Here is a 109,698-nt window from a genome sequence, read left to right as displayed (position 1 = left end):
AACGAAAAGACCTTGAAAGGGATGGCCGTAAGGGCGGAACCCTAAGTAGCCGTTACCGCAGCAATGGATATACACACCCCTCAGACAGCCAGGAATCAGCTTGGCAATGCAGGCTGCTTGCGACTGGCCGCCGCTGTCACCGCGTAACCCAACAAAGCCGCCAATATCGAACCCGTGAGAATCCCCATCCGGTCCATGCCGGCGTAGTCACTCACACCCGGCTCGAACGCCAGGGAGCCGACGAACAGGCTCATGGTGAACCCAATACCGCACAAGATTGCCACGCCCAATACCTGGCCCCAGTTGGCACCAAGGGGCAGGCTGGCGATGCCGATTTTCACCGCCAGCCAGGTCAGGCCGAAGACGCCAACGGTCTTGCCCAGCAACAGGCCGATGGCGATGCCCATTGGCACGTGATGGGTGAAGCTCTCGACGGTGACGCCGCTCAGGGACAGGCCGGCGTTGGCGAAGGCGAACAGCGGCAGGATGCCGTAGGCCACCCAGGGATGCAGGGCATGTTCCAGGGTCAGCAGTGGCGAAGTCTCGGCGTTTTTCGTGCGCAGCGGAATGCAGAATGCCAGGGTCACCCCGGCCAGGGTGGCATGGACACCGCTCTTGAGTACGCACACCCAAAGAATCAGGCCGACCACCATATAGGGCCCGAGCTTGACCACGCCCATTCGATTCAACGCCACCAGCGCGGCGATGCAGGCGGCTGCCAGTATGAGCGACAGGCTGGACAGGGCGCCGGAGTAAAAGATCGCGATGATGATAATGGCGCCCAGGTCATCGATGATCGCCAGGGTCATCAGGAACAGCTTGAGCGACACCGGCACCCGCTTGCCCAGCAAGGCCAGCACGCCAAGGGCAAATGCAATGTCGGTGGCCGTCGGAATCGCCCAGCCGGCGAGGGCGGCCGGATTGTCACGGTTGAGGAACCAGTAGATCAGTGCCGGCACCACCATGCCGCCAATCGCCGCCGCACCCGGCAAGACGATTTGCGACGGTTTCGACAACTGTCCGCCGAGGACCTCGCGCTTGACCTCTAGGCCGATGAGCAGGAAGAACATCGCCATCAGGCCGTCGTTGATCCACAGCAACAATGGTTTGGCGATTTTCAACGCCCCGACCTGGGCCACCACCGGCGTGTCCAGCAAGCCGTTGTAGAGCCAGGAAAGAGGTGAATTATTGATGGCCAAGGCCAGTACGGCGGCGGCGATCAGCAGCAGGCCGCTGGCTGCTTCCAGCTGGAAAAAGCGTGTCAGAGAATTACGTAGAGCCACGATCGCTCTCCATTCATCGAATCAAAAAGATGGCACACCCTAACCCGTACTGTTAGTTGTTAAAACAAAAGTTATATTCTTTTTTGTTATATGACGTTACAACGCCTGTACGGCGCGGTCTGGCAGTTACGGCGCATATTGGACCTTAGCTGTACCTGTGCGCGATGTCGGTTTTTTCCTAAGCTTGTGACTGGTTTTTCCGAGACCAAAGTCGCGCCTGTATGAGCATCAGGTTTCCCCGCGTCGAACCGATCCAGTGAGAACACACCATGAATGACCACCGTCAGTGGGCGCGCGAAGCGATTCGCATCATTGAGGCTGACTTCCAGCGCAGTGCCGATACCCACCTGATCCCGCTGCCGCTGCCTGGGTTGCCGGGCATCGAGCTGTACTTCAAGGATGAATCCAGCCATCCCACCGGCAGCCTCAAGCATCGACTGGCCCGCTCGCTGTTCCTCTACGCCTTGTGTAACGGCTGGCTCAAGCCTGGTGCGCCGGTGATCGAAGCCTCCAGCGGCTCGACCGCGATTTCGGAGGCTTACTTTGCCAGGCTGCTGGGCCTGCCGTTCATTGCGGTGATGCCGGCGACCACCTCCAGGGAAAAAATCGCACAGATCGCCTTCTATGGCGGCCAGAGCCATCTGGTGGATGACCCTACGCAGATCTACGCCGAGTCCGAGCGCCTGGCCCGTGAACATGATGGGCATTTCATCGACCAGTTCACCTATGCCGAGCGCGCCACGGACTGGCGGGCCAATAACAACATTGCCGAATCGATCTTCCAGCAGATGCGCTTCGAGCAGCATCCGGAGCCAAGCTGGTTGATTTCCAGCCCCGGCACCGGCGGCACCACGGCCACCCTGGGGCGCTACGTGCGTTATCGCCAGCACGGCACCCGTGTGCTGTGTGCCGACGCCGAGCGTTCGGTGTTCTTTGACTACTACCGCAGCGGCGATGCCAGCCTGCGCCTGGATTGCGGCTCGCGGATCGAAGGCATTGGCCGGCCACGGGTCGAAGCGTCGTTTTTGCCCAAAGTCATCGATGCGATGGTCAAGGTCCCGGACGCCCTGTCACTGGCGGCCATGCACTACCTGGCCCAGCGTTTGGGACGACGGGTCGGTGGCTCCAGCGGCACCAACCTGATCGGTGCGTTGATCGCCGCGAGGCAGATGGTGGAAGCAGGGGAGTCGGGGTCGATCGTGGCGATTTTGTGTGACGGCGGCGAGCGCTATGCCACGACCTATTACGATCCTGCGTGGCTCAAGGCCCAGGGGTATGAGTTGATTGGGTTGATGGAGGCCGTGGCGGCGAGTGTGGAGCGGGGTGAGGCGCTGCCAGAGAATGTGTTGCGAGCCAATATCTGAAAACACTGAGACCTTCCTGTGGGAGCGGGCTTGCTCGTGAAGACGGTGGATCAGTCAAATAAGGGCTGACTGACCCTCCGCCTTCGAACAAGCCCGCTCCCACGGGAAGTTAGTGTCAGGCTTCGAGGCCGAGGATATCCCGCGCCACTGCCTCGGCAATCCGGATCCCGTCCACGCCCGCCGACAGGATTCCGCCCGCGTAACCGGCGCCTTCACCGGCCGGGAACAGACCCTTGACGTTCAGGCTCTGCAGCGTTTCGTTGCGGGTAATGCGCAGTGGCGACGAGGTGCGGGTTTCGATCCCGGTCAGCACGGCGTCATGCAGCGAATAGCCGCGAATCTGTTTCTCGAATGCGGGCAGGGCTTCGCGGATGGCTTCGATGGCAAAGTCCGGCAGGGCCTGGGCCAGGTCGCCCAGGGAAACGCCTGGCTTGTAGGACGGTTCGACGCTGCCCAGTGCCGTAGACGGCTTGCCGGCGATGAAATCGCCCACCAGTTGCGCCGGGGCTTCGTAGTTGCTGCCGCCAAGCACGAACGCATGGGACTCCAGGCGCTCCTGCAACTCGATCCCCGCCAGCGGGCCGCCCGGATAATCGACTTCCGGGGTGATGCCGACGACGATGCCGGAGTTGGCGTTGCGCTCGTTGCGCGAATACTGGCTCATGCCGTTGGTCACGACGCGGTTCGGCTCGGAAGTCGCGGCCACCACGGTGCCGCCCGGGCACATGCAGAAGCTGTACACCGAGCGTCCGTTTTTGGCGTGGTGCACCAGTTTGTAGTCGGCGGCGCCGAGTTTCGGGTGGCCGGCGTACTTGCCCAGGCGCGCACTGTCGATCAGCGATTGCGGGTGTTCGATACGGAAACCCACCGAGAACGGCTTGGCTTCCATGTATACGCCGCGGCTGTGGAGCATGCGGAAGGTGTCTCGGGCGCTGTGGCCCAGGGCCAGGATCACATGCCTGGAATGAATCTGTTCACCGCCGGCCAACTCGACGCCGACCAGTTGGCCATCCTCGATCAGCACGTCGGTGACTCGCTGCTGGAAGCGCACTTCACCGCCCAGGGCGCGAATCTGCTCACGCATGTTTTCCACTACGCCTGTCAGACGGAACGTACCGATATGCGGCTTGCTGACGTAGAGAATTTCTTCTGGCGCACCGGCCTTGACGAATTCGTGCAGGACCTTGCGGCCAAGGAATTTGGGATCCTTGATCTGGCTGTAGAGCTTGCCATCGGAGAACGTCCCCGCGCCGCCCTCGCCGAATTGCACGTTGGATTCGGGGTTGAGCACGCTTTTGCGCCACAGGCCCCAGGTGTCCTTGGTGCGCTGGCGGACTTCCGGACCGCGCTCAAGGACGATCGGCTTGAAACCCATCTGCGCCAGCAACATGGCGGCGAAGATCCCGCACGGGCCGAAGCCGACCACGATCGGCCGCTCGCTCAGGTCTGCCGGCGCCTGGCCGACCACTTTGTAGCTGACATCCGGTGCTTCGTTGACGTTACGGTCATCGGCGAACTTGCGCAGCAGGCTGGCTTCATCGCGCACCGTCAGGTCGATGGTGTAGATAAAGCACAGTTCGGAGGACTTTTTGCGAGCGTCGTAGCTGCGCTTGAACAAGGTGAAGTCGAGCAGGTCATCGCTGGCGATGCCCAGGCGCTGTACGATGGCAGGGCGCAAGTCTTCTTCGGGATGGTCGATCGGCAGCTTGAGTTCGGTGATTCGTAACATGACGGGGTCCGGTTCGCGGGGCGCACAACTGCGCCAGGGCGTGAACCGGCGATTATAAGCCAAAAGCGGCGAATCAGTCGTTGCGCGCACCACCGAAGTAGGCGCAGCCGCGCTGGACCTGACCGTTGACCCGCAGCTCGGCGCTCATGTGTTGCACGCTGCCAGTGACGCTGTCGACGCAGCGCTGGGGGGCGACCCAGAGCTCGACCTTCTGGCCGTTGGCCTCGGTGCTGAGGTTGACGCGGCCATCACCCAGTTGCTCCTCCATGTAAGGCACCGCCAGCGGTGGTTGACCCTCACGTTCGAGCACCAGGCCCTTGCCGCTGGCCTTGAGGCTCCACTCGGGGCCATGGCCGGCGGCGCGCAGGATCAACAATCTGAAATCTCCGTCATCGCAGGCAGTGCCCGAGCGCTCCAGGCGATACAGCTGCTCCAGGTCCAATTGGCTGTCGGTACCGGCCGCCGTGCTGGAGACGATACGGCCGCGCACATCGGCAAACAGCTTGCCCCGCTCGTCGGCCAGGCTGGCGGCCTGTTGCAGCACACTGGTGCCACCGCTGTCGTTGACGATGTAGCGGCGCTGTTCCTGGCACGGCTGGAACACCAGCTTGCCATCGGCCGCTGTGAGTTCGCCCTGCATGCGCGTCTGGTCGGCGTGGGAGGCACTCTGACGCGGGGCGTCGAGCAATTGGCAGCCGGCAAAGAGCGGCAGGAGGGCGACAAACAGCAGGGAGCGGGCGGCACGCATCATTGGGTCTCCAGACAAGTGCCGCCACGTTACTCAGACTGATCCTGCATCACAAGGGGTGTCAGCCCACGTGAAAGGTCTGACCGGTTTGTAGGCCTTCGACGCTCTTGGCGTAGGCCAATGCCACATCCGCTGCGGGAACGGGTTTGAAGCCGCGGAAATAAGGCGCGTACTTGTCCATGGCTTCCAGCAGCACGTTCGGGCTCACCGAGTTGACACGCAGGCCCCGGGGCAACTCGATTGCCGCCGCACGCACGAAACTGTCCAGGGCACCGTTGACCAGGGCCGCCGACGCGCCGCTCTTGATCGGGTCGTGGCTGAGCACGCCGGTGGTGAAGGTGAACGACGCGCCGTCGTTGGCGAATTCACGGCCGATCAGCAGCAGGTTGACCTGGCCCATCAACTTGTCTTGCAAGCCCAGGGCGAAGCTGTCTTCGGTCATCTCGCCCAGGGGCGCAAAGGTGACATTGCCCGCTGCGCAGACCAGGGCATCGAAACGCCCGGTCTTTTCGAACAGGGCGCGGATCGAGGCGCTGTCACTGATATCCACCTGCAATTCACCGCTGTGGCGGCCAATCCGCACGATTTCGTGGCGGGGCGACAGTTCGTTGGCAATGGCCGAACCGATGGTGCCGTTGGCGCCGATCAACAGGATTTTCATGGGCTGTTCCTCAATGGGTTGAATGAGTTTTCAGTCTAGAGAGGTTCTTTTCATTGATAATCGTGCTAATAGGCAACCTTTGGTTTTCATTTGGAAACAATCCGATGAGCGAGATGGATGATCTGGCGGCGTTTGCCGTGTTGATGGAGGCTGGCAGCTTCACCCTGGCGGCCCAGCAGTTGGGTTGCAGCAAGGGCCAGTTGTCCAAACGCATCAGCTTGTTGGAGAGTCGGTTTTGCGTGGTATTGCTGCAGCGCACCACACGACGCTTGAGCCTCACGGCGGCCGGCGCGGCGTTGTTGCCTCAGGCCCAGGCGCTGTTGGTACAGGTGGAAAGGGCGCGTCAGGCATTGGCTCGGTTGAAGGACGATATTTCCGGGCCGGTGCGGATGACGGTTCCGGTTTCGTTGGGCGAAACCTTCTTTGAAGGGCTGCTGACGGAGTTCGCGCGCACTTACCCCAACGTGCAGATCGAGCTGGAGCTTTACAACGGCTACCGCGACCTGACCCGCGATGGCTTCGACCTGGCGATTCGTTCCGATGCCGCCATCGATGAGCGATTGGTGGCTCGCCCTCTGCTGGCCTGGCACGAAATGACCTGCGCCAGCCCGGCCTACCTCGATCAATACGGTGAACCCCAGACCCCCCAGGCCCTGGCCGAACATCGCTGTCTGCTCAACAGCCACTACAGCGGGCGGGAAGAATGGCTTTATCACCAGCAACACGAACTGCTGCGGGTCCGTGTGTCGGGGCCGTTCGCCAGCAACCACTACAGCCTGTTGAAAAAGGCGGCCCTGGCCGACGCCGGAATCGCCCGGCTGCCGTCGTACCTGCTGCAGGAAGAATTGGCTGACGGCCGCCTGCGCTGGGTGCTGCGCGAGTACCAGACCCGGCGCATGCCGATGTACCTGGTGCATCCGTATCAGGGCGGGTTGCCCAAGCGCACCCAGGTGCTGGCCGACTATTTGATTGATTGGTTCAAGCGCAGTGGTGAGGCGTTGGATCGGCTTCAACGATAACCCGTCCACCGGATGCTCCCACAGGAATTTTTAGTCTCAATGGGCGTAGCGTTTGGCGATCAGATGATCGATGGACAACACCCCCGGCCCGCGCGCCATCAGGTAGAGCAATACCGCCGCCCAGGTGCCGTGGGTCGGATAGGCGTCCGGGTAGACAAACAACTGAATGGTCAAGGTCATGCCCAACAGGGCCAACGCCGAGAAACGTGTCGCCAGTCCCAGCAGAATCAGCACCGGGAACACATGTTCGGCAGCGGCCGCCAGATGCGCTGCCAGCTCGGGCGACAGCAGCGGCAGGGCGTATTCGCTTTTGAACAGGGGAATGGTTGAGTCCGCCAGATGTGGCAGGCCGATCTGGAAGGTGCCGTCGAACAGGTCGATGGCCAGGCCCTCGATTTTGGTCTGGCCGGATTTCCAGAACACCGCGGCGATGGAAAAACGCCCAACGAAGGCGATCAGGCTGTGGGGAATTTTCTCCAGCCATTGAATGAAAGCGGTAATCAGAGCGTTCATTGGGTGACCTGCTCAGGTAAGAGATAAGTGATGGCTTGGTAGCGGATGAGCCTCGCCAGGGTCTGTTCCACGTCGAGGTCGGTGTGGCGCTCCACCGCGGTCTCGATGGCAGCGGTCAGCGACAGGCCCTGTTGCAGGGCCGTGATGAAACCATGGGCAGCGTGACTGATCGCCTGCACTTCCACGTCGAGGCCATGGCGCAGTACCAGGGCGTTTTGCGCAGAGTACGGCTCGAACGGCACGGGAGGCTCTTGCTGATGGGCGGCCCAGACCGCGACCACGGCGAAGGGCGATTGCAGCAGGCGCAGGGACGGATGAAGGCCGATCTTCAGATGCGTGGCGAGTGTGGGGGATGACAGCACCTCCACGATTCGTTCCCCACTCATGGGCTGGGCGTCGGCGGCGTGGCAGGCCTCGACTTGCAGCCGCTCCAGGCGCGCAACGTCCGCCAGATAGGGGACGCTGGCGGCGGGTTCGAACTGTTCGATGAACCGGGCAAAATCGGCACCGTAGTCGCTCATGATCGGGCTGCACGGCGCCGCCGACTGCACGTAGACCCCGGCCATGGCCCGGAAAAACTCCTCGCCCACCAGTTGCGCCACCACTGGGTAGTTGTCGGCCAGGGCATTGATCAATGAGCTGAGCACGTTGTTGCGGTACACCGCGAAGCGGTTCCCGGGATCGGCGCCATTGGCGCTGATCAAACCCGGTGGACAGGCTTTGCCTGGGTCGAGCAGGGCGGCGGCGAACTCGCTGAAGCGGCTCATGACCGGGCTCCGGCGGCGCTTAACAGTCGGTCGGCCTGACGCGCTTCGGCCAGCAGCACTTGCAATGCAGGAACATGGTTGTCTCGTTCGATCAAAGTGGCCACGGGTCCGGTTCGCTCCAGGGCTTGGCGATACAGTTGCCAGACGTCGTTGTCGATCGGCGCGCCGTGGTCGTCGATCAGCAAGCGCTCACCGAGGCTGTCGGTGTCTTCGGCAAAGCCGGCCAGATGAATTTCGCCGGTGGCCTGCAGGGGCAAGGCGTCGAGGTAGGCCAGTGGATCGCGGCGATGGTTGACGCAGGAAACGTAAACGTTGTTCACATCCAGCAGCAGGCCACAGCCGGTGCGACGAATAACTTCACTGATGAAGCAGGCCTCGTCGAGGGTCGATTCCTCGAACGCCAGATAGGTGGCCGGGTTTTCCAGCAACATCGTGCGCTTGAGGCAAGACTGCACCTGATCGACGTGTTCGCAGACGCGGTTGAGCGTCGCGTCGTCGTAGGCCAGGGGCAGCAGGTCATTGAGGAACACCGGGCCATGGCTGGACCAGGCCAGGTGTTCGGAAAAGGACTGGGGTTGATAGCGCTCGATCAGTGCGGCCAGGCGCTGCAAATGTGCGACATCCAGCGGCCCCTCGCCACCAATCGACAGGCCGACGCCGTGCAGCGACAGCGGATACTGCTCGCGTATCCGCCCCAGGAAGTGATGAAACGGCCCGCCGGCCACCATGTAGTTTTCCGCGTGCACTTCGAAGAAGCCCAGCTCCGGTTGGGTCTGGAGTACTTCACGAAAATGCTCGGCCTTGAGCCCCAGCCCCGCCCTTGGCGGCAGCCGGGTATCGGTGGCGAGGAAAGGGGTATTCGACATGGTGGCAGGCCTCAGGCAGATGCGATCAGGACTTGGCTTTGAACGCTTCGAGCTGGCCGAAACCGGTGGGGGAGGTCTTGCTTTCGAGGGTGGTGCAAGTGCCTTTGGGGACCGATTTCCAAGCGTTGGCCTGATAGTCCATTTTCGCGGTACCGGCACAGGTGGTACCGGCACCGGCGGCGCAGTCGTTCTTGCCTTTGAGGGCGACGCCGAAGCATTTTTCCATGCTGTCGTCGGCTGCGTGGACGGTCGAGACGGCTGTCATGCTCAGGGCAGAACCGAGGGCCAGGACCAGGGCGGTGGCGGACAGGGTACGGGTCGAAGCAGTCATGATGATTCTCCAGTTTTTCAGGGAATTGAACCGGCGTTTAGTGCCGGTCTGCTGAACTAGAGAGGGGGTGTGGGGAAGTGTTACAGCGGGTCCTCGATTTTTTTATTTTGCCTCCAGATTCATTGTGGCGAGGGGATAAATCCCCTCGCCACAAATGTGTTCTCTTGTCACCGTTGTGCTTGCTTGAAATCCAGGCAAAAAAAAACGGCCCGAAGGCCGTTTTTTTACTGCCACAGACTCAACCGCCCAGGTACGCCTCGCGCACTTTCGGATCGGTCAGCAGAGCTTCACCGGTGCCTTGCATCACCACGCGACCGTTCTCCAGCACGTACGCCCGGTCGGCGATTTTCAGCGCCTGGTTGGCGTTCTGCTCCACCAGGAACACCGTCACGCCATCCTTGCGCAGTTGTTCGATGATGTCGAAGATCTGTTGGATGATGATCGGCGCCAGGCCCAGGGAAGGTTCGTCAAGCAACAGCAGCTTGGGCTTGCTCATCAGCGCACGGCCGATGGCGAGCATTTGCTGTTCGCCGCCGGACATGGTGCCGCCGCGTTGGGTAAAGCGTTCTTTCAGGCGTGGGAAAAGGTGCAGCACCTTGTCCATTTGTTCCTGAAAGTCGCCCTTGTCGGTGAAAAAACCGCCCATGGCGAGGTTTTCTTCCACGGTCAGTCGGGCAAATACCCGACGACCTTCCGGCACCACCGCGATGCTCTTGCGCATGATGTGCGACGAGTCCTGGCCCACCAGTTCCTCACCCATGTAGCGGATGCTGCCGCTGTGGGCCTGGGGCGAACCGCAGAGCGTCATCAGCAGGGTGGATTTGCCGGCACCGTTGGCACCGATCAGCGTGACGATTTCGCCCTGGCGGACTTCGACGTTGACGCTGTGCAGGGCCTGGATCTTGCCGTAGAAGGTGGAAACGTTTTCGAACTGCAGCATTTACGCTTCCCCCAGGTAGGCTTTGATCACTTCAGGATTGTCGCGGATCTGTTCCGGCGAACCATCGGCCAGGGGCGTGCCCTGGTTGATCACGACGATGTGGTCGGAAATGCTCATGACCAGTTTCATGTCGTGCTCGATCAGCAGCACGGTGACGTTGTGCTCCTCACGCAGCACGCCGATCAGGGCCTTCAGGTCTTCGGTTTCCTTCGGGTTCAGGCCGGCGGCCGGTTCGTCGAGCATGAGGATCCGCGGACGGGTCATCATGCAGCGGGCGATTTCCAGGCGTCGTTGCTGACCGTAGGCCAGGGTTCCGGCGGTACGGTTGGCGAACTCCTTGAGGTTGACCTTCTCCAGCCAATACTCGGCGTACTCCATGGCCTCGCGTTCGCTCTTGCGGAACGAAGGGGTCTTGAACAGGCCGGCAAAGAAGTTGGTGTTCAGGTGACGATGCTGGGCGATCAACAGGTTCTCGACCGCCGTCATGTCCTTGAACAGCCGCACGTTCTGGAAGGTGCGCACCACGCCCTTGCGGGCGATCTGGTGGCCGGGCAGGCCCTGGATCGGCTCGCCGTCCAGCAGGATCGTGCCGCCGGTGGGTTGGTAGAAGCCGGTCAGGCAGTTGAACACGGTGGTCTTGCCAGCGCCGTTCGGCCCGATCAGTGCAACCACCTGTTTCTCTTTCACGGTCAGGGCCACGCCGTTGACCGCCAGCAAGCCGCCGAAGCGCATGCTCAAGTTTTCGACTTTCAGAATCTCGCGGCTCATTTGCGCAGCTCCATGTGCGGGCGTTGCATAGGCAGCAGACCTTGAGGACGCCAGATCATCATCAGCACCATCAAGGCGCCGAACATCAACATGCGGTATTCGCTGAATTCACGCATCATTTCCGGCAACAGGATCATCACGATCGCCGCCAGGATCACGCCCAACTGCGAGCCCATCCCGCCCAGCACCACGATGGCGAGGATGATCGCCGACTCGATGAAGGTGAAGGATTCCGGCGTCACCAGGCCCTGGCGCGCGGCGAAGAAACTACCGGCAAACCCGGCGAACGCGGCGCCGAGGGTGAAGGCCGACAGCTTGATCACGGTTGGGTTGAGACCCAGGGCACGGCAGGCGATTTCGTCTTCACGCAACGCTTCCCACGCACGGCCGATGGGCATGCGCAGCAGGCGATTGATGACGAACAGCGCAGCCAGGGCCAGCAACAGTGCAACCAGGTAGAGGAAAATCACCTTGTTGATCGAGTTGTACTCCAGGCCGAAGTACTCGTGGAAAGTCTGCAGGCCTTCGGCGGCTTTACGTTCGAAGGTCAGGCCGAAGAACGTCGGCTTCTCGATGTTGCTGATGCCGTTCGGGCCACCGGTGATGTCGGTCAGGTTACGCAGGAACAGACGGATGATCTCGCCAAACCCCAGGGTCACGATTGCCAGGTAGTCACCGCGCAAGCGCAGCACCGGGAAGCCCAGCAGGAAACCGAAGGTGGCGGCCATCATCCCGGCGATCGGCAGGCAGATCCAGAAGCTCAGGCCGAAGTAGTGGGACAGCAGCGCATAGCTGTAGGCGCCGACGGCGTAGAAACCGACGTAACCCAGGTCCAGCAGGCCGGCCAAGCCTACGACGATGTTCAGGCCAAGGCCGAGCATGACGTAGATCAGGATCAGCGTGGCGATATCCACCGCACCGCGTGAGCCGAAGAATGGCCACACCAGTGCCACGACGATCAGGGCCAGTATGATCCAGCGCTGGGTGGTCGGCAGGGTCAGGAAGTTGCTGGCCTTGGCCGGGATCACCGGCAGGCCGGGCGAAGACTTCCACATGGCGCTGACCTGCGTGCTGAACAGCACGCGCAGGAACATCAGCAGCGAACACACGGCGATGGTCGCCAGGATGGTCGGGCTGGTGCCATGCACTTCCAGGTTGATGCCGACGATGGTCAATTTCAGGCCGAGTACCGGATACGCGACCGCCCAGACCAACAGCGCGCTGAAGAGCGCCGATTTAAGATGTTTAGTCATACCTTCTCAACCTCCGGACGGCCCAGGATGCCGGTCGGCCGGAATAGCAGAACCAGGACCAGTAAGCCGAACGCGACGACGTCCTTGTACTGGTCGCCAAAAATGTCGGCGCCAAAGGCTTCCGCCACGCCCAGCACCAGCCCGCCGAGCATCGCGCCGGGGATGCTGCCGATGCCGCCCAGTACCGCGGCGGTGAAGGCTTTCAGGCCCACGAGGAAACCGGCATTGGGGTTGATCACGCCGTATTGCATGCTCAACAGCACCGCGGCGATGGCCGCCAGGGCCGCACCGATGACGAAGGTCAGGGCGATGATGTTGTTGGTGTTGATGCCCAGCAGGTTGGCCATCTTGATGTCCTCGGCACAGGCGCGGCAGGCGCGACCCAGGCGGGAACGGGAGATGAACAGCGTCAGGCCGAGCATGGCGACCAGGGTCACCACGAACACCACGATTTGCATGTAGGAAATCAGCACTTCATGTGCCCCACCTGGCCCGATGGCAATGTTGCCCGGAATCAGGTTGGGAATGGATTTGTCCTTGGAGTCTTGCGAAAGCAGTACCGTGTTCTGCAGGAAGATCGACATGCCGATGGCGGAAATCAGCGGGATCAGACGGTTGCTGCCGCGCAGGGGGCGGTAAGCGATCCGTTCGATGCTGTAGCCATACGAACTGGTGACCACGATGCTCGCGATGAACGCCGCGGTCATCAACAGCGGGACACTGTCGAGTCCCATCATGGCCAGCCCGGCGATGGCGATGAACGCCACGTAGGAGCCGATCATGTACACCTCGCCGTGGGCGAAGTTGATCATTCCAATGATGCCGTAAACCATCGTATAGCCGATGGCGATCAGGGCATACGTGCTGCCAACGGTCAGGCCGTTAACCAGCTGTTGGAAAAAGTGATAGATGTCAGGCATTACAGCGCTCCTAAAAACCTGATACGCATTTCACTGGTGGAGTCATTTTCCCGCCCGGGCCCCATGGATCTGCATCCACTTCGAGCACGAGGTTTGCCAGCGAACCGCTGATGACGGTTTTGAGATTTTCAGGTGGGGAGACTGGCGGATCACGCCAGCGCGGCCCAATACATTTAAAACAAAGCCCACGGCACGCCGTGGGCTTTATTGGCAGTCAGTCAGGCCAGGCCTTACTGCGGCGAAGCTTCGGTTTTAGGTTTGCCGAAATGCCACTCGTAAACCACGAACTTGAAGTCCTTCAGGTCGCCCTTCGCGTCAAAGCTCAGGTCACCGGTAGGGGTCTTGAAGGTGCCGGCGTGGATGGCTTCAGCCACTTTGCCTGCGTCTTCGCTCTTGGCAGCCTTGATGGCGTCGGCGATCACGGTCACTGCGGAGTAGGACGGGAACACGAACGGACCGCTCGGGTCTTCTTTCTTGGCCTTGAAGGCGTCAGCCAGGGCGATGTTGGCAGGGTCCTGGTCGAAAGATTTCGGCAGGGTTACCAGCAAGCCTTCGGAAGATTCCTTGGCGATCTGCGAGATGGAGTCGTTACCCACGCCTTCCGGACCCATGAACTTGGCTTTCAAGCCTTTTTCCTGGGATTGACGCAGGATCAGGCCCAGTTCCGGGTGGTAGCCGCCGTAGTAGACGAAGTCGACGTTGGCTTGCTTGAGCTTGGCGATCATCGAGGAGAAGTCTTTGTCGCCGGCGTTCACGCCTTCGAAGACGGCCACTTTCACGCCTTTGTCTTCGAGGGTTTTCTTCACGGCGCTGGCGATGCCTTCACCGTATTGCTGCTTGTCGTGCAGGACCGCAACGATTTTCGGCTTGACGTGGTCGGCGATGTAGTTGCCGGCCGCAGGGCCCTGGGCACTGTCCAGGCCGATGGTGCGGAAGATCATCTTGTAGCCGCGAGCGGTGATGTCCGGGCTGGTGGCGGCCGGGGTGATCATGATCACGCCTTCGTCTTCATAGATGTCCGAAGCCGGCTGGGTGGAGCTGGAGCACAGGTGGCCGACCACGAACTTGATGCCGTCGTTGACGACTTTGTTCGCGACCGCGACCGCTTGTTTTGGATCACAGGCGTCATCGTATTCAACGGCTTCAAGTTTCTTGCCGTCGACGCCGCCCTTGGCGTTGATCTGTTCGATGGCCATTTTGGCGCCACTGAACTGCATGTCGCCGTATTGGGCTACAGGGCCGGTTTTTGGGCCGGCGATGCCGATCTTGATGGTGTCGGCGGCGAACGAATGGCTGGCAACCCCGGCCAGAACCATAGCGGCAAACAGTTTGGAAATCTGCTTAGTAGCCTTAGTCATAGTGCTCCACTCATGCTGTTGTAGTTTTTATAGTCCTGGCGCCGTAGCAGCAGAACCGGGTCAGATATCTTGGATACCCTCGCGGAAAATGCCCCCGGCAACTGTACCGGTACAGTGTAGAGCGCCGATTGTTGGCAAGGGAAGCTGGCGCTTGGGGGCAAAACCTGAGGCTGTCGCTTTATTGAAAGAAAAAGACAGAATAGCGGCGGGGGTTGTCCGGTCAAATCGGCAATCCTTGGCGTTCCTGCGCTTTTCAATCGGTGCTGCAATTGCTACCGGGTTTTTCTGCCAGACCACCGACGTTATTATTCGCGCCGATTTCTTTTCCGGACAGGTCCCATGAATCAAGAACCTAGCACCCTCTATGCCAAACTGCTTGGTGAAACCGCATCCATCACTTGGAAAGAGCTGGAGCCGTTCTTCGCCAAGGGTGCCCTATTGTGGGTCGATCCGGCACTGGATTTGATCGCCGCCGCCGAAGCCGTGGCCCAGGACGAAGGTACCAAAGTCGCCGCCTGGCTGGCCGCTGACCAGGTCGCCAAGCTGTCTGAAACGCGGGCGCTGGATCTTCTTGAGCGTGATCCGCAGCTTTGGGCGGTGGTGATTTCGCCGTGGATTATGATCCAGGAAAGGGCGTCGAACTGATCGATGCACCAACTTGGTTCGAGTTTTTTCTCGGGTGAAAGTGTGTAGGTGAGTAGCGTGATGGCGTCCTGCCGTGGCGAAACGCCACAGGGCAGGGTGACGTATACGTAACGGGAACAGTTCATGGGGCGGCCTTGGGGCTGCTCAATTGTTTCTGGATGTTATCTCGGTGGTGTATTCAAGGCCGCCTTCGCGAGCAAGCCCGCTCCCACAGTGGACCTCGGTTCCATGTGGGAGCGGGCTTGCTCGCGAAAGGGGCGATGCGGTGCTGCGGCTACCTCAATACGTCCTGCCAGTATGGTTATTCAAGGAAATAACCTTGGTCTTGCCAATGCGATGACGGTAGATCTCGCGCAGGTACTTGATCGCCTTTTTCACGCAGTCCCGGGACAGGCGGATGTCGTTGATCGAGACAAACTTATCCTTATCGTTGATCAGCTCGCGGTATTTTTTCTCGTACATCGGCTTGATCGCGTACCAGTTGGTGTCGAGGATTTTCGCCGGGTTTTCGAACTCGTTGAGCAGGTCGTCGATGCGCTCCTCGTCGAAGTCTTCATTGATGATGAAGTCCAGGATCGAGTTGTCCAGGGTGTCGTCGAAGCGGTATGGCGTGCGAGCGAAGCAACGTTTGATGAAGGCCACGATCAGGGTCAGGAAGTCATCCGACAGGCACGGGCTCTTGGCGATCAGGGTGGTCAGCGACAGGTTGGCCGAGGCGCCGATCACCAGCGCGTAACGCTTGAGGGTGGTGTTGGGGAACAGGCTGTTGAGGTGGGTCTTGAGCCGGTTCAGGTCCATGTAGGACAGCTTGTAGTCCTTGGGCAGCGAGACGATCGACACCACCGACGAGCAATTCTTGAAGAAGTGCAGGTCATGCAAGGCCGCCGCGTCGTAGCCGGAGTTCTTGTATTGCTCCAGCGAGGCCCGGTAGCGCTTGGATTCGATCGGCAACAGGCTGATGCCTTCGATGGCCTGGGTGACTTTGTTGAAGTGCGGCAGGTCGATGGAACGGAAGAACAGGTCGTCGATGTTCAGGCGCGGCGGTTCTTTCTCGAACACCTTGAACTTGTCGCCGCTGGGCGCCGGGGTTTCCGGGACAACGGACTCTGCATAGGCAATCGCCACCGGGCCGGCCAGGCTCATGAACAAGTCGTTGGCGTCCAGGCGAATGGTCTCGCCGATGTCGATGCCGGCACGGCGGAAATAGTTCTGGTCGTAGTCGGTGGTGACGGCCTGGGCTGTCAGGATGTTGAAGATCTGCTGGGAGATGTACTGGTTGGCGTGCTTCTCCATGGCATTGACATCAATGTTCTGGATGTTGCCGTCGTCGCTCTCTTCGGCGTAGCGCATGATGTCGTTGGAGATCAGCATCATCGCGTTCCACGGACGGATACGCCCCATGACGCTGGCTTCGCTGCTGTCTTCGTTGGCGAAGTTGTACGAGAAATCCCATTCTTCCGACAGATATTTGCACAGCAGGCGTCCGGCGTTGATGTGCAACGCTTCGGACATTTCGCTGCGATGATCGGAAATGTTCGGCAGCACGCAGATGCCGCTGGTGAAGATCGGCTCGAAGACGAAGGAATGACCGCTCTTGCTGTCATGTTCGTCCATCGGTTTGGTGTCGAACGTCTTGTTCATGTACGAGTACTGCTGGGCCAGGCCGAACTCCGAGGCCATGCCCGAACCGGTACCGCCGCCGGCACTGAAGATCGAGAAGTACAGGCGCGACTGGTTGGCCTTGATGCCGCAGCTGTCGATCAGGTACGAGTGGATCATTTTCCAGTCGGGGCTGGAGAAGCGCTGGGTGTCCTTGTTCAGGATGATCTTGGCCAGGTACTGGCCCAGGATCGGCGCGTTACCGGCACCACCGGCGTGGACTTCCGACAGGTCCATGATTTTCATTTTGCTGTAGTCGCGCAGGAAACCGCTTTTTTCGCCCTTGCGCGAGAAACGGATACGCCCGGCGATGTCCTTGTCCAGGTCGCCGAGCATCACCAGCGGTTCCACCAGGAACACCGGTTTGCTGGCCTTGCTGGTGCCCAGGCGCAAATTGTTGCGGATCCACTGTGCGGGGCTGTAGCCCTTGTCGCTGTAGGCCTTGTCTTCAGCATTGAATTCGTTGAGGTAGAACTTGCGGGCGTTGTACACCAGCTCCGCCACGTCGAGGGCGATGTTGGAGCCGCAGCGACCCAGGCCGATCAGGCAGACCGAGGGGAATTCCTGCTGAGTGCGGTCGCTCTCGTCCTCTACCAGATGGGGCGGTCGTGGAAACACCGCGTCGCGCAGGCCGTCGAGGTTGTCGAGGATGCGGTCGGTGTTGGTTTCGGTGAAATACAGATACTGCTGAGTCGACAGGGAACGTGAGCGCCTCGGCGGCTTCGGGGTTTCAGGACCGTTGGCGGCCGGGCTCAGGGTCAGATCGGATACTGCAGTGGCTGTTTTTTTGGAAGTCATTATGCGCCATATGCCTGAACTGGTTGGTTCGACGAGCGCTGTCATCGAACCATCGCGGATGGGAGCTCGCGTCCTTGGTTGGCGCGAAGGTCGGCCCCAAGCGTTCAGGGCTGTAGCCTGAGCGCCGCTCGGGAGATTCTTTCCTGATAAGTTGAATCGGCCACCCAAAGACGATCTTTAATCAAGAATGGGCGAAATGATGGCAATTGTTACAGAAAATTGACCGCTATCAATAAACACGCCGCTCGCCATGGTCGGGTATCAGCCTTGCGAATGATTGGAGACAGTCCACGTGCCGCTGTCTAGATTGCAGATTCCGGGCGCGGTCACGAATGCCCCATAACAATAAAGAGACGGACCCATGCAGAACTCGACCCAAGCGGCGAATGCCTGGCGCATTCTGTTCCTGCTGTTCCTGGCCAACCTGTTCAACTTCTTCGACCGCACCATCCCGGCGATCATCATCGAACCGATCCGTATGGAATGGAGCCTCAGCGACTTCCAGATCGGCATCATCGGCACCGCCTTCACCATCGTCTACGCCATCGCCGGCTTGCCCCTGGGCCGCTTGGCCGATACCGGTTCGCGCAGCAAGTTGATGGGCTGGGGGCTGGCGAGCTGGAGCGCGCTGACGGCGGTCAACGGCCTGGTGGGCAGTTTCTGGGCGTTCCTGCTGGTGCGCATGGGCGTGGGGATCGGCGAAGCCAGTTACGCGCCGGCCGCCAATTCACTGATCGGCGATTTGTTCCCGGCCCATCGGCGGGCGCGGGCCATGGGTATCTTCATGCTGGGCCTGCCGATTGGGTTGCTGCTGGCATTCTTCACCATCGGGGCGATGGTCAAGGCGTTCGACAGTTGGCGTGCGCCGTTCTTTATCGCGGCGGTGCCCGGTTTGGTGCTGGCGTTGTTCATGTTCTTCATCAAGGAACCCAAGCGCGGCGCGGCGGAAACCGTGCAGGTGTCCCAGGAAAAGGTCGACCGGCCGATCCGTCGGGTGCTGGTGATTCCCACCTTCCTGTGGCTGGTGCTGGCCGGGTTGTGTTTCAACTTTGCCACCTATGCCTGCAACTCATTCCTGGTGCCCATGCTGCAGCGTTACTTCCTGATGCCGTTGCATGAGGCGGCCGTGGCCACCGGGATCATGGTGGGTGTAACGGGGTTGTTCGGGCTCACCCTTGGCGGCTGGGTTGCGGACAAAATCCACCAGCGGGTGCCTAACGGCCGCCTGCTGTTCGCAGCGTTCAGCCTGGCGATTTCGACGGTCACCACGGCGTGGGCCCTGCATGCCGGGCGCATTGAAATCGGCGTGTTCGTGGCGGTGTTCAGCGTCGGTTGGCTGTTTGCCTATAACTTTTACACCTGCGTCTACACCGCGATCCAGGACGTGGTGGAGCCGCGCCTGCGCGCCACGGCGATGGCGTTGTACTTTGCCGGGCTGTATTTGCTCGGTGGCGGCCTGGGGCCGGTGGTGGTGGGCGGCTTGTCCGACTACTTCGCCCGCACGGCCATGGCAGCCGCAGGTGTCGACCAGATGAGCGAAGCGTTCAAGGCCATCGGCCTGCACGACGCGATGTATCTGATCCCGGTGGCGCTGTTCCTGACCATGGTGTTCCTGTTCCTGGCCTCGCGCTGTTTCGTGCGTGATGCCAAGCGGATGAAGGAGGGGATGAGCGCGGTGGTGACGCCGGTGGGTGCGGCGGCGACGGCTTGATCGCGTAGGAGCTGTCGAGCGAAGCGAGGCTGCGATCTTTCCACAACCCATTAAGTTGAGGGCGAAAGATCAAGATCAAAAGATCGCAGGCTTCGCCAGCTCCTACGGAGCCCAACGGGGCGGTGCGACGTTTCGCTAAATTCCCTCGTCACAGGGTTTGTGTTTCAACCGTGTTTTGTGTGATCGCGGCTACCCAGCGTTTTCATCCCGCCCACGCAGCAGGCGATTGGGCATCGCCACCGCCGCCGCCAATCCCAGCAGCGACACCGCCGCGCTGATCAGCAGCAAATCCCGGAACGTCGTCTGCAACGCCTGGCGCAAGGCATCCTGTGCTTCCCCCGGGGCAGCGTTCAGGCCGTCCAGCAGAATGTTGCCGGAATGTCCTTCGCCGATCAGTGCCGAGCCGGTGAACTGGACGAAGCTTGAGTCCTTAAGCAGGGTCAGCAGCAACGCCGACATCAGTGCCACGCCCACCGCGCCGCCGAGGGAGCGGAACAGGTTGGTGGTGCTGGTGGCGACGCCGATGTCTCGTTGCTGCACCGAGTTCTGCGCACCCACCAGTGAAGTGGGGAACTGCATGCCGGAGGCGATGCCGCAGAGCAGCATGAACAGGCTGCTGAGCCAGAACGCGCCGGGCGGGGTGAGGGCCATGCCGAGGATGGCGAGCGGAAAGAGCAGGGCGCCGCTGAGGATCATCGGTTTGTAGCGACCTGTGACCGAGGTGCGGCGTCCGGCGAAATACGCCCCCATGGGCAACCCCATCGCCAGCGGCAGCAAGTGCAACGCCGCGCTGTCGGCGCCAGCGCCGGTCACGCTCTGAAAGCGCAACGGCACCAGCACCGTCAGGGAGATCGCCTGGAAACTGGTGAAGAACACCGTGCACCAACACAACACCGCGCTGCGGTTGACGAACAGGTGCATCGGCAGCAACGGCTCCGGGGCCCGGCGCTCCTGCCAGACGAACAGCCCCAACGCCACCCCCGCGCCACCCAGCAACCCCAGCACTTCGCGGCTGTGCCAGGCGTGGCCCTGGCCGATTTGGGTAATGCCTAACAGCAATGCAGTCAAGCCTATGATCAGCAACACGGTGCCCAGGTAATCGATGATCGGCGTGCGTTGCGGCACCGGCAGCCCGACCAGGGCGCGGCGGGCCACCCACCAGGCCGTCAGGCCCAGCGGCAGGTTGATCAGAAACACCCAGCGCCACGACAGGTATTCGGTCATGTAGCCGCCCAGCACCGGCCCGGCCACGCTGGCCAACGCGTACATACCGCTGAAATACCCCTGATAGCGGCCGCGCTCGCGGGGCGCGATGATGTCACCAATGATCGCCTGGCTCACGGAAATCATCCCACCGGCGCCGATGCCCTGGAGAATCCGTGCCAGGACCAACTGCTCCATGTTTTGTGCCAGGCCACAAAACAGCGAGGCCAGGGTGAACAGGCCCATGCCCAGCAGCATCAGCGGGCGTCGGCCGTACAGGTCGCCGAGCTTGCCGTAGATCGGCACCGCCACGGTCATGGCGACCATGTAGCCGGAAATCACCCAGGCCAGCAGGCTGACGTCCTTGAACTGTGCGGAAATGGCCGGCATTGAGACGGCAACGATGGTTTGGTCCAGGGCGCCGAGAAAAATCGCCAGCATCAGGGCCACCAGCACGCTGCGGATGGCTGGCGTCGGCGCTTGAGGGGTATTGAGCTGAGTCACGGCAGATCCTGCGGGCGCCGAAAAGGCAAATGGGACAAGCCCGCAGTTTAAGTCGATAGGCGGCTATTCGATAGCCTCATAAGGAAGTCCGACGTAGTTTTCCGCAATGGTTTTGCGTCCGGCCTCGGAGTCGACGAAATACTCCAGCTCCGCTTCGCTGATGCGCTGGTTGAAGGCGTCGTCGTCGAAGCGGTGCAGCATTGAGGTCATCCACCAGGAGAACCGCTCGGCTTTCCACACGCGCCGCAGACAGATGGCCGAATACTTCTCCAGCAAATCCACGCGGCCGTCGCGATAGACCTTGAGCAGAATGTTGAACAGCGTGCTGACGTCGCTGGCCGCCAGGTTCAGGCCCTTGGCGCCGGTCGGGGGGACGATGTGGGCCGCGTCGCCCACCAGGAACATCCGGCCGTATTGCATGGGCTCGACCACGAAGCTGCGCAGCGGCGCGATGCTTTTCTCGATGGATGGGCCGGTCACCAGCGCTTCGGCCAGATCGGCGGGCAGGCGGTTTTTCAGTTCGCTCCAGAAGCGCTCATCCGGCCATTCGGCCACTTGCTCCTCGGCGGGTACTTGCAGGTAATAACGGGTGCGGGTCTTGGAGCGCATGCTGCACAGGGCAAAACCGCGTTCGTGACGGGCGTAGACCAGTTCGTCGTGAACCGGCGGGGTATCGGCCAGGACGCCGAGCCAGCCAAACGGATAGACCCGCTCGAAGATTTTCAGTTTTTCCGCCGGAATCGACTGCCGCGCAACGCCATGGAAGCCGTCACACCCGGCGATGTAATCGCAGTCCAGGCGCCAGGAGTCCCCTTGGTGTTCGAAGGTCACGAAAGGCCGGTCGGTTTGCATGTCGTGGGGCTGGGCGTTGTTGACCTGATACAGCGTGCGTGCGCCGGCGGCTTCACGGGCGGCCATCAAGTCTCGGGTGACCTCGGTCTGGCCATAGACCATGACGTTTTTGCCGCCGGTCAGCCCCTTGAGGTCGATGTGCACTCGACGATCGTTGAGTGCCAGCTCAAAACCGTCATGGGGCAAACCTTCGGCGTCCATGCGCTGGCCGACGCCGGCCTGGCGTAGCAGTTCGACCATGCCTTGCTCCAGCACACCGGCGCGGATGCGGCTCAGTACATAGTCCGGGGCTTGGCGCTCGAGGATGACGGTGTCGATGCCAGCGTTGTGCAGCAACTGGCCAAGCAGCAGGCCAGAAGGGCCGGCGCCGATGATAGCGACTTGGGTCTTGAGGATTTTCATTGTTGTTATGACTCGCACGAAGCACGCGACCAGGGTCGGTGTTGATTGGGGTGCTTGCATTTTTCGCTTGCGGGCCTGTCAATTGAAGGGGAAAACTGAGCCGATACCTGTACTTTTTGCCAATCGGTGCGATTATCGCCCGCAACCCCAGGCCGATCCTCGTGATGAAAAAAACTGACCTGCCTTCGATTCCGGTGTTCAAGCTCTACGGCGAAAGCCAGGACTGGCCGACGCCGGATCTGCTGCACTGCGAAACCATTTCCAAGCGCAGCCGCGAGCACCAGTGGGAAATCAAACCCCATCGGCATGCCGACCTCTGCCAGTTGTTGTTTGTGTTCAAGGGCCAGGCAGAACTGGAGATCGAAGGCCAGCGCACGCAACTTGCCGAGCCAGCGGTGCAGATCCTGCCGCCGCTGTCGGTCCATGGCTTTCGTTTTTCCGAAGATGTGGAAGGTTACGTGGTGACCCTGGCGGCACCGCTGGTGACGCACTTGCAAGCGCAGTTGGGCCATTCGGTCAACGTCCTGGCCCAGGCCGAAAGCTATCCGGCCGGGGAGAACGCCACCTACCTCAACAGCCTGTTCAGTGCCTTGCAGGCCGAATACGTCGGTCATCAGCCGGCCCGGGAAATGCTGATGCATGCCTTGGTTAGCGTGATCATGGTCTGGGTCAGCCGCCAGGTGATGCAGCGACGCACCTCCACCCAGCGCCCGCAACGGGCCCGGGAATACCTCAACGGGTTCATTCAGTTGGTGGAAGAAACCTACCGCCAGCACGTCAAGGTCGAAGACTTGGCCCATCGCCTGGGCATCTCGGTGTCGCACCTCAACGGCACCTGCCGCGAGCTGGCGGGGCAACCGGCGTTGCAGATCATGCATGAGCGCCAGTTGTTGGAAGCCAAGCGGCTGCTGACCTACACCGGCCTGACCATTTACGAGATTTCCGAAATGCTCGGGTTTTCCGACCCGACCAACTTCACCCGGCTGTTTCGCCGGCGCGTCGGCATCTCGCCCAAAGCCTTCCGCGACCGGCTCAAGACCGATCAGCCGGACGACTGAACACGCTTCAGCGCAGAGCGTTCAGGCTCGCGCTGTGGGGGATGCAACGTTCGAAGTTGCAGCTGGCGTATTCACGGGGCAATTGTCTGGCCTGCTCGACCCGATAGGCCGCGGTGCCATACAGCGCAAGGGTGGCGGCGCAGGTGAGGAAAATGGCGAGGCGTCTTTTTATTTTAATGTTCATGGCGGTGACCTCTGAACGAATACCCTGGGGTACTACATTGAGCATAGGTCAGCGCAGATGAGTTGCCAGTCAAACAGGTACGGGATGTACCCGATATTCAGGACGCTGATAACCCCTGTGGGAGCGAGCTTGCTCGCGATGGGGGCGGGTCAGTCACCGTGCGTGTCGACTGATCTACCGCTATCGCGAGCAAGCTCGCTCCCACAGGGGATTGGGTTGTTCTTTTAAGCGGGTTACGCCAGGTGCTCAGGCTTCATCGGATCCCCAGGCTTGACGTCCAGTTGATGACGCACGTCTTCGAACATTTCGTCGTAGTACTTGTGCATCGAGCCGATGCTGGCGTTTTTGGGCAGGCCGTATTTCTGGGCGATGCGTGTGGCGTGGCGGGCGAAGTCGAAGGCCAGGTCCTTGGCCAGGAAAAAGCTCTCGTCCAAGGTGTTGTCCTCGACCGTACCATGCACCCGGAATGACATGCCGGTGCCTTCCTTGGGGTCCTGCGCAACTTCGTAGTCGATGCACAGGTTGTAGCTGAAATCTTCCTTGTTCAGCGCGTGGCGCTCCATGTGCAGGTGACCGGGTTCGAACATGGCCATAATCGACTCTCCTTCGAAGGCATGGGAGTAGGGCAGACCCTGAGTCCGCCCGGTAAGTTTCCTGTTACCGATAAGTGATGCCGGGTGTTGCCGTGCTGATGCGAGTGCCGGCGGTGCCTTGGACGATAGCATTGATGTCTGAAAGCGACCCGATCACCGCGACCTTGCCAGTGTTGCGCGCGAATTCGCAGGCGGCCTGCACCTTTGGGCCCATGGAACCGGCGGCAAAACCGAGTTTTTCCATGGCGTCGGGGTGGGCCTGGGCGATGGCTTTCTGGGTCGGCTTGCCGAAATCGATGAAGGCCGCGTTGACGTCGGTGGCGATCACCAGCAGATCGCTCTCCAGTTGTTCGGCCAGCAGCGCCGAGCACAGGTCCTTGTCGATCACCGCTTCCACGCCTTGCAGTTTGCCGTTGGTGTCGTACATCGTCGGGATGCCGCCGCCACCGGCGCAGATCACGATGCTGCCCTTTTCCAGCAGCCACTTGATCGGGCGGATTTCAAAGATGCGCTTGGGCCGTGGGCTGGCGACCACGCGCCGGAACTTGTCACCGTCCGGAGCGATGGTCCAGCCTTTCTCGGTGGCGAGTTTCTGCGCCTCCGCTTTGCTGTAGACCGGGCCGATGGGTTTGCTGGGATGTTGGAAGGCCGGGTCGTTGCCGTCCACTTCGACCTGGGTCAGCAGCGTGGCAAACGGCACGTCGACGTCCAGCAGGTTGCCCAGTTCCTGTTCGATGATGTAGCCGATCATGCCTTCGGTTTCGGCGCCGAGCACGTCCAGCGGATACGGCGTGACCGAGGTATAGGCCGCCGCCTGCAGCGACAACAGGCCAACCTGCGGGCCGTTGCCGTGGGCGATGACCAGTTGGTTGCCTGGGTGGATTTTCGCGATCTGTTCGGTCGCGGTACGGATGTTGCTGCGTTGGTTGTCTGCGGTCATGGGTTCACCCCGACGCAGGAGGGCGTTACCGCCCAGGGCAACGACGATGCGCATGGTGTTGTCCTCTGACAGAGAAATAATGGACGACTCGGTCTCCTTGTGGGAGCGGGGTTGCTCGCGAAAGCGGTGTGTCAGTCGAAATGACTGTGCCTGTTACTCCGCCTTCGCGAGCAAGCCCGCTCCCACACTGGATCGCATTCCAGCATGGGAGCGGGCGGTGTTCAGATATCCGCCAGCGCCGACACCAGGATCGCCTTGATGGTGTGCATGCGATTTTCCGCTTGCTCGAAGGCGATGTTGGCCGGGGATTCGAAGACCTCTTCGGTCACTTCCACGCCGTTGGCCAGGTTCGGATAGCGCGCGGCGATGTCCTGGCCGACCTTGGTTTCGCTGTTGTGGAACGCCGGCAGGCAGTGCATGAATTTCACCCGGGGGTTGCCCGAGGCTTTCATCATTTGCGCGTTGACCTGGTACGGCAGCAGTTGCTCGATGCGCTCGTCCCAGGCTTCCACCGGCTCGCCCATGGACACCCAGATGTCGGTGTGGATGAAGTCCACACCCTTGACCGCTTCCTTGGGGTCTTCGGTGATGGTGATGCGCGCACCACTTTCGGCGGCGAAGGCCTGGCACTGGTCGATGAAATCCTGGTGCGGCCACAGGGCTTTCGGCGCGCCGATGCGCACGTCCATGCCGAGCTTGGCGCCGATCATCAGCAGTGAATTGCCCATGTTGTAGCGGGCATCGCCCAGGTAGGCGTAGCTGATGTCATGCAGCGGCTTGTCGCTGTGTTCGCGCATGGTCAGGGTGTCGGCGATCATCTGGGTAGGGTGGAATTCGGCGGTCAGGCCGTTGAACACGGGCACCCCGGCGAACTTGGCCAGCTCCTCGACGATCTCCTGTTCGAAGCCACGGTATTCGATGGCATCGAACATCCGTCCCAGCACGCGGGCGGTGTCTTTCATGCTCTCCTTGTGGCCGATCTGCGACGACACCGGGTCGATGTAGGTGACGTGGGCGCCCTGGTCATGGGCCGCGACTTCGAAGGCGCAGCGGGTGCGGGTCGAGGTTTTCTCGAAGATCAGCGCGATGTTCTTGCCCTTGAGGTGTGGCTGTTCGGTGCCGGTGTACTTGGCACGCTTGAGGTCACGGGACAGGTCCAGCAGATAGTGCAGCTCGCGGTTGGTGTGGTGCATCAAGCTCAGCAGGCTGCGGTTGCGCATGTTGAAAGCCATGATATGGATCTCCTTGGGTGTCGGTTATCCCCAGGGCCGGAATCGGGTAAACGCCGGCCCTGGCTCAAAGATCAGTAATCGATAGGGTCGCGAACAATCGGGCAGGTCATGCAATGGCCGCCGCCACGGCCTCGGCCCAGTTCGGCGGCGCTGATGGTGATGACTTCCACCCCGGCCTTGCGCAGCAGGGTATTGGTGTAGGTGTTGCGGTCGTAGCCGATTACCACGCCCGGTTCCAGGGCCACCACGTTGTTGCCGTCGTCCCACTGTTCGCGTTCGGCAGCGAAGCTGTTGCCGCCGGTTTCCACCACCCGCAGTGCCGGCAGCTTGAGGGCGGCGGCCACGGTATCGAGGAAGCTGCCTTCCTCGCGGCGCACGTCGATGCCGCCGGGCTTGCTCTCGTCGGGGCGCAGGGAGAACGCGACGATCTGGCTCACCACTTCCGGGAAAATCGTCACCAGGTCGCGATCGCAGAAGCTGAACACGGTGTCCAAATGCATGGCTGCCCGGGATTTCGGCAGGCCAGCGACGATCACCCGCTCCACGGCGTTGTGCTTGAACAGGTTCAGCGCCAGTTGGCCAATGGCCTGGCGGGACGAGCGCTCACCCATGCCGATCAGTACCACGCCGTTGCCGATGGGCATCACGTCGCCGCCTTCGAGGGTGGCGTTGCCGTGGTCCTGGTCCGGGTCGCCGTACCAGATCTGGAAGTCGGCCTGGGTGAACTCGGGATGGAACTTGTAGATAGCGCTGGCCAGCAGGGTTTCCTGGCGGCGCGCCGGCCAATACATCGGGTTCAGCGTCACGCCGCCGTAGATCCAGCAGGTGGTATCGCGGGTGAACTGGGTGTTGGGCAGCGGCGGCAGGATGAAACTGGAGTGCCCGAGAAAGTCGCGGAACATCTGGATGGTCTTGCCGCCGAAACTGTCCGGCAGGTCATCGGCCGAGACGCCGCCGATCAGGAACTCGGCGATGTGGCGTGGCTCCAGGCTGCGTAGCCAAGAGTCGACTTCATGCACCAGGCCCAGGCCGACCGAGTTGGGGGTGATCTTGCGTTGCAGGATCCAGTCCAAGGCCTCGGGGATGGCAACGATGTCGGTCAACAGGTTGTGCATTTCCAGCACGTCGACGCCACGCTCGCGCATCTTGGTGACGAAATCAAAATGGTCGCGCTTGGCCTGGTTGACCCACAGCACGTCGTCGAACAGCAGTTCATCGCAGTTGTTCGGCGTTAACCGCTGATGGGCCAGGCCTGGGGAACACACCAGGACTTTACGTAATTTACCGGCTTCGGAATGAACGCCGTATTTCACTTTTTCCGTGGTCATTACAAATCCTCCAGTTAAAACAATCAGCCATTTACAAGGTCAGGAAGCCGTCGTAGAGCCCGTAGGCAGCCACCAGGGCGCCTGCGACTACTGCGGCGAAAATCAGCTTCTCGACAGCGGTGAAAATCGGTTTGCCCAACTCGTGCTTGGCTTTGGCGAACAGGATCGCGCCGGGGGCGTAGAGCAGGGCGGACAGCAGCAGGTATTTGATCCCGCCGGCATACAACAACCACATCGCGTAGATCAGGGCGATGGCGCCGATGATCAGGTCCTTGCGGCGGTCGGCCAGGGCGTTCTCATAGGTTTCACCGCGCACCGCCAGCAGCAGCGCGTAGGCCGCCGACCACAGGTACGGCACCAGGATCATTGAGGTGGCTAGGTAGATCAGTGACAGGTACGTGCTGGCCGAGAACAGGGTGATGACCAGGAACAGCTGAACCATCGCATTGGTCAGCCACAGGGCATTGGTCGGTACGTGGTTGACGTTTTCGCGGCGCAGGAACGCCGGCATGGTGTGGTCCTTGGCGGCGGCGAACATGATCTCGGCGCACAACAGCACCCAGGACAGCAGGGCGCCGAGCAGCGAGATGATCAAGCCGACGCTGATCAGCACCGCGCCCCAGTGGCCCACCACATGCTCCAGCACAGCGGCCATGGACGGGTTCTGCAGTTTCGCCAGTTCCGGCTGGGTCATGATCCCCAGGGACAGCACATTCACCAGCACCAGGAACAACAGCACGGTGATGAAACCGATCACGGTGGCCTTGCCCACGTCCGAGCGTTTTTCGGCGCGGGCCGAGAAAATACTCGCGCCCTCGATGCCAATGAATACCCACACGGTGACCAGCATCATGTGGCGCACCTGGTTCATCACGCTGCCCAGGTCCGGGTTTTTCAGGCCCCAGATGTCGGCGGTGAAAATATCCAGCTTGAAGGCGAACACCGCGATCAGCACAAACAGCGCCAGTGGTACGACTTTGGCGACCGTGGTGACCAGGTTGATGAACGCTGCCTCCTTGATGCCGCGCAGTACCAGGAAATGCACGGCCCACAGCAGCACCGACGCACCGATCACCGCCGCGACGGTGTTACCCTCACCAAAAACCGGGAAGAAGTAGCCCAGGGTGCTGAAGAGCAGGACAAAGTAACCGAGTAACCGACGTTGCCCAGCCAGGCGCTGATCCAGTAGCCCCAGGCCGATGAGAAGCCCATGTAGTCGCCGAACCCGGCCTTGGCGTAGGCATACACACCGCCGTCCAGATCGGGCTTACGGTTGGCCAGGGTCTGGAAGACAAAAGCGAGGGTCAGCATGCCGACGGCGGTAATCGCCCAACCGATCAGCACCGCGCCGACATCGGCACTGGCGGCCATGTTTTGCGGCAAGGAAAAGATTCCCCCGCCGATCATCGACCCGACCACCAACGCGACCAGCGCACCCAATCGCAGTTTTCCGGGGGTATCAGACATTGTGTGACTCCAATGCAGGAGAAGAGAGTTGCCAGACTAAGTCCATTTGAAACTTAGGCATCTGATCTGGATCAGTGGCGAGCAACAATTCGTTGTTGATAAATGAGTTGTCGATCAACCTTCAAGTATTGAACGTTGTCGAACAGGACCGTCCCATAGACGGTTGTCCCCAGGAAGTGGCCGTTTTTCGGGGGGGAGAAGTTGACCCTAGTTGGTTTCCACCAATAGGCAAGTATTCAGAGAGGATTGGCCATCTGAAAAATAGCGGCCCTAACATAACGATATTTCATATAAATGTCGGACAATAATCCGGGCATTGATTAATGGCGTTATTCAATAAAATTATGACGCTTCCTCTACTTAATTCTTAGCGAGCACACATGGCGCAGCCGCTGCTTAAACTACGACTCGGCGCATTGATTGCGTTGGTGGTGGGTTCGATGATTGGCGGCGGGATCTTTTCCCTGCCGCAAAACATGGCGGCCCGGGCCGATGTCGGTGCCGTGTTGATCGGTTGGACAATCACGGCGGTGGGCATGCTGGCCCTGGCCTTCGTGTTCCAGACCCTGGCCAACCGCAAACCGGAACTGGACTCGGGCGTATACGCCTACGCCAAGGCCGGGTTCGGCGACTACATGGGGTTTTCATCGGCCTGGGGCTACTGGATCAGCGCCTGGATGGGCAACGTGGGTTACTTTGTCCTGTTGTTCAGCACCTTGGGTTACTTCTTTCCGGTGTTCGGCCAGGGCAACACGCCAGTGGCCATCGCGTGTGCGTCGTTGCTGTTGTGGGCCGTGCATTTTCTGGTGCTGCGGGGGATCAAGGAGGCGGCGTTCATCAATCTGGTGACCACCATCGCCAAGGTCGTGCCGCTGGTGATGTTCATCGTCATCGCCGCCGTGGCGTTCAAGGCCGAGGTATTTACCCGGGATATCTGGGGGGCGATGAACCCGGACTTGGGCAGTGTGATGAACCAGGTGCGGCACATGATGCTGGTGACGGTGTTTGTGTTCATCGGTATCGAAGGCGCCAGCGTGTATTCGGCGCGGGCGGAAAAACGTGCGGATGTAGGGCGGGCGACGGTTATCGGGTTCCTCGGGGTGCTGGCGCTGTTGGTGCTGGTGAGCGTGCTGTCACTGGGTATCATGGGCCAACCGGAATTGGCGCAGTTGCAGAACCCATCCCTGGCCGGAGTACTGGAACACATTGTCGGGCCGTGGGGCGCATTGCTGATCAGCTTGGGGTTGGCGGTGTCGCTGCTGGGGGCACTGCTGTCCTGGGCGCTGCTGTGCGCGGAAATCCTCTACGCCACCGCCCGGGACAAGACCATGCCGGCATTTCTCTCCAAGGAAAATGCCAACCATGCGCCGGTCAATGCGCTGTGGCTGACCAATGGAATGATCCAGCTGTTTTTGCTGATCACTTTGTTTTCCGCGGGCACCTATACCAGCCTGATTTATCTCGCTTCGTCGATGATCCTGGTGCCTTATCTGTGGTCAGCGGCTTTTGCGGTATTACTTTGCGCGCGGGGTGAAACCTACGAACGGGCCTCGGCCCGGCGCTTGAAAGACCTGTGCATTGGCGCCATCGCGCTGGTTTATGCGGTGTGGCTGTTGTACGCCGGTGGGATGAAATACCTGCTGTTGTCAGCGTTGTTGTATGCGCCGGGGGTGATCCTGTTTGCCCAGGCCAAGCGGGAGCAGGGGCTGCCGTTGTTCACCCATGTGGAAAAGGGAATTTTTGCTTGTGTGATGGCGGGGGCGGGGTTGGCGGCTTATGGGTTGTACAGTGGGGTTTTGGCGTTGTGAGGGCGTTGAGCGCTCATGCTGTGGCGAGGGAGCTTGCTCCCGCTGGGCTGCGCAGCAGACCCAAAAACAGGGCCGCTGCGCGCCCCAGCGGGAACAAGCTCCCTCGCCACAGGGGCCGGCTTGTCCGGTGTTTGAGCCTGGCTTGTGAAAACGATTGAACAGTCACCACTGTGGGCGATGAGCACCCAGTTCAGCCGCCGGCAAGGTCCATTGCAGCGGCGTCCCGGTGATTTTCAAGGGCACCTGAAGTCGATGGGCTGGTCCCCATGGGGTCTGCTCGACCACCAGTCCCTGATCCTCGTGGGCCTCGGCCCGCAATGGGGTTGAGTCTCCCGCGCCACGCTCGATCAACAGCTTCGCCGTGCGCGCCAGTGACAAACGCGCCGAGCCGCCTCGACCACTTTCCAGGCGCCGGGACAACAACACAATGGCGCTGGCCGCCATCAAATAGCCGGTGCCATGGTCCAGCGCCTGCACCGGCAGCGGGGTCGGTTTGGCGGCCTGTTGCCATGCCATGCCGGCCTCGGCGATGCCGCTGCTCATTTGCACCAGGCTGTCGAATCCGCGGCGGTTCTGCCATGGGCCGCTCCAGCCGTAGGCATTGAGGCTGACATCAATCAGGCCCGGGGCCATTTGCCGACGCTGCTCAACTCCGTAGCCCAGGCGCTCCAAGGCATCGGCGCGATAGCCGTGCAAGAGGATGTCGGCATTGTTGAGCAAGGCCTCGAACGCGGCACGGTCGTTGGATTGATGCAAGTCGAGGCGGGCGCAGCGTTTGCCCAGGGTGACTTCCGGCACCACACCGGGTTCGTTCCAAGTCGGTGGGTCAATGCGCAAGACATCGGCCCCCAGGCCCGCCAGGAAGCGACTGGCAATGGGCCCGGCCAGTACGCGGGTCAAGTCCAGCACCTTGAGGCCGGCCAGCGGCTGGGCCACGGACCCGAGCCAGGGCTTGTGCTGTTCATCGGCGCTTTCACTGAACTGCACCAGCGGCTCGGCATTCACCGCCAGGCCTTGGGGATGTGCCTGCCAAGCCTGCCACGAACGCATCTGGGCGGCGCAACCGCCAGCGTCGACCACCGCTTGTTCCAGCTCGGCCTTGTTCCAGAGCACCACTTTGCTCGCCATGTCGGCGCGGTCGATGCATGTGCCGAGGACTTTCTCTGCGGCAATGCGATGATGAGGCGCGTTGGTGTGCAGGCGAATCCAGCCATCGGCGGTGGCGTAGTCGCCGGCCACCGGGTCCCACATGGGTGGCACGCTCCAGCCGATGGGGCGCAGGGACGTGGAGAACCAGAACGAGGCCAGGCGCCGGTCGACTTCGAGGGGGGGCCGGCGGCCGGTTTGTTGGTGGATGAGCTCGGTGCTCGCCTGGCCGGCCGCGGCGATGCTGGCGCAGGCCAGCTCGGTAACGGCGAACGCCGAGGGCAGGGCGCCGTCGCCGATGAAGGGGATCGGGGTTGTAGGCAAGCCGAGCGCGGCTTGCATGGACGTGAGCAGATCGGTCATCGCAGGCCCTCCAAAGCGAGAGAGCGAGCATAGATCAAAAATCCGTTGGAGACCGCTTGGCAGTCCATCGATAGCAAGTGTCAGGCACCTGTTCCGGTCGGGACCAGATCCACAGGTTGCCCAGAGCCATGCCGACCAGCGCCAGGTAAACCGGCCAGCGAGGGTCGAGCATCGCCAGCATCAGCCCGGCACAGAGCAGCATGCTGGCGGTGGCGCTGACCTTGGCCCGACGTGGGATGACCTTGCCGTTGCGCCAGTTGTGCAACATCGGCCCGAACAGCCGATGGTTTTCCAACCAGGCGCTCAGGCGCGGCGAACTACGGGTCGCGGCCCAGGCGGCCAGCAGGATGAACTCGGTTGTCGGCAGGCCGGGCACGACAATGGCGATCAGGCCGACGGCCAGGCTGGTGTAGGCGAGCAGGGCGAAGAGCAGTCGGGCGGTTTTTGAAGAGCGGTTCATAGTATTGGTTCAGGCATACACATTTCCCTGTGGGAGTGGTGGTGAATTTTCAGGCCAATTCAGTTGCATAGGCGTGCTCTAGCAACACCGTAAACCGGTTGAATGCATCCAGCGCGCCTTTATCTGCTTCGGCTTCCTGCTGTTCGCTGAAGGCCAGGCCGTCGAGGGTGCGGGTGAAGGTTTTCCAGCCTTCGGCGCGACCGCCCGCCGGTTCTGCCAGGTGGCGGGCGCCAAAGGTCTCGCTCAGCCCGAGGCCCACGGCGCGCTTGATCAGGAATGCGGCGCCGAGCTTGGAACCTTCGGAGACGAACAGCCAGCCCAGGGCTTCGGCCTGGGTCGGGTTCTTCACCGCGCCGGGCACCGGGGCCGGTACTTCGGTGCCCAGGTCCGCGAGGTCGGCCTTGGCCGCTTCGGCACGGCAGCGGGTGGGCAGGTCGGGGATCAGGGTGGTCAGTTGCGCGTCGTTGTACAGCGCCACCAGTTCCGATTGGAACAGGTACTGGGCGACGACGAAGCGAGCGAAGCTGGCCGGGGTTTCAAACGGGGCGTGGGCCTTGACCAGTGCGTCGAGCTTGCTGTGGGGCTCGTGGGTGATCTGGTTCAGGCGTTGGGCGCGTGAAACGGGACGTTGGGTGTTCATGAAAAATTCCTTCTTATGAAAACATTGTGCTGCGAAGAGATCTGCGCTGGGCTGTGGGAGCCAAGCTTGCTCGCGAAACAGGCGCCTCGAGTTCTGAAAGACCGCATCGCCTTCATCGCGGGCAAGCCTTGCTCCCACATGACTCCCTCGCCACAGGACATTTTTTGGCTTGCCAACAAAAACCTTTGTCAGATATCCCAAATCAGGTTGACCGCGAAGTTGCGGCCCGGCGCCGTCAGGCGGTCGAGGTTGGCGGGGCTCAGCACTGCTGCTTCGCCGACGCTGTCGTAGCCGCGCACGTCATCCCACAGCCAGTACTTCTTGTCAGTGAGGTTGTAGAGGCCGCCGCTGACGGTGACGTCGGCGGTCACCTTGTAGAACCCGGTCAGGTCGAGAATGCCGAAGCCCGGGGTCTTGAACTGGCTGCTGACGCCGTCTGGCGAGTTGAAGTTGCTGTCGTCGACACGATCTTTTCTCTTCACCAGCGTCCAGCTGAGCAAAGTGCCGTAGTGGTCCTGGTCGTATCCCAGGCCGAACACGCCGGTCAGCGGGTTGACGCTGTTGAGCGGCTCGCCGGTGTCGGCGTTGCGGCCGTAGGCGTAGGCCACCGAACCTTGGGTATACAAGCCCTGAGGCGCGCCAAACAGGTCCAGGTTCAGGCGGCCCCGGACCTCGGCACCCTTGATGGTCGCGTGCTTGATGTTATTGCTCTGGAAGGTCAACTGGTCGGCGCCGGGCGTGATCGCGTCCTCGTTGATGAAATCGCGGTACTTGTTGTAGAACACCGCCACATCGAACGAACCAGAATCGAAACGGCCCTTCAGGCCGGTCTCGTAGCTTTTGCTTTTTTCCGGTTCCAGATCCGGGTTGGGCTCCACGCTATAGCCGGCGCTGGGGTTGTCGAAACGACCGTATAAAGCTTTGGCGGTTGGCGTGCGGAAACCTTCGGCGTACTGGCCGTACCAGGTGTATTCATCGCTCAGGGCATAGGTCAGGCCGAACTTGGGCGAGACGCGATGCCAGGTCTTGTTCTTGCCGCTGACTTCACCGCCGCCGGTAGGGTCCACGGCGTTGAGGAACTCCTCGGTCAGGTGCGGCTTGAGCCGGGTGTAGTCGTAGCGCAGGCCCGGCGTGAAGGTCCAGCGGTCCCAACTGATCTGGTCCTGGGCGAACAGGCTGTAGGTGTTGATGGTCGGGTCCGGGAAATCACTGACTTTTGCCAGGACGTCCCGGGTACTGATGGCGCCAACCGCGGAGCAACCCACGCCCACCGCCAGGCACACGCCGTTGCCGCTGCGCGAACCGGTGACTTTCTGCTGCTTGATCGTGGTGCCATAAGTCAGCGTGTGATCGGTGTCGGCGAGGCTGAAGGCCTTGTCCAACTGCGCGTCGAAGACCCACTGTTTTTCTTCGTAGAGGGTGTCCCGGGTACGCAGCACCTGGCGGGTGATCGGGAAATAGAACTCAGCGGTGCTCTCGGTTGTCTTGGCGATCTGGTGGTTCAGGCTCCACTTCATGTGATCGGCCAGCAGGCTGTCGAGGGCGAAGCTGTGCTCCAGGCCGAAACGCTCGCGGCTGATGGTGTCGTTGCCGGTGCGCCACTGGTACATGCCGCCGGGCAGCACCGAGGTGGGAATGGCCGGCTGGCCGTTGGAGTAGGGGCCGCCATAGGCGCTTTTCAGGTCGGTGTCGCGATCATCCTTGTATTTCTCGTAGACCAGGCCCAGGCGCGCGTCATCGTTGTAGTTCCAGCCGAGCTTGGCCAGCACGTTGTTGGCACGCACGTCTTCCGGGTTGGCGGCGGTGCGGTCCAGGCCGGTGCCGTTGTGGCTGCCGTAGGATTCGGTTTCATGGCCGTCGCGCTGGCTGTAGTGCAACAGGCCGTCGAACGACCCGCTGCGACCGGCGACCGTGGCGGACTTGAGCCAGCTCTCGTCGGCGGAGCTGTAACCGGTCTTCAGGCGCGCGCCGACGTCTTGGCCCGGCTTGATGATGTCGTCCGGATCCAGGGTGAAATAGCTGACGGCGCCACCGATGGCGTTGCTGCCATAGAGCACCGAGGCCGGGCCGCGCAGGACTTCCACGCGCTTGATGATTTCCGGGTCGACGTAGTTGCGCTGGGTCTTGGCGTAGGGGCCGTTGAAGAAACTGCCGGGGATTTCCACGCCGTCGACCTGGGTCAGGATCCGGTTACCGTCGATGCCGCGGATGTTATAGCCGCTGATGCCGCCGCGCTGGCCCGCACCGCCCACCGAAACGCCGGGCTCGTAGCGCACCAGGTCCTTGATGGTGTTGACGTTATTGCGGTCCAGTTCCTGGCGGTCATGGACGGTGACGGTGCTCGGCACGCTGGTGATGTCCTGTTCCAGGCGGGTGGCGCTGATGGTCACCTGCTGCAGGTTCAACACGCCGGCGGTGTTGCGCTTCTCCAGGACGATGCTGTTGTCGCCGAGCTTGCGAAAACTCAGCTGGGTCCCCAGCAACAGGCGCTCCAGGGCTTTCTCCGCGGGCAGTGAGCCGTTCACGCCTGGCGAAGTGGCGCCTTCACCCAGTTCTGCTGGCAGGCCGACCTGCCAACCCGTGACCGCAGTGAATGCATTCAGGGCTGAAACCAGCGACTGCTGGGGAATAGCAAAGGTGTAGTCGCCGATGTTGCGTGCAGGTGATTGCTCGGCGGCGGCGAGGACAGTGGGCACGGTGCCCGCCATCAGGATGGCGGCGGTCAGCAATGACAGGGTGCAAGAAGGGGCAAGGAACCGGCAAGTAAGGCGAGAGGACATCGTTAGCGCTCCGTGTCGCATCTGTTATAGGTGCAGATTCACATCCATGGATGAGAATCAATTGCATTGGCTATAACGAGACGAACCAGCGGAGGCTATCGAGTAAAAATAATTCTCATTTAGTTCAAAATCACCAGCGCCGGAAATTCCTGCAGGCGCGCGGAGGTGATGTGGGCCAGGGAGCGGACCACATCCAACGGCTGATCGAGGCGATAATTACCGGTCACTGCGACATTGGCCAGTTGTTCATTGTTGTTGATGATCCAGCCGGGGTAGTAGCGCCGCAGCTCGGCCAGTACCTGGCTCAGTGGCCGATTCTCGAACACCAGCCGACCCTGGACCCAGGCCAGGTCTGTATTGACATCGAGCCGGGCCGGACGGTCGAAGCCGTTGGGGCCGATGCGGATGCTTTCCCCGGCCGACAGCCGCACATGGGTGTCGTTGCGGTTGGCGCGCAGGTCGACGTCGCCGCGCTGCACCTGGACCTGGGCCACGCCGTCGAGGTAGCGCACCGCAAATGTGGTGTCGCTGACGCTGGCGGTGACCGGGCCGGCGTCAATTTCCAGCGGCAAGTTGCTATTGCCTGGCACGTCAAAGAGCGCCTCGCCCTTGTACAGCCGAGCCACGTGCCGCTGTTCGTTGAACGTACTGGAAAACGCCGAATCGGTGTTGAGCAGGACCTTGGAGCCGTCCTCCAATTGCAGGCGCTGGCGTTCACCGACCACGGTCAAGTGGTCGGCCTGGAAATGCAGGGGCAGGTCGCTGAAGTTGAGCAGGCTCAGCAACAGCACGGCGGCGGTGGCCAGGGGTTTCCAGTGGGCGCGCAGGCGTGAGAGTGCCGTGATTTTCGGTTGAGCCTGGAGCTGCCGGGCGCTTTCAATCACTTGCGGGCCGTTCCAGATCGCCTGGGCCCGAGCGAACGCTTCGCCATGACGCGGATCGGCCGCCAGCCAGGCCTGGAACTGTCGGGTCTGCTCCTCGCTGGGGCTGTCGAGCAGAATCAGCCAGTCCAGCGCCTGCTCCATGGCATGGGCGGTATCCTGCGCCGAAGCGAGCTCAGGGGAGCGGCGGTTGTCCGTCACAGTGGATCCTCGGATTGAGCAAAATGGTAAACGTGTGCGCGGCTTGAAGTTTATAGCTTACCGCGGCCATTGCGTTCAGCCACTTCCACACAGATCGTCATGATCAACCTCAGTTCCTTTTGCACGGTGCTCAGTGACACGCCCAAGCGTTCGGCGATGTCCTGGTAACTGTGACCGTGCAGGCGATTGAGAATGAAGATCTGTTGCTGACGCGGGCTCAGCGCTTGCAGGCTGACGTTGAGGCGCTCGAGCATCTGCTCGGCATGGGCGGCGTCCTCGGCACTGCTCTGGGGAGCGGCCACATTCTCGACGACCTCCAGCGGCACGTTGTCCAGCAGGGTCCGGGATTGGATACGCCGCGCACGCAAATGATCCAGCGCCAGGTTGCGGGCGGTCTGGAAGACGAAAGGTTCGAGATGCTCGACGGTGCGCTCACCCAGTGCGCGGGTGACACGCAGGTAGGTTTCCTGAAGCAGGTCTTCGGCGGTGCTGGGGTTTTTGACCATTCGCTCGAGGGTGCGCAGCAGTGGCGTGCGCTGTGCGAGGAAGAGGTGATGAAAGTGCGATTGACTCACGGTAGGGCTCGATCCGGTTCGAGTAGATGATAATGCTTATCATCTATTCTGATGGTCAAGCCCTGATTTCCTGTCGGCCCCCTGTGGGAGCGAGCTTGCTCGCGATAGCGGTGAGCCAGCCAACACTGTGCTGACTGATCCGACGCCATCGCGAGCAAGCTCGCTCCCACATTAGAGTCCGGCCAACCCCACGAGGATTATTCGGCGTTACACAGCGCCAGACAGTTATCGAGCATGCGGTTGGAGAAGCCCCATTCGTTGTCATACCAGGCCAGTACCTTGAGCAGCTTGCCGCTGGCCTTGGTGTGGTTGGCGTCGAAGATCGACGACAGCGGGTTGTGGTTGAAATCACTGGAGACCAGCGGCAGGGTGTTGTAGCCGAGGATCTTCGAATGCTGGCTGGCATGGCGCAGCAGTTCGTTGACTTCTTCGGCTGACGCTTCGCGCTTGAGCTGCACGGTGAGGTCCACCAGGGAGACGTTGATCACCGGTACACGCACGGCCATGCCGGTCAGTTTGCCCGCCAGTTCCGGCAGCACCAGGCCCACCGCTTCAGCGGCGCCGGTCTTGCTCGGGATCATGTTCTGGGTGGCCGAACGGGCGCGATACGGGTCGCTGTGGTAGACGTCGGTCAGGTTCTGGTCATTGGTGTAGGCGTGGATGGTGGTCATCAGGCCACTTTCGATCCCCAACTCGCGGTGCAGCACCTGGGCCACTGGGGCCAGGCAGTTGGTGGTGCACGAGGCGTTGGAAATGATCTGGTGGGACTGGCGCAGAATGTCGTGGTTCACGCCATACACCACGGTGGCATCGGCACCCTTGGCCGGGGCCGAAATAATCACCTTGCGCGCGCCGGCGCTGATATGGGCCGCGGCCTTGGAGCGGTCGGTGAACAGGCCGGTGCATTCGAACACAACGTCGATTTTTTCAGCGGCCCAAGGCAGTTCGGCCGGGTTGCGGATGGCACTGACCGAGATGCGGTCGCCATTGACCGTCAGGCTTTCGTGGTCATGCTGTACCTCGGCATCGAAGGTGCCGTGGACGGTGTCGAACTTGAGCAGATGAGCATTGATCGCACTGTCGCCCAGGTCGTTGATGGCGACGATCTGCAAGTCGCGACGATAGCCTTGGGTATACAGTGCTCGGAGGACGTTGCGGCCGATGCGGCCAAAACCATTGATTGCGATTCGAAGAGTCATTAACTGCGCCGCCGTCGATTTGTTGTTGGAATTACAAGATTATTCGCATAAAAATAGAAAACAAGCCTTTTTAGTGGCAATATTTTGTTTTATCTACAACGAGTGACCTGAATCAACTGGTCCGAGTGGTCAAAAAACCGTCTGTCGCCCAACGCACATCGGGCTTTTGACCAGCATAGACAATCAGGTCGCCACACCCGTTAGCCTGGAGTTCTACACATGCATCCCCGCGTTCTTGAGGTCACCGAACGGCTTATCGCCCGCAGCCGCGCCACGCGTCAGGCTTACCTTGCATTGATCCGCGGTGCAGCCAGCGACGGTCCGACGCGCGGCAAGCTGCAATGCGCCAACTTCGCCCACGGCGTAGCCGGTTGCGGCACCGAAGACAAGCATCACCTGCGGATGATGAACGCCGCCAACATCGCCATCGTGTCGTCCTATAACGACATGCTCTCGGCCCACCAGCCCTACGAAACCTTCCCGGAACAGATCAAGAAAGCCTTGCGCGAGATCGGCTCGGTCGGCCAGTTTGCCGGCGGTACGCCAGCGATGTGCGACGGCGTGACCCAGGGCGAGGCGGGGATGGAACTGAGCCTGCCGAGCCGCGAAGTGATCGCGTTGTCCACGGCAGTGGCGTTGTCCCACAACATGTTCGACGGCGCGCTGATGCTCGGTATCTGCGACAAGATCGTGCCGGGCCTGATGATGGGCGCGCTGCGCTTCGGTCACTTGCCCACGATCTTCGTGCCCGGCGGGCCGATGGTCTCGGGCATTTCCAACAAGGAAAAGGCCGACGTGCGCCAGCGCTACGCCGAAGGCAAGGCGACCCGCGAGGAGCTGCTGGAATCGGAGATGAAGTCCTACCACAGCCCTGGCACCTGCACGTTCTACGGCACCGCCAACACCAACCAGTTGCTGATGGAAGTGATGGGCCTGCACTTGCCGGGCGCCTCGTTCGTCAACCCGAACACGCCACTGCGCGATGCGCTGACCCGTGAGGCGGCGTTCCAGGTCACGCGCCTGACCAAGCAGAGCGGCAACTTCATGCCGATCGGTGAGATCGTCGATGAGCGCTCGCTGGTCAACTCCATCGTCGCACTGCACGCCACCGGTGGCTCGACCAACCACACCCTGCACATGCCGGCCATCGCCATGGCGGCAGGCATCCAACTGACCTGGCAGGACATGGCCGACCTCTCCGAGGTGGTGCCAACCCTGAGCCACGTCTACCCGAACGGCAAGGCTGACATCAACCACTTCCAGGCGGCGGGCGGCATGTCGTTCCTGATCCGTGAACTGCTGGAAGCCGGTTTGCTTCACGAAAACGTCAACACCGTGCTCGGTCACGGCTTGAGCCGCTACACCCAGGAACCGTTCCTGGAGGATGGCGAGTTGGTATGGCGCGACGGCCCGATCGAAAGCCTCGACGAAAACATCCTGCGTCCGGTGGCCCGCGCGTTCTCGCCTGAAGGCGGCTTGCGGGTGATGGAAGGCAACCTGGGCCGCGGGGTGATGAAGGTCTCCGCCGTGGCCCTGGAAAACCAGGTCGTCGAAGCGCCTGCGATGGTGTTCCAGGATCAGCAGGATCTGGCCGATGCATTCAAGGCCGGCCTGCTGGAGAAGGATTTCGTCGCGGTGATGCGCTTCCAGGGGCCACGCTCCAACGGCATGCCGGAGCTGCACAAGATGACGCCGTTCCTCGGTGTATTGCAGGACCGTGGCTTCAAAGTGGCGTTGGTGACCGACGGACGCATGTCCGGCGCATCGGGGAAAATCCCGGCGGCGATTCACGTCAGCCCCGAAGCTTATGTCGGCGGCGCGTTGGCCCGAGTGCAGGAGGGCGATATCATCCGCGTCGATGGCGTCAAAGGCACCTTGGAGTTGAAGGTGGACGCCGAGGAATTCGCCGCGCGCACACCGGCCAAAGGCCTGTTGGGCAACAACATCGGCACCGGTCGCGAGCTGTTCGGTTTCATGCGCATGGCCTTCAGCTCGGCAGAGCAGGGCGCCAGCGCCTTCACTTCTGCCCTGGAGACGCTTAATTGAAACTGGCTTTGGTCGGTGACATCGGTGGGACCAACGCGCGTTTCGCGTTGTGGAAGAACCACAACCTGGAAAACATCCAGGTGCTGGCGACCGCGGATTACGCCTGCCCGGAAGATGCCATCAAGGTTTACCTCAGTGGCATGGGCATGGCGCCGGGCGCGATCGGTTCGGTGTGCCTGTCGGTGGCAGGGCCGGTGAGCGGCGATGAATTTCGTTTCACCAACAATCACTGGCGTCTGAGCAATCTGGCGTTTTGCAAGACCCTGGAGGTGGAGAAGCTGCTGCTGGTCAATGACTTCTCGGCCATGGCCCTGGGCATGACCCGTTTGCGCCCTGATGAATACCGGGTTGTCTGCGAAGGCACCCCGGAGCCAAGGCGCCCGGCGGTGGTGATCGGCCCGGGCACCGGGTTGGGCGTCGGTACGCTGCTGGATTTGGGAGACGGGCGTTTCGCGGCGTTGCCGGGGGAGGGCGGTCATGTCGACCTGCCGATGAGCAGCCCACGGGAAACCCAGCTCTGGCAACACATTTACAACGAGATCGGTCACGTCAGCGCCGAAACGGCCCTGAGTGGCAGCGGCTTGCCGCGGGTGTACCGGGCCATCTGCGCGGTGGACGGCCATACGCCGGTGCTCGACACCCCTGAGTCCATCACCGCTGCGGGCCTGGCCGGCGACCCCATTGCCCTGGAAGTGCTTGAGCAGTTCTGCTGTTGGCTGGGGCGTGTGGCCGGTAACAATGTGCTGACGCTCGGTGGCCGCGGCGGTGTCTACATCGTCGGCGGAGTGGTCCCGCGTTTCGCCGACTTCTTCCTGGAAAGCGGTTTCGCCCGTTGTTTCGCCGACAAGGGCTGCATGAGCGATTACTTCAAGGGCATCCCGGTCTGGCTGGTGACCGCGCCTTACTCCGGCCTGATGGGCGCGGGTGTGGCGTTGGAGCAATCGACTCCAGTTTGAAATGTGATCCCCTGTGGGAGCGAGCTTGCTCGCGATGAAGGAGTGTCAGTCGCCATTGATGTTGACTGATACACCGCTATCGCGAGCAAGCTCGCTCCCACAGGTGTTTGTAGTGTGTTTGCAGTCCTCATCCATCAGGCATAATCCGCCCCAATCCAAACAACAAGGACGAGGCTCGTGAGTTCAGTGAACAAATCGATTTTGTTGGTCGACGACGACCAGGAGATTCGCGAACTGCTGGACACTTACCTCAGTCGCGCGGGTTTTCAGGTGCGCACCACGCCCGATGGCGCCGGCTTTCGCCAGGCGTTGAACGAGGCACCGAGCGACCTGGTGATCCTCGACGTGATGCTGCCGGATGAAGATGGCTTCAGCCTTTGTCGCTGGGTTCGCCAGCACCCGCGCCAGGCCCATGTCCCGATCATCATGCTCACCGCCAGTTCCGACGAGGCCGACCGGGTTATCGGCCTTGAGCTGGGCGCCGATGATTACCTGGGCAAACCCTTCAGTCCCCGCGAGTTGCAGGCGCGTATCAAGGCCCTGCTGCGGCGGGCGCAGTTCGGCCAGGAACGCTCCGGCGGCGAGGTGTTGGCCTTCGACGAGTGGCGGCTGGACATGGTCAGCCATCGGCTGTTCCATACCGACGGTGAGGAGGTGATTCTCTCCGGTGCCGATTTCGCCTTGCTCAAGCTGTTTCTCGACCATCCCCAGGAAATCCTCGACCGCGACACCATCGGCAATGCGACCCGTGGTCGTGATCTGATGCCCCTGGACCGGATCGTCGACATGGCGGTCAGTCGCCTGCGCCAGCGCTTGCGTGACACCGATAAACCGCCACGGCTGATCCGCACAGTGCGCGGCAGCGGTTATCAACTGGCGGCCAGTGTGGTTGCCAGCAATGGTCATTGATTGGGTCAAGAAAGTCGCCCGACGGGTGCCGGTGCCGCGCTCGTTACTGGGACGGATGTTGTTACTGACCTTGCTGGTGGTGTTGTTCGCCCAGACCCTGTCCAGCGTCATCTGGGTCTCGCAATTGCGCGCCACCCAGCTCGAGGGGTTGGTCACCAGTGCCCGTAGCCTGGCCCATTCGATGACTGCCAGCGTCAGCTATTTGCGTTCGTTGCCGGTGGCTTACCGGCCGTTGGTGCTGGATCAACTGCGCAGCATGGGCGGTACGCGGTTTGTCGTGACCCTCAACGATAAGCCCCTGGACATGGACGTGCTGCCGGTCACACCGCGCAAACTGGCGGTGCTCAAGGCGGTGGACGATGTACTGCGCCGGTCCCTGGGCAATAGCGCCGACATCGCGGTCAATTTTGTCAGCCCCGACGACCTGCGGATATTCAACGCCGGGCTCAAGCTCGACGAGCTGCCCCGCTCATGGGCCCACTACGCGCTGACCCTTGAACCGGTGAACCCGCCGGTGCTGGTCACGCAAATCCAGATGGCACCGGGCGAATGGCTGTACATCGCCTCACTGCTTCCCGAGCCCTATACCAGCCTCGAAGAACAGGACCTGCCCAAGCAACAGGTCGGCTTCATCTTGCTCACCAGTAGCTTGTTGTTGCTGTTCATCGGCTTGCTGGTGCACTGGCAGAGCCGGCCCCTCAAGCGTTTGGCCCGGGCGGCGCGGGACATGTCCCTGGGCGCCGAAGTGGAACCGGTGGCCGAGGGCGGCGGCAGCGAAGTGGTGGAGGTGGGCCGTGCATTCAACGCCATGCGCGAACGCATCAGCCGTTACCTGACCGAACGTAGCCAATTGTTCAGCGCGATTTCCCACGACTTGCGCACACCGATCACTCGGCTGCGCTTGCGCGTCGAGCTGTTGGAAGACGAAAACCTGCAAGCCAAGTTCGGCCGCGACCTGGACGAGCTGGAGTTGCTGGTCAAAGGCGCGTTGCAATGCGTCAAGGACACCGATATCCACGAAAACATCGAGCCGGTGGACCTCAATCATGTACTCGATTGTCTCGTCGAACCCTACCTGGCGCCCAACGGCAACGGCCGGGTGACCCAGGATGGCCGGGCGCTGGCGCCGTATTCCGGCAAGCCGCTGGCCCTCAAGCGCTGCATCGGCAACCTGATCGACAACGCCTTGAAGTACGGGCAGAACGCCCACCTGCACATCGACGACGATGAAACCGCGTTCATCCTGCACGTCGACGATGAAGGCCCGGGCGTGCCGGAACAACGCCTGGAGCAAGTTTTCGAGCCGCACTTTCGCCTGGCCGGGCAACAGCAGGGCTATGGCCTGGGCCTGGGCATCGCCCGCAACATCGCCCATAGCCATGGGGGCGAAGTGAGCCTGCAGAACCTGCGCGAGGGTGGGTTGCGGGTGACGTTGCAGTTGCCTCGCAGTGTGGATTGATTAGACCGCGTTATCGTTCTTCGCGAGCAAGTTCGCTCCCACATTGGCCCTCATTGGAGACGGATATTGTGTTCGACACAGATCCTCCTGTGGGAGCGGGCTTGCTCGCGAAGACGTCAGTAGCCTCGACACATCCCAGAGGGGAATGTCACAACTCGGTGACATAACTCGCCCCTTTCGTTACCTGCCCTCTGTCATCCCTTGTTTAGACTCCCTGCGTCAAAACAACAAAAAAGGTACCGCCGATGGACACCTTTCAACCGGCCTTCAGCAGTTGGCTGAATGCCCCTGCCCACCAGCAATGGCTCGCCGCCGAAGGCTTGCGACTGCTGGCGTTCGCCAAGGCCTCGAAGCTGCCGGACGGCTTTGGCAACCTGGACGACCAAGGCCGCCTGCCGCTCGATGCCCGGGCCGAAACCATGAACACCGCGCGCATGACCCACAGCTTCGCCATGGCCCACATCCAGGGCCTGCCGGGTTTCGCCGAACTGGTGGACCACGGTGTCCAGGCCCTCAGCGGCCCTTTGCGCGACGCCGAACACGGTGGCTGGTTTGCCTCGGCGCAACCCGAGGAAGACGCCACTGGCAAAGCCGCCTACCTGCATGCATTCGTAGCCCTGGCCGCGAGTTCCGCAGTGGTGGCCCAGCGTCCCGGCGCCCAGGCGTTGCTGGACGAAGCGGTGCGGATCATCGACACACATTTCTGGAGCGAAGAGGAGGGCGCCCTGCGCGAGTCCTTCAACCGTGACTGGAGCGTCGAGGAGGCCTATCGCGGCGCCAACAGCAATATGCACGCCACCGAAGCCTTCCTGGCCCTGGCCGATGTCACCGACGATCCTCGCTGGCTGGCCCGTGCCCTGCACATCGTCGAACGGGTCATCCATGGCCATGCCGCCGCCAACGACTACCTGGTGGTGGAGCATTTCGATCGCCAGTGGCAGCCGTTGCGTGAGTACAACCAGGACAATCCCGCCGATGGTTTCCGCCCCTACGGCACCACCCCCGGGCATGGTTTCGAGTGGGCGCGCCTGCTGCTGCATCTCGAAGCGGCACGGGTGCAGATCGGCATGCTGACCCCCGGCTGGCTGGCCCAGGATGCGCAAAAGCTCTTCGACCAGAACTGCCGCCATGGCTGGGACGTCGATGGCGCGCCGGGCATCGTCTACACCCTGGACTGGGACAACCGCGCCGTGGTTCGCCATCGCCTGCATTGGGTTCACGCTGAAGCGGCGGCGGCTGCCAGTGCCTTGCTCAAGCGCACCGACGAGGCAAAATACGAAGCCTGGTATCGGCGCTTCTGGGAGTTCTGTGACAAACATTTCATCGACCGTTGCAACGGCAGCTGGCATCACGAACTCGACCCGCAAAACCGCCCCAGCGCCGACATCTGGCCGGGCAAGCCGGACCTCTATCACGCCTGGCAAGCGGTGTTGATTCCGCGCCTGCCCCTGGCACCCAGCATGGCTACGGCCCTGGCGAAATTGTCCAGTCCTGCGCCTGTGTAACCATGTCGTGACATTTACGCGTCCCTTCGTTACCTGCGAAGGGATTTCCCCTGTTTAGAATCCATGCAGCGCAAGCACCAGACTTGCATGCATAACAACAAGAAAGGTACTTCTAGATGAATGCGATTTCTCGCCTCGCTACTGTCATTTCTCTTGCTTCCCTGCTTCCCGTCGCAGCATTCCCTGTCAGCGCTCTTGCCGCCGAATCCAAAGGTTCCGTGGAAGTCGTCCACTGGTGGACGTCGGGTGGCGAAAAAGCCGCAGTCGATGTGCTCAAGGCCCAGGTAGAGAAAGACGGCTTTACCTGGAAGGACGGCGCTGTCGCCGGTGGTGGTGGTTCCACCGCCATGACCGTGCTCAAGAGCCGTGCCGTGGCCGGCAACCCACCGGGTGTGGCCCAGATCAAGGGGCCGGACATCCAGGAATGGGCGTCCACCGGGCTGCTCGACACCGACGTCTTGAAAGATGTTGCCAAAGCTGAGAAGTGGGACAGCCTGCTCGATAAGAAAGTCTCCGATACCGTGAAGTACGAAGGTGACTACGTTGCCGTGCCGGTGAACATTCACCGCGTCAACTGGCTGTGGATCAACCCGGAAGTCTTCAAGAAAGCCGGCATCGAAAAAGCCCCGACCACCCTCGAAGAATTCTACGCCGCCGGCGACAAACTCAAGGCTGCGGGCTTCATTGCGCTCGCCCACGGTGGCCAGCCTTGGCAGGACAGCACGGTGTTCGAAGCCGTGGTGCTCTCGGTCATGGGCGCTGATGGCTACAAAAAGGCTCTGGTCGATCTCGACAACAAGGCCCTGACCGGTCCGGACATGGTCAAGGCGCTGACCGAGCTGAAGAAAGTGGCGACCTACATGGACGCCGACGGCAAGGGCCAGGACTGGAACCTGGAAGCGGCCAAGGTCATCAACGGCAAGGCCGGCATGCAGATCATGGGTGACTGGGCCAAGAGCGAGTGGACCGCCGCGAAGAAAGTCGCCGGCAAGGACTACCAGTGCGTAGCTTTCCCGGGCACCGAAAAGGCCTTCACCTACAACATCGACTCCCTGGCGGTGTTCAAGCAGAAAGACAAAGGCACTGCGGCCGGTCAGCAGGATATCGCCAAGGTCGTGCTGGGTGAGAACTTCCAGAAAGTCTTCAGCATCAACAAGGGTTCGATCCCGGTGCGCAACGACATGCTGGCCGACATGGCCAAGTACGGCTTCGACTCCTGCGCCCAGACCGCCGCCAAGGATTTCCTGACGGACGCCAAGACCGGCGGCCTGCAGCCGAGCATGGCGCACAACATGGCGACCACGCTGGCGGTACAGGGTGCCTTCTTTGACGTGGTGACCAACTACATCAACGACCCGAAAGCCGACCCTGCCGATGCCGCCAAGAAGCTTGGCGCAGCGGTGCAGTCTGCCAAGTAACCGTTAGCAGCGCAGGTCCTCCTGTGGGAGCGAGCCTGTGGGAGTAAAGCTTGCTTGCGATGAATGATAACGCGGTCATTTGAAAGACCGAGGCGCCTTCATCGCGAGCAAGCTCAGCTCCCACACAAGCCTGCTCCCACAGGGAATGCCTTTGTAATCATTACCCTTTGTGCGGGATCTTCCCATGAGTTCTGTTGCTGTGTTCAGCAAGGCCTCGCCGTTCGATGCATTGCAACGCTGGCTACCAAAACTGGTGCTGGCGCCGAGCATGTTCATCGTTCTGGTGGGCTTCTATGGCTATATCTTGTGGACGTTCGTTCTGTCGTTCACCACCTCGACCTTCTTGCCGAACTACAAATGGGCCGGGCTGGCGCAATACGCGCGGTTGATGGACAACGACCGCTGGTGGGTGGCGAGCAAGAACCTGGCGCTCTTTGGCGGCATGTTCATCGGCATCACCCTGGTGATCGGGGTGCTGCTGGCAGTGTTTCTTGACCAGCGCATTCGTCGTGAAGGTTTCATCCGTACCATTTACCTGTACCCGATGGCGCTTTCGATGATCGTCACCGGTACGGCCTGGAAATGGTTGCTCAACCCGGGTATGGGCCTGGACAAATTGTTGCGTGACTGGGGCTGGGAAGGTTTCCGCCTGGACTGGCTGATCGACCCGGACCGTGTGGTGTATTGCCTGGTGATCGCGGCGGTATGGCAGGCCTCGGGCTTCATCATGGCGATGTTCCTGGCCGGCCTGCGCGGGGTTGATCAATCGATCATCCGCGCCGCGCAGATCGATGGTGCGAGCATGCCGCGCATCTACTGGAAAGTGGTGCTGCCAAGCCTGCGTCCAGTGTTCTTCAGCGCAGTGATGATCCTGGCGCACATCGCGATCAAGAGTTTCGACCTGGTGGCGGCGATGACGGCTGGCGGGCCGGGTTATTCCTCCGACCTGCCTGCGATGTTCATGTATTCCTTCACCTTCAGTCGTGGCCAGATGGGCATGGGCTCGGCCAGTGCGATTCTGATGCTCGGTGCGATTCTCGCAATCATCGTGCCTTACCTGTACTCCGAGCTGAGGACCAAGCGTCATGACTAGTCTTGCTGCCAAACCTTCCATCAGCTTGAGTCGCATCGCGATCTACGCGGTGTTGATCCTCGCTGTATTGCTGTACCTGGTGCCGCTGGTGGTCATGCTGTTGACCAGCTTCAAGACCCCGGAAGACATCAACACCGGTAACCTGCTGAGCTGGCCGACCGTGGTCACCGGCATCGGTTGGGTCAAGGCCTGGGCCACGGTCGACGGCTACTTCTGGAACTCGATCAAGATCACCGTCCCGGCGGTGCTGATCTCTACCGCTATCGGTGCGTTGAACGGCTACGTGTTGTCGATGTGGCGCTTTCGCGGTTCGCAGTTGTTCTTCGGCCTGTTGCTGTTCGGTTGCTTCCTGCCGTTCCAGACCGTCCTGCTGCCGGCCTCGTTTACCCTCGGCAAGATGGGCCTGGCCAGTACCACCACCGGCCTGGTGTTTGTGCACGTGGTCTACGGCCTGGCGTTCACCACGCTGTTCTTCCGTAACTACTACGTCAGCATTCCCGATGCGCTGGTGAAGGCTGCGCGGCTGGACGGTGCGGGTTTCTTCACCATCTTCCGGCGGATCATCCTGCCGATGTCCACCCCGATCATCATGGTTTGCCTGATCTGGCAGTTCACGCAGATCTGGAACGACTTCCTGTTCGGCGTGGTGTTCTCCAGCGGCGATTCACAGCCCATCACGGTGGCGCTGAACAACTTGGTCAACACCAGTACCGGGGCCAAGGAATACAACGTTGATATGGCGGCGGCGATGATCGCCGGGCTGCCGACCCTGCTGGTCTATGTGGTAGCAGGCAAGTATTTCGTGCGCGGTCTCACGGCCGGCGCAGTCAAGGGGTAATCATGGCAACGCTCGAACTTCGCAATGTAAACAAGACCTATGGTGCCGGCCTGCCGGACACCCTGAAGAACATCGAGTTGTCGATCAAGGACGGTGAGTTCCTGATCCTCGTCGGCCCTTCGGGCTGCGGCAAGTCGACGCTGATGAACTGCATCGCCGGCCTTGAGACCATCACCGGCGGCGCGATCATGATCGGTGACCAGGATGTCAGCGGCATGAGCCCGAAGGATCGCGACATCGCCATGGTGTTCCAGTCCTACGCGCTGTACCCGACCATGAGCGTGCGGGAGAACATCGAGTTCGGTCTGAAAATTCGCAAGATGAGCCAGTCCGCCATCGACGAAGAAGTCAACCGCGTGGCCAAGCTGTTGCAGATCGAGCACCTGCTCAATCGCAAGCCGGGCCAACTCTCCGGTGGTCAGCAACAGCGCGTGGCCATGGGCCGGGCACTGGCGCGGCGGCCGAAGATCTATCTGTTCGACGAACCGCTGTCCAACCTCGACGCCAAGCTGCGGGTCGAGATGCGCACCGAAATGAAACTGATGCACCAGCGCCTCAAGACCACCACGGTCTACGTGACCCACGACCAGATCGAAGCCATGACCCTGGGCGACAAAGTGGCGGTGATGAAGGACGGGATCATCCAGCAGTTCGGTACGCCGAAGGACATCTACACCAACCCGGCCAACCTGTTCGTGGCGAGCTTCATCGGTTCGCCACCGATGAACTTCATTCCGCTGCGCCTGCAACGCAAGGACGGTCGCCTGCTGGCCTTGCTCGACAGCGGCCAGGCCCGTTGTGAGCTGCCAATGGGCATGCAGGACGCGGGCCTGGAAGACCGCGAAGTGATCCTCGGCCTGCGTCCGGAACAGATCGTGCTGGGGGGGAACGAACCCAACGGCTTGCCAACCATTCGCGCTGAAGTGCAGGTCACCGAGCCCACCGGCCCGGACACCCTGGTGTTCGTCAATCTCAATGACACCAAGGTCTGCTGCCGCCTGGCGCCGGACGTGGCACCGCAGCCGGGTGAAACCCTGACGCTGCAATTCGATCCGTCGAAAGTGCTGCTGTTCGACGCCAAGTCCGGTGAGCGCCTGGGTGTGGCAGGCCAGCCGCAAGCCGACGCCCGGAGCGCCAACGTGGCGCAGTTCAAGGGCCGGTGAAGAACAAAATGTGGGAGTGAGCTTGCTCCCACAAAAAAGGAGTATGCGGTGGATGGGGACATCCGCCGCAATCGCTGTAAACCACGTTAGATAAAAACAGTTAATAACAATAAAGACGAGGATGTAGGGATGAAGAAGAAAAACAACGCCCAGCTTATCTGCCAGTTGTCAGCCGTTGCGGCGATGATGCTGGCTGGTAGCGCACACGCGGCCGACGCATTCAGCGCCGACTCGAAGTGGATGACGGGTGACTGGGGCGGCGAACGGACCAAACTGATCGAGCAAGGTATCGATATCAAGGCTGACTTCGTCGGTGAGATGGGGGCCAACCTCCACGGCGGCTACAACGATGACAAGACAGCGCGTTGGTCCCAGCAGTTTGGCTTGGGCGTAGCCCTCGATCTGGAGAAGCTGGCGGGTTGGGGAGATACAGAGGCCAAGATCCAGTTCACCCGGCGTGATGGTCGCAACATTTCCAACGACCGTATCGGTGATCCACGTGCCGGTACCCTCAGTTCTTCCCAGGAAGTGTGGGGTCGTGGGCAAACCACCCGTCTGACCCAGTTGTGGATCAAGCAGAAGTATTTCGACAGTAAGTTGGATGTCAAAGCCGGTTATTTCGGTGAAGGCGAAGACTTCAACACCTTCCCGTGCGAGTTCCAGAACCTGGCGTTCTGCGGTTCGCAGGCGGGTAACTGGGCGACCGGCATCTGGTACAACTGGCCGATCATGCAGGCGGCGATTCGCGTTAAATACAACCTCACCCCTGAGCTCTATGCGCAAATCGGCGCGTACAACCAGAACCCTTCGCAGTTGGAAAACAAAAACCGCTACAAGCTCAGCGGCAGTGGCACCAAGGGCACCCTCATTCCGGTCGAGTTGGTCTGGTCGCCCAAGCTCAATAATCTGCCGGGCGAATACCGTGTGGGTTACTACAAAAGTACGGCCAAGGCCGATGACGTCCGTGAGGACGACGATGGCAACGACGCCGCGACCACCCGCAACGCCTATCGCAGCCACAGCAGCAAGGACGGCTACTGGTTTGTCGCGCAACAACAGCTCACCACCCACAACGGTGATGCTTCGCGCGGTCTGAATATCGCGGCCAACGCCACCTTCCACGACAAGGAAACCAACATCGTCGACAACTACCAGTCGCTGATGTTCGTGTACAAGGGGCCGTTCGATGCGCGTCCTAAAGATGATGTCGGGATCGGTTTCTCCCGCATCCATGTCAACGAAGATGTGAAGAAAAACGCCGAGCTGGTCAACGTCGCCAATGGTGTCTCCGACTACGATGATCCGCTGTTCACGCCGTTGCGCAGCACCGAATACAACTACGAGATCAACTACGGTTTCCACGTGACCAACTGGCTGACCGTACGTCCCAACCTGCAATACATCACTCACCCGGGCGGTGTGGATGAAGTCGACAACGCGCTGGTGGCCGGCCTGAAAATTCAGTCGGTGTTCTAACGCTGTTGCGATAAGCTCCTCTCTATGTGCGCATTTTTGCGGACGGCCAAGGCTGTCCGCTTTTTTTTGGGGTGTGGGAGCAAGGCTTGCTCGCGATGAAGATGACGCGGTCTTCCAGGGCACCGAGTCGCCTGCATCGCGAGCAAGCTTTGCTCCCACAGGCCTGTGGGGATAAATCCCCTCGCCACAAAAACTGTCGCATCAATTGAGCGTTCAATGATTTCCAGGATCGCGGCCCATGCATGAGCATCCGCTACAACGTTTTTTCAGATCCTTGCGCGAGCGCCCGGTGTTTGCGTGGGAGCGCTATCGGCAGCGTGATGTGCTGGTGATCGATCATCCACTGTGCCAGGCGGTGTTCAGTCGCCAGGGGGCTCAGTTGTTGCACTTTCAGCCGCGCGGCCAGAAACCCTGGTTGTGGTGCGCGGCCAAGTGGCCACAAGTCGGCGCGATACGCGGCGGGGTGCCGGTGTGCTGGCCGTGGTATGGCCGTCATCCGAGCGAAAATGCCTGGCCGTCCCATGGTTGGGCGCGGCTGATCGATTGGAAATTGCTCGACAGCCGCAGTGATGACGACGGTGTGCATTTGCACTGGCAACTGCAGCTGTGCGACTGGCAAGTGGACTTGCATGCAGATCTGGGTGAACGCATGGAACTGCGTTTGAGCACCGAGCACCAGGACAGTCTGCCATGCCAGTTGAGCCAGGCTTTACACGCTTATTGGCGTATCGGTGATGTTGGCGAGGTAGCGCTGTCTGGGCTCGAAGGCGCGCAGGGTTACGACCAGTTGAGCCGCGCTGTTTGCCAGCAGGAAGGCGAGTTGCGGGTCGAGGGCGGTTGCCAGCGGGTGTTCCAGCACGAGGGTGAATTGCAGCTCAAGGACCACGCCTGGCAGCGCGAGTTGTGCATCGACACCGGCGACAGTGCTGACACCGTGGTGTGGCATCCCGGCGCCCGGCCATTGCTGGGGGTGAGTTGGGATGAGGTGTCGGAGTTCGTCTGCGTCGAAGCGGCCAGCGGTGGCACTGACAGCCTGTGCCTGGCGCCGGGGGAGCGGGCGCATCTGAGTTTGCAGGCGTGGGTGGGGGCTTAGCTCAGGATCTCTGGTATGGCGGCTGGCCCCTTCGCGAGCAAGCCCGCTCCCACATGGGTTCGGGTTGTTCACAGAACTTGTGATCAACATAGACCTTGTGGGAGCGGGCTTGCTCGCGAAGACGGACTATCAGGCACTGAAGGTTCTGGATCGAGTCAGTTGAACTCATCCCCTACCGGATACCGACTGGCATTCAAGCTTTCCTTGATCTTGCGCAGATGCGGTTGGAAGTCCACGCCCCGGCGCAGGGTCATGCCGGTGGCGAGCACATCCAGCACCGTGAGCTGGATGATTCGCGAGGTCATCGGCATATAGATGTCGGTGTCTTCGGGCAGCGGAATGTTCAGGCTCAGGGTGCTGGCCTTGGCGAGCGGCGAGCCTTCGGCGGTCAAGCCCAGCACCGAAGCGCCGTTTTCCCGGGCGATGCGCGCCACTTCCACCAGCTCGCGGGTACGCCCGGTATAGGAAATGATCACGAACAGCTCGCCGGTATGGGCCACCGACGCGATCATGCGTTGCATCAGCACGTCGGCGTGGGCGGTCACCGCCAGGTTGAAGCGGAAAAACTTGTGCTGGGCATCCAGCGCCACCGGGGCCGAGGCGCCAAGGCCGAAGAAGTGGATCTGTCGGGCCTGGATCAGCAAATCGACGGCTCGACTGATCAAATTGGGATCAAGGGCCTGGCAGGCACTGTCCAATGACGCAATGGCGCTGCCAAAGATTTTCCGGGTGTAAGCTTCTGGATTGTCATCGGCCTCTACCGCACGGCTGACATAAGCGGCGCCGCTGGCCAGGCTCTGGGCCAGTTGCAGCTTGAGTTCCGGGTAGCCGCTGACGCCGAACGAACGGCAGAAGCGGTTGACGGTAGGCTCGCTGACCGACGCAGCCTGGGCGAGGGCGGCGATGCTGAAGCGGGTGGCCTGCTGTGGGTTGAGCAGGATCACCTCGGCCACCTTGCGTTCGGCCTTGTTCAGGTCTTCAAGGCGACTCTGGATCTGCTCCAGTAAATTTCGCACGCGGTCCATACAAGATTCCTAGAAAGACGGGTCTTTGATACGACCCTTTGCGGTGGCCTATCCTACTGATGGCTCTGACGGACCACCACTCGGAATCGGAATTTTCGAAAAATGTTGTGGTTATTACTACATTTTTCCTTGAGTGATACCTTGAAAAAAGGTATTTGTAGCTTAACTTGATAAAAGAACAAACATCATGCATTCCATTACGGTTGAACCGTGCACCTTTGCCTTGTTTGGCGCGTTGGGCGATCTGGCCCTACGCAAGCTGTTTCCTGCCCTTTATCAGCTCGATGGTGCCGGCCTGCTGCACGAGGACACGCGGATCATCGCGCTGGCCCGGGAGCCCGGCAGCGAGCAGCAGCACCTGGCGTTCATCACCACTGAGCTGCGCCGTTACGTCGGTGACAAAGAGCTGGACGAAGCCGTGGTCGAGCGCTTCCTGGCGCGACTGACTTACCTGCATGTGGATTTCCTCAAGGCCGACGATTACGCCGCCCTGGCCGAACTGGCCGGTTCGGCCCAGCAGGTCATTGCCTATTTCGCCACCCCTGCAGCGGTCTACGGCGCGATCTGCGAGAACCTGGCGAAGGTTGGCCTGAGCGAAAACACCCGTGTCGTGCTGGAGAAACCCATCGGCTCGGACCTGGAATCGTCGCGCAAGGTCAACGACGCTGTGGCGCAGTTCTTCCCGGAAAACCGCACTTATCGCATCGACCACTACCTGGGCAAAGAGACGGTACAGAACCTGATCGCACTGCGGTTCGCCAACAGCCTCTTCGAAACCCAGTGGAACCAGAATTACATCTCCCACGTGGAAATCACCGTGGCCGAGAAGGTTGGCATCGAAGGCCGTTGGGGCTATTTCGACAAGGCCGGCCAACTGCGGGACATGATCCAGAACCACTTGCTGCAGTTGCTGTGCCTGATCGCCATGGATCCGCCGGCCGACCTGTCCGCCGACAGCATCCGTGATGAGAAGGTCAAGGTGCTCAAGGCCCTCGCACCGATCAGCCCGGAAGGCCTGACCACCCAGGTGGTGCGCGGCCAGTACATCGCCGGCCACAGCGAAGGCAAGGCGGTGCCGGGCTATCTCGAAGAGCCCAACTCCAACACCCAGAGCGACACTGAAACTTTCGTCGCCCTGCGCGCCGACATCCGCAACTGGCGTTGGGCCGGGGTGCCATTTTACCTGCGCACCGGCAAGCGCATGCCGCAGAAACTGTCGCAGATCGTCATTCACTTCAAGGAGCCGTCCCACTACATCTTCGCTCCCGAGCAGCGCCTGCAGATCAGCAACAAACTGATCATCCGCCTGCAACCGGACGAAGGGATTTCCTTGCGGGTGATGACCAAGGAGCAAGGCCTGGACAAGGGCATGCAATTGCGCAGCGGTCCGTTGCAACTCAACTTTTCCGACACCTGGCGCAGCGCACGGATTCCCGATGCCTACGAGCGGTTGTTGTTGGAAGTCATGAACGGCAATCAGAACCTGTTTGTCCGTAAAGATGAAATTGAAGCCGCGTGGACGTGGTGTGACCAGTTGATCGCCGGGTGGAAGAAATCCGGCGATGCGCCCAAGCCGTACGCGGCCGGGTCCTGGGGGCCGATGAGCTCCATTGCACTGATCACGCGGGATGGGAGGTCATGGTATGGCGATATCTGAAGTGAAACTGCCCGAAGGCGTCAGCGCCCTGGCGTTCAAGAGCCCGGTGCTGCTGGCTGAAGGCCTGGCGTTGAAAGTGGCCGAGCAGCTGCGCAATGCGATCGATGCGCGCGGCGCGGCGGTCCTGGTGGTGTCCGGCGGTCGCAGCCCGGTGGCATTCTTCCAGAGTTTGGCCAAACAGGCGCTGGACTGGTCGAAGGTGGTGGTGAGCCTGGCCGACGAGCGTTGGGTGCCGGTCGAGCATGCCGACAGCAATGCCGGCCTGCTCAAGCGTTACCTGCTGCAAGGTGCGGCGGCCAAGGCCCAGTTCCTCAGCCTTTACAATGCCAGCGCCAACCTGGAAGCGGCGGCCGAGCAGGCTGATCGTCTGCTGGGCGAGCTGCCGCCGATCGACGTGCTGATCCTGGGCATGGGCGATGACGGGCACACCGCCTCGCTGTTCCCCGACAGCCCGAACCTGGCCCAAGCCCTGGATGCCAAGGGCGCTCGTCGTTGCTGGCCAATGCTGGCGCCGACCGTACCGCACCAGCGCTTGACCATGAGCCGCGCCTTGCTGGCCTCGGCGCAACACAAAGTGCTGTCGATTTCCGGTCAGTCGAAATTGACCACCCTGAACGCCGCAGTGGCCGGTGACGACGTCGCCGAGATGCCGATCCGCGCGTTCCTGCAACCTACGTTAGAGATTTACTGGTGCCCATGAACCAAGGATCAGCCGCTATGACAAACCCATCCCCGACCGTTTCCATGGCGGACAAAGTTACCCTGATCGACAGCCTCTGTGCCAAGGCGCGGATCCTGCCGGTGATCACCATTGCCCGCGAACAGGACATCCTGCCGCTGGCCGATGCCCTGGCCGCCGGTGGCCTGACGGCGCTGGAAGTAACCTTGCGTTCCCAGTACGGCCTCAAGGCCATCCAGGTGCTGCGCGAGCAGCGTCCGGAACTGGTGACTGGCGCGGGCACCGTGCTCGACCGCCACATGCTGGCCGCCGCCGAGGCCGCCGGTTCGCAGTTCATCGTCACCCCGGGCATCACCCGTGATCTGCTCGAGGCCAGCGTCCATAGCTCGATCCCATTGTTGCCTGGTATCAGCAACGCCTCGGGCATCATGGAAGGCTACGGCCTGGGTTATCGCCGCTTCAAACTGTTCCCGGCGGAAGTCAGCGGCGGCGTCGCAGCCATCAAGGCCTTGGGTGGCCCGTTCGGCGAAGTGAAATTCTGCCCGACCGGCGGCGTGAGCCCGGCCAACATCAAGAGCTACATGGCGTTGAAAAACGTGATGTGCGTGGGCGGCAGCTGGATGCTTGATCCGGAGTGGGTCAAGAACGGTGATTGGGCCCGCATCCAGGAATGCACCGCCGAGGCGCTGGCGCTGCTGGACTGATTGATTTACCGAACCTCGTTGGGTGTTCTACGGCTTTACGGTGCGCTTGGTCGGCGCGCCGTTTTTTTTGCCCCGGGTTTTTAGCCCTTGTGGCGAGGGAGCTTACCTCCGCTGGGCCTTGTAGGAGCTGTCGAGCGAAGCGAGGCTGCGATCTTTCCCCGGATATTTGAATCCTCAGTGAAAGATCAAAAGATCGCAGGCTCCGCCAGCGCCTACAGAGTCCAGCGCACCTCGTTATGTATGGCTCAGCTCAATCAGCGCTCGGATCAACCGCTTAATATCACTCGCCAACGTAATCAACCCTGGTGTAATTCGAATGCAGGGCCCAACACTCGTGTGGCGCACCACAGTGAAAATATCATAGTCATCGAGCAATCGATCGGCCATCGCCTGCTGGTCCGTATGGGCGGTGAAGCGCATCGAGGTGATGCCGCAATACAGGCTCGGATCGTCCGGGGTCATGACTTCGATACCCGGCACATCACGCACGGCGCTGACCCACATATCCCGCAGATAATTGAGCCGCGCACCCTTGGCCGAAGCGCCGCCCAGGGCTTGGTGTTCCTCGAACACCAGCGGCAGGGTCAGCAAGGCCGGGATGTTGGGTGTGCTGTGGGGCGTGCGCGAGCGGATATCGGTGGCGGGATAATGCCCTTCGTCCATGTCCGGGTCGATGTCGGCCAGCCGCTGCGGATCTATGTACAGGAACCCCAGGGCCAGAGGCCCGCCGATCCATTTCTGCAGGTTGAAGCCGGCGAAGTGGATGCCGAGTTTCTTCAGGTCGAAGTCGATCTGGCCCAGGGCGTGGGCGCCGTCGAGAATGATATCGACGTCAAACTCACCAGCGGTCTCGGCAATGGCCTGGACCGGCATCACCAGCCCGGTGAGGTGGTTGACGTAGGTCAGCGCCATCAGCTTCACGCGAGGGTGGCGAATGAACGCGTTGCGGTAGGTGCCCACCAGGCTTTCAAGGCTGGCGGGGTGCGAGTGGACCAGTTCGATCACCTCTGCACCACGCTGTCGGGCCAGCCAGCGCATCGCGCTTTTGACCGACGCGTATTCCAGGTCACAGATCAGCACCTGATCGCCCGGCTTGAGCTTGTTGTAGTTGCGAATCAACGATTGCAGGGCGTCCACCGCGCTGGTGGCCATCGCCACGGTTTCGGGAGGTACCTGGATCAACTGCGCCACCTGGCGGCGAATTGCGTCGCCGTGCTCCAGGTCGAAATGCTGGCGTACGTACACCGAATTGCTGCGATTGATGAAAGCGATATTGCGCTGGTATTCCTCGACCACGGTTCGCGACATGCGCCCGAAGTAGCCGTTTTCCAGATTGAGCGGACCCTCGCTATCGATCTCATAGCGACCGATGTAGGTCTGCCAGAAAGCTTCATCGTGGGCGCGCAGGGTATTTTCGGGCATGGGTGGAAGGCTCGATCAGTTAGTGGCGAGGCTTGGGTTTGCCGTGTTTGGCGCGCAATGGGTCGAGCAGATCCGACAGACCGTTGTGGTCGATTTCCTGCATCAACGCCAGCAAACCACCCAGTTCTCCGTGGGGAAAGCCTTCGCGGGCGAACCAGTTCAGGTACTGGCCGGGCAGGTCGGCGAGGATTCGACCTTTGTATTTACCAAAGGGCATCTGGCGCGTGACCAGCAGTTCGAGCTTTTCCGGGTTCATGGCAATCGTCTTGATTCAAACAGCTTGGAAAATACAGGCATTCTGCATGCAGGCCAAATGACAGATCATGCAAATAACGCGGATACAGTTTTTTGCTGTTTATATAACTATTTGATTATTAACGATTTTATTTTTGGTTTGGGGCTGGCACGGCCGATGCAATATTCCTTGTAGATGTTTTATTCACCCAGCAAAGGAATTGAAAAATGACCGACATCAATAAAGAATCCATCTCCGTCCTGAACGACCTGATCGAGACCAGCAAAGATGGCCAGGAAGGTTTCAAGACTTGCGCAGAAGACGTCAAGCACCCTGAGCTCAAGACTCTGTTCGTCCAGCGCGCCGCCGATTGCGCCGCTGCCGCGGCTGAACTGCAAGCGGCCGTTCGCGCGTTGGGCGGTGATCCGGAAACCTCTACCAGCGTAGCCGGTGACATGCACCGCCGTTGGGTGGACGTGAAAGCCATGTTCACCGGCAAGGGCGAAGAAGCGGTGCTCAACGAAGCCGAGCGCGGTGAAGACCATGCCAAAAAGGCTTACGAGCAAGCCCTCGAGAAGATCAACAAGCACAACCTGGTGGGCATTCGTGACCTGGTTGAACGCCAGTACCATGGCGTGCAACGCAACCATGACCAGGTCAAGGCACTGCGTAACCAGGCGCGCAAGGCCGGCTAAATAACGCGTCCTGATCCAAAAAAACGCCAGCTTGCCTGGCGTTTTTTTGTGGCGATGATTTGCCCGGGGCGAGGAAGCGTGCTCCCTCGCCACAAAGGCTCAAGCTCATTTACCGCTAAACAGCTCTGGACTCAGTTAGGTAGCTAGCTAATAATTGCATCCGTCCATCCCCTTTCATTGCATCTATCGTTACTGCGTCTCCCATAAGAGTTTCTCGCGTGCCCATTACCTTCCAGGCCTTGTTCGCCCCCGACCGCCTTGCTGTGCAGTTCGCCATCAAAACCGTCCTCGGTGGCGGGCTGGCGCTGTGGTTGGCGTTGCGCTGGGGGCTGGAGCAGCCGTCATGGGCGCTGATGACGGCGTTCATCGTGGCCCAGCCGCTGTCCGGGATGGTGGTGCAGAAGGGGTTGGCCCGGCTGGTCGGTACGTTGGTGGGCACGGTCATGTCGGTGCTGTTCATGGGCCTGTTCGCCCAGGCGCCCTGGTTGTTCCTGCTGACATTGGCGCTGTGGCTGGGCCTGTGCACGGCCTGTTCCACGCTGTTGCGCAGCGCCTGGTCCTACTCCTTCGTGCTGGCTGGGTACACGGTGGCGATCATCGCGTTGCCGGCCATTTCACATCCGCTGGGGGTGTTCGATCAGGCCGTGGCGCGCTGCACTGAGATCAGCCTGGGGATTGTCTGTGCCACGGCCGCCAGCGCCTTGCTCTGGCCATTGCGGGTCGAACGGCAATTGTCCGGTCAGGCCCGTGCCGCCTGGCAGAGCGGTATGCAGGCCGCCCGTGCCACCCTGGCCGGTGATGCCCAGGCCCGTAAAGGGTTGCTGGAAATCCTTGGCAAGATCGTCGCGGTGGATGCCCAGCGCGAACATGCCTGGTTCGAAGGCAGCCTTGGCCGGCAGCGGGCCCGGGCCATCAGCGGCTTGAGCCAGAAATTGCTGATGCTGCTGCGCCTTTCCCGCTCGGTGCGTCGGCAGTGGATACAGCTCGACCCCGAAGAGGCCGAGGCGCTCCAGCCGTGGATGAGCGAGGTGCAACAAGCCCTCGACGCCGACAGTGCGACCTTGCAAGCCCTGCGCCCGCGGGTATGGGATGCGTCTCACGACCCCCGCATCAGCTCGGCGCAAAGTTATTGCCTGGCCCGTTTCGCCTTGTTGCTCGATACCGCCCTGGCCGCCTGCACCGCGCTGACCGCCGTGGAAGAGGGCAGAGAGGCGGCGGACCCTCCCCGAACACTGGCGCCTCATCGTGATCTGGCCCTGGCCATGGTCTTCGGTGCCCGGAGCGCCTTGGCATTCCTGGCGGTTGCCTGTTTCTGGCTGGCGACCGCCTGGCCCGCCGCCTCGGGTGCGCTGGTGCTCACCTGCGTGGTGTGCAGCCTGTTCGCCAGTCGTGAAAACGGCGCGCAGATTGGCATGAGCTTCCTGCGGGGCATCTTCTTGGCGGTGCCAACGGCGTTTGTGATCGGTCAGATCGTGCTGCCGCAGTGGAGCAGTTTCGCGATGCTCTGCATGGCCATGGGCGTGCCGTTGTTTTTCGGGGCACTGGGCATGGCCAAGCCGCAGATCTTTGCCACGGCCACGTCGTTCTGCCTGCATTTTGTGGTGCTGATATCGCCGCTCAATGCGATGAAGTATGACGTTGCGGCGTTCTTCAACAACGCCCAGGCGATGATGATCGGCGTAGGCGCTGCGGTGCTGGCGTTCAATCTGCTGATCTTGCGCAACCCGGCCTGGCACAGCCGGCGCTTGCTGGCGGCGACTCTCGACGACCTGGTGCGCCTGACCCACCGCAGCCTGCGTGGCGCCGAGAGTTGGTTCGGCGGGCGCATGGCCGACCGGCTGTTGCAACTGGCGCGGCATTACCCCGAACTGCCGGTGCGGGTGCGCAGTCGTTGGGATGATGGTCTGCTTGGCCTGGACATGGGGGATGAACTGCTGCACTTGCGCCTGAGCCTGGCCGTCGCCCAAGTGCCCGATAACCTGGCCCAGCGCGGTTATTTCGATGCGTTGGAGCAGGTGCTCGAGCGTGGTCCGGCCGGTGACCAGGCCGAGGCCCTGGCGCCAGCGAGTGCCGAGTTCCTCAAGGTGTTGTCGACACAGCCGCCCGGTGATGCGTTGAAGCTGGCCCAGGGCGCGGTGGTGCAATTGCAGAACAGCTGGCGCGCCTGGTGCCGCCAGCACGAACCGGAACGACAGGAGCACAGCCATGGGCTTGCGTGAGTGGTCGATTGGCGGGGTGTTGCTCAGCCCGTTCCTGATTTATGTGGTGCTGGCCTTGTTGGTGACCGGTGCGCTGCGCCTGTTGCTCAGCCTGGTGCCGGCCGGGCGCTGGATCTGGCATGAAAGCTTGTTCGACTGTGCCCTGTATGTCTGTGTCCTGACTGTTATTACCGTGGTCCTCGGGCCGCTATAGGAGTTGAACATGCGTACCTCCGTACGTGTCGCTATCACGCTGGGCGTGGTAGCTGTGGCGATTTTCGCCGGGTTTCATTTGTGGCAGTACTACATGCTCACGCCCTGGACCCGCGATGCGCGGATCCGCGCCGACGTGGTGGTGATCGCCCCCGACGTGTCGGGTTGGGTGCGTGAACTCAAGGCGGTGGATAACCAACAGGTCAAGGCCGGTGATGTATTGCTGAGCATCGACCGTGAGCGTTTCGAGGCCGCAGTGGAGAAAGCCCGGGCCGTGGTCCAGACCCGTCAGCAGCAATTGAGCTTGCGCGAACACGAAGCCAGTCGCCGCGCCGCCCTGGGACCCCAGGCCATCAGTGCCGAGCTGCGGGAAAACGCCCAGATCAACGCCGGCATCGCCCGGGGCGAACTGCGCGAAGCCCAGGCCGAGGCCAAGGTCGCCGAACTCAACCTGGCCCGCAGCCAGGTCCTTGCCCCGCGCAGCGGCCACATCACCAACCTGCGCCTGGCCGAAGGCAACTACGTGAACGCCGGGCAGCCGGTCATGGCGCTGATCGACGATTCGACGTTTTATGTGCAGGCCTACTTCGAAGAAACCAAGCTACCGAGGATTCGTGTGGGCGACCCGGTCAAGGTCTGGCTGATGAGTGCCGGCCATGCGCTGGAGGGCCATGTCGAGAGCATCAGCCGTGGTATCACCGACCGCAACACCAACCCAGATGCGCAATTGCTGGCCGAGGTCGAGCCGACCTTTAACTGGGTGCGCCTGGCCCAGCGGATTCCGGTGCGAATCAAGCTCGACAAGGTGCCGGAGGGGGTGAACCTGAGTGCGGGGATGACGGCGAGTGTGCAGGTGCGCGAAGGCCAGCAATAGTCCGTCGCGCACCAGTCATTGTGGTGAAGGCCTGCTCTGTGGGAGCAAGCCTTGCTCCCGCACAGTGGCTCGCCACAGGTCACTCATTTTAGACGGTGGTAATCAACCGACAGTAATCGCCGGCAATGTCGGCAAGGTCACGGTCTGTTGCTTGCGCGGTGCGAGAATTTCGGCTTCGCCATCCACCACCAACTCATCGCGCTGGTTGAACACGCGCGTGGCGATGCGCACGCGAAACTTCGGCAGTTTCTCCAGGATTTCCAGGCGCACGGTCAGGGTGTCGCCAATTTTCACCGGTTTTTGGAAACTCATCTGCTGGCCGATATAAATGGTGCCCGGCCCAGGCAACTCGCAGGCCACCGCCGCGCTGATCAGTGCACCGCTGAACATGCCATGGGCGATCCGCTCCTTGAACATGCTCGCCGCCGCGAATTCGGCGTCCAGGTGCACCGGGTTGTGGTCGCCCGACATCGCGGCGAACAGCTGGATGTCGCGCTCTTCGACGGTCTTGCTGTAGCTGGCGGTCTGGCCGACTTCGAGGGCTTCGTAGGGGGTGTTGGTAACCTGGGTCATCTGTCTCAAATCCTGTGAGGGTAAAGGAAAACGCTGGAAATCTACTCGCTGCGTGGCGGTCGCTTGTGGTTCAGGGCCTGGGCAATCCAGGCGAGCACGTCGGCCGTCACTTCGTCGCGGTTGGTCTCATTGAACAGTTCGTGCCGGGCCTGCGGGTAAATCTTCAATTGCAGGTACCGGCTGCCGGCCTCGCGCAGGGCGTCGGCCAGATCCTTCAGACGCTTGCCTTCGCTCACCGGATCACATTCGCCGCCAATCACCAGCAGCGGCAGGCCCGGATCGATCTGGGCGAGATTGGACGCTTTGCTGATTTGCTGCAAGCCGCCGAGCAGATCGACCCACAGCTGATTGGTGCAGCGAAAGCCGCACAGTGGGTCGTGGATGTATTTATCGACCTCGGCCGGGTCGCGGCTGAGCCAGTCGAAGGGGGTACGGGTTGGCTTGAATTTCTTGTTGAAACTGCCGAATGACAGCCACTCGATCAACGCGCTGCGCCCCGTGGCACCCTGGCGCCGTCGTTCGAAGCGGGCGATCAGGCGAGCGCTGCGATAGAGCGCCACGGGCTGGAAATTGGAACCACTGAGAATCGCCCCGTGCAGGCTGGCACTGTGGTGCAGCAGGTAACCCTGGGCGATGTAGCTGCCCATGCTGTGGCCCAGCAGGACAACAGGTGTATCGGGGTGTTGCTGGCCGATGTGATGGTTGAGGCTGGCCAGGTCACCCACCACCTTGGCCCAGCCGTCCTCGTCTGCAAAGTGACCGAGAATCGCCTCTTCGCCGGTTTTGCCATGGCCGCGCAAGTCTGGGGCGTAGACACCGTAGCCTTTGTCGCACAGGGCTTGGGCCAAACGCGCGTAGCGGCCGCTGTGTTCGGCCATGCCATGGGCCAGCATGATCACCGCTTCAGGCGCGTTTTCGGGCAGCCACTGGTTGACGAACAGGCGGCTGTGGTCGGTCGCGGTCAGCATGAACGTTTGGTGGATCATGGCGATTCCTTTACCGGGGAGCATCACTGAGGCGTGCACAATGTTGCTGCATTGTATAGCGCATCTGTTGCGTCTCGCCTGATCAGGCTACGCCGGGGCAGGAAGATTCACACAATCTATGACGCAGGTCGCCATATTTGCCTGATTGGCCATAGCTGCTAGTGTCCCAAGAGTTCCGCCTCTGCACGCGACAGAGAGGCGGCCCGGATACGCTCAGGTAAAGAGGACAAAAACAATGCAGCCTGATTTCTGGAATGACAAACGCCCGGCCGGCGTGCCCTCGGAAATAGACTTGGGGGTTTATAAGTCGGTGATCGAGGTGTTCGAGCGTTCCTGCAAGAAATTTGCCGATCGTCCGGCGTTCAGCAACATGGGGGTGACTCTCACGTATGCCCAGATCGAGCGCTACAGCGCGGCCTTCGCCGGTTACCTGCAAGCCCACACCGACCTGGTCCCTGGCGATCGCATCGCGGTGCAGATGCCCAATGTCCTGCAATATCCGATTGCCGTATTCGGTGCCTTGCGTGCCGGGCTGATCGTGGTCAACACCAACCCGTTGTACACCCCGCGGGAAATGCGCCACCAGTTCAAGGATTCCGGCGCCCGGGCGCTGGTGTACATGAACCTGTTCGGACAGAAAGTCCAGGAAGTGCTGCCCGACACCGACCTGCAATACCTGATCGAAGCCAAAATGGGCGACCTGATGCCCACCGCCAAGGGTTGGCTGGTGAACACGGTGATCAGTAAGGTCAAGAAGATGGTCCCGGACTATTCACTGCCCCAGGCTGTCTCCTTCAAGAGCGCCTTGCGTCTGGGGCGGGGCCATGGCATCAAGCCGCTGCAGGTCAGCCTCGATGACATTGCGGTGCTGCAATACACCGGCGGCACCACCGGGTTGGCGAAGGGCGCGATGCTCACCCATGGCAACCTGGTGGCCAACATGCAACAGACCCGGGCATGCCTGGGCCAGCTCGGCGACGGCGGCCAGCCCTTGCTGCGCGAAGGTCAGGAGGTAATGATTGCGCCGCTGCCGCTGTACCACATCTATGCCTTCACGGCGAACTGCATGTGCATGATGGTCACCGGCAACCACAACGTGCTGATTACCAACCCGCGGGACATCGCTGGTTTCATCAAGGAGCTGAAGAACTGGCGTTTCTCGTTGCTGCTGGGGCTCAACACGCTGTTCGTGGCGTTGATGGACCATCCGGATTTCAAGACCCTGGATTTCTCGCACCTCAAGGTCACCAACTCCGGCGGTACCGCGCTGATCAAGGCCACGGCCGAGCGCTGGGAGCAAATCACCGGTTGTGGCATCACCGAAGGTTATGGCCTGACCGAAACCTCTCCGGTGGCCTGCGCCAACCCTTACGGCGGCAAGTCCCGGCTGGGCACAGTGGGGCTACCAGTGCCGGGCACACTCATGAAAGTGATCAGCGATGACGGCGTCGAGCAACCCTTCGGTGAGCGTGGCGAGCTGTGCATCAAGGGCCCGCAGATCATGAAAGGTTACTGGAACAAGCCTGAAGCCACGGCCGAAGTCCTGGACAGCGAGGGCTGGTTCAAGTCCGGGGATATCGCGGTGATCGACCCGGACGGTTTTGTGCGCATCGTCGACCGCAAGAAAGACATGATCATCGTCTCGGGTTTCAACGTGTACCCCAACGAGATCGAAGACGTGGTGATGGCCCACCCGAAAGTCGCCAACTGCGCAGTGATCGGCGTGCCGGACGACCGTTCGGGAGAGGCGGTGAAACTGTTCGTGGTGGCGCGCGAGGCGGGCATTAGCCTTGAGGAGCTCAAAGCCTACTGCAAGGAGAATTTCACCGGCTACAAGATACCCAAGCACATCGTGTTGCGAGAATCGCTGCCGATGACCCCGGTGGGCAAGATCCTGCGGCGGGAGTTGCGCGATATCGCCTGACGGCCCACCGAAAACCTGATGTGGGAGCGGGCTTGCTCGCGAAGGCGGCCGATCAGACAAAATTTTTGTGACTGATAGGCCGCCTTCGCGAGCAAGCCCGCTCCCACAGTTTTTTGCGTATTCAGAGGGATTCAGTAAGGAATAGTCTTTTTGCTCTAAAAGTGACCATTAAATATTCTTGAGTCATGTTTGTGACTGTGGGGGCTGTTTTTGGCTCTAGGCGGCCCTTGGCAAAGCTGCTACTCTCGGCGCGCTTTTGTGACTTCTCGGCCTTGATTCAAGCCAGATTCACCAATAAACACACACCAATAATAATCGCATCAAATGCGGTGAGAATTCGCGTTGCTGAGGAGTGGGCTTCCATGATTGAAGACTTTTGGAAGGATAAGTACCCAGCTGGGATTGCTGCCGACATCAATCCAGATGAGTATCCGAATATTCAGGCGGTGTTGAAGCAGTCCTGCCAACGCTTTGCCGACAAGCCGGCATTCAGCAACCTCGGCAAGACAATCACCTACGGTGAACTGTACGAATTGTCCGGTGCCTTTGCCGCGTATCTGCAACAGCATACCGATTTGCAGCCGGGCGATCGAATCGCCGTGCAATTGCCCAACGTTCTCCAGTACCCGGTGGCCGTGTTCGGGGCGATCCGCGCCGGTCTCATCGTGGTCAACACCAACCCGCTGTACACCGCGCGGGAAATGGAACACCAGTTCAACGACTCCGGCGCCAAGGCACTGGTGTGCCTGGCGAACATGGCGCACCTGGCCGAGGCCGTGGTGCCCAAGACGAGCGTCAAGCACGTCATCGTCACCGAAGTCGCCGACCTGCTGCCGCCACTCAAGCGTCTGTTGATCAACAGCGTGATCAAGTACGTCAAGAAGATGGTCCCGGCCTATCACTTGCCCAAGGCCATCAAGTTCAACGATGTGCTGAGCAAGGGCCATGGCCAGCCCGTGAGCGAAGCCAACCCCACCAGCGACGATGTCGCCGTGTTGCAATACACCGGCGGCACCACCGGCGTGGCCAAGGGCGCGATGCTCACCCACCGCAACCTGGTGGCGAACATGCTGCAGTGCAAGGCGCTGATGGGCTCCAACCTCAATGAAGGTTGCGAAGTGCTGATCACGCCGCTGCCGCTGTATCACATCTATGCCTTCACCTTTCATTGCATGGCGATGATGCTGATCGGCAACCACAACATCCTGATCAGCAACCCGCGTGATCTCTCGGCGATGGTCAAGGAACTGTCGAAGTGGAAGTTCAGCGGTTTTGTCGGCCTCAATACGTTGTTCGTGGCCCTGTGCAACAACGAAGCCTTCCGCAAGCTGGATTTCTCGGCACTGAAAGTCACCCTGTCCGGCGGCATGGCCCTGCAACTGGCAGCGGCTGAGCGCTGGAAAGCGGTGACCGGCTGCCCGATCTGCGAAGGTTATGGCATGACCGAGACCAGCCCGGTGGCCACCGTCAACCCGATCCAGCACATCCAGATCGGCACCATCGGCATTCCAGTGCCATCGACGCTGTGCAAGGTGATCAATGACGCGGGCGTCGAACAGCCGTTGGGCGAAATCGGTGAGCTGTGTGTGAAAGGGCCGCAGGTCATGAAGGGCTATTGGCAGCGCCAGGACGCCACCGACGAGATCCTCGACAGCGAAGGCTGGCTCAAGACCGGCGACATCGCGGTGATCCAGCCGGACGGCTACATGCGCATCGTCGATCGCAAGAAAGACATGATCCTGATCTCCGGTTTCAACGTGTACCCCAACGAGCTGGAAGACGTGTTGGCAACCCTGCCAGGGGTGCTGCAATGCGCGGCCATCGGCATACCGGACGAAAAATCCGGCGAGGCGATCAAGATTTTCATCGTTGCCCGGCCGGGTGTCACCTTGACCAAGGAGCAGGTGATGGAGCACATGCGTGCCAACGTCACCGGCTACAAAGTGCCCAAGGCCGTAGAGTTCCGCGACGCATTGCCGACCACCAACGTGGGCAAGATCCTGCGACGCGAGTTGCGTGACGAAGAACTCAGGAAGCTGGGTGTGAAGAAGTAAACCACGTTGCAAACAAAAGCCCCGCGAATGCGGGGCTTTTTATTAGGCGGCATATTTCTGTGGCGAGGTAGCTGTTGTGGCGAGGGAGAAAATTCAGGCCTACAACCGGAACTGCGCAAAATCCAGATTGGTGCCACCGGGCCGCATGTCCTGCAGGTACGAGTCTTTATCAGCACTCAGCTCCAGGCTCAGGGCTGCCTTGCGCTTGCCCTGGTTGCGCACTTCCAGGCCTTCCATTTTCTCGCGCAGGAACACCGTGGGCACTTTCAGGTGCAACAGCTCATCGGTGGCCGGCGTGTGCAGCAACAGATGAATCCATTCGTACTGACCGATGGCCAGGCGTGCTACCGGGATATCGAACCAGAAGATGTTGCGGTTGCGGTTCAATTCGCTGAAGTGGCAGTTATTGACGCCCAGTACGGCGCCGCCCAGTTCCTGGTTTCTGCGGGCGATAGCCTGCTTTTTATCGAGTTTCATAACGTTCCTACGGGATTGGAGCTTCAGGCCTCAGCCTGAATACGTGGGGCATTCTCGGGGGTGGATCGGCAAACATAAAGCGCAACCTGCATCTGACGATGAAATGCGCTGCTGAAAAAATGAAACTCCCCGCAAACGGCCTCGGTCAACCCTTATGTAATGACTTTTCGTACAGTTGTTCACAGGAGAGACATCATGGGTAGCACGAGCGATAAAGTGAAGGGCGTTGCCAACGAAGCCGTCGGTAACATCAAGCAAGGCGTCGGCAAGGCCACCGACAATGACCGCATGCGCGCCGAGGGCGTGGTCCAGGAGAAAAAAGGTGAGGCCCAGCAAACCTTGGGCAAGGCCAAGGATGCAGTCAAGAAAGGCGTTAACGAGGCATAACCGGCCTGTTGAAAAAGCGATTGGAACGGCCATCCGCGGGTGGCCGTTTTCATGTCGGCTCGAACTTGCACCGGGGAAATTGTTCCAAAGTCGCCAAACAGGTTACTTTTGTCTTGGATAGCAACCCGTGAGTCGCCAGACGACCTTCCTTTTTTGCGGCGAAAGGAGACGCACATGATGTTCCCGGCCATGAAAGGCTTGCCCTTGCATCGTGTGATGATGCGCACCGTGACCGAGTTTCTCGATGACGAGATGTCGACCTACGCCTCGGCGTTGGCTTACCAGATGCTGTTTTCGCTGTTCCCCTTCATCCTCTTCCTGATCGCGCTGATTGGCTTCCTGCACCTGCCGGACTTCTTCTCCTGGCTGCGCCTGCAATCGGAACTGGTGCTGCCGCCCCAGGCCCTGGAACAGGTCAACCCGGTGATCGACCAGCTCCAGCAATCCAAGGGAGGGTTATTGTCGGTGGGTATCGTCATTGCGTTGTGGACGGCTTCGGCCGGTGTGCGGTTGATGATGAGCGCGATGAACGCCGCCTACGATGTGGTCGAAGGCCGTCCGGCCTGGAAGCGCTTTCCGCTGTCGGTGTTCTACACCGTCGGCATTGCCGGCATGCTGCTGGCCGCCGCGGCGCTGATGGTGCTCGGGCCGCAGGTGATGGGCTGGATCGCAGCCCAGGTCGGGTTGGAGGAATTCATCGTCACGCTCTGGACGATCGTGCGTTGGCCGGTGATCGTGTTTTTGCTGATGGTGGCCGTGGCGTTGATCTATTACGTGATGCCCGACGTCAAGCAGGAGTTTCGCTTCATCACGCCGGGCTCGGTACTGGCGGTGGTGGTGTGGATCATCGCGTCCCTGGGCTTCGCGTTTTACGTCAAGACCTTCGCCAACTACAACGCCATGTATGGCAGTATCGGCGCGATCATTGTGCTGTTGCTGTACTTCTATATTTCTGCGGCGGTGCTGTTGCTCGGCGCGGAAATGAATGCGGTGATCGAGCACATGTCCGCCGAGGGCAAGAACCCCGGTGAAAAGAGCCCGGGCGAGCACGAGAAGCAACATGTGTCGGGCCTGGGGCGCGACCATTCCATCCCTCACACCCACACTGACGAAGCCCGACCATGATTCGTGAAATCCTGAAAATGGGCGACGAACGCCTGCTGCGCATCGCCGCGCCGGTGCCGCCGGAAATGTTCGACAGCCCGGAGTTGTGGCAACTGATCGACGACATGTTCCAGACCATGGAAAGCGTTGGCGGCGTTGGCCTGGCGGCGCCGCAGATCGGGGTTGACCTGCAATTGGTGATCTTCGGCTTCGAGCACAGCGAACGCTACCCCGACGCCGAGGCCGTGCCCCAGACGATCCTGATCAACCCGTTGATTACACCGCTAGGCCCACTGATGGAGGAGGGCTTCGAAGGCTGTCTGTCGGTGCCGGGATTGCGAGGGGCGGTGGATCGCTACCAGCATATTCGCTACGAAGGGTTTGACCCGAAGGGCGAGCCGGTGGTGCGGGCGGCCTCAGGCTTCCATGCGCGGGTGGTGCAACATGAATGCGATCACCTGATCGGACGCTTGTACCCTTCGCGGATCACGGATTTCAGCAAGTTCGGGTTTACCGAGGTGATGTTTCCGGATCTGGATCCGGCTGCAGACGATTGATAGCCGGACACAAACCCTGTGGGAGCGGGCTTGCTCGCGAAAGCGGTGGGGCAGCTTGCATTGATGTTGAATGTGCCACCGTCTTCGCGAGCAAGCTCGCTCCCACACTGGATCTGTATGGCATTTCAGGACAGGGTATTTAGCTCCAACCCCATCGCAATCATCGGCTTGCTGCGCGCATATCGGCTCAAACGCTCAGCCATCGCATACGGTAGTTCGGGATCGAAGCTGAACCCGCGCCGTTCATAAAAATCGCGCAAATCCGGATGGCAGAACAGCCACACCGGCTCATTCACGTCTTTCACCGCTTCAGCGATCAACCGCGCCGCAATCCCTTGTGCACGGTACGCCGGGTCGACCAGCAACCCCGTCAACCAATGCCCGCCCGCCACCGGGCGCAGACACAGCGCCGCGACGATTTCATCCCGCCGTGCCACCCACAGTTGAGCTTCCCGAACCGCTTTCATCGAGGATTGGTGGGTGCGGTAAAACTTGTTCATCAGCGGCCACAGCGGCTCTTCGAGCTGTGTGTAATGGATTTCGGACATGGCAGGGTCGTGGGCGATAAGGGGAGGGCGATTATAAAAGAACGCGAGGGCGGCGATAGGTGTATACCTGACTCCACATCCCGTATGAGTGGAGTACGTATCATGGCCAAAGGCATGGATTCAAAAAAAGCGGCAAAGAAAAAACCGGCGAAGACCGCCGATGAAAAACGCGCCGACAAAAAGACCAAGAAGGTGAACCTGTTCGGTCATTGAGCCGGCACCGCCTCGGTTGGCCTCAGGTTTGAGTTGGGGCTGTAACCCCAGCTCAAACCCGCTGCAATGCATGGGGGCTCAAAGTGAGGCGAGGAACATGTCCGTGGCCGGGTCTTTGTCGCTCGTGCGGTTTTCCTGGGTCTTCTCCACCTGGGCCATCGCCGACTTGTCCTGCATGCGCTGGGCAATTTCCTGGCTGACGGCCATCTGTTTCTCGGGCGGCATCGCCTCGAACTCTTCTTCAGAAATGCCCATCTCTTCAAGAATGCTGTCGCGCAGGCGCTCTTCAGGCGTCTTGCTCATGTAGTCCTTGAACTCCGCCAGTGCAGTGCTGCCAATCTTCTTGGCCTCTTCGGACGCTGAGGAAGCCACGGCCTGCAATTGCACACGGGTCTTGGCGAAAGCCTCATCGACATTGTCGCTGATGGCCGTGGCCGCATTGACCTGTTGCGTGGCTCGCCGGGTGAAGGCGTCCTGGACGTGGGCGCTGCCTTGGCTGGCCTGGGCCTGGACGTTATCGCGCAACGCCTGCAACGCAGCACTTTGCAGGCCGCTGGCGGCTTCGGCGGTAGGGTCCTCGCCGGGGCGTTTGAGCGGCAAGATCATCGCTTGCTGTTTGGCACTGACCAACATGATGAATACCTGTAGGTAATGGCTGAGCGATGGGCAGGAGCAATTCCCATGCCGCCGGCACGAACCTCGGATTCCAAGGGCTGCGGGCACGAGGGCAAAGATTCGGGCGGCCAACCCTTGCCGTCGGACGGCATGGATCGACCGCCGGTGCGGGGCGGCTCAGGTGCTTTCGCGAACCTTGAGCTCAAAGCCCAGGTCCACCACCGGCTGCGCAATGCGGTTACCCGCCATCAACGTCAGCATCTGTTCGGCGGCGCGGCGACCAATGGCTTCCCGAGGGGTGCTGATGCTGCTCAGGCGCGGCACCATGTGGGCCGAGGCGGGCAGGTCGTTGAAGCCCAGGATCGAGACGCGCTCGGGGATCTTGATGCCACAGCGCAACGCTTCGAGCAGGGCGCCGTGGGCCAGGTCATCGTTGCCGAAGAAGATCGCATCGACGTCCGGGTGACTGGCCAGCAGTTGCAGGAACAACTCGCCACCCAGGCCCACCGATGATGGACGCGGTGTCAGCACTTCCAGGTCTGGATCGTACAGCCCGGCGTCTTGCAGGGCGCGACGAAAGCCTTCGCCGCGCAGCAGGGTGCGCTGATCCAGTTGCGCGCCGATGTAGGCCAGGCGCTTGCGCCCCTTGGAAATCAAGTGCTCGGCCGCCGTTTCGCCGGCCTTGAGCTGGGAAAAACCGACGCAATTGAGGCCGGCGCCGGGATCCAGCTCCATCATGTATACGCAGGGAATGTTGCTGGCCTCGATCATGCGTCGGGCGCTTTCGGTGCGGTCGAAACCGGTCAGCAACAAACCACGCGGCTGATAGGCCATGTAGTTGCGCAGCAGGTCTTCTTCTTCGTCGCGGGAGTAGTGGTAGTTACCGATCACCACTTCGAAGCCCTTGGGGCGCAGCACCCGATGAATGGCTTCCAGGGTGTCGATGAACAACAGGTTGGACAACGACGGCACCAGCACCACCACCGAATGGCTCTGGGCCGAAGCCAGGGCGCGGGCGGCGGGGTTGACGACGTAGTTAAGCTCTACGGCGGCCTGGCGGACTTTTTCCACCAGTTCGGTGGCGACGGTGCTGACGCCGCGCAGGGCACGGGAGGCGGTGATGGGACTGACACCGGCCAGGCGTGCGACTTCGTTGAGCGTAGGGCGACCGGTGGTGCGGGTATTCTTATCGTTTTTAGGGGCGGTCATCAGGGCGGCTTGCCAAACAAAAATCAAGGCACTAAGGTAGCGCTGTCTCGACGCGTCTGCAAATGCGTGAGTGGGGTTTGCCTGAGCCCCGTCCGTTGACGTCGTGAACGAACATGCTGCAACCACAAAAATGACAAGAAGGCGTCGGCAACTTCTGCTTTTGCTGCGGTGTCATAACTGGCAAAGGTAGCGCTGTCTGCGCGCTGAGGTGTTACATGAATAATCCCATCACCGCCCTGGTCATCATGGGCGTTGCCGGTTGCGGCAAAACGTGCGTCAGCCAGGCCCTGTGCCAGTTGAGCGGCGCCACCGCCATCGAAGGCGACACTTTCCACCCTGCGGCCAACATCCAGAAGATGAGCGCCGGTATCCCCTTGAACGACGACGACCGTGCCGGCTGGCTCGACAGCCTGTGCGACGAGTTGCGCCGCGTCGATGCCTTGGGCGAGCGGCCGGTGCTGACCTGCTCGGCCCTCAAGCACAGTTATCGCGAACGTCTGCGCAGTGCCTTGCCGGGCCTGGGCTTTGTATTTCTTGAATTGACCCCCGAAGTGGCCGCCGACCGTGTGTCTCATCGTCCCGGACATTTCATGCCGTCGACGTTGATCGACAGCCAGTTTGCCACCCTTCAATCCCCTGTCGGCGAGCCCCTGACCCTGGCTCTGGACGCGTCCAGCCACAGCGTTGATGAACTGGCTCACCAGGCTTACGTCTGGTGGCTGGACCACGGTTTGAAGCTGGCCAGCTGAGTTTCAAAAAATTTGCGTCAGAAAGATAGCGCTGTCCCGACGGCTTACAAATAACTGCTTCAATAACAACAACAAATCAGGAGACACCCCCCATGTTTGGCATGTCCCACGAGACGTTCCTGCTGCTCGATGCAGTGGTCACGGTGATCGGACTTATCATCCTCATCACCAAGTTCAAATTCCATCCATTCATTGCACTGACCATCGCCGCCGCTTTCCTCGGCCTGACGTCGGGCATGCCGACCGGCACCATCATCAAGGCGTTCCAGGACGGCTTCGGTGGGGTGTTGGGCTTTGTCGGCATCATTCTGGCGCTGGGCACGATGCTCGGCAAAATGATGGCCGAGTCGGGCGGGGCCGATCAGATCGCCCAGACCCTGATCCGCGCCTTCGGCAAGGATAAGGTGCAGTGGGCCATGATGTTTGCTGCGTTTCTGGTGGGCATCCCGCTGTTCTTCGAAATCGGCTTCGTGCTGCTGATCCCGCTGGTGTTCATCGTCGCGCGCCGCACCGGCGTGTCGATCATCAAGATCGGTATCCCGTTGCTGGCCGGTCTTTCCGCGGTCCACGGCCTGGTGCCACCGCACCCGGGGCCGCTGCTGGCGATTGGCGTGTTCGGCGCCGACATCGGTAAGACCATTCTCTACGGCCTGATCGTGGCGCTGCCAACGGCCATTATTGCCGGGCCGATCTTCGGTACGTTCATTGCCAAGCATATCCCCGGCCATCCGAATCAGGAGCTGGTGGACCAACTGGCGCGTGAGACGAACGCGGCCGAGCTGCCAAGCTTCAGCATCACCCTGATCACCGTGCTGTCGCCGGTGTTCCTGATGCTGCTCAAGACCTTCGCCGACGTGGCGCTGCCGGACGGCAACATCTTCCGTGCCTGGATGGACATGATCGGCCACCCGATCTCGGCGCTGTTGCTGGCGTTGTTGCTGTCGCTGTACACCTTCGGCTACAAGCAGGGCATTGGTTCCAGCCAGATGCTCAAATGGCTGGATGCGAGCCTTGCGCCGACCGCCGCGATCATCTTGATCATCGGTGCCGGTGGTGGCTTCAAGCAGATGCTGGTGACCAGCGGCGTGGGTGACGTGATCGGCCACATGGCGGTGAGTGCGCAGATTTCCCCGATCCTGCTGGCCTGGCTGGTGGCGGCGGTGATCCGCATTGCCACGGGTTCGGCGACGGTGGCGACCATTACCGGTGCCGGGATCGTGGTACCGGTGGTGGGGATGATGCCGGGTGTGAACCGTGAGTTGCTGGTGCTGGCGACCGGTGCCGGTTCGTTGATCCTGTCTCACGTCAACGATGCGGGCTTCTGGCTGGTCAAGCAGTACTTCAACATGACCGTGGCTGAAACCTTCAAGACCTGGACCGCGATGGAAACCATCCTGTCCGTGGTGGGGTTGATCTTTATCCTGCTGCTGTCGCTGGTGGTTTAACTAACAGCGCATAACAACTGTGGGAGCGGGCTTGCTCGCGAAAGCGCAGTATCAGTCAACAGAGATGTTGAATGTTACATCGCCTTCGCGAGCAAGCCCGCTCCCACATTGGTTTGGTGTCAGGCGCCAGGTTTGTGTATCAACCCATCCGCCCGAAACATCCCGCGGATCCCACGGACAGCCTGGCGGATCCGGTCCTGGTTTTCGATCAGCGCAAAGCGCACGTGATCATCCCCATACTCCCCGAATCCCACTCCTGGCGAGACGCAGACCTTGGCTTCGGCCAACAGCTTCTTGGCGAATTCCAATGAGCCCAGGTGTGCATAGGCCTCGGGGATCTTGGCCCAGACGTACATCGATGCCTTGGGGTTTTCCACCATCCAGCCCAGTTCATGCAGACCCTTGACCAGCACATTGCGGCGCTGGCGGTATTGCTCGGCGATGTCGCGCACGCATTGTTGATCGCCTTCCAGGGCGGCGATGGCGGCCACCTGCAAGGGGGTAAAGGTGCCGTAGTCGTGGTAGCTCTTGATCCGCGCCAGGGCGTTGACCAGTTCCGGGTTGCCCACCATGAAGCCGATGCGCCAGCCGGCCATGTTGTAGCTTTTGGACAGGGTGAAGAATTCCACTGCGATGTCTTTCGCGCCGGGCACCTGCATGATCGACGGGGCTTTCCAGCCGTCGTAGACGATGTCGGCGTAGGCCAGGTCGTGGATCACCAGCACGTCGTATTGCTTGGCGAGGGCGATGACCCGTTCGAAGAAATCCAGCTCCACGCACTGCGCGGTCGGGTTGGACGGGAAACCGAGGATCATCATTTTCGGCTTGGGGATCGAGCCGCGAATGGCCCGCTCCAGTTCGTCGAAGAAATCCACACCGGGCACCAGCGGTACCGAACGTACCTGGGCGCCGGCGATTACCGCGCCGTAGATGTGGATCGGATAGCTGGGGTTGGGCACCAGCACCGTGTCGCCCTGGTCCAGGGTCGCCAGCATCAGATGCGCCAGGCCTTCCTTGGAACCGATGGTGACGATGGCCTCGGTTTCCGGGTCGATGTCCACTTCGTAGCGGTCCTTGTACCAGCGCGAAATGGCGCGGCGCAGGCGCGGGATGCCTTTGGAGGTGGAATAGCCGTGGGTGTCTTCACGCTGGGCGACGGTGACCATTTTTTCCACGATGTGCGGGGGCGTGGCGCCGTCGGGGTTGCCCATGCTCAAGTCGATGATGTCTTCGCCGCGCCGACGCGCAGCCATCTTCAGCTCGGCAGTGATATTGAATACATACGGGGGGAGTCGATCGATGCGCGCAAAGCGGCGCGGCGAACCTTGTTCGGCCATTGTTGCCTCGAGATACGTGAGCGCCCGGAACCGTCCGAGCGACGTTGGCCACTGCGGTGGCCTGTGGCGGAAGATAAAGGCGCCGATGGCAAATTGTCCAGTAGCGGCGCAGAACTATTTTCGACGACACTGTCGACTTCGTCGCGCGGCCATCAACGACTGCCGCGGTCAGCTCAACCCGCCACACCCCCAATCGAACGGAATGAATGATGGAATTTTCCAGCGGTTTCCTGCTGAGCCTCTCCCTGTGCCTGGACATCGGCGTGGCCAATATCGCGATGATCACCCTGGCGATGCAGCGCGGCTATTTCCAAGGGTTTGCTCTGGGCCTGGGCACTTGCGTGGGGGATCTGATCTACGCCGTCCTGGCCTTGGCCGGCATGACCGTGCTGCTGCAGTACGAAGCGGTGCGCTGGGTGCTGTGGGTCGGCGGCTCGGTGCTGCTGCTGTATTTCGCGGCAAAAATGATCCACTCGGCGATCTATCACAGTGCGGTGCTGGCGCAGGCGGGTGAGGTTCAGGGCAATTCTTCGCGCCAGGAGTTCTTTCGCGGGATTTTCCTGGCGATGTCATCGCCCAGCGCCATCCTCTGGTTCGCGGCGGTGGGCGGCACACTCATCGCTCGTTCAGGCGGTGGAACCTTGCTCAGCTCGGCGCTGTTCCTCAGCGGTTTTCTCTGCGCCGGGTTACTGTGGTGCGCAGCCCTGTGCCTGGCGGCGACCCAGGGCGGCAAGCTGTTGGGGGATAAGCTGCTGCGCTATTCCTATTGGGCATCGGCGGCGATCTTCTGCTATTTCGCTGTCTATGTGATTGTTTCGGGGTACAACGAATTTGTCGGAAAAGCCGCTGCGACGGCGCTACCTGGACTCGGATAAAGCGAATTGGCCTGGCAATCACTGTTTGGCTTCTATACTGGCAAACCCGACTTCACGTTTTGCGGAGTGTTGACGCATGGAAAAGCACGAACGCGGTAACGCAGCCGAACCACGCTTTGAACACGGACGCTTTCAGCTCATCGCCGGTTTCGGTGCCAGTTTTACCCAGGAGACAGCCCAGGACATCCCGCTGCTCTGGGAAAAGTTTTTGCCCTGGCTCGGTAAGGTGCCAGGGCAAAAAGACGAGGTGACCTACGGCGTGTGTTGCAACGCGGACGAGAAGGGCGGGTTCCAATACATCGCCGGGGTTGAAATCAGCCGGCTCGACGATCTGCCTGAACAATACCGCTGGATCGAAATCCAGCCCGGGTACTACGCGGTGTTCGAACACAAAGGCCCGTTGAAAAGCCTGCCGGACACGTTCCAGTACATCCGGAACGTGTGGTTGCCGCAGTCCGGCCACACCGCTGCGGACGAACCGCAATTCGAGCGTTACAGCGAAGACTTCAACCCCAAGACGGGCGAAGGCACCCTGGAGATCTGGATACCCCTCAAGCCGAGCTGATCGAGGTGCCTCTAGCCGTCATGCTCTGGCGAAGGGGGCGTCGTAGCTTCAGTACAAACTGGCCTGCACCCGCGCTGGCGCTTCACGGTCGTACGCCTCGGCATCGAATTGCCCATCATTCAAGCGTTTGTGAATCGCCCCGGCGCTGGGCAGTGCCGAGCGTTCGAGGTGGCGATCCGGATTCCACAGGTCTGAGCGCACGATGGCTTTGGAACAATGGAAAAACGCCGCTTCGACCGTCACCAGCAACACTGTGCGCGCCGGTTTTGCGTTCACCGCAAAGCGCTCCAACAGGTCGGGTTCGGCGCTGATCCGGGCGGTGCCATTGACCCGCAAGGTTTCGCCAATGCCGGGAATGATGAACAGCAGCGAAACCCGTGGGTCGTGCAGGACATTGCGCAGGGTATCGATGCGGTTGTTGCCGGGGCGGTCGGGCAAGGCGAGTGTGTGTTCATCGAGGATTTGCACGAAACCCGGTGCGTCGCCCCGCGGTGAGCTATCGAGGCCATCGGGCCCTGCCGAACTGATGATCACCAGCGGCGAGGCCCGGACCAGCGCCTGATAATCTTCGTTGAGGAAGGGGATCTGTTTACGCACGGCCCGCTCATGAGGCAGGCCGTAGATCGCTTCCAGCTGTTCAATCGACGTCAACATCGTCCAACTCCTCCTTGGTCCATATATCCCGGGTCTATCAAAATGCCAGCCCCATTCGCCGCTCATAAGCGACGCGGCCCTTGTACGCCTCGCCACTGTCAACCCAGCCCAAGCGGGTGTACAGGCCAATGGCCGAGTCATTATCGGCATCGACCGAGAGCTCCAGCCCCCTGATTTCCGGCCAGGCCGCTCGGGCCATGTCGGGCAGCGCCTGCAGGCAGGCCTTGCCGTACCCCTTGCCCTGGGCTCGATAATCGACTTGCAGCGCGTGCAGGGTGGCGCTGTGCTCGTTGGCCCAGGCTGGCAGTACTGGCGGGCGCTTGAGTAGCAGGAACGCCACTGGCACGTTGTCAGCCAACAGTGCGAAGCCCTTGACCCCCGGGCCGGGCCTGGACAGCAGCATATGCAGCGCACCGTGGATATCCCCGGCGAACCTGACCTGTTCGGGAGTGATTTCGATGGCTTCAACCTGCTTGCGTTGAAGCGCGGTGAGCGCTTCGTAAGGTACGAGCTGAGCGGTCACGAAAACATCCGTTGTCTGTTGGCGGAATAGGCTTGGAATTCTAGCGAATTTTTTTCTTTGAATTATTTTTGTTTGGTTGTCGATTCGTTGTTTCTCCAAACGACAAAGGGTGTCTTCAACAAAAACCTGCGGAGAATCATCATGAACACTGAAAGCGAAATCCGGACCCTGATCGACACTTATCGCCAGGCGGTCATGGTCAAGGATATCGAAAAGGTCATGGCGCTTTACGATGAAGATATCGTTTCCTTCGATGCCATCCAGGCCCTGCAATTCAAGGGCAAGACCGCCTACCGCAAACACTGGCAGGACTGCATGGAAATGTGTCCCGGCCCGCACAAGTTCGACTTCCATGAACTCAAAATCACCCCCGCCGACAACATCGCCTTCGCCCACTGGCTGGCCTATTGCGGTGGTACCAACGACAAAGGCGAGGAGCAGGCCTGCTGGATGCGCGTGACGGCTTGCTACCAACGGGTGGCCGGGCAATGGAAGATCGTTCATGAGCACTGGTCCGCGCCGTTCGACCCGATGGCCGGTACGACGCTGTTCGACCTGCAACCCTGATCGTCGGTTTTTTCGCCAAGCGTCTTCCAGCCGTCCATAGTTGATCAGTTCGATCACGGAGCTTTCCATGAAGTACTTATGCCTGGTCTATAGCAACGAAAGCGTGCTGCACAGCTCGCCTGACAGCCCGGAAGATGCCGAGTGCATGGCCTATGCGGAATCGATCCAGGGCAGTGGGCGGATGCTCGCCGCCGAGGCCCTGGAGTCGGTGCAGACCGCTACCACGGTGCGCATGCGCGGCGGCAAGTTGTCGATCACCGACGGTCCGTTCGCCGAAACCAAGGAGCAACTGGCGGGCTTCTACCTGATCGACGCCAAGGACTTGAACGAAGCCCTCCAGGTCGCGGGCAACATCCCGGCGGCTCGGGTCGGCTGTGTCGAAGTGCGCCCGGTACGCCAGCTCCAAGGCATGCCCGGCTGATGTCGACCGAAGCGGTCACGGCGCGGGTCGAGCAGGTTTATCGGCAAGACTCGCGACGGATCCTGGCGACGCTGATTCGCCTGCTGGGGGACTTCGACCTCGCGGAAGAGGCCATGCACGAGGCCTTTTTCATTGCGGTCGAGCGCTGGCAACGCGACGGTGTGCCGGCCAACCCGCGGGCGTGGCTGGTGTCTGCCGGCCGCTTCAAGGCCATCGACAGTTTGCGTCGACGGGCGCGATTCAATGCGGCCCAGCCGCTGCTGATCGCCCAATTGGAAGCGCTGGAGCAGAGCGACTGGAGTGATGATGACGTGGAAGACGATCGTCTGCGGCTGATTTTCACCTGTTGCCACCCGGCCCTGGCCGCTGATGCTCAGGTGCCCCTGACGCTACGGGAAGTCTGCGACCTGACCACCGAGGAAATCGCCCGTGCTTTCCTGGCCGCCCCGGCGACCATCGCCCAGCGCATTGTCCGGGCCAAGGCGAAAATTCGCGATGCGAAGATCCCTTATCAAGTGCCGTCCCGTGCGGAACTTCCCGACCGGCTGGACAGTGTCCTGCGGGTGATTTACCTGGTATTCAACGAAGGTTATTCGGCGTCCATGGGCACCGAGTTGACGCGTGAAGACCTGACCCGCGAAGCGATCCGTCTGGGGCGTTTACTCATGGAGTTGCTGCCTGAAGCCGAGGTCATGGGCTTGTTGGCGTTGATGCTGCTGCACGAGTCCCGGCGACTGGCGCGAACATCGTCAAGCGGTGAATTGGTCCTGTTGGATGAACAGGACCGATCCTTGTGGGACGCCGAGTTGATCGCCGAAGGCTGTGCCCTGGTGGAGGCCGCCCTGAGTACCCGGCGGTTCGGGCCTTATTGCCTGCAAGCGGCGATTGCGGCGGTGCATGCCGAAGCGCCGACGGCGCAGGAGACCGACTGGCCGCAGATCGTCGGGCTTTATGAGGTGTTGCTGCGTGCCATGCCATCGCCGGTGATCGAACTCAATCGCGCTGCTGCCCTGGCCAAACGCGACGGACCGCTGGAGGCATTACGTTTGATCGATGCGATCCTGGGGCGTGGAGAGTTGCTCGACTATCACCTGGCTTATTCGGCGCGGGCGGAATTCTGTCGGCAGTTGGGTCGCCTGGACGAGGCGAGGGCGGCGTATCAACGTGCGCTTGAATTGACGCAGCAATTGCCGGAACGGCGGTTTATCGAGGGGCGGCTGGCGGGGTTGGAGTGATGAACCACACGGATTAAACACTTGTGGCTGACATCACATTTGTGAACACCCTGAAATCAACTGTGGGAGCGAGCTTGCTCGCGATAGCGGTGGATCAGCCAACATCGATGTTGGCTGACATGCCCTTATCGCGAGCAGGCTCGCTCCCACAGGTTTTGTGGCTCACTGATGCCTGCGTGGATCAGAACTCGTGATCAGCACTGTCCGGGTTCAGATCGCTGATGCCCAGCTTGCCCGCCGCCTGTTCGATCGAACCGGTCTGCTTGACCAGTGCGGCGATGGCGTCACGGACGATCTGGTTACCCGCGGTGTTGCCGGCGGCGATCAACTGGTCGTAGTGCTCACCCTTGTTGGCGTGATCGACCATGACCTGGATCTTGGCTTCGGTGTCGGCCAGATCGGCCTTGAGCGCGGTATCGGCGGCCGGGTCGGCCTTGGCCACCAGGGACGACAGGCTGGCGCCGGTCATTTTGGTCCCGTCGGCGCGGGTGTATTCGCCCAGGTACACGTTGCGCACGCCCTTGGCATCGTAGAAGTGCGAGTTGTGGGTGTTATCGCTGAAGCAATCCTGCTCGTCTTCTGGCGAATTGGCTTCCAGGGAGACCTTCATGCGCTCGCCCGCCAGTTCACCCAGGGACAGGCTGCCCATGCCGAACAGCATTTTGCGCAGGCCGCTTTCGGCCGGTTCGGCTTCCAGGGTGGCGCGGTAGTTGTCGGCCACGTTCGGCTTCCAATTGCCCACCATTTCCTGCAGGTCATTGACCAGCAGTTGGGTCACGGACTTGAGGTAGGCACGACGACGGTCGTTATGACCGCCAGTAGCGCCGGCGCCTTCCAGGTAGTCGGAAGCCGGGCGGTTGCCTGCACCAGGGCCGGTGCCGTTGAGGTCTTGGCCCCACAGCAGGAATTCGATGGCGTGGTAGCCGGTGGCGACGTTCGCCTCGGAACCGCCCAGCTCGTTGAGGCTGGCGAGTTTTTCCGGGGTGATGTCTTTCACATCGACCTTGTCTTCGCCAACCTGGACTTCGGTATTGGCGATGATGTTGGCGGTGGCGCCCGGGTTACCCAGGGCGTGCTCGTAGGATTTGTCGACGTAGTCGATCAAGCCTTCGTCCAGGGGCCAGGCGTTCACCTGGCCTTCCCAGTCGTCGATGATGGTGTTGCCGAAGCGGAACACTTCGCTCTGCAGGTAAGGCACGCGTGCGGCGATCCAGGCAGTCTTGGCGGCCTTCAGGGTCTCGGCGTTCGGCTTGGCCAGGAACGCGTCGACGGCGGTTTGCAGGGTTTTCGCAGTGGATTCGGCATCGCTGTAGACGGCATAGACGATGTCGGCATAGTGCGCGACAACGGCCTTGGCAGCGGCTTCGTCGATTTTGCCAGCGGCAGCCGGCGCGGCCGGAGCAGTGGTGCTGGCGGCAGGCGTTGGCGCTTGCGGCGCGGCGGCCTTGTCTTTGCCTTCGCCGCAACCGGCGAGGGAAATAGCGATGGCCAGCAGACTGGCGGTAGCCAGAGGCATACGAATCATGGCGAACATCCTGCTTCGGTAATTGGATGGGACAGGCGCGAGGTGCGCAAAACTGCGACATAATGCGAAAGATTTGCATTATGTGTAAAGGGTTGTAGCTGTAAATATTTCTTATTTAATACGGCGAGATCGCAGCCTTCGGCAGCGTCCGCAGGAGCTGTCGAGCGAAGCGAGGCTGCGATCTTGTCCCGGCCAATTGAATTTCAAGTGAAAGATCAAGATCAAAAGATCGCAGGCTTCGCCAGCTCCAACAGGGGGTGAATCAGATGATGGAGACCTTGCTGCGCTCCGCCTGCTTCAGGTAAACGCCCAACTCCCGTGCCGGCAGCGGTTTGCTGTAGTAATAGCCCTGACCTTCGTGACAGCCCTCGGCGATGATGTAGGCCTCTTGCTCGACCGTCTCGACCCCTTCGGCGATTACTTGCATTCCCAGGCTTTTGCCCAATTGGATGATGGCTCGGACGATGGTCGCGTCGTCCTCGTCATCGAGCAGGTCCTGAACAAAGCTCTTGTCGATCTTGATCTTGTCCAGCGGCAGGCTCTTGAGGTAACTCAGGGACGAATAACCGGTCCCGAAGTCATCGATGGCAATCAGCGCGCCCGAGCGGCGCAGGCTCAGCAGGTGCTGGGCTGCGGTGGTGATGTCTTCCATCAGGCCGGTTTCGGTGACTTCCAGCTCCAGGCTGCGCGGCGGCAAGCGGTACATCTGCAAGAGATTGTTCACCACCCGCGGCAGTTCGGCGTGGTGCAGTTGCACCGTCGACAGGTTGACCGCCATGCGCAGGTCGGCGAAGCCTTGGTCGTGCCATTCGCGCAACTGTTTGCAGGCCTGGTCCAGCACCCATTCGCCGATGGCAATGATGGTGCCGTTCTGCTCGGCCAGGGGAATGAACAGGTCCGGCGGTACGAGGCCGTGTTCGGGGTGATGCCAGCGGATCAGGGCTTCGATCCCCACCACCCGCAGGTCGCGGTAGCTGATTTGTGGCTGGTAGACCAACGTGAACTGCTCGCGGGCCAGGGCCTCGCGCAGGTCTTTCTCCAGTTCGCGACGGCGGCGCATTTCGCTGTCGACGCTGGCAATGTAGAACTGGTAGCGATTGCGTGAGCGGGCCTTGGCCAGCGTCATGGTCTGCTCGGCTTTCTGCAAGAGCTTCTCGGTACTGTCGCCGTCCTCGGGGAAGAGGGTGATGCCGATGGTGGCCCGCAGGCGGATTTTCTGATCGTCGAGGGCGAACTGCGCTTCCAGGTCGTCGAGGATGCTCTGGGCCAGCTCAGCGGCTTCGTAAGGCTGCTCGATGTCGGCCTGGACCAGGGCGAACTGGTCGCCCCCCAGGCGCGCCAGGGCACCGAGACGCCCGCTGTGGGCCCGCAACCGATCCGCGAGGGCCAGCAGCAACTGGTCGCCCGTCTGATAGCTGAACTGTTCGTTGATGCCCTTGAAATCATCCAGCCCTACACACAGCACCGCCACCCGGCGTTGCAGGCGCCCGGCGTCCACCAGGATCTTGTCCAGTTGCTGTTGAAGCTGCTGGCGGTTGGGCAGGCCGGTGAGGAAGTCGTACTGGGCCATGCGCAGCAGGCTGTTTTCCGCTTCGTGGCGCAGGTGCGTGTTGCGCTCGATGGATTCGAGCAATTGATTGGCGGTATTGATCCACAGGCCCAGTTCGTTTCGCTCGTGGCCCTTGAGCTGTGGGATCTTGTGTTCGCTGGGACGATCGGGATTGATTTCGGTCAGATGCTCGATGATCCGCGACAGCGGCTTGGTGAGCAGCCAGTGATAGACCAGGTACAACACCAGGCCCATGGCCAGGGCCCGCAGCATCCCGGAGATGAAGATGATCCCGGAGTTGACGATGAAGCTCTGGCCATAGGTGGCGGTGTCGAGGGTAATGCTCAGGTCGCCGTAATATTCACTGTAGGGCCCGCGTCCCACCAATTGCGTGGTGAAGGTGCGCTCCTTGCCGAGGATCAGGTCGGTCAGCCAGCGGCTGTCGGACTTCTGCAAGGGCCGGGTTTTTTCGGCCAGCATGGTTTCGCGGGGGTGGCCGATGGAAGCCATGCGTACGGCGTCGTCCTGGAATAGCCCCTCGATCACTTGCATGCCCATTTCCCGGTCCAGGCTGTAGACGGCCTGGGTCGAAGGGTCGCGGAACATGTCGAGAATCCGCTGGGCGTCGCTGGCCACGGCCCGGTTGGTTTTGTAGGCATCGAACACGATCTGGGCACAGCTCAAGACCATGCCAACGATCAATGCCGAGAGGAGCACGACCCGGAGCAACTTCACAGACAAGCTGTTCTTGAGTTCCAGCTTCAAAGAGGGGGTTCCTTGTTCCGTGCGGGTAGCGTCAAGTTGCCATGAGTATTGGCAATCCTGTGATGTCAGTCAAAGGGACAATCAAACACAAGGGTTTTCGTCTGATGCCTGGCCGACGCACAGTTTTTTCCGAGCTATTGCTCTACAGTCATTATGTCGGTTGGAAAGGGCCGCAACTTGAGGCCTGGAAGGATTTTTTGTTGGGTTTTGGATGTGGGTTCATGCGTCGGAGTCGATGGCCAATCACGGATCCAAGGTAAAAAAAACCCGGCAAGGTGCCGGGTTCTTTGTCTGGCATCAAGGCTTAAGCGGTGAAGGTCTTGCCTTCGAACTGCTCGGCCACGAATTTCCAGTTGACCAGGTTCCAGAACGCTTCGACGTATTTCGGACGAAGGTTACGGTAGTCGATGTAGTAAGCGTGTTCCCAGACGTCGCAGGTCAGCAGCGGGGTGTCGCCGCTGGTCAGCGGGTTGCCGGCGCCAATGGTGCTGGCCAGGGCCAGGGAACCGTCAGCCTTTTTCACCAGCCAGCCCCAGCCGGAACCGAAGGTGCCGATGGAGGTTTTGCTGAATTCTTCCTTGAACTTGTCGAACGAACCGAAGGCTGCATTGATGGCTTCAGCCAGCGCGCCGGTTGGTTGACCGCCGGCGTTTGGCGCCAGGCAGTTCCAGTAGAAGGTGTGGTTCCAGACCTGAGCGGCGTTGTTGAAGATACCGCCCGAGGAAGTCTTGACGATTTCTTCCAGGGTCTTGCCTTCGAACTCGGTGCCAGGCACCAGGTTGTTCAGGTTCACGACATAGGTGTTGTGGTGCTTGTCGTGGTGAAACTCCAGAGTTTCTTTGGAGATGTGCGGCGCCAGTGCGTCGTGTGGATAGGGCAGTGGCGGCAATTCGAAAGCCATGGTGATTCTCCTAATCAGGTCAGTTGCGGTGAGCGCAAGGCCGATCACGGGCGGCCAGACTAGCGCCGGGGAGTTTGTACTCTTTGCGGCGCAGGAGTCGGATCATAGCACCGGGGGTGCGGCATAACCACGCAACAACTGTGTGGAATAGAGGTTCCAGAGCGGTTTGGAATAATCAGCCGGAGACGATCAACTGCACTGCCACGGTAAACATCATCAGCGCCACCAGAACGTCCAGTATCCGCCAGGTACTTGGTCGGGCCAGCCACGGAGCCAGCCACGCGGCGCCAAGGGCCAGGGTGAAGAACCACAGCAGCGAGGCACTGGCCGCGCCCACGACATAGGCGCCGGGCACGCTTTGCTGGGCACCGAGGGAACCGATCAGCAGCACGGTGTCGAGGTACACGTGGGGATTGAGCAGCGTCACCGCCAGCGCGCTGAGCAGCACCGCCCGTAGCGAGCGCACCGCCTGTTTTTCCCCTTGTTGCAGGCTCTGTTTCGAGCAGGCCCGACGCAACGCCTGGCTGCCGTACCAGAGCAGGAATAGCGCCCCGCCCCAGCGGGCAATCGCCAGCAGTATCGGGCTCTGGGCCAGCAGCGTTGCCAGCCCGAACACGCCAGCGGCGACCAGCAATGCATCGCAGGTGATACACAGTGCGGCCACCGGCAAGTGATGCTCGCGGCGCAGGCTCTGGGCCAGTACAAAGGCGTTCTGCGCGCCGATGGCCATGATCAGCCCGAGGGCCACCAGCAGTCCGTTCACATAACTTTGCCACATGATTTTTACTCCCCGTCGATGCCTGAATGCTGGCCATTCTCCGGTGGGACGCTGTATAAGAAAAACCAATCTTGCTGATTGCTCATTAGGAAAACTGATGTTCGATTACAAATTGCTTTCCGCCCTGGCTGCCGTGGTCGAGCAAGCGGGTTTCGAGCGGGCCGCCCAGGTGCTGGGGCTGTCGCAATCAGCCATTTCCCAGCGGATCAAACTGCTGGAGGCGCGGGTCGGCCAGCCGGTGTTGGTGCGCGCCACGCCGCCTGCGCCGACCGAGATCGGCCGCCGCTTGCTCAACCATGTGCAACAGGTGCGTCTGTTGGAGCGTGACCTGCAAAGCCTGGTGCCGGCGCTGGATGAAGAGGGCCTGCCCGAACGCCTGCGCATCGCCTTGAATGCCGACAGCCTGGCGACCTGGTGGGCGGCGGCCGTGGGCGATTTCTGCGCCGAGCAGCATCTATTGCTCGATTTGGTGGTGGAAGACCAGAACGTCGGCCTCAAGCGTATGCGCGCCGGCGAAGTGGCGGCGTGTGTCTGCGCCAGTGAACGCCCTGTGGCTGGCGCCCGCAGCGTATTGCTGGGGGCCATGCGCTATCGGGCCCTGGCCAGCCCGGCGTTCATAGCCAGGCATTTCCCCGATGGGGTGCGTGCCGATCAGTTGGCCCGCACGCCGGCACTGGTATTTGGCCCGGATGATTTCCTGCAGCACCGCTACCTTGCGTCCCTGGGGGTGGAGGGCGGTTTCGAACACCATCTGTGCCCGTCGTCCGAAGGATTCATCCGTCTTGCCGAGGTCGGGCTCGGCTGGGGGCTGGCGCCGGAGCTGCAAGTGCGTGGGCAACTGGCGCGAGGCGAGCTGGTGGAGCTGTTGGCAGATAAACCGATTGATGTGCCGCTGTACTGGCATTATTGGCGTAATGGCGGGCAGTTGCTCGGTTTATTGACCGAACAGTTGATCCACTCCTCCAGGCAATGGTTGGTGCCTTGGGAGCCGCAATAGACGTCAAGCTGCAGGTAATAAGCGGCGCACAGATTAATTTGCAGGTTGAAGCTTGAGGCTCGTAACTGCACTTCTTAGGAGCATTCATGAAAATTCTGGTCACCGGCGCGAGCGGCTTCATTGGCGGGCGCTTTGCGCGTTTCGCCCTGGAGCAGGGCCTGGATGTACGGGTCAACGGGCGCCGGGCCGAGAGTGTGGAGCACCTGGTGCGTCGCGGTGCGCAGTTCATCCAAGGGGACCTCAGCGACCCGTTGCTGGCTCGCGATCTATGCCTGGACGTCGACGCCGTAGTGCACTGCGCCGGTGCCGTGGGGCTTTGGGGGCGTTATCAGGATTTTCACCTGGGCAATGTCCAGGTCACGGAAAATGTCGTCGAGGCCTGTCTCAAGCAGAAGGTCCGGCGCCTGGTTCATCTGTCGTCACCCTCCATTTACTTTGACGGCCGTGACCACCTCGGGCTGACGGAAGAGCAAGTGCCCAAGCGCTTCAAGCATCCTTACGCCGCCACCAAGTACCTGGCCGAACAGAAAGTCTTCGGCGCCCAGGAGTTCGGTCTTGAAGTGCTGGCCCTGCGCCCGCGTTTCGTGACCGGCGCTGGCGACATGAGTATTTTTCCACGTTTGCTGAAAATGCAGCGCAAGGGCCGGCTGGCGATTGTCGGCAACGGCTTGAACAAAGTGGATTTCACCAGCGTGCAGAACCTTAACGAAGCGCTGCTCAGCAGTCTGCTGGCCACTGATTCGGCCCTGGGCAAGGCCTACAACATCAGCAACGGGGCGCCGGTTCCGTTGTGGGACGTGGTTAATTATGTGATGCGACAGATGGAAGTCCCACAGGTCCGGCGTTATCGTTCCTACGGGTTGGCCTACAGTGTCGCGGCCCTGAATGAAGGCTTCTGCGCGTTATGGCCAGGCCGCCCCGAGCCGACGCTGTCGCGCCTGGGCATGCAGGTCATGAACAAAAGCTTCACCCTGGACATCAGTCGCGCCCGGCATTATCTCGATTACGATCCACAGGTCAGCTTGTGGGCCGCCCTCGATGAATTCTGCGCTTGGTGGAGGGTCCAAGATGCCCGCTGATCGGCCCGTCATGAACCGAGTGTCATGTTCGGGGTCAATCGGTGCGGCGGGCGAGGGGGTTATACTCGCTGTATCACGCCATCACCGGTTTCTCAAAGGTTGAATCCATGCCCATGCGTAACGATGCCAACGACGACTTCGACGATGTACCGAGCCTGCGGATGCGAGCCGACATTCCCGATGACGATGACTTTCTGCCCAACCGCCAGCCCCATGCGCAAGCGCGCCCGGCGCCCGTTGCGGCGGCCAAGGTCAAGGGCTCCAGCACCGGGCCGTTGTGGGCATTGATCGGCGCGCTGTTGTGTGCGTTCGGTTTCCTGGCCTGGTGGAGTTTTCAGCAGATTTCCCTGATGGAACAGCAACTGGTGGCCACCCAGGAGAGCTTCGCGCGGATCAGTGAAGATGCGGCGGGACGCCTGCAGGACATTTCCGGCAAGGTCGTCGCTGGCCAGTCCAATGTGATGAGCGACAGTGAAGCCTTGAAACTGCAGATCAAGCAGTTGGACAACAAACTGCAGGACCAGAGCAAGCAGTTGGACAGCAAGCTGCAGGATCAGAGCAAGCAATTCGAAAACAAACTGCTGGAGCAGTACAAACTGCAGCAGGGCGCGTTTGGTCCGTCCGCCGACCTGGACAAGGAACTGGCTCAGCTCATTGCCCAGGCAGCTGAACAGCAGAACGCCAACACTCAGTTGCAAACTGCCAATAAGGAGCTCCAAGCCCAGCTCAAGGCGCTCGCGGCTGAAGTTACCGCCCTGAAAAACCAGGGCGAGGGTGGTGCCCTGGATGCCCAGCTCAAGAGCATCGGTGCCGACATCACCGCCTTGAAAAGAGCCACTTCCAACTCTGCCATCGACCGCCTGGAGCAGGATGTGATCGTGCTCAAGAGCCAGCAGGATAAGGGCGGCAACACTGCCGAGTTTGACGCCTTCCGCGGCCAGGTCACCCGCAACATCAATACCCTGCAATCGCAGATCCAGTATTTGCAGCAGCAACTGAGCAGTCGGGCTCAGTGACATACCTGTGGGGGGCTAACAGCTACCGAAGGTGGTGGCTGTCAGGTCGCTTTCGCGAGCAAACCCGCTCCCACACTGGATCTTCAGCGAACATGGACGTTATAGCTGTCAAAGATCAGATGTGGGAGCGGGCTTGCTCGCGAAGGCTGAGCCTCAGTCAATCCGCTACTGCCTGACCCTTTGCTATCTTGCGCATAAGTGCTCCCCAGCAATCCCCTGAATACTTCCACATCACCCCACGCCGTCTACGCTCTTGAAACATCAACAAGAACGAGGGCGCGCGTATGGTTTTTTTTCACAAGATTGCCTGGCTGGGCGCAATGCTTGTGCTGGGTTTGGCACCGGTTCACGCCGCGACGCCCGACGATGGCCAGGCGGCCCGGGCGCTGCTGGAAAAGGCCTTGGCCTATTACCACGACAACGGTGACAAAGCGTTTGCCGCCTTCAGCCGCCAAGGGGAGTTCGTCGACAAGGACCGCTACGTGTTCGTGGTGGATACTCAGGGCGTCATGCTCGCCAGTGGCGGACCCTCTTCGGCGTTGATCGGGCGAGACGTCTCCGAGGTGCTGGGGCCGGATTTGCGCAAGGCCTTCAAGGACGCCTTGAAAACCCCCGAGGCCAGCGGCATCCAGCAAGCCGAATACCGCTGGCAGAACTGGGCCGACGGCAAGGTCGAACGCAAGCACGTGTATTTCCAGCGGGTCGGCGAGCGGATCCTGGCCGTCGGCTACTACCTGCCACGCGCTTCCGCCGAACAGGCTCGGGCGCTGCTGGGCAAGGCTTCGAGCGACCTGATGAAGAACGAGAAGGCCACGCTCACGGCAGTCAACTCCCTCAAGGGCGGTTACTTGCAGGACGACCTGTATGTCTTTGTCGTTGATCTCAATACCCAGAGGTATGTCGGCCACGGCACCAACCTGCGGTTGATCAACACCGATTTCGCCAAGGTCAAGGACCCGGATGGCAAACCGGTGGGCGAGCCGATCCTGGCGCTGATCGGCAAGCAGGACGAGGGGGAGTACGAGTATCGCTGGAAGAACCCGGTGACCGGTAAGGTCGAGGACAAGCACGCGTACCTGAAGAAGGTCGGGCATTTCCTGGTGGCGGTGGGGTATTACAGCCCTTGAGCCTCAATAAAGGCTCATAGCGCTGGCCATTGTGACGAGGGAGCTTGCTCCCGCTGGAGTGCGCAGCTCTCCCCAAAAAGGGCCGCTTCGCAGCCCAGCGGGAGCAAGCTCCCTCGCCACGGATGAATCCGACAACCTTCAGGTAATGGCAATCAGCCCGCCACCAACACCCGAATCGCCTCCAGTCGCAGCGCCGCCTTCTCAAGCATCGCCAGGCCTTGCTCGCGCTGTTGGCGCAGGGCCACCAGTTCGCTGTCGCGTACGGTCGGGTTGACGGCTTGCAGGGCGGTCAGGCGCGCCAGTTCTTCATCGGTATCGGCGGCCAGGCGTCGCTGGGCCTCGGCCACGCGTTCGGCGTGACGCGGGGCGATCTTCTCCTCACCGGCGTTGATCCGTGGCGTGAGCTGGTCACGTTGGGCCTGGATGAACTTGTTGGCGCTGGCACGGGGTACGCTTTCGAGTTGGTCGTTCAGGGTTTCGAACGAGACACGGGCGGCCAAGTCGTTGCCGTTGGTGTCCAGCAGGCAGCGCAGTGCGGCCGGCGGCAGGTAACGACCCAGTTGCAGCGAGCGTGGGGCGACCACTTCACTGACATAGAGCAGTTCCAGCAATACGGTGCCCGGCTTGAGGGCCTTGTTCTTGATCAGCGCCACGGCGGTGTTGCCCATGGAGCCGGACAGCACCAGGTCCATGCCGCCTTGCACCATCGGGTGTTCCCAAGTGATGAACTGCATGTCTTCGCGAGACAACGCCTGGTTGCGGTCGTAGGTGATGGTCACGCCTTCGTCGTCGCCCAGTGGGAAGCTGGCGTCGAGCATTTTTTCGCTCGGTTTGAGAATCAGCGCGTTTTCCGAATGGTCCTCGCTGTCGATACCGAATGCGTCGAACAGGGTTTCCATGTAGATCGGCAGGGCGAACTGGTCGTCCTGCTCGAGAATCGCCTCCACCAGTGCGTCGCCTTCACCCGCGCCGCCGGAATTGAGCTCCAGCAGACGGTCGCGACCGGTGTGCAGCTCGGCTTCCAGGCGTTCGCGTTCGGCGCGAGCTTCGTCGATCAGCGCTTGCCACTGGCCATCGTCGGCTTCTTCCAGTAGCGGCAGCAGGCGCGGGCCGAACTGATGCTGCAAGGCGTTGCCGGTCGGGCAGGTGTTGAGGAAGGCGTTCAGGGCTTCGTGATACCACTGGAACAGGCGCGCTTGCGGGCTGGTTTCCAGGTAAGGCACATGCAGCTCGATGGTGTGCTTCTGACCGATCCGGTCCAGACGGCCGATGCGCTGCTCCAGCAAGTCCGGGTGGGACGGCAGATCGAACAGCACCAGATGATGGGCGAACTGGAAGTTGCGACCTTCGCTGCCGATTTCCGAGCAAATCAGCACCTGGGCGCCAAACTCTTCATCGGCGAAGTAAGCTGCCGCGCGGTCACGCTCCAGGATGTTCATGCCTTCGTGGAACACCGTGGCCGGGATGCCGGAACGCACGCGCAGGGCGTCTTCCAGGTCCATGGCGGTTTCGGCATGGGCGCAGATCACCAGCACTTTGGTGCGCTTGAGCATCTTCAGGGTGTCGATCAGCCATTCGACCCGCGGGTCGAAACGCCACCAGCGTTCTTCTTCGCTGGCGTCCGGCTGGGCCTGGAAGCTGACTTCCGGGTACAGCTCGGCGTGATCGCCCAGCGGCAGCTCGAGGTATTCATCCGGGCATGGCAGCGGGTAAGCGTGCAGCTTGCGCTCCGGGAAACCCTGCACGGCGGCGCGGGTGTTGCGAAACAGCACGCGGCCGGTGCCGTGGCGGTCCAGCAGTTCGCGCACCAGGCGGGCGCTGGCTTCGACATCGCCGTCGTTGACGGCGGTCAGCAACGCTTCGCCTTCGTTGCCCAGGAAACCGTGGATGGTCTTGTGGGCTTCGGGCGAGAGCCGGCCCTTGTCCAGCAGCTCCTGCACGGCTTCGGCCACCGGGCGATAATTTTCGCTCTCGGCGCGGAAGGCCTTGAGGTCATGGAAGCGGTTCGGATCCAGCAGGCGCAGGCGGGCGAAGTGGCTGTCCTGGCCCAGTTGTTCCGGGGTCGCGGTCAGCAGCAGCACGCCGGGGATCGTCTCGGCGAGCTGTTCGACCAAGGCGTATTGCGGGCTGACCTGATCCTCATGCCATACCAGGTGGTGAGCTTCGTCGACCACCATCAGGTCCCAGCCGGCGGCGAACAGCGCATCCTGGGCCTTTTCGTCGTCCACCAGCCATTCCAGCGCCACCAGGGCCAACTGGGTGTCTTCGAACGGGTTGCTGGCATCGCTTTCGATGAAGCGTTCTTCGTCGAACAGCGCGACCTGCAGGTTGAACCGCCGACGCATTTCCACCAGCCACTGGTGCTGCAGGTTCTCCGGAACCAGGATCAGCACGCGGCTGGCGCGACCGGAAAGCAGTTGGCGGTGGATCACCAGGCCGGCTTCGATGGTCTTGCCCAGGCCCACTTCGTCCGCCAGCAGCACCCGCGGCGCAATGCGGTCGGCCACTTCACGGGCAATGTGCAATTGGTGGGCGATCGGCTGGGCACGGACGCCGCCCAGGCCCCAGAGTGAAGACTGCAACTGGCGGCTGGTGTGTTCCAGGGTGTGGTAGCGCAGGGAAAACCAGGCCAGCGGGTCGATCTGGCCGGCGAACAGGCGGTCGCTGGCCAGGCGGAACTGGATAAAGTTCGACAGTTGGGTTTCCGGCAGGGTGACGACTTCGTTCTGCCCGTTGAGGCCGTGGTAGACCAGCAGTCCGTCGACATCATCGACTTCGCGCACGGTCATCTTCCAGCCTTCGAAGTGAGTGATCACATCACCCGGCGAAAACCGTACACGGGTGAGGGGCGCATTCCGTAGCGCGTACTGGCGAGTGTCGCCAGTGGCCGGATAGAGCACGGTCAACAAGCGGCCGTCCTGTGCCAGAACGGTGCCTAAACCCAGCTCGGCTTCGCTGTCACTGATCCAGCGTTGCCCCGGTTGATACTGCTGCGCCATGCTGCCTGACTCCCGCCTTGAAAAAGCCGGTTATCTTAACGGAATGATCCTTCAGACCAAAGGATTTACGTACGCATTACGCTGCCAGGGGGCTGATTCATTACCCGCAGGTATGGAACTTAAGCCCGCTCGACGATCAAACAAGCTCGGCCCCGCGGATTGCTGCAATGCCAACTGGGTCACAAGTTTCAGACCGGCGGTTCAAGCTGCCACCCCTGCAGCCGACAACCTGAAGACAGGAGACCTTTATGTTGCCACCCATGCTTCCTCTGAGCGCCGTGCCTATTACGGCTCAACAGGATCCGATCCGCCAGCGACCGGACATACCGCCCGTGGTCCCGGTGCAGCAAAGCTCCAACGAAAGCACCATCGACCTGAAAAATCGCGACCCTGAAGAGGCTGCGCTGTTGCTGCGCGAGGAGCAACAGCGCCAGCAGGAACGCAACAAGCGCCGCCGCGAAGCCGACGAAGATCCCGAGGTGCACCTGGCCGTACCAGGTACTGAACTGAACGCCGATAACACCGTGCCAGTGGTGCCGCTGGTGGAAGGGGAGGAGCGTCAGGGCTTGTGGGTCGACATCCAGATCTGATTTAGGGTGTTTGCCGACGTACGCAGTCTGGTCAACGCCGCCAACAGCCCGCATCATGGACGTATCCGCAATTCACTGCACGATGCCGACACGCCATGAGCCAAGAAGACAAACTGATCGACCTCAGCGCTGAGCGCGCCAAGCGCGTTCACGACCTCAACGAAAAACGCCTCAATGAAGTCCGTCAGGCTTTCGAGCAAGCCATGCCGTTGGGCAAGCCCAAGAAAAAGCCGAAAAACAAACCGAAAAAGCGCTGACCTCCCCTCGATCCATTGATACAGATCAGTTATTTCCCCACCTTTGCGCCCCGTTGCGGGCGTTATTGACCCCGGTCAATTTTCATCCAGGCCTGATTGGTTAACTTGAACCCATCGCAACAGGGGCAAGATCAGGAGGCCAGTCATGTTTTTCGATAATGTGGTGTTTGCCGGAGTGTTGACGGTCGGCCTCATGTTCGTATTTTTCGCCGGCTTTGGATTATTCATCTGGAAAGACGCACATAAGCGCAAAAAGCCATAGGTCTTTCCGGCTACAACGAGCACGCAAGGCATTTTGGGCGACTTCGGTCGCCCTTTTTTTTTGCGATTTTTCAGGCCTACACCAAACTCCTGTGGGAGCGGGCATAAAAAAAGGTGCGATCCACAAGGATCGCACCTTTTTTGTAACTGGCTGAAATCAGCTACCCAGGGCCTTGGATGCCAGCCAGAACAGCCCGGCCGACAGCGCCACGGTCGCCGGCAGGGTCAATACCCAGGCCAGCAGGATGGTTCGTACCGTGCCACCTTGCAGGCCGCTCTTATTGGCGACCATGGTGCCGGCCACGCCCGAGGACAGTACATGGGTGGTGGAAACCGGCAGGCTGAAAATGTTCGCCATGCCGATCATGCACGCGGTGGTGATCTGCGCCGACATGCCTTGGGCGTAGGTCATGCCTTGCTTGCCGATCTTCTCACCGATGGTCAGTACCACGCGCTTCCAGCCGACCATGGTGCCCAGGCCCAGCGCCAGGGCGACCGCCAGAATCACCCAGAACGGGGCGTACTCGGTGGTGCCGGTCAAGTCCTTGCGCAGCTTGTTCAGGTCGTCTTTCTCACGGGCTGCCAGGCCTGGCAACTTGCCGACCTTCTTCGCTGTGTCGTCCAGGCAGAGCAGGTAGCGACGCACTTCGATGCGGCTTTCCGACGGCAGCGAATGGTAGTCAGCCACGCCTTTGAGCGTGTCGAGCAGTGCATTGATCGTCGGTTCAGTCTGCTGCGGGTTGCAGCGGAATTTCTCCGGCAGATCGCCCTTCACGCTTTTGCCCAGCGCCAGGAATTCACCCAGGGACTGGCTGTTGCGCTGGTAGAACTGGCTCAAGTGCAGGGTCGCGTCGCGGGTCCGCTCGATCTGGTAGGTGGTGCTGTTCAGGTCGAGCACGAACTGCGAAGGCACGATACCGATCAGCACCAGCATGATCAGGCCGATACCTTTCTGACCATCGTTGGAGCCGTGGACGAAGCTGACGGCCATGGCCGAGATCACCAGCACCAGGCGGTTCCAGAACGGTGGGTGCTTCTTGTCGTCGATCTTGCGGCGCTGTTCTGGCGTCTTGTGCATCTTTGACAGTGGACGCCACCATTTCAGGCTGATCAACACCAGGGCGGCAATCAGGAAGCCGGCCATGGGCGAGAACACCAGGGAGGCGCCGATATCGATCGCCTTCTGCCAGTTCACCCCGTCGGCCAACGGAATGTCATTGATCAGGGCGTTGGCCAGGCCCACGCCGAGGATCGAACCGATCAGCGTGTGGGAACTGGAAGCCGGAATACCGAAGTACCAGGTGCCCAGGTTCCAGGTGATGGCCGCTGCGAGCAGCGAAAACACCATGGCCAGCCCATGTCCGGTGTTCACATTGATCAGCAGTTCCACGGGCAACAGGTGGACGATGGCATACGCCACGCCCACGCCGCCCAGCAGTACGCCGAGGAAATTGAACACACCGGAAAAGAACACCGCCAGGTGAGGCGGCATGGCTTTGGTGTAGATAACAGTGGCAACCGCGTTAGCGGTGTCATGAAAGCCGTTGATGAACTCGAAGGCGAGGACAAAAGCCAGGGCGAGCAAGAGGCTCACAAGCACCCAAGCATCCAGTCCGCTGAATAAATCGATCATGAAGGTTTTCTGACCCGGTCGTAAGGGGGCGCGATTATGCCAGAAAACCATGGCAATCGATGCATTGCCTGCTCATCGGTAACATTCTTCTACGAAATAATTTGTAGAAAGCCCGTCGCGCCGAGGTTTTTGGCGGGTCATGCAACCCATTGATTCTGGTGTGGAAAGCGCGAACGACAAGATCGCCACCCGGTTGGAGGGGGCGTCAGGGTGGTATGAAATACCTGAAAGAAGTTCGGTCATGGGCATTCCTCGACCGTTGGCGCAAGGAGATGCGGCCCGCTCATGACGGGCGCTCAACCTCGGTGTCCGGACTGGGTGTCGGCCGGATACCGCTTCACAAGAACGCAAGCCTTAAGTGTCAATGCTCTTCGGCTTTGAGTTCCTTTTCCATTTTCTGGAGTTCCTGGGTGAAGGCCTGGTCCTGAACGGTGGCGCGTTTACGCCAGGGTTTGCGTTCGGGTTCAGGCTGCGCGGCGTAGGTGGTGACTTCCCCGCCGTAAACTTCCTTGTAACGTTGTTCCTGGCGCTCAAGTTCCGCGCGCAGTTCGTCTTTCGTCACAGTGTTACCTAATAAATTGAAATTGAATCTGGTGATACGCACTGCATGTAGGCATGCAGACGGCCACGGCACCAGAGCTGACAGCTGACGTAGCATCAGGGCTTCGTGTTGTTACCAATACAGGAGAAGCGGCCATTAAGGTGCTTCGGGCACCTGTTGCCGGCACTACGGTATATCTGCAGTACCGGCGGACGGGAACGGTCGATTGGCCGTTGCGTCACTGAAGTGCATTATAGCGGTCCACTCGAAGAACACTATCGGGAAAAGTTAAAACGGTCTTTTGTTGTGTGAATCCATGTTTGGATGCACAACTTATGGCAATTAGGTTTCAGCTCGCGCCCGCAAGTGCCGGTAGGCTGACGCCATCGACGCTGACAAGTTCAATATCCCATGCCCCGAGTTGAAGTCGCCGTCCTTGGAGCTGGAACTTATATCGACTCTGCTCGCCAGATCAAGCGAATTACCGCGCAATCAGCCTTGTTGCGATTATCGATCGCTGGTTCGATAATCGAACAGTCTTGGCAGCTTGCCCTTGTCTGTTCATTGGGCAGCCGCTTGTAATAGCCGTCATTTGCCGGGAAGGACCAGACATGAACGACCAGCTGCGCAACGCCTTTACTTCAGTAGCGCCCCCGATCGTCGCCTCACCGGCCAAGCGGATCCAGGCCCTGACGGGCGACCCGGACTTCATGACGTCCCTGGCCCGCGGATTGGCCGTGGTCCAGGCTTTCCAGGAGCGCAAGCGACACCTGACCATTGCCCAGATCAGCCACCGCACGGAGATTCCCCGTGCCGCCGTCAGACGTTGCTTGCATACCTTGATCAAGCTTGGCTACGCCACGACGGACGGGCGCACCTATTCGTTGTTGCCCAAAGTGCTGACCCTCGGTCACGCCTATCTGTCTTCGACGCCCCTGGCTGTTTCCGCCCAGCCCTATCTGGACCGCATGAGCGAACAGTTGCACGAGGCCTGCAACATGGCGACGCTCGAAGGCGACGATATTCTCTATATTGCCCGGTCGGCCACCACTCAGCGGCTGATCTCCGTGGACCTCTCCGTTGGTGGGCGTCTGCCGGCTTATTGCACCTCCATGGGTAGGATTCTTCTGGCGGCCCTGGATGATGCGTCGCTGCGTGACTACCTCGACCACGCCGACCTGCAGGCCAAGACCAGCCGGACCCTGCACACACCCGAGGCGCTGCTCGAGTGCCTGCAACAGGTTCGACAGCAGGGCTGGTGCATCGTCGACCAGGAACTGGAGCAGGGCCTGCGTTCGATTGCCGTGCCGGTGTACGACGCTTCCGGCCAGGTGGTGGCGGCGCTGAATGTCAGTACCCATGCCGGGCGGGTCAGCCGCAGCGAGTTGGAGCAGCGCTTCCTGCCAGGCTTACTCGCGGCAAGCCGCGACTTGAGTGCGCAGCTGTTCACTTAAGCTGTTCGATAAACGCACAGAGTCGCCGCTGGTGAATTGACGGTATTTACCGTGCCTCATTAATGTCGCGGCAGCGTCATCCGGCGTGATCGAGTCTGGCTCGGTCGGTGGCGACTTCTGTTCGCCTGCGTTTCTCGCGTGGAATAAAAATAAAATGAATCAGCCCCAAACTTCCGTAGGCAATTGCCTCGATGTGCAGTCCTTCATCAACGCCCAACCCATTTCGCGCTACCAGTGGCGAGTGGTGATTCTCTGCTTTCTGATTGTCTTTCTCGACGGCCTCGACACGGCGGCCATGGGCTTCATCGCCCCGGCCCTGTCCCAGGACTGGGGCATCGATCGCGCCAGCCTTGGGCCGGTGATGAGTGCCGCATTGATCGGCATGGTGTTCGGCGCACTGGGTTCCGGCCCGCTGGCTGACCGTTTTGGGCGAAAAGTCGTACTGGTGGGCGCGGTCCTGCTGTTTGGCGCGTTCAGTCTGGCATCGGCCTACAGCACCAACGTCGATCAATTGCTGGTGCTGCGTTTCCTCACCGGCCTGGGGTTGGGCGCCGGGATGCCGAACGCCACCACTTTGCTGTCGGAATACACCCCGGAGCGCAAGAAATCCCTGCTGGTGACCAGCATGTTCTGCGGCTTCAACCTGGGCATGGCCGGTGGCGGGTTCATCTCTGCCAAGTTGATACCGGCGTTCGGCTGGCACAGCCTATTGCTGATCGGCGGAATCCTGCCATTGATCCTGGCGGTGGTGCTGTTGTTTTGGCTGCCGGAGTCGGCGCGTTACCTGGTGGTGCGCAATCGCGGCACCGATAAAGTACGCAGGACCCTGGCGCCAATCGATCCGCACACCGTTGCCCAGGCGGCGAGCTTCAGTGTGCCGGAACAGAAAACCGTGAAGGCTCGCAACGTACTGGCGGTGATCTTCTCCGGCACCTACAGCGCCGGCACCTTGCTGCTGTGGCTGACCTATTTCATGGGCCTGGTGATCGTTTACCTGCTGACCAGCTGGTTGCCGACGCTGATGCGCGACAGCGGCGCGAGCATGGAGCAGGCGGCGTTTATCGGCGCGTTGTTTCAATTCGGTGGGGTATTGAGCGCGGTCGGCGTGGGTTGGGCGATGGACCGGTTCAATCCACACAAGGTCATCGGCCTTTTCTATCTGATGGCCGGGATATTTGCCTACGCCGTGGGGCAGAGCCTGGGCAACATCACCTTGCTCGCCACCCTGGTGCTGGTGGCCGGCATGTGCGTCAACGGCGCGCAATCGGCCATGCCGTCCCTGGCGGCGCGGTTTTATCCGACCCAGGGCCGGGCCACGGGTGTGTCGTGGATGCTGGGCATCGGCCGTTTCGGCGCGATTCTCGGCGCCTGGATGGGCGCGACCTTGCTGGGCCTGGGCTGGAATTTCGAACAGGTCCTGACCGCTCTGGTGATTCCGGCGGCGCTGGCGACCACGGCTGTGGTGATCAAGGGCATGGTCAGTCATGCGGATGCGACTTGAGGCGGTGACATGGCCCGCTCCCACGGGGTTCTCTGTGTACTTGGATAAATCGATAGCCAAACAACAATCTGTTCGATAAACGAACACTCAGTCGATTATCGGATTGTTTGGCCTTTTCCCTCAGCTTAATCTTCAGTCACTCCGGCGCTTAACCTCGCGCCTTTTTCTTCATGTCGGTCTACTGGAAAACGGGAGCCTGCCCCATGGCTGAAATCCTTTCGCTGCACGACGCGGTGAAGCAATTCGTCAACGACGGCGATACCGTCGCGCTCGAAGGCTTCACTCACCTGATTCCGACGGCGGCGGGTCATGAAATCATTCGTCAGGGTAAGAAAGATCTGACCCTGGTGCGGATGACGCCTGACCTGATCTACGACCAGTTGATCGGCGCCGGCTGTGCTCGCAAGTTGATTTTTTCCTGGGGCGGCAACCCTGGCGTGGGGTCGTTGCACCGCCTGCGTGACGCCGTAGAGAAGCAATGGCCGCACCCGCTGGAGATCGAGGAACACAGCCATGCCGACCTGGCCAACGCTTACGTCGCCGGGGCCTCGGGCCTGCCGTTTGCGGTGCTGCGGGCCTACGCCGGTTCTGACCTGCCAAAGGTCAACCCGCTGATCAAAAGCGTGACCTGCCCCTTCACCGGTGAAGTGCTGGCCGCTGTGCCTTCGGTGCGTCCAGACATCACAGTGATCCACGCCCAGAAAGCCGACCGCAAAGGCAACGTGCTGCTGTGGGGCATTCTCGGTGTGCAGAAAGAGGCCGCGCTGGCCGCCAAGCGCTGCATCGTCACGGTGGAAGAGATCGTCGACGACCTGAAGGCGCCGATGAACGCCTGCGTGCTGCCGACCTGGGCCTTGAGCGCGGTCTGCCACGTCCCGGGCGGCGCGCATCCGTCCTATGCCCACGGCTACACCGAACGTGACAATCGTTTCTACCAAGCGTGGGACCCCATCGCTCGGGATCGTGAGACCTTTACCGCGTGGATCAACGAATACATCCACGGCACTAAAGACTTCAGTGAGTTCCAGGCCAGACTGGCAGCCGCTTCGCAGGTGAAATCATGACGTACTCCACCAATGAAATGATGACCGTTGCCGCAGCCCGTCGGTTGAAGAACAACGCCGTTTGCTTCGTGGGCATTGGCCTGCCGTCGAAAGCGGCCAACCTGGCGCGGCTGACTTCGGCGCCGGATGTGGTCCTGATCTACGAGTCCGGTCCGATCGGTGCCAAGCCCAGCGTACTGCCGTTGTCCATTGGCGATGGTGAGCTGGCGGAAACTGCGGACACCGTCGTACCCACCGGTGAGATTTTTCGCTACTGGCTGCAGGGCGGGCGCATCGACGTCGGTTTCCTCGGCGCGGCCCAGGTTGACCGCTTCGGCAACATCAACACCACGGTGGTGGGCGACTACCATCAGCCGAAAGTCCGTTTGCCGGGCGCCGGCGGTGCACCGGAAATCGCCGGTTCGGCCAAGAGTGTGCTGATCATTCTCAAGCAGTCGGCGCGTTCGTTTGTCGACAAACTGGACTTCATCACCTCGGTCGGCCACGGCGAGGGCGGCGATTCGCGTAAACGCCTGGGCCTGCCAGGCGCCGGCCCCGTGGGCATCATCACCGACCTGTGCATCATGGAACCGGAAGCCGACACCCATGAGTTTGTGGTCACTGCGCTGCATCCCGGCGTGACCCGCGAACAGGTCGTTGCCGCCACCGGATGGGCGGTCCGTTTCGCCGACCAGGTGCACACCACGGCCGAACCGAGCGAGCTGGAGCTGCGCGCGCTGCGCGATCTGGAAGCTCGCACCGCAGCGGCCCATGGCCAGGCACCGGGAGAAGCCTGATGCGCGACGTTTATATCTGTGATGCGATTCGAACCCCCATCGGCCGGTTCGGCGGCGGTTTGTCCGCCGTGCGCGCCGATGATCTGGCGGCCGTACCGATCAAGGCACTGATGGAGCGCAATCCGTCGGTGGACTGGACTGCCGTGGACGAGGTGTTCCTCGGTTGCGCCAACCAGGCCGGCGAAGACAACCGCAACGTGGCGCGCATGGCGCTGCTGCTGGCGGGTTTGCCGGAAAGTATTCCCGGGGTGACCCTCAACCGCCTCTGCGCTTCGGGCATGGACGCCATCGGTACGGCGTTCCGCGCCATCGCCAGCGGTGAAATGGAATTGGCTATCGCCGGCGGCGTGGAGTCGATGTCCCGCGCACCGTTCGTGATGGGCAAGGCTGACGCGGCGTTCTCGCGCAACATGAAACTGGAAGACACCACCATCGGCTGGCGCTTCATCAACCCATTGATGAAAGCCCAGTACGGTGTGGACGCGATGCCGCAGACGGCGGATAACGTGGCCGATGATTACGCGGTGTCCCGCGCCGACCAGGACGCTTTCGCCTTGCGCAGCCAACAGCGCACGGCGGCGGCCCAGGCGGCAGGTTTTTTCGCCGAAGAAATTGTTCCGGTGCGCATTGCCCACAAGAAAGGTGAGACCGTGGTCGAGCAGGACGAGCATCCTCGCGCCGACACCACGCTTGAAACCTTGAGCAAACTCAAACCGGTCAACGGCCCGGACAAGACCGTCACCGCCGGCAACGCCTCGGGGGTGAATGACGGGGCGGCGGCGCTGATCCTGGCGTCGGCCGACGCGGTGAAGAAACATGGCCTGACGCCTCGAGCCAAGGTGTTGGGCATGGCCAGTGCCGGTGTGGCGCCTCGGGTGATGGGCATCGGCCCGGTACCGGCGGTGCGCAAGCTCACCGAACGCCTGGGCCTGGCGGTGGCCGATTTCGATGTGATCGAGCTCAACGAAGCCTTTGCCAGCCAAGGCCTGGCGGTGCTGCGCGACCTGGGGTTGGCGGACGATGCGCCGCAGGTGAATCCGAACGGCGGCGCCATCGCCCTCGGCCATCCGCTGGGCATGAGTGGGGCGCGGTTGGTCCTGACAGCGTTGCATCATTTGGAAAAGACCGGCGGCAAGAAAGGCTTGGCGACCATGTGTGTTGGTGTCGGCCAGGGTCTGGCGCTGGCTATTGAGCGCGTCTGACCCGTCGTTCTACTAATAAGAAACCGAGGAATGCTTCATGACTGACAAGCCTGGTTATCGTCGCCCCCAAGCGGGCACCCAGCCGGAGTATTTGCACCCGCCGTACCAGTCCACCAACCTGCGCTCGCCGTCCAAGCCGTTGGTGTATCTGCCGCACTCGCTGTCGGAAATCACCGGTCCGACCGTCGGCGCTGACCGTGTGCAGGAGAAGGATTACGACCTGACCGCCCAGCATGCCGGCGAGCCGCTGGGGGAACGCATCATCATTCACGGGCGCGTACTGGATGAGCACGGTCAGCCCGTGCCGGGCATCCTGGTGGAAATCTGGCAGGCCAACGCCGCCGGTCGCTACAACCATGACCGCGACAATCACGACGCGCCGCTGGACCCGAATTTCACCGGCAGCGGTCGCACCATCACTGACGCTGACGGTTGGTATCAGTTCCAGACCATCAAGCCCGGCGCCTATCCATGGGGCAACCATCACAATGCCTGGCGCCCGGCGCATATCCATTTCTCACTGTTCGGGCCGAGCATTCTGACGCGCCTGGTGACGCAGATGTATTTCCCCGGCGACCCGCTGCTGGCCTACGACCCGATCTACAACTGCGTGCCGGACACCAGCGCCAAGGAACGCCTGATCGCCCGTTTCGACCTGGAAAAAACCGTCCCCAACTACGCCCTCGGTTATCGCTGGGACATCGTTTTGCGCGGCCGCGATGCCACGCCGATGGAGAAATAAGATGACGCTTACCGCCACCACGTCCCACACCGTTGGCCCGTACTACCACATCGGCCTGACCTGGTTGAACCGCGAAGACCTGACCGTCGCCCAAACCCTTGGCCAACGGGTGGCGATCACCGGGCAGGTGGTCGACGGCAACGGCGCGTTCGTCAACGACGCGATGCTGGAAGTCTGGCAGGCCAACGCTGCCGGTAAATACGCCCACCCTGAAGACGACCAGGACAAACCCCTGGACCCCCATTTCGAAGGCTTCGGCCGGGTGCCGGTGGATGCCGAAGGACGCTTTCGCTTCACCACCATCAAGCCGGGCACCGTGCCGGGACTGGGGGGCACGACTCAGGCACCGCATCTGGTGGTGCTGGTGTTCGCCCGTGGGCTGGTCAAGCATCTGCTGACGCGCATCTACTTCGATGGCGAACAGGCCAACGAGGCCGACCCGCTTTTGGCCTGCGTGCCTGAGGAGCGTCGCGCCACTCTCGTGAGCAAGCCCGATGCTTCGGGCGTGTATCAGTGGAACGTGATCCTGCAGGGGACGGATGCCGAGACGGTGTTTTTCGATTACTGAGTGACAATTTTCCCGTGGCGAGGGAGCAAGCTCCCTCGCCACGGGTGAAAGGACTGTGGAACGGGGCTGTTACAAAGTGTGTCTAGACACTGTCAGTCCCCATGAGTGAAAAAACATGACGATTCCAATGACCCACTACACCGGCGAAGAACGCAGCAAGCGCATCTTCGCCATCGTCGGTGCCTCATCCGGCAACCTGGTCGAATGGTTCGACTTCTACGTCTATGCGTTCTGCGCGATTTATTTTGCGCCAGCGTTCTTCCCGTCGGACAACCCCACGGTGCAACTGGTCAACACCGCGGGTGTGTTCGCCGCCGGGTTCTTGATGCGGCCCATCGGCGGCTGGATTTTCGGCCGGGTGGCGGACCGTCACGGGCGCAAGAACTCGATGATGATTTCGGTGCTGATGATGTGCTTCGGCTCCTTGCTCATCGCCTGCCTGCCCACCTACAAGGACATCGGCGTCTGGGCGCCAGTGCTGCTGTTGCTCGCGCGCTTGCTGCAAGGCCTGTCGGTGGGCGGTGAATACGGCACCACGGCCACCTACATGAGCGAAGTCGCCCTCAAGGGCCAGCGCGGCTTTTTTGCCTCGTTCCAGTATGTGACGTTGATCGGCGGACAACTGCTGGCGGTGTCGCTGGTGGTGGTCCTGCAACAGTTCCTCAGCGAAGACGAATTGCGTGCCTACGGCTGGCGGATCCCGTTCGTGGTCGGCGCGGCGGCGGCGTTGATTTCTCTGTTGCTGCGGCGCTCCTTGAAGGAAACCAGCAGCAAGGAAATGCGCGAGAGCAAGGACGCCGGTAGCATCGCCGCGCTGTTTCGCGATCACAAGGCCGCGTTCATCACCGTGCTGGGTTACACCGCTGGCGGCTCGCTGATTTTCTACACGTTCACCACTTACATGCAGAAATACCTGGTGAACACCGCCGGCCTGCACGCCAAGACCGCCAGCTACATCATGACCGGCGCGTTGTTCCTCTATATGTGCATGCAGCCGCTGTTCGGCATGCTGGCGGACAAGATCGGTCGGCGTAACTCCATGCTCTGGTTCGGCGCCCTGGGTGCGTTGTGCACAGTGCCGATCCTGCTGACCCTCAAAAGTATCAGCAGCCCGTTCCTGGCGTTTGTGCTGATTACCCTGGCGCTGGCGATCGTCAGCTTCTACACCTCCATCAGCGGATTGGTAAAAGCTGAAATGTTTCCACCCGAAGTACGGGCGCTGGGGGTAGGGTTGGCCTATGCGGTGGCGAATGCGATTTTTGGTGGCTCGGCCGAGTACGTCGCCCTGAGCCTGAAGGCCCAAGGCATGGAAAACGCCTTTTATTGGTACGTCACGGTGATGATGGTGGTGGCGTTTCTGTTTAGCCTGCGCCTGCCCAAGCAACCGGCGTATTTGCATCACGACCTTTGACCCCACCGCGCTCGACCGAGAGGCGGGCGCATCCAAGGACTGTTTATGAGCGAACGACCGAGCAATCAGCTGTTCGATACCTACTTCACGGCTCGCGAGATGCGCGAGGTGTTCTGCGATGCGGGCCGGGTACAGGCCATGCTGGATGTCGAGGCCGCATTGGCTAGGGCTGAAGCGCGGGTAGGGTTGATTCCCCAGAGCGCGGTGGCGCCGATCGAGAACGCCTGTCACGCCCAGTTGTACGATTTTTCGGCGTTGAGCGAAGCAATTGCCAGTGCCGGCAATTCGGCGATCCCGTTGGTCAAGGCACTGGGCAAGCGTATCGCGAGCGAGGATGCCGAGGCTGAGCGCTATGTGCATCTGGGCGCTACCAGCCAGGACGTGATGGACAGTGGGCTGATCCTGCAACTGCGCCAAGCCTTGACGCTGATCGAAGACGAGCTGGCGCAATTGGCCGTTACCCTGGCCCGCCAAGCCGAACGTTACGCTGCCACACCGCTGGCCGGGCGCACTTGGCTGCAACACGCCACGCCGGTGACCCTGGGCATGAAAATCGCCGGTTGGCTGGGGGCGATCACTCGCAGTCGCCAACGCTTGAAAGAGCTCAAGCCGCGCTTGCTGGTGCTGCAATTCGGCGGCGCTTCCGGGACGCTCGCCGCACTGGGTGAGCAGGCCCTGCCCATCGCCGAAGCCCTGGCTGCCGAGCTGCGATTGAACCTGCCGGAGCAGCCGTGGCACACCCAGCGGGATCGCCTGGTGGAATTCGGCTCGGTGCTCGGTTTGATCACTGGCAGCCTGGGCAAACTGGGCCGCGACATCAGCCTGTTGATGCAGACCGAGGCCGGCGAAGCGTTCGAACCGTCGGCACCGGGCAAGGGCGGATCGTCCACCATGCCGCACAAACGTAACCCGGTGGGCGCGGCGGTGCTGATCGGCGCGGCGACCCGGGTGCCTGGTTTGTTGTCGACGCTGTTCAGCGCCATGCCCCAGGAACATGAGCGCAGTCTTGGCTTGTGGCACGCCGAATGGGAGACCCTGCCGGAGATCTGCTGCCTGGTGTCCGGTGCCTTGCAACAAGCGCGGTTGTTGGCCGAAGGGCTGGAAGTGGACGCGGCGCGCATGGCCCGTAACCAGGAACTGACCCAGGGGTTGGTGCTGGCCGAGGCGGTCAGCACCGTCCTCGCCCAGCGGGTCGGGCGCGACACCGCGCATCATCTGCTGGAGCAATGCTGCAAGCGCGCCGTGGCCGAACAACGGCATTTGCGCGCGGTGCTGGGGGACGAACCCCAAGTCACGGCGCAACTCTCCGCCGCCGAGCTCGATCATTTGCTCAACCCCGCCCATTACCTCGGCCAGGCCCAGACCTGGGTTGCCCGGGCCGTGGCCGAACACCTTGCCTTGAACGCCTGAAAGGAGATTGTTGTGGGATTCGTCAAACTCGCCGAGGGCGAACTGAACTACCGTTTTGACGGGCCGCAAGACGCCCCGGTGCTGGTGCTTTCAAACTCCCTGGGCACTGATCTGCACATGTGGGACGAGCAGGTCGCGGCTTTCAGCGAACACTTTCGCGTGCTGCGCTTCGACACCCGTGGTCACGGTCAGTCGCTGGTCACCGAAGGGCCGTACAGCATCGAACAACTGGGTCGCGATGTACTGGCGATGCTTGATCAGTTGGGCATCGACAAGGTGCATTTCTGTGGCTTGTCCATGGGCGGGTTGATCGGCCAATGGTTGGGGATCAATGCCGGTCAGCGTCTGCATAAATTGGTGGTGTGTAATACAGCCGCCAAGATCGGCGATCCTTCGGTGTGGAACCCGCGCATCGAAACCGTGCTGCGTGACGGCCAGGCAGCGATGGTAGCGTTGCGTGATGCCTCGATTGCCCGTTGGTTTACCCCGGATTTTTCTGAGGCGCAGCCAGCGACGGCGAAAAAAATCACTGACATGCTCGCTGCCACTTCACCCCAGGGCTATGCGGCCAACTGCGCAGCGGTGCGCGATGCCGATTTCCGCGAGCAACTGTCGTCGATCCGCGTGCCGCTGTTGGTGATCGCCGGCACTGAAGATGCCGTGACGCCGCCGTCGGGTGGGCACTTTATCCAGGAGCGGGTCAGCGGTGCCGAGTACGCCGAGTTCTACGCCGCGCACCTGTCCAACGTCCAGGCCGGCGCCGCGTTCAGCGCGCGGGTGCTGGATTTCCTGCTTGATTCTGGCCGCGCCTGAGGAGTTTTTTGTGGACGAGAAACAACGTTACGACGAAGGCATGCAAGTACGCCGCGCGGTGCTGGGCGATGCCCACGTTGATCGCAGCCTCAATGCCTTGACCGAGTTCAACAGCGAATTCCAGGAGATGATCACCCGTCACGCCTGGGGCGATATCTGGACCCGCCCGGGCCTGCCGCGCCATACCCGCAGCCTGATCACCATCGCCATGCTGATCGGCATGAACCGCAACGAAGAACTCAAACTGCACCTGCGCGCCGCCGCCAACAACGGCGTGAGCCGCAGCGAGATTAAGGAAGTGATCATGCAGAGCGCCATCTACTGCGGCATCCCGGCAGCCAACGCCACCTTCCATCTCGCCGAGTCGGTGTGGGATGAGCTAGGCGTCGAGTCCCGGACTTAGGAACCGCCGCTAATCCTGTGGGAGCGGGCTTGCTCGCGAAAGCGGTGGGTCAGTTTGCTTCGATGTTGAATGTGATGACGCCTTCGCGAGCAAGCCCGCTCCCACACTGGATCTTCAGTGAGCACAAAACTTTGTGTTCGACACTGATCCCCTGTGGGAGCGAGCTTGCTCGCGATGACGGTGGTACAGCCTCCATCCATGTTGGTTTTTACAGCAAGCTGATCGGATAGCTGACAATCAACCGGTTCTCATCGAACTCATTGTTGCTGTAGTCCCGGCGCATCGTCGAGTTGCGCCACTTCACATTAAGGCTCTTCAGCGCACCGCTCTGCACGGTGTAAGCCAGCTCACTTTCCCGTCCCCATTCCTTGCCGTCGTCAACCGTGGCGGTGTGCACGTTGTCACCGCTGATGTAGCGGTTCATCAGGGTCAAACCCGGCACGCCGACGGCGGCGAAGTTGAAGTCATGGCGCAGTTGCCAGGATTTTTCCTTCGCGTTGTCGTAGCTGGA

Annotated in this window: 104 protein-coding genes and 1 pseudogene; 54 read left to right on the top strand and 51 right to left on the bottom strand. The window is 61.0% G+C overall.

Annotated features, from left to right (window positions below):
* Positions 1–95: 95 nt before the first annotated feature.
* Entirely contained in the window at positions 96–1,283 is a 1,188-nt protein-coding gene (gene nhaA, locus ACWNZ1_RS27025) for a Na+/H+ antiporter NhaA (protein ID WP_135844021.1), read from the bottom strand.
* 269 nt (positions 1,284–1,552) lie between these two features.
* Here nhaA and ACWNZ1_RS27020 point away from each other — a divergent pair, with 269 nt between their 5' ends.
* A complete protein-coding gene (locus tag ACWNZ1_RS27020; RefSeq protein WP_265072777.1) occupies positions 1,553–2,647 on the top strand; it encodes a PLP-dependent cysteine synthase family protein in 1,095 nt (364 codons plus the stop codon).
* Between the two features lie 115 nt (positions 2,648–2,762).
* Here ACWNZ1_RS27020 and ACWNZ1_RS27015 read toward each other — a convergent pair whose 3' ends face one another.
* From ACWNZ1_RS27015 to ACWNZ1_RS27005, 3 genes are all read right to left on the bottom strand, one after another.
* Positions 2,763–4,376, bottom strand: coding sequence for an NAD(P)/FAD-dependent oxidoreductase (locus tag ACWNZ1_RS27015; protein WP_256452279.1), 1,614 nt, complete (start codon positions 4,374–4,376; stop codon positions 2,763–2,765).
* 73 nt (positions 4,377–4,449) lie between these two features.
* Positions 4,450–5,124: a COG3650 family protein gene (locus tag ACWNZ1_RS27010; RefSeq protein WP_135847957.1), complete on the bottom strand. Its 675-nt coding sequence runs from the start codon at positions 5,122–5,124 to the stop codon at positions 4,450–4,452.
* A gap of 61 nt (positions 5,125–5,185) precedes the next feature.
* Positions 5,186–5,785 (bottom strand): short chain dehydrogenase, encoded by a 600-nt coding sequence (locus ACWNZ1_RS27005; RefSeq protein WP_135844024.1) that lies wholly within the window; start codon positions 5,783–5,785, stop codon positions 5,186–5,188.
* A 104-nt stretch (positions 5,786–5,889) separates the two neighbouring features.
* On the opposite strand from ACWNZ1_RS27005, the gene ACWNZ1_RS27000 reads away from it, so the two are divergent.
* On the top strand, positions 5,890–6,804 hold the full coding sequence (locus ACWNZ1_RS27000) for a LysR family transcriptional regulator (protein WP_135844025.1): 915 nt from the start codon (positions 5,890–5,892) through the stop codon (positions 6,802–6,804).
* Positions 6,805–6,840: 36 nt separating this feature from the next.
* Here ACWNZ1_RS27000 and ACWNZ1_RS26995 read toward each other — a convergent pair whose 3' ends face one another.
* The 10 genes from ACWNZ1_RS26995 to ACWNZ1_RS26950 all read right to left on the bottom strand — a co-directional run bounded on the left by ACWNZ1_RS26995 (position 6,841) and on the right by ACWNZ1_RS26950 (position 14,868).
* The gene (locus ACWNZ1_RS26995; protein WP_256452280.1) at positions 6,841–7,317 is read right to left on the bottom strand and encodes a DoxX family protein; all 477 of its coding nucleotides are present in this window, start codon (positions 7,315–7,317) and stop codon (positions 6,841–6,843) included.
* Positions 7,314–8,084, bottom strand: coding sequence for an HvfC/BufC N-terminal domain-containing protein (locus ACWNZ1_RS26990; RefSeq protein WP_456027982.1), 771 nt, complete (start codon positions 8,082–8,084; stop codon positions 7,314–7,316). The genes ACWNZ1_RS26995 and ACWNZ1_RS26990 overlap by 4 nt, the downstream gene beginning before the upstream one ends.
* Positions 8,081–8,950 carry an MNIO family bufferin maturase gene (gene bufB, locus ACWNZ1_RS26985; protein ID WP_135844028.1) on the bottom strand — a complete coding sequence of 290 codons (870 nt, stop codon included), beginning with the start codon at positions 8,948–8,950 and terminating at the stop codon, positions 8,081–8,083. Before bufB ends, ACWNZ1_RS26990 begins: the two co-directional genes overlap by 4 nt.
* A 25-nt stretch (positions 8,951–8,975) precedes the next feature.
* On the bottom strand, positions 8,976–9,281 hold the full coding sequence (locus ACWNZ1_RS26980; RefSeq protein ID WP_135844029.1) for a BufA1 family periplasmic bufferin-type metallophore: 306 nt from the start codon (positions 9,279–9,281) through the stop codon (positions 8,976–8,978).
* 238 nt (positions 9,282–9,519) lie between these two features.
* The gene (locus tag ACWNZ1_RS26975) at positions 9,520–10,221 is read right to left on the bottom strand and encodes an ABC transporter ATP-binding protein (RefSeq protein WP_014336889.1); all 702 of its coding nucleotides are present in this window, start codon (positions 10,219–10,221) and stop codon (positions 9,520–9,522) included.
* Entirely contained in the window at positions 10,222–10,989 is a 768-nt protein-coding gene (livG, locus tag ACWNZ1_RS26970; RefSeq protein WP_135844030.1) for a high-affinity branched-chain amino acid ABC transporter ATP-binding protein LivG, read from the bottom strand.
* Positions 10,986–12,242, bottom strand: a complete 1,257-nt coding sequence (locus ACWNZ1_RS26965) for a high-affinity branched-chain amino acid ABC transporter permease LivM (protein WP_135844031.1) — start codon at positions 12,240–12,242, stop codon at positions 10,986–10,988. Before ACWNZ1_RS26965 ends, livG begins: the two co-directional genes overlap by 4 nt.
* Positions 12,239–13,162 (bottom strand): high-affinity branched-chain amino acid ABC transporter permease LivH, encoded by a 924-nt coding sequence (gene livH, locus ACWNZ1_RS26960; RefSeq protein WP_135844032.1) that lies wholly within the window; start codon positions 13,160–13,162, stop codon positions 12,239–12,241. Before livH ends, ACWNZ1_RS26965 begins: the two co-directional genes overlap by 4 nt.
* A 230-nt stretch (positions 13,163–13,392) precedes the next feature.
* Positions 13,393–14,520, bottom strand: a complete 1,128-nt coding sequence (locus tag ACWNZ1_RS26955) for a branched-chain amino acid ABC transporter substrate-binding protein (protein ID WP_135844033.1) — start codon at positions 14,518–14,520, stop codon at positions 13,393–13,395.
* A 60-nt stretch (positions 14,521–14,580) separates the two neighbouring features.
* Positions 14,581–14,868, bottom strand: a complete 288-nt coding sequence (locus ACWNZ1_RS26950) for a hypothetical protein (protein ID WP_265072778.1) — start codon at positions 14,866–14,868, stop codon at positions 14,581–14,583.
* On the opposite strand from ACWNZ1_RS26950, the gene ACWNZ1_RS26945 reads away from it, so the two are divergent.
* A complete protein-coding gene (locus tag ACWNZ1_RS26945; protein ID WP_135844035.1) occupies positions 14,860–15,165 on the top strand; it encodes a DUF2288 domain-containing protein in 306 nt (101 codons plus the stop codon). The genes ACWNZ1_RS26950 and ACWNZ1_RS26945 overlap by 9 nt on opposite strands.
* A 279-nt stretch (positions 15,166–15,444) precedes the next feature.
* On the opposite strand, the gene ACWNZ1_RS26940 is transcribed toward ACWNZ1_RS26945, so the two are convergent.
* Complete coding sequence (locus ACWNZ1_RS26940) at positions 15,445–17,622, bottom strand: hypothetical protein (protein WP_135844036.1); 2,178 nt, start codon at positions 17,620–17,622, stop codon at positions 15,445–15,447.
* A gap of 361 nt (positions 17,623–17,983) precedes the next feature.
* Here ACWNZ1_RS26940 and ACWNZ1_RS26935 point away from each other — a divergent pair, with 361 nt between their 5' ends.
* Entirely contained in the window at positions 17,984–19,333 is a 1,350-nt protein-coding gene (locus ACWNZ1_RS26935) for a spinster family MFS transporter (RefSeq protein ID WP_456027981.1), read from the top strand.
* Positions 19,334–19,522: 189 nt separating this feature from the next.
* On the opposite strand, the gene ACWNZ1_RS26930 is transcribed toward ACWNZ1_RS26935, so the two are convergent.
* Both ACWNZ1_RS26930 and pobA read right to left on the bottom strand, forming a co-directional pair.
* Positions 19,523–21,040 carry an MDR family MFS transporter gene (locus ACWNZ1_RS26930; protein ID WP_135844038.1) on the bottom strand — a complete coding sequence of 506 codons (1,518 nt, stop codon included), beginning with the start codon at positions 21,038–21,040 and terminating at the stop codon, positions 19,523–19,525.
* Between the two features lie 63 nt (positions 21,041–21,103).
* On the bottom strand, positions 21,104–22,294 hold the full coding sequence (pobA, locus tag ACWNZ1_RS26925) for a 4-hydroxybenzoate 3-monooxygenase (protein ID WP_256452285.1): 1,191 nt from the start codon (positions 22,292–22,294) through the stop codon (positions 21,104–21,106).
* Positions 22,295–22,458: 164 nt separating this feature from the next.
* Here pobA and ACWNZ1_RS26920 point away from each other — a divergent pair, with 164 nt between their 5' ends.
* Positions 22,459–23,352: a helix-turn-helix domain-containing protein gene (locus ACWNZ1_RS26920; protein WP_265072780.1), complete on the top strand. Its 894-nt coding sequence runs from the start codon at positions 22,459–22,461 to the stop codon at positions 23,350–23,352.
* A gap of 7 nt (positions 23,353–23,359) precedes the next feature.
* On the opposite strand, the gene ACWNZ1_RS26915 is transcribed toward ACWNZ1_RS26920, so the two are convergent.
* From ACWNZ1_RS26915 to arcD (ACWNZ1_RS26890), 6 genes and pseudogenes are all read right to left on the bottom strand, one after another.
* The gene (locus tag ACWNZ1_RS26915; RefSeq protein ID WP_178084239.1) at positions 23,360–23,536 is read right to left on the bottom strand and encodes a hypothetical protein; all 177 of its coding nucleotides are present in this window, start codon (positions 23,534–23,536) and stop codon (positions 23,360–23,362) included.
* A 233-nt stretch (positions 23,537–23,769) separates the two neighbouring features.
* Positions 23,770–24,129, bottom strand: a complete 360-nt coding sequence (locus ACWNZ1_RS26910) for a DUF5064 family protein (protein ID WP_256452286.1) — start codon at positions 24,127–24,129, stop codon at positions 23,770–23,772.
* 64 nt (positions 24,130–24,193) lie between these two features.
* The gene (arcC, locus tag ACWNZ1_RS26905; RefSeq protein ID WP_135844041.1) at positions 24,194–25,123 is read right to left on the bottom strand and encodes a carbamate kinase; all 930 of its coding nucleotides are present in this window, start codon (positions 25,121–25,123) and stop codon (positions 24,194–24,196) included.
* Positions 25,124–25,290: 167 nt separating this feature from the next.
* The gene (locus ACWNZ1_RS26900; RefSeq protein ID WP_072409646.1) at positions 25,291–26,301 is read right to left on the bottom strand and encodes an ornithine carbamoyltransferase; all 1,011 of its coding nucleotides are present in this window, start codon (positions 26,299–26,301) and stop codon (positions 25,291–25,293) included.
* A gap of 71 nt (positions 26,302–26,372) precedes the next feature.
* Positions 26,373–27,629 (bottom strand): arginine deiminase, encoded by a 1,257-nt coding sequence (arcA, locus tag ACWNZ1_RS26895; protein WP_256452287.1) that lies wholly within the window; start codon positions 27,627–27,629, stop codon positions 26,373–26,375.
* 31 nt (positions 27,630–27,660) lie between these two features.
* Positions 27,661–29,096: pseudogene (gene arcD, locus ACWNZ1_RS26890) on the bottom strand (arginine-ornithine antiporter).
* 380 nt (positions 29,097–29,476) lie between these two features.
* Between arcD (ACWNZ1_RS26890) and arcD (ACWNZ1_RS26885) the strand changes: the two are divergent.
* A complete protein-coding gene (gene arcD, locus ACWNZ1_RS26885; protein WP_135844044.1) occupies positions 29,477–30,904 on the top strand; it encodes an arginine-ornithine antiporter in 1,428 nt (475 codons plus the stop codon).
* A gap of 162 nt (positions 30,905–31,066) precedes the next feature.
* Here the strand turns inward: arcD (ACWNZ1_RS26885) and ACWNZ1_RS26880 are convergent, their stop codons facing one another.
* The 7 genes from ACWNZ1_RS26880 to gap form a co-directional block, all read right to left on the bottom strand.
* The gene (locus ACWNZ1_RS26880) at positions 31,067–32,413 is read right to left on the bottom strand and encodes a CoA transferase (RefSeq protein WP_135844045.1); all 1,347 of its coding nucleotides are present in this window, start codon (positions 32,411–32,413) and stop codon (positions 31,067–31,069) included.
* 34 nt (positions 32,414–32,447) lie between these two features.
* Complete coding sequence (locus ACWNZ1_RS26875; RefSeq protein WP_135844046.1) at positions 32,448–32,873, bottom strand: YbaN family protein; 426 nt, start codon at positions 32,871–32,873, stop codon at positions 32,448–32,450.
* A 49-nt stretch (positions 32,874–32,922) separates the two neighbouring features.
* Positions 32,923–33,513, bottom strand: coding sequence for a biliverdin-producing heme oxygenase (locus tag ACWNZ1_RS26870; RefSeq protein WP_256452290.1), 591 nt, complete (start codon positions 33,511–33,513; stop codon positions 32,923–32,925).
* A 188-nt stretch (positions 33,514–33,701) separates the two neighbouring features.
* A complete protein-coding gene (locus tag ACWNZ1_RS26865; protein ID WP_256452291.1) occupies positions 33,702–36,293 on the bottom strand; it encodes a TonB-dependent receptor in 2,592 nt (863 codons plus the stop codon).
* A gap of 119 nt (positions 36,294–36,412) precedes the next feature.
* Positions 36,413–37,375 carry a FecR family protein gene (locus ACWNZ1_RS26860; protein ID WP_456027980.1) on the bottom strand — a complete coding sequence of 321 codons (963 nt, stop codon included), beginning with the start codon at positions 37,373–37,375 and terminating at the stop codon, positions 36,413–36,415.
* A gap of 50 nt (positions 37,376–37,425) precedes the next feature.
* Positions 37,426–37,950, bottom strand: a complete 525-nt coding sequence (locus tag ACWNZ1_RS26855; protein WP_256452292.1) for an RNA polymerase sigma factor — start codon at positions 37,948–37,950, stop codon at positions 37,426–37,428.
* 197 nt (positions 37,951–38,147) lie between these two features.
* On the bottom strand, positions 38,148–39,149 hold the full coding sequence (gap, locus tag ACWNZ1_RS26850) for a type I glyceraldehyde-3-phosphate dehydrogenase (RefSeq protein ID WP_135844052.1): 1,002 nt from the start codon (positions 39,147–39,149) through the stop codon (positions 38,148–38,150).
* A gap of 219 nt (positions 39,150–39,368) precedes the next feature.
* On the opposite strand from gap, the gene edd reads away from it, so the two are divergent.
* The 11 genes from edd (at position 39,369) to ACWNZ1_RS26795 (ending at position 53,105) form a co-directional block, all read left to right on the top strand.
* Positions 39,369–41,195 (top strand): phosphogluconate dehydratase, encoded by a 1,827-nt coding sequence (gene edd, locus ACWNZ1_RS26845; RefSeq protein WP_072348871.1) that lies wholly within the window; start codon positions 39,369–39,371, stop codon positions 41,193–41,195.
* Positions 41,192–42,151: a glucokinase gene (locus ACWNZ1_RS26840; protein WP_135844054.1), complete on the top strand. Its 960-nt coding sequence runs from the start codon at positions 41,192–41,194 to the stop codon at positions 42,149–42,151. The genes edd and ACWNZ1_RS26840 overlap by 4 nt, the downstream gene beginning before the upstream one ends.
* A gap of 177 nt (positions 42,152–42,328) precedes the next feature.
* Positions 42,329–43,060 (top strand): response regulator, encoded by a 732-nt coding sequence (locus ACWNZ1_RS26835; RefSeq protein ID WP_135844055.1) that lies wholly within the window; start codon positions 42,329–42,331, stop codon positions 43,058–43,060.
* Complete coding sequence (locus tag ACWNZ1_RS26830; RefSeq protein WP_135844056.1) at positions 43,050–44,519, top strand: ATP-binding protein; 1,470 nt, start codon at positions 43,050–43,052, stop codon at positions 44,517–44,519. The genes ACWNZ1_RS26835 and ACWNZ1_RS26830 overlap by 11 nt, the downstream gene beginning before the upstream one ends.
* Before the next feature lie 245 nt (positions 44,520–44,764).
* Complete coding sequence (locus ACWNZ1_RS26825) at positions 44,765–46,024, top strand: D-mannose isomerase (protein ID WP_456027979.1); 1,260 nt, start codon at positions 44,765–44,767, stop codon at positions 46,022–46,024.
* Between the two features lie 116 nt (positions 46,025–46,140).
* The gene (locus ACWNZ1_RS26820) at positions 46,141–47,442 is read left to right on the top strand and encodes an ABC transporter substrate-binding protein (protein ID WP_135844058.1); all 1,302 of its coding nucleotides are present in this window, start codon (positions 46,141–46,143) and stop codon (positions 47,440–47,442) included.
* Between the two features lie 184 nt (positions 47,443–47,626).
* Positions 47,627–48,535, top strand: coding sequence for a carbohydrate ABC transporter permease (locus ACWNZ1_RS26815; RefSeq protein ID WP_135844059.1), 909 nt, complete (start codon positions 47,627–47,629; stop codon positions 48,533–48,535).
* Positions 48,528–49,373, top strand: a complete 846-nt coding sequence (locus tag ACWNZ1_RS26810) for a carbohydrate ABC transporter permease (RefSeq protein ID WP_053214453.1) — start codon at positions 48,528–48,530, stop codon at positions 49,371–49,373. Before ACWNZ1_RS26815 ends, ACWNZ1_RS26810 begins: the two co-directional genes overlap by 8 nt.
* Before the next feature lie 2 nt (positions 49,374–49,375).
* Positions 49,376–50,536, top strand: a complete 1,161-nt coding sequence (locus ACWNZ1_RS26805; protein WP_135844060.1) for an ABC transporter ATP-binding protein — start codon at positions 49,376–49,378, stop codon at positions 50,534–50,536.
* A gap of 129 nt (positions 50,537–50,665) precedes the next feature.
* The gene (locus tag ACWNZ1_RS26800) at positions 50,666–52,012 is read left to right on the top strand and encodes a carbohydrate porin (RefSeq protein ID WP_135844061.1); all 1,347 of its coding nucleotides are present in this window, start codon (positions 50,666–50,668) and stop codon (positions 52,010–52,012) included.
* Positions 52,013–52,250: 238 nt separating this feature from the next.
* Positions 52,251–53,105, top strand: coding sequence for a D-hexose-6-phosphate mutarotase (locus tag ACWNZ1_RS26795; protein WP_135844062.1), 855 nt, complete (start codon positions 52,251–52,253; stop codon positions 53,103–53,105).
* 155 nt (positions 53,106–53,260) lie between these two features.
* On the opposite strand, the gene ACWNZ1_RS26790 is transcribed toward ACWNZ1_RS26795, so the two are convergent.
* Positions 53,261–54,121: a MurR/RpiR family transcriptional regulator gene (locus ACWNZ1_RS26790; RefSeq protein ID WP_171061416.1), complete on the bottom strand. Its 861-nt coding sequence runs from the start codon at positions 54,119–54,121 to the stop codon at positions 53,261–53,263.
* A gap of 196 nt (positions 54,122–54,317) precedes the next feature.
* Between ACWNZ1_RS26790 and zwf the strand changes: the two genes are divergently transcribed.
* Genes zwf through ACWNZ1_RS26775 form a run of 3 tightly spaced genes read left to right on the top strand, consistent with a single transcriptional unit; the run spans position 54,318 to position 57,170 of the window.
* Positions 54,318–55,787, top strand: coding sequence for a glucose-6-phosphate dehydrogenase (gene zwf, locus ACWNZ1_RS26785; protein WP_265072782.1), 1,470 nt, complete (start codon positions 54,318–54,320; stop codon positions 55,785–55,787).
* Positions 55,774–56,487: a 6-phosphogluconolactonase gene (gene pgl, locus ACWNZ1_RS26780; RefSeq protein WP_135844064.1), complete on the top strand. Its 714-nt coding sequence runs from the start codon at positions 55,774–55,776 to the stop codon at positions 56,485–56,487. Before zwf ends, pgl begins: the two co-directional genes overlap by 14 nt.
* Before the next feature lie 17 nt (positions 56,488–56,504).
* A complete protein-coding gene (locus ACWNZ1_RS26775; protein WP_135844065.1) occupies positions 56,505–57,170 on the top strand; it encodes a bifunctional 4-hydroxy-2-oxoglutarate aldolase/2-dehydro-3-deoxy-phosphogluconate aldolase in 666 nt (221 codons plus the stop codon).
* 234 nt (positions 57,171–57,404) lie between these two features.
* Here ACWNZ1_RS26775 and ACWNZ1_RS26770 read toward each other — a convergent pair whose 3' ends face one another.
* Both ACWNZ1_RS26770 and ACWNZ1_RS26765 read right to left on the bottom strand, forming a co-directional pair.
* Positions 57,405–58,592, bottom strand: a complete 1,188-nt coding sequence (locus ACWNZ1_RS26770; RefSeq protein ID WP_280944744.1) for an aminotransferase class V-fold PLP-dependent enzyme — start codon at positions 58,590–58,592, stop codon at positions 57,405–57,407.
* A gap of 19 nt (positions 58,593–58,611) precedes the next feature.
* Positions 58,612–58,848: a DUF3820 family protein gene (locus ACWNZ1_RS26765; protein ID WP_025212254.1), complete on the bottom strand. Its 237-nt coding sequence runs from the start codon at positions 58,846–58,848 to the stop codon at positions 58,612–58,614.
* Positions 58,849–59,054: 206 nt separating this feature from the next.
* On the opposite strand from ACWNZ1_RS26765, the gene ACWNZ1_RS26760 reads away from it, so the two are divergent.
* The 4 genes from ACWNZ1_RS26760 to ACWNZ1_RS26745 all read left to right on the top strand — a co-directional run bounded on the left by ACWNZ1_RS26760 (position 59,055) and on the right by ACWNZ1_RS26745 (position 62,807).
* Positions 59,055–59,522 carry a PA2169 family four-helix-bundle protein gene (locus ACWNZ1_RS26760; RefSeq protein ID WP_135844067.1) on the top strand — a complete coding sequence of 156 codons (468 nt, stop codon included), beginning with the start codon at positions 59,055–59,057 and terminating at the stop codon, positions 59,520–59,522.
* Between the two features lie 218 nt (positions 59,523–59,740).
* Positions 59,741–61,741: an FUSC family protein gene (locus tag ACWNZ1_RS26755; protein ID WP_456027978.1), complete on the top strand. Its 2,001-nt coding sequence runs from the start codon at positions 59,741–59,743 to the stop codon at positions 61,739–61,741.
* On the top strand, positions 61,728–61,934 hold the full coding sequence (locus ACWNZ1_RS26750) for a DUF1656 domain-containing protein (protein ID WP_135844069.1): 207 nt from the start codon (positions 61,728–61,730) through the stop codon (positions 61,932–61,934). Before ACWNZ1_RS26755 ends, ACWNZ1_RS26750 begins: the two co-directional genes overlap by 14 nt.
* A 9-nt stretch (positions 61,935–61,943) precedes the next feature.
* A complete protein-coding gene (locus ACWNZ1_RS26745) occupies positions 61,944–62,807 on the top strand; it encodes an efflux RND transporter periplasmic adaptor subunit (protein ID WP_135844070.1) in 864 nt (287 codons plus the stop codon).
* Between the two features lie 102 nt (positions 62,808–62,909).
* On the opposite strand, the gene ACWNZ1_RS26740 is transcribed toward ACWNZ1_RS26745, so the two are convergent.
* Both ACWNZ1_RS26740 and ACWNZ1_RS26735 read right to left on the bottom strand, forming a co-directional pair.
* Positions 62,910–63,380 (bottom strand): MaoC family dehydratase, encoded by a 471-nt coding sequence (locus ACWNZ1_RS26740; protein ID WP_003198569.1) that lies wholly within the window; start codon positions 63,378–63,380, stop codon positions 62,910–62,912.
* Between the two features lie 41 nt (positions 63,381–63,421).
* A complete protein-coding gene (locus ACWNZ1_RS26735; protein ID WP_135844071.1) occupies positions 63,422–64,366 on the bottom strand; it encodes an alpha/beta hydrolase in 945 nt (314 codons plus the stop codon).
* Between the two features lie 235 nt (positions 64,367–64,601).
* Here ACWNZ1_RS26735 and fadD2 point away from each other — a divergent pair, with 235 nt between their 5' ends.
* Together fadD2 and fadD1 are read left to right on the top strand one after the other, a co-directional pair.
* Positions 64,602–66,290 carry a long-chain-fatty-acid--CoA ligase FadD2 gene (gene fadD2 / locus ACWNZ1_RS26730; RefSeq protein WP_135844072.1) on the top strand — a complete coding sequence of 563 codons (1,689 nt, stop codon included), beginning with the start codon at positions 64,602–64,604 and terminating at the stop codon, positions 66,288–66,290.
* A 362-nt stretch (positions 66,291–66,652) separates the two neighbouring features.
* Positions 66,653–68,344: a long-chain-fatty-acid--CoA ligase FadD1 gene (gene fadD1, locus ACWNZ1_RS26725; protein ID WP_135844073.1), complete on the top strand. Its 1,692-nt coding sequence runs from the start codon at positions 66,653–66,655 to the stop codon at positions 68,342–68,344.
* A gap of 99 nt (positions 68,345–68,443) precedes the next feature.
* Here fadD1 and ACWNZ1_RS26720 read toward each other — a convergent pair whose 3' ends face one another.
* Positions 68,444–68,821 carry a hypothetical protein gene (locus tag ACWNZ1_RS26720; protein ID WP_030139341.1) on the bottom strand — a complete coding sequence of 126 codons (378 nt, stop codon included), beginning with the start codon at positions 68,819–68,821 and terminating at the stop codon, positions 68,444–68,446.
* Positions 68,822–69,016: 195 nt separating this feature from the next.
* On the opposite strand from ACWNZ1_RS26720, the gene ACWNZ1_RS26715 reads away from it, so the two are divergent.
* The 3 genes from ACWNZ1_RS26715 to def all read left to right on the top strand — a co-directional run bounded on the left by ACWNZ1_RS26715 (position 69,017) and on the right by def (position 70,869).
* Positions 69,017–69,208, top strand: coding sequence for a CsbD family protein (locus ACWNZ1_RS26715; RefSeq protein ID WP_135844074.1), 192 nt, complete (start codon positions 69,017–69,019; stop codon positions 69,206–69,208).
* A 174-nt stretch (positions 69,209–69,382) separates the two neighbouring features.
* Complete coding sequence (locus ACWNZ1_RS26710) at positions 69,383–70,333, top strand: YihY/virulence factor BrkB family protein (RefSeq protein ID WP_135844075.1); 951 nt, start codon at positions 69,383–69,385, stop codon at positions 70,331–70,333.
* Positions 70,330–70,869, top strand: coding sequence for a peptide deformylase (gene def, locus ACWNZ1_RS26705; RefSeq protein WP_135844076.1), 540 nt, complete (start codon positions 70,330–70,332; stop codon positions 70,867–70,869). Before ACWNZ1_RS26710 ends, def begins: the two co-directional genes overlap by 4 nt.
* A gap of 125 nt (positions 70,870–70,994) precedes the next feature.
* Here def and ACWNZ1_RS26700 read toward each other — a convergent pair whose 3' ends face one another.
* The 3 genes from ACWNZ1_RS26700 to gntR form a co-directional block, all read right to left on the bottom strand.
* On the bottom strand, positions 70,995–71,417 hold the full coding sequence (locus ACWNZ1_RS26700; protein WP_256452297.1) for a GNAT family N-acetyltransferase: 423 nt from the start codon (positions 71,415–71,417) through the stop codon (positions 70,995–70,997).
* 291 nt (positions 71,418–71,708) lie between these two features.
* Positions 71,709–72,263 (bottom strand): hypothetical protein, encoded by a 555-nt coding sequence (locus ACWNZ1_RS26695; RefSeq protein WP_256452298.1) that lies wholly within the window; start codon positions 72,261–72,263, stop codon positions 71,709–71,711.
* Between the two features lie 159 nt (positions 72,264–72,422).
* Positions 72,423–73,454, bottom strand: coding sequence for an HTH-type transcriptional regulator GntR (gene gntR / locus ACWNZ1_RS26690; protein WP_135844079.1), 1,032 nt, complete (start codon positions 73,452–73,454; stop codon positions 72,423–72,425).
* A gap of 215 nt (positions 73,455–73,669) precedes the next feature.
* Between gntR and ACWNZ1_RS26685 the strand changes: the two genes are divergently transcribed.
* Complete coding sequence (locus ACWNZ1_RS26685) at positions 73,670–74,203, top strand: gluconokinase (RefSeq protein ID WP_135844080.1); 534 nt, start codon at positions 73,670–73,672, stop codon at positions 74,201–74,203.
* 92 nt (positions 74,204–74,295) lie between these two features.
* Positions 74,296–75,648, top strand: a complete 1,353-nt coding sequence (locus ACWNZ1_RS26680; protein WP_135844081.1) for a GntP family permease — start codon at positions 74,296–74,298, stop codon at positions 75,646–75,648.
* Between the two features lie 119 nt (positions 75,649–75,767).
* Here ACWNZ1_RS26680 and alaC read toward each other — a convergent pair whose 3' ends face one another.
* A complete protein-coding gene (alaC, locus tag ACWNZ1_RS26675; protein ID WP_135844082.1) occupies positions 75,768–76,985 on the bottom strand; it encodes an alanine transaminase in 1,218 nt (405 codons plus the stop codon).
* A gap of 209 nt (positions 76,986–77,194) precedes the next feature.
* On the opposite strand from alaC, the gene ACWNZ1_RS26670 reads away from it, so the two are divergent.
* Both ACWNZ1_RS26670 and ACWNZ1_RS26665 read left to right on the top strand, forming a co-directional pair.
* On the top strand, positions 77,195–77,860 hold the full coding sequence (locus tag ACWNZ1_RS26670) for a LysE family translocator (protein ID WP_135844083.1): 666 nt from the start codon (positions 77,195–77,197) through the stop codon (positions 77,858–77,860).
* Positions 77,861–77,936: 76 nt separating this feature from the next.
* Positions 77,937–78,425, top strand: a complete 489-nt coding sequence (locus ACWNZ1_RS26665; RefSeq protein WP_135844084.1) for a GyrI-like domain-containing protein — start codon at positions 77,937–77,939, stop codon at positions 78,423–78,425.
* A 48-nt stretch (positions 78,426–78,473) separates the two neighbouring features.
* On the opposite strand, the gene ACWNZ1_RS26660 is transcribed toward ACWNZ1_RS26665, so the two are convergent.
* On the bottom strand, positions 78,474–79,079 hold the full coding sequence (locus ACWNZ1_RS26660) for a pyridoxamine 5'-phosphate oxidase family protein (protein ID WP_135844085.1): 606 nt from the start codon (positions 79,077–79,079) through the stop codon (positions 78,474–78,476).
* 37 nt (positions 79,080–79,116) lie between these two features.
* Positions 79,117–79,602: a GNAT family N-acetyltransferase gene (locus ACWNZ1_RS26655; RefSeq protein ID WP_135844086.1), complete on the bottom strand. Its 486-nt coding sequence runs from the start codon at positions 79,600–79,602 to the stop codon at positions 79,117–79,119.
* A 141-nt stretch (positions 79,603–79,743) separates the two neighbouring features.
* Here ACWNZ1_RS26655 and ACWNZ1_RS26650 point away from each other — a divergent pair, with 141 nt between their 5' ends.
* The 3 genes from ACWNZ1_RS26650 to ACWNZ1_RS26640 all read left to right on the top strand — a co-directional run bounded on the left by ACWNZ1_RS26650 (position 79,744) and on the right by ACWNZ1_RS26640 (position 81,825).
* A complete protein-coding gene (locus tag ACWNZ1_RS26650) occupies positions 79,744–80,169 on the top strand; it encodes a YybH family protein (RefSeq protein ID WP_135844087.1) in 426 nt (141 codons plus the stop codon).
* Between the two features lie 67 nt (positions 80,170–80,236).
* A complete protein-coding gene (locus ACWNZ1_RS26645) occupies positions 80,237–80,590 on the top strand; it encodes a YciI family protein (RefSeq protein ID WP_256452299.1) in 354 nt (117 codons plus the stop codon).
* Positions 80,590–81,825: an RNA polymerase sigma factor gene (locus ACWNZ1_RS26640; RefSeq protein ID WP_256452300.1), complete on the top strand. Its 1,236-nt coding sequence runs from the start codon at positions 80,590–80,592 to the stop codon at positions 81,823–81,825. Before ACWNZ1_RS26645 ends, ACWNZ1_RS26640 begins: the two co-directional genes overlap by 1 nt.
* A gap of 181 nt (positions 81,826–82,006) precedes the next feature.
* Here the strand turns inward: ACWNZ1_RS26640 and ACWNZ1_RS26635 are convergent, their stop codons facing one another.
* From ACWNZ1_RS26635 to ACWNZ1_RS26620, 4 genes are all read right to left on the bottom strand, one after another.
* Positions 82,007–83,350, bottom strand: a complete 1,344-nt coding sequence (locus ACWNZ1_RS26635; RefSeq protein ID WP_456027977.1) for an imelysin family protein — start codon at positions 83,348–83,350, stop codon at positions 82,007–82,009.
* Between the two features lie 262 nt (positions 83,351–83,612).
* Positions 83,613–85,664, bottom strand: a complete 2,052-nt coding sequence (locus tag ACWNZ1_RS26630) for a putative bifunctional diguanylate cyclase/phosphodiesterase (RefSeq protein ID WP_135844091.1) — start codon at positions 85,662–85,664, stop codon at positions 83,613–83,615.
* A 304-nt stretch (positions 85,665–85,968) separates the two neighbouring features.
* Positions 85,969–86,565 carry a superoxide dismutase gene (locus ACWNZ1_RS26625; protein ID WP_135844092.1) on the bottom strand — a complete coding sequence of 199 codons (597 nt, stop codon included), beginning with the start codon at positions 86,563–86,565 and terminating at the stop codon, positions 85,969–85,971.
* 175 nt (positions 86,566–86,740) lie between these two features.
* On the bottom strand, positions 86,741–87,343 hold the full coding sequence (locus ACWNZ1_RS26620; RefSeq protein ID WP_135844093.1) for a LysE/ArgO family amino acid transporter: 603 nt from the start codon (positions 87,341–87,343) through the stop codon (positions 86,741–86,743).
* Between the two features lie 97 nt (positions 87,344–87,440).
* Between ACWNZ1_RS26620 and ACWNZ1_RS26615 the strand changes: the two genes are divergently transcribed.
* The 4 genes from ACWNZ1_RS26615 to ACWNZ1_RS26600 all read left to right on the top strand — a co-directional run bounded on the left by ACWNZ1_RS26615 (position 87,441) and on the right by ACWNZ1_RS26600 (position 91,562).
* Positions 87,441–88,340 carry a LysR family transcriptional regulator ArgP gene (locus ACWNZ1_RS26615; RefSeq protein WP_135844094.1) on the top strand — a complete coding sequence of 300 codons (900 nt, stop codon included), beginning with the start codon at positions 87,441–87,443 and terminating at the stop codon, positions 88,338–88,340.
* 86 nt (positions 88,341–88,426) lie between these two features.
* Positions 88,427–89,419, top strand: coding sequence for an NAD-dependent epimerase/dehydratase family protein (locus tag ACWNZ1_RS26610; RefSeq protein WP_135844095.1), 993 nt, complete (start codon positions 88,427–88,429; stop codon positions 89,417–89,419).
* Between the two features lie 107 nt (positions 89,420–89,526).
* Positions 89,527–90,435 carry an ATPase gene (locus tag ACWNZ1_RS26605; protein ID WP_280944750.1) on the top strand — a complete coding sequence of 303 codons (909 nt, stop codon included), beginning with the start codon at positions 89,527–89,529 and terminating at the stop codon, positions 90,433–90,435.
* Between the two features lie 284 nt (positions 90,436–90,719).
* A complete protein-coding gene (locus ACWNZ1_RS26600) occupies positions 90,720–91,562 on the top strand; it encodes a cache domain-containing protein (protein WP_256452302.1) in 843 nt (280 codons plus the stop codon).
* A 152-nt stretch (positions 91,563–91,714) separates the two neighbouring features.
* Here ACWNZ1_RS26600 and rapA read toward each other — a convergent pair whose 3' ends face one another.
* Entirely contained in the window at positions 91,715–94,561 is a 2,847-nt protein-coding gene (gene rapA / locus ACWNZ1_RS26595) for an RNA polymerase-associated protein RapA (RefSeq protein WP_256452303.1), read from the bottom strand.
* 248 nt (positions 94,562–94,809) lie between these two features.
* On the opposite strand from rapA, the gene ACWNZ1_RS26590 reads away from it, so the two are divergent.
* From ACWNZ1_RS26590 to ccoM, 3 genes are all read left to right on the top strand, one after another.
* The gene (locus tag ACWNZ1_RS26590; protein WP_135844099.1) at positions 94,810–95,151 is read left to right on the top strand and encodes an aspartate-semialdehyde dehydrogenase; all 342 of its coding nucleotides are present in this window, start codon (positions 94,810–94,812) and stop codon (positions 95,149–95,151) included.
* Between the two features lie 95 nt (positions 95,152–95,246).
* The gene (locus tag ACWNZ1_RS26585; protein ID WP_163006773.1) at positions 95,247–95,408 is read left to right on the top strand and encodes a hypothetical protein; all 162 of its coding nucleotides are present in this window, start codon (positions 95,247–95,249) and stop codon (positions 95,406–95,408) included.
* 145 nt (positions 95,409–95,553) lie between these two features.
* Positions 95,554–95,670: a cytochrome c oxidase subunit CcoM gene (gene ccoM, locus ACWNZ1_RS26580; protein WP_025212288.1), complete on the top strand. Its 117-nt coding sequence runs from the start codon at positions 95,554–95,556 to the stop codon at positions 95,668–95,670.
* A 156-nt stretch (positions 95,671–95,826) separates the two neighbouring features.
* Here the strand turns inward: ccoM and ACWNZ1_RS26575 are convergent, their stop codons facing one another.
* From ACWNZ1_RS26575 to ACWNZ1_RS26565, 3 genes are all read right to left on the bottom strand, one after another.
* Complete coding sequence (locus ACWNZ1_RS26575; protein WP_135844100.1) at positions 95,827–97,302, bottom strand: inorganic phosphate transporter; 1,476 nt, start codon at positions 97,300–97,302, stop codon at positions 95,827–95,829.
* Positions 97,303–97,374: 72 nt separating this feature from the next.
* Positions 97,375–97,545, bottom strand: a complete 171-nt coding sequence (locus tag ACWNZ1_RS26570) for a hypothetical protein (protein WP_158296348.1) — start codon at positions 97,543–97,545, stop codon at positions 97,375–97,377.
* A 118-nt stretch (positions 97,546–97,663) separates the two neighbouring features.
* Positions 97,664–97,864 (bottom strand): hypothetical protein, encoded by a 201-nt coding sequence (locus ACWNZ1_RS26565; protein WP_135844101.1) that lies wholly within the window; start codon positions 97,862–97,864, stop codon positions 97,664–97,666.
* A 590-nt stretch (positions 97,865–98,454) separates the two neighbouring features.
* Between ACWNZ1_RS26565 and pcaR the strand changes: the two genes are divergently transcribed.
* The 11 genes from pcaR (at position 98,455) to pcaC (ending at position 109,187) form a co-directional block, all read left to right on the top strand.
* Positions 98,455–99,297, top strand: coding sequence for a pca regulon transcriptional regulator PcaR (gene pcaR, locus ACWNZ1_RS26560; RefSeq protein ID WP_135844102.1), 843 nt, complete (start codon positions 98,455–98,457; stop codon positions 99,295–99,297).
* Between the two features lie 154 nt (positions 99,298–99,451).
* Complete coding sequence (locus ACWNZ1_RS26555; RefSeq protein WP_135844103.1) at positions 99,452–100,798, top strand: MFS transporter; 1,347 nt, start codon at positions 99,452–99,454, stop codon at positions 100,796–100,798.
* Positions 100,799–101,001: 203 nt separating this feature from the next.
* Entirely contained in the window at positions 101,002–101,862 is an 861-nt protein-coding gene (locus ACWNZ1_RS26550) for a CoA transferase subunit A (RefSeq protein ID WP_135844104.1), read from the top strand.
* A complete protein-coding gene (locus ACWNZ1_RS26545) occupies positions 101,856–102,638 on the top strand; it encodes a CoA-transferase subunit beta (RefSeq protein ID WP_256454376.1) in 783 nt (260 codons plus the stop codon). The genes ACWNZ1_RS26550 and ACWNZ1_RS26545 overlap by 7 nt, the downstream gene beginning before the upstream one ends.
* Positions 102,635–103,840: a 3-oxoadipyl-CoA thiolase gene (gene pcaF, locus ACWNZ1_RS26540; RefSeq protein ID WP_256454377.1), complete on the top strand. Its 1,206-nt coding sequence runs from the start codon at positions 102,635–102,637 to the stop codon at positions 103,838–103,840. Before ACWNZ1_RS26545 ends, pcaF begins: the two co-directional genes overlap by 4 nt.
* A gap of 37 nt (positions 103,841–103,877) precedes the next feature.
* The gene (gene pcaH, locus ACWNZ1_RS26535) at positions 103,878–104,582 is read left to right on the top strand and encodes a protocatechuate 3,4-dioxygenase subunit beta (protein ID WP_135844107.1); all 705 of its coding nucleotides are present in this window, start codon (positions 103,878–103,880) and stop codon (positions 104,580–104,582) included.
* Position 104,583: 1 nt separating this feature from the next.
* Positions 104,584–105,150 carry a protocatechuate 3,4-dioxygenase subunit alpha gene (gene pcaG / locus ACWNZ1_RS26530; RefSeq protein WP_135844108.1) on the top strand — a complete coding sequence of 189 codons (567 nt, stop codon included), beginning with the start codon at positions 104,584–104,586 and terminating at the stop codon, positions 105,148–105,150.
* 115 nt (positions 105,151–105,265) lie between these two features.
* A complete protein-coding gene (locus ACWNZ1_RS26525; protein WP_256452304.1) occupies positions 105,266–106,561 on the top strand; it encodes an MFS family transporter in 1,296 nt (431 codons plus the stop codon).
* Between the two features lie 45 nt (positions 106,562–106,606).
* Positions 106,607–107,971 carry a 3-carboxy-cis,cis-muconate cycloisomerase gene (locus tag ACWNZ1_RS26520; protein ID WP_456027976.1) on the top strand — a complete coding sequence of 455 codons (1,365 nt, stop codon included), beginning with the start codon at positions 106,607–106,609 and terminating at the stop codon, positions 107,969–107,971.
* Positions 107,972–107,983: 12 nt separating this feature from the next.
* Positions 107,984–108,784: a 3-oxoadipate enol-lactonase gene (gene pcaD, locus ACWNZ1_RS26515; RefSeq protein WP_135844111.1), complete on the top strand. Its 801-nt coding sequence runs from the start codon at positions 107,984–107,986 to the stop codon at positions 108,782–108,784.
* Between the two features lie 10 nt (positions 108,785–108,794).
* Positions 108,795–109,187 (top strand): 4-carboxymuconolactone decarboxylase, encoded by a 393-nt coding sequence (pcaC, locus tag ACWNZ1_RS26510; protein WP_122566795.1) that lies wholly within the window; start codon positions 108,795–108,797, stop codon positions 109,185–109,187.
* Positions 109,188–109,395: 208 nt separating this feature from the next.
* Here the strand turns inward: pcaC and ACWNZ1_RS26505 are convergent.
* The coding region (locus tag ACWNZ1_RS26505; protein WP_456027975.1) for an OprD family outer membrane porin at positions 109,396–109,698 on the bottom strand (303 nt) is incomplete at its 5' end.

The sequence above is a fragment of the Pseudomonas sp. CFBP 5748 genome (assembly GCF_053850495.1).
The sequence above is the reverse complement of the archived record's forward strand: the minus strand, read 5'-3'. Positions and strand labels throughout refer to the sequence as shown.

What these genes read in the sequence shown, in the direction of transcription:
- ACWNZ1_RS27020 (WP_265072777.1), top strand. Translation starts at nt 1,553, where the DNA reads ATGAATGACCACCGTCAGTGGGCGCGCGAAGCGATTCGCATCATTGAG.
- ACWNZ1_RS27015 (WP_256452279.1), bottom strand. Translation starts at nt 4,376, where the DNA reads ATGTTACGAATCACCGAACTCAAGCTGCCGATCGACCATCCCGAAGAA.
- ACWNZ1_RS27010 (WP_135847957.1), bottom strand. Translation starts at nt 5,124, where the DNA reads ATGCGTGCCGCCCGCTCCCTGCTGTTTGTCGCCCTCCTGCCGCTCTTT.
- ACWNZ1_RS27005 (WP_135844024.1), bottom strand. Translation starts at nt 5,785, where the DNA reads ATGAAAATCCTGTTGATCGGCGCCAACGGCACCATCGGTTCGGCCATT.
- ACWNZ1_RS27000 (WP_135844025.1), top strand. Translation starts at nt 5,890, where the DNA reads ATGAGCGAGATGGATGATCTGGCGGCGTTTGCCGTGTTGATGGAGGCT.
- ACWNZ1_RS26995 (WP_256452280.1), bottom strand. Translation starts at nt 7,317, where the DNA reads ATGAACGCTCTGATTACCGCTTTCATTCAATGGCTGGAGAAAATTCCC.
- ACWNZ1_RS26990 (WP_456027982.1), bottom strand. Translation starts at nt 8,084, where the DNA reads ATGAGCCGCTTCAGCGAGTTCGCCGCCGCCCTGCTCGACCCAGGCAAA.
- bufB (WP_135844028.1), bottom strand. Translation starts at nt 8,950, where the DNA reads ATGTCGAATACCCCTTTCCTCGCCACCGATACCCGGCTGCCGCCAAGG.
- ACWNZ1_RS26980 (WP_135844029.1), bottom strand. Translation starts at nt 9,281, where the DNA reads ATGACTGCTTCGACCCGTACCCTGTCCGCCACCGCCCTGGTCCTGGCC.
- ACWNZ1_RS26975 (WP_014336889.1), bottom strand. Translation starts at nt 10,221, where the DNA reads ATGCTGCAGTTCGAAAACGTTTCCACCTTCTACGGCAAGATCCAGGCC.
- livG (WP_135844030.1), bottom strand. Translation starts at nt 10,989, where the DNA reads ATGAGCCGCGAGATTCTGAAAGTCGAAAACTTGAGCATGCGCTTCGGC.
- ACWNZ1_RS26965 (WP_135844031.1), bottom strand. Translation starts at nt 12,242, where the DNA reads ATGACTAAACATCTTAAATCGGCGCTCTTCAGCGCGCTGTTGGTCTGG.
- livH (WP_135844032.1), bottom strand. Translation starts at nt 13,162, where the DNA reads ATGCCTGACATCTATCACTTTTTCCAACAGCTGGTTAACGGCCTGACC.
- ACWNZ1_RS26955 (WP_135844033.1), bottom strand. Translation starts at nt 14,520, where the DNA reads ATGACTAAGGCTACTAAGCAGATTTCCAAACTGTTTGCCGCTATGGTT.
- ACWNZ1_RS26945 (WP_135844035.1), top strand. Translation starts at nt 14,860, where the DNA reads ATGAATCAAGAACCTAGCACCCTCTATGCCAAACTGCTTGGTGAAACC.
- ACWNZ1_RS26940 (WP_135844036.1), bottom strand. Translation starts at nt 17,622, where the DNA reads ATGACTTCCAAAAAAACAGCCACTGCAGTATCCGATCTGACCCTGAGC.
- ACWNZ1_RS26935 (WP_456027981.1), top strand. Translation starts at nt 17,984, where the DNA reads ATGCAGAACTCGACCCAAGCGGCGAATGCCTGGCGCATTCTGTTCCTG.
- pobA (WP_256452285.1), bottom strand. Translation starts at nt 22,294, where the DNA reads ATGAAAATCCTCAAGACCCAAGTCGCTATCATCGGCGCCGGCCCTTCT.
- ACWNZ1_RS26920 (WP_265072780.1), top strand. Translation starts at nt 22,459, where the DNA reads ATGAAAAAAACTGACCTGCCTTCGATTCCGGTGTTCAAGCTCTACGGC.
- ACWNZ1_RS26915 (WP_178084239.1), bottom strand. Translation starts at nt 23,536, where the DNA reads ATGAACATTAAAATAAAAAGACGCCTCGCCATTTTCCTCACCTGCGCC.
- ACWNZ1_RS26910 (WP_256452286.1), bottom strand. Translation starts at nt 24,129, where the DNA reads ATGGCCATGTTCGAACCCGGTCACCTGCACATGGAGCGCCACGCGCTG.
- arcC (WP_135844041.1), bottom strand. Translation starts at nt 25,123, where the DNA reads ATGCGCATCGTCGTTGCCCTGGGCGGTAACGCCCTCCTGCGTCGGGGT.
- ACWNZ1_RS26900 (WP_072409646.1), bottom strand. Translation starts at nt 26,301, where the DNA reads ATGGCTTTCAACATGCGCAACCGCAGCCTGCTGAGCTTGATGCACCAC.
- arcA (WP_256452287.1), bottom strand. Translation starts at nt 27,629, where the DNA reads ATGACCACGGAAAAAGTGAAATACGGCGTTCATTCCGAAGCCGGTAAA.
- arcD (WP_135844044.1), top strand. Translation starts at nt 29,477, where the DNA reads ATGGCGCAGCCGCTGCTTAAACTACGACTCGGCGCATTGATTGCGTTG.
- ACWNZ1_RS26880 (WP_135844045.1), bottom strand. Translation starts at nt 32,413, where the DNA reads ATGACCGATCTGCTCACGTCCATGCAAGCCGCGCTCGGCTTGCCTACA.
- ACWNZ1_RS26875 (WP_135844046.1), bottom strand. Translation starts at nt 32,873, where the DNA reads ATGAACCGCTCTTCAAAAACCGCCCGACTGCTCTTCGCCCTGCTCGCC.
- ACWNZ1_RS26870 (WP_256452290.1), bottom strand. Translation starts at nt 33,513, where the DNA reads ATGAACACCCAACGTCCCGTTTCACGCGCCCAACGCCTGAACCAGATC.
- ACWNZ1_RS26865 (WP_256452291.1), bottom strand. Translation starts at nt 36,293, where the DNA reads ATGTCCTCTCGCCTTACTTGCCGGTTCCTTGCCCCTTCTTGCACCCTG.
- gap (WP_135844052.1), bottom strand. Translation starts at nt 39,149, where the DNA reads ATGACTCTTCGAATCGCAATCAATGGTTTTGGCCGCATCGGCCGCAAC.
- edd (WP_072348871.1), top strand. Translation starts at nt 39,369, where the DNA reads ATGCATCCCCGCGTTCTTGAGGTCACCGAACGGCTTATCGCCCGCAGC.
- ACWNZ1_RS26830 (WP_135844056.1), top strand. Translation starts at nt 43,050, where the DNA reads ATGGTCATTGATTGGGTCAAGAAAGTCGCCCGACGGGTGCCGGTGCCG.
- ACWNZ1_RS26825 (WP_456027979.1), top strand. Translation starts at nt 44,765, where the DNA reads ATGGACACCTTTCAACCGGCCTTCAGCAGTTGGCTGAATGCCCCTGCC.
- ACWNZ1_RS26820 (WP_135844058.1), top strand. Translation starts at nt 46,141, where the DNA reads ATGAATGCGATTTCTCGCCTCGCTACTGTCATTTCTCTTGCTTCCCTG.
- ACWNZ1_RS26815 (WP_135844059.1), top strand. Translation starts at nt 47,627, where the DNA reads ATGAGTTCTGTTGCTGTGTTCAGCAAGGCCTCGCCGTTCGATGCATTG.
- ACWNZ1_RS26810 (WP_053214453.1), top strand. Translation starts at nt 48,528, where the DNA reads ATGACTAGTCTTGCTGCCAAACCTTCCATCAGCTTGAGTCGCATCGCG.
- ACWNZ1_RS26805 (WP_135844060.1), top strand. Translation starts at nt 49,376, where the DNA reads ATGGCAACGCTCGAACTTCGCAATGTAAACAAGACCTATGGTGCCGGC.
- ACWNZ1_RS26800 (WP_135844061.1), top strand. Translation starts at nt 50,666, where the DNA reads ATGAAGAAGAAAAACAACGCCCAGCTTATCTGCCAGTTGTCAGCCGTT.
- ACWNZ1_RS26795 (WP_135844062.1), top strand. Translation starts at nt 52,251, where the DNA reads ATGCATGAGCATCCGCTACAACGTTTTTTCAGATCCTTGCGCGAGCGC.
- zwf (WP_265072782.1), top strand. Translation starts at nt 54,318, where the DNA reads ATGCATTCCATTACGGTTGAACCGTGCACCTTTGCCTTGTTTGGCGCG.
- pgl (WP_135844064.1), top strand. Translation starts at nt 55,774, where the DNA reads ATGGCGATATCTGAAGTGAAACTGCCCGAAGGCGTCAGCGCCCTGGCG.
- ACWNZ1_RS26775 (WP_135844065.1), top strand. Translation starts at nt 56,505, where the DNA reads ATGACAAACCCATCCCCGACCGTTTCCATGGCGGACAAAGTTACCCTG.
- ACWNZ1_RS26770 (WP_280944744.1), bottom strand. Translation starts at nt 58,592, where the DNA reads ATGCCCGAAAATACCCTGCGCGCCCACGATGAAGCTTTCTGGCAGACC.
- ACWNZ1_RS26765 (WP_025212254.1), bottom strand. Translation starts at nt 58,848, where the DNA reads ATGAACCCGGAAAAGCTCGAACTGCTGGTCACGCGCCAGATGCCCTTT.
- ACWNZ1_RS26760 (WP_135844067.1), top strand. Translation starts at nt 59,055, where the DNA reads ATGACCGACATCAATAAAGAATCCATCTCCGTCCTGAACGACCTGATC.
- ACWNZ1_RS26750 (WP_135844069.1), top strand. Translation starts at nt 61,728, where the DNA reads ATGGGCTTGCGTGAGTGGTCGATTGGCGGGGTGTTGCTCAGCCCGTTC.
- ACWNZ1_RS26745 (WP_135844070.1), top strand. Translation starts at nt 61,944, where the DNA reads ATGCGTACCTCCGTACGTGTCGCTATCACGCTGGGCGTGGTAGCTGTG.
- ACWNZ1_RS26740 (WP_003198569.1), bottom strand. Translation starts at nt 63,380, where the DNA reads ATGACCCAGGTTACCAACACCCCCTACGAAGCCCTCGAAGTCGGCCAG.
- ACWNZ1_RS26735 (WP_135844071.1), bottom strand. Translation starts at nt 64,366, where the DNA reads ATGATCCACCAAACGTTCATGCTGACCGCGACCGACCACAGCCGCCTG.
- fadD2 (WP_135844072.1), top strand. Translation starts at nt 64,602, where the DNA reads ATGCAGCCTGATTTCTGGAATGACAAACGCCCGGCCGGCGTGCCCTCG.
- fadD1 (WP_135844073.1), top strand. Translation starts at nt 66,653, where the DNA reads ATGATTGAAGACTTTTGGAAGGATAAGTACCCAGCTGGGATTGCTGCC.
- ACWNZ1_RS26720 (WP_030139341.1), bottom strand. Translation starts at nt 68,821, where the DNA reads ATGAAACTCGATAAAAAGCAGGCTATCGCCCGCAGAAACCAGGAACTG.
- ACWNZ1_RS26715 (WP_135844074.1), top strand. Translation starts at nt 69,017, where the DNA reads ATGGGTAGCACGAGCGATAAAGTGAAGGGCGTTGCCAACGAAGCCGTC.
- ACWNZ1_RS26710 (WP_135844075.1), top strand. Translation starts at nt 69,383, where the DNA reads ATGATGTTCCCGGCCATGAAAGGCTTGCCCTTGCATCGTGTGATGATG.
- def (WP_135844076.1), top strand. Translation starts at nt 70,330, where the DNA reads ATGATTCGTGAAATCCTGAAAATGGGCGACGAACGCCTGCTGCGCATC.
- ACWNZ1_RS26700 (WP_256452297.1), bottom strand. Translation starts at nt 71,417, where the DNA reads ATGTCCGAAATCCATTACACACAGCTCGAAGAGCCGCTGTGGCCGCTG.
- ACWNZ1_RS26695 (WP_256452298.1), bottom strand. Translation starts at nt 72,263, where the DNA reads ATGTTGGTCAGTGCCAAACAGCAAGCGATGATCTTGCCGCTCAAACGC.
- gntR (WP_135844079.1), bottom strand. Translation starts at nt 73,454, where the DNA reads ATGACCGCCCCTAAAAACGATAAGAATACCCGCACCACCGGTCGCCCT.
- ACWNZ1_RS26685 (WP_135844080.1), top strand. Translation starts at nt 73,670, where the DNA reads ATGAATAATCCCATCACCGCCCTGGTCATCATGGGCGTTGCCGGTTGC.
- ACWNZ1_RS26680 (WP_135844081.1), top strand. Translation starts at nt 74,296, where the DNA reads ATGTTTGGCATGTCCCACGAGACGTTCCTGCTGCTCGATGCAGTGGTC.
- alaC (WP_135844082.1), bottom strand. Translation starts at nt 76,985, where the DNA reads ATGGCCGAACAAGGTTCGCCGCGCCGCTTTGCGCGCATCGATCGACTC.
- ACWNZ1_RS26670 (WP_135844083.1), top strand. Translation starts at nt 77,195, where the DNA reads ATGGAATTTTCCAGCGGTTTCCTGCTGAGCCTCTCCCTGTGCCTGGAC.
- ACWNZ1_RS26665 (WP_135844084.1), top strand. Translation starts at nt 77,937, where the DNA reads ATGGAAAAGCACGAACGCGGTAACGCAGCCGAACCACGCTTTGAACAC.
- ACWNZ1_RS26660 (WP_135844085.1), bottom strand. Translation starts at nt 79,079, where the DNA reads ATGTTGACGTCGATTGAACAGCTGGAAGCGATCTACGGCCTGCCTCAT.
- ACWNZ1_RS26650 (WP_135844087.1), top strand. Translation starts at nt 79,744, where the DNA reads ATGAACACTGAAAGCGAAATCCGGACCCTGATCGACACTTATCGCCAG.
- ACWNZ1_RS26645 (WP_256452299.1), top strand. Translation starts at nt 80,237, where the DNA reads ATGAAGTACTTATGCCTGGTCTATAGCAACGAAAGCGTGCTGCACAGC.
- ACWNZ1_RS26640 (WP_256452300.1), top strand. Translation starts at nt 80,590, where the DNA reads ATGTCGACCGAAGCGGTCACGGCGCGGGTCGAGCAGGTTTATCGGCAA.
- ACWNZ1_RS26635 (WP_456027977.1), bottom strand. Translation starts at nt 83,350, where the DNA reads ATGATTCGTATGCCTCTGGCTACCGCCAGTCTGCTGGCCATCGCTATT.
- ACWNZ1_RS26625 (WP_135844092.1), bottom strand. Translation starts at nt 86,565, where the DNA reads ATGGCTTTCGAATTGCCGCCACTGCCCTATCCACACGACGCACTGGCG.
- ACWNZ1_RS26620 (WP_135844093.1), bottom strand. Translation starts at nt 87,343, where the DNA reads ATGTGGCAAAGTTATGTGAACGGACTGCTGGTGGCCCTCGGGCTGATC.
- ACWNZ1_RS26615 (WP_135844094.1), top strand. Translation starts at nt 87,441, where the DNA reads ATGTTCGATTACAAATTGCTTTCCGCCCTGGCTGCCGTGGTCGAGCAA.
- ACWNZ1_RS26610 (WP_135844095.1), top strand. Translation starts at nt 88,427, where the DNA reads ATGAAAATTCTGGTCACCGGCGCGAGCGGCTTCATTGGCGGGCGCTTT.
- ACWNZ1_RS26605 (WP_280944750.1), top strand. Translation starts at nt 89,527, where the DNA reads ATGCCCATGCGTAACGATGCCAACGACGACTTCGACGATGTACCGAGC.
- ACWNZ1_RS26600 (WP_256452302.1), top strand. Translation starts at nt 90,720, where the DNA reads ATGGTTTTTTTTCACAAGATTGCCTGGCTGGGCGCAATGCTTGTGCTG.
- rapA (WP_256452303.1), bottom strand. Translation starts at nt 94,561, where the DNA reads ATGGCGCAGCAGTATCAACCGGGGCAACGCTGGATCAGTGACAGCGAA.
- ACWNZ1_RS26590 (WP_135844099.1), top strand. Translation starts at nt 94,810, where the DNA reads ATGTTGCCACCCATGCTTCCTCTGAGCGCCGTGCCTATTACGGCTCAA.
- ACWNZ1_RS26585 (WP_163006773.1), top strand. Translation starts at nt 95,247, where the DNA reads ATGAGCCAAGAAGACAAACTGATCGACCTCAGCGCTGAGCGCGCCAAG.
- ccoM (WP_025212288.1), top strand. Translation starts at nt 95,554, where the DNA reads ATGTTTTTCGATAATGTGGTGTTTGCCGGAGTGTTGACGGTCGGCCTC.
- ACWNZ1_RS26575 (WP_135844100.1), bottom strand. Translation starts at nt 97,302, where the DNA reads ATGATCGATTTATTCAGCGGACTGGATGCTTGGGTGCTTGTGAGCCTC.
- ACWNZ1_RS26570 (WP_158296348.1), bottom strand. Translation starts at nt 97,545, where the DNA reads ATGACCGAACTTCTTTCAGGTATTTCATACCACCCTGACGCCCCCTCC.
- pcaR (WP_135844102.1), top strand. Translation starts at nt 98,455, where the DNA reads ATGAACGACCAGCTGCGCAACGCCTTTACTTCAGTAGCGCCCCCGATC.
- ACWNZ1_RS26555 (WP_135844103.1), top strand. Translation starts at nt 99,452, where the DNA reads ATGAATCAGCCCCAAACTTCCGTAGGCAATTGCCTCGATGTGCAGTCC.
- ACWNZ1_RS26550 (WP_135844104.1), top strand. Translation starts at nt 101,002, where the DNA reads ATGGCTGAAATCCTTTCGCTGCACGACGCGGTGAAGCAATTCGTCAAC.
- pcaH (WP_135844107.1), top strand. Translation starts at nt 103,878, where the DNA reads ATGACTGACAAGCCTGGTTATCGTCGCCCCCAAGCGGGCACCCAGCCG.
- pcaG (WP_135844108.1), top strand. Translation starts at nt 104,584, where the DNA reads ATGACGCTTACCGCCACCACGTCCCACACCGTTGGCCCGTACTACCAC.
- ACWNZ1_RS26525 (WP_256452304.1), top strand. Translation starts at nt 105,266, where the DNA reads ATGACGATTCCAATGACCCACTACACCGGCGAAGAACGCAGCAAGCGC.
- ACWNZ1_RS26520 (WP_456027976.1), top strand. Translation starts at nt 106,607, where the DNA reads ATGAGCGAACGACCGAGCAATCAGCTGTTCGATACCTACTTCACGGCT.